General features: G+C 59.7%; 108 protein-coding genes, 2 tRNA genes, 1 pseudogene and 1 riboswitch (2 of these 112 running past the window's edge). Of the genes and pseudogenes, 59 read left to right on the top strand and 52 right to left on the bottom strand.

The features are described from left to right. The 3 genes in view from gcvP to gcvT are tightly spaced (at most 28 nt apart) and all read right to left on the bottom strand, a layout consistent with a single transcriptional unit that may run on beyond the window. Positions 1-2,665, bottom strand: the 5' portion of a protein-coding gene (gene gcvP, locus QA648_RS07310) for an aminomethyl-transferring glycine dehydrogenase (RefSeq protein WP_283050515.1). The gene continues 200 nt to the left of window position 1, outside the view; 2,665 of the gene's 2,865 nt are visible here — the first part of the coding sequence; it begins with the start codon at positions 2,663-2,665; its stop codon lies beyond the left edge, outside the window. Further along, entirely contained in the window at positions 2,665-3,027 is a 363-nt protein-coding gene (gene gcvH, locus QA648_RS07305) for a glycine cleavage system protein GcvH (RefSeq protein ID WP_104823192.1), read from the bottom strand. The genes gcvP and gcvH overlap by 1 nt, the downstream gene beginning before the upstream one ends. 28 nt (positions 3,028-3,055) lie before the next feature. Then, the gene (gene gcvT, locus QA648_RS07300) at positions 3,056-4,192 is read right to left on the bottom strand and encodes a glycine cleavage system aminomethyltransferase GcvT (protein WP_283050512.1); all 1,137 of its coding nucleotides are present in this window, start codon (positions 4,190-4,192) and stop codon (positions 3,056-3,058) included. A 147-nt stretch (positions 4,193-4,339) separates the two neighbouring features. Continuing rightward, positions 4,340-4,427: riboswitch (glycine riboswitch) on the bottom strand. A gap of 183 nt (positions 4,428-4,610) precedes the next feature. On the opposite strand from gcvT, the gene QA648_RS07295 reads away from it, so the two are divergent. From QA648_RS07295 to QA648_RS07260, 8 genes are all read left to right on the top strand, one after another. Beyond that, positions 4,611-5,144, top strand: a complete 534-nt coding sequence (locus QA648_RS07295) for a copper chaperone PCu(A)C (protein ID WP_283050511.1) — start codon at positions 4,611-4,613, stop codon at positions 5,142-5,144. 206 nt (positions 5,145-5,350) lie between these two features. Then, positions 5,351-6,349 carry an RluA family pseudouridine synthase gene (locus tag QA648_RS07290; RefSeq protein ID WP_104823189.1) on the top strand — a complete coding sequence of 333 codons (999 nt, stop codon included), beginning with the start codon at positions 5,351-5,353 and terminating at the stop codon, positions 6,347-6,349. After that, on the top strand, positions 6,346-6,999 hold the full coding sequence (locus QA648_RS07285; protein WP_283050510.1) for an HAD-IA family hydrolase: 654 nt from the start codon (positions 6,346-6,348) through the stop codon (positions 6,997-6,999). The genes QA648_RS07290 and QA648_RS07285 overlap by 4 nt, the downstream gene beginning before the upstream one ends. Before the next feature lie 9 nt (positions 7,000-7,008). Beyond that, positions 7,009-7,794, top strand: coding sequence for an ATP12 family chaperone protein (locus tag QA648_RS07280; protein ID WP_283050508.1), 786 nt, complete (start codon positions 7,009-7,011; stop codon positions 7,792-7,794). 69 nt (positions 7,795-7,863) lie between these two features. Continuing rightward, positions 7,864-8,340, top strand: a complete 477-nt coding sequence (locus QA648_RS07275) for a hypothetical protein (RefSeq protein WP_104823186.1) — start codon at positions 7,864-7,866, stop codon at positions 8,338-8,340. A 62-nt stretch (positions 8,341-8,402) separates the two neighbouring features. Beyond that, positions 8,403-9,935 (top strand): acyl-CoA carboxylase subunit beta, encoded by a 1,533-nt coding sequence (locus QA648_RS07270; protein WP_283050505.1) that lies wholly within the window; start codon positions 8,403-8,405, stop codon positions 9,933-9,935. A 120-nt stretch (positions 9,936-10,055) separates the two neighbouring features. Next, on the top strand, positions 10,056-10,448 hold the full coding sequence (locus QA648_RS07265) for a DoxX family protein (protein ID WP_104823184.1): 393 nt from the start codon (positions 10,056-10,058) through the stop codon (positions 10,446-10,448). A gap of 138 nt (positions 10,449-10,586) precedes the next feature. Continuing rightward, positions 10,587-10,970, top strand: a complete 384-nt coding sequence (locus QA648_RS07260; RefSeq protein WP_283050503.1) for a DoxX family protein — start codon at positions 10,587-10,589, stop codon at positions 10,968-10,970. Positions 10,971-11,086: 116 nt separating this feature from the next. Here the strand turns inward: QA648_RS07260 and sugE are convergent, their stop codons facing one another. From sugE to QA648_RS07220, 8 genes are all read right to left on the bottom strand, one after another. After that, the gene (sugE, locus tag QA648_RS07255; protein ID WP_283050501.1) at positions 11,087-11,401 is read right to left on the bottom strand and encodes a quaternary ammonium compound efflux SMR transporter SugE; all 315 of its coding nucleotides are present in this window, start codon (positions 11,399-11,401) and stop codon (positions 11,087-11,089) included. A 151-nt stretch (positions 11,402-11,552) separates the two neighbouring features. Further along, positions 11,553-12,386 (bottom strand): S-formylglutathione hydrolase, encoded by an 834-nt coding sequence (gene fghA, locus QA648_RS07250; RefSeq protein WP_283050499.1) that lies wholly within the window; start codon positions 12,384-12,386, stop codon positions 11,553-11,555. After that, positions 12,383-12,847, bottom strand: coding sequence for a YaiI/YqxD family protein (locus QA648_RS07245; protein ID WP_283050498.1), 465 nt, complete (start codon positions 12,845-12,847; stop codon positions 12,383-12,385). Before QA648_RS07245 ends, fghA begins: the two co-directional genes overlap by 4 nt. Before the next feature lie 89 nt (positions 12,848-12,936). Continuing rightward, positions 12,937-13,512, bottom strand: coding sequence for an S-(hydroxymethyl)glutathione synthase (gene gfa, locus QA648_RS07240; RefSeq protein ID WP_283050497.1), 576 nt, complete (start codon positions 13,510-13,512; stop codon positions 12,937-12,939). Between the two features lie 114 nt (positions 13,513-13,626). Beyond that, entirely contained in the window at positions 13,627-14,064 is a 438-nt protein-coding gene (locus tag QA648_RS07235; protein WP_283050496.1) for a VOC family protein, read from the bottom strand. Between the two features lie 142 nt (positions 14,065-14,206). Further along, a complete protein-coding gene (locus tag QA648_RS07230; protein WP_283050493.1) occupies positions 14,207-15,334 on the bottom strand; it encodes an S-(hydroxymethyl)glutathione dehydrogenase/class III alcohol dehydrogenase in 1,128 nt (375 codons plus the stop codon). A gap of 101 nt (positions 15,335-15,435) precedes the next feature. Beyond that, entirely contained in the window at positions 15,436-17,445 is a 2,010-nt protein-coding gene (locus QA648_RS07225) for an acetyl/propionyl/methylcrotonyl-CoA carboxylase subunit alpha (RefSeq protein ID WP_283050491.1), read from the bottom strand. Between the two features lie 80 nt (positions 17,446-17,525). Beyond that, on the bottom strand, positions 17,526-18,461 hold the full coding sequence (locus QA648_RS07220; RefSeq protein WP_104823175.1) for a DMT family transporter: 936 nt from the start codon (positions 18,459-18,461) through the stop codon (positions 17,526-17,528). Between the two features lie 219 nt (positions 18,462-18,680). On the opposite strand from QA648_RS07220, the gene QA648_RS07215 reads away from it, so the two are divergent. After that, positions 18,681-19,103 carry a helix-turn-helix transcriptional regulator gene (locus QA648_RS07215; protein WP_283050490.1) on the top strand — a complete coding sequence of 141 codons (423 nt, stop codon included), beginning with the start codon at positions 18,681-18,683 and terminating at the stop codon, positions 19,101-19,103. A gap of 6 nt (positions 19,104-19,109) precedes the next feature. On the opposite strand, the gene lipB is transcribed toward QA648_RS07215, so the two are convergent. Further along, positions 19,110-19,826, bottom strand: coding sequence for a lipoyl(octanoyl) transferase LipB (lipB, locus tag QA648_RS07210; RefSeq protein ID WP_283050488.1), 717 nt, complete (start codon positions 19,824-19,826; stop codon positions 19,110-19,112). A 243-nt stretch (positions 19,827-20,069) separates the two neighbouring features. Here lipB and QA648_RS07205 point away from each other — a divergent pair. Both QA648_RS07205 and QA648_RS07200 read left to right on the top strand, forming a co-directional pair. Next, a tRNA-Leu gene (locus tag QA648_RS07205) sits at positions 20,070-20,154 on the top strand. An 894-nt stretch (positions 20,155-21,048) separates the two neighbouring features. Further along, the gene (locus QA648_RS07200; RefSeq protein WP_104823172.1) at positions 21,049-21,564 is read left to right on the top strand and encodes a hypothetical protein; all 516 of its coding nucleotides are present in this window, start codon (positions 21,049-21,051) and stop codon (positions 21,562-21,564) included. Between the two features lie 84 nt (positions 21,565-21,648). On the opposite strand, the gene QA648_RS07195 is transcribed toward QA648_RS07200, so the two are convergent. Continuing rightward, positions 21,649-22,143, bottom strand: a complete 495-nt coding sequence (locus QA648_RS07195; RefSeq protein WP_104823171.1) for a peptide deformylase — start codon at positions 22,141-22,143, stop codon at positions 21,649-21,651. Positions 22,144-22,339: 196 nt separating this feature from the next. On the opposite strand from QA648_RS07195, the gene mgtE reads away from it, so the two are divergent. The 3 genes from mgtE (at position 22,340) to QA648_RS07180 (ending at position 24,812) form a co-directional block, all read left to right on the top strand. Further along, on the top strand, positions 22,340-23,758 hold the full coding sequence (gene mgtE / locus QA648_RS07190) for a magnesium transporter (RefSeq protein ID WP_104823170.1): 1,419 nt from the start codon (positions 22,340-22,342) through the stop codon (positions 23,756-23,758). 122 nt (positions 23,759-23,880) lie between these two features. Further along, the gene (locus QA648_RS07185; RefSeq protein WP_104823169.1) at positions 23,881-24,267 is read left to right on the top strand and encodes a MerR family DNA-binding transcriptional regulator; all 387 of its coding nucleotides are present in this window, start codon (positions 23,881-23,883) and stop codon (positions 24,265-24,267) included. A gap of 95 nt (positions 24,268-24,362) precedes the next feature. Further along, positions 24,363-24,812 carry a hypothetical protein gene (locus QA648_RS07180; protein ID WP_283050485.1) on the top strand — a complete coding sequence of 150 codons (450 nt, stop codon included), beginning with the start codon at positions 24,363-24,365 and terminating at the stop codon, positions 24,810-24,812. A gap of 26 nt (positions 24,813-24,838) precedes the next feature. Here QA648_RS07180 and QA648_RS07175 read toward each other — a convergent pair whose 3' ends face one another. From QA648_RS07175 to QA648_RS07165, 3 genes are all read right to left on the bottom strand, one after another. Next, positions 24,839-25,312: an isoprenylcysteine carboxylmethyltransferase family protein gene (locus tag QA648_RS07175; protein ID WP_283050483.1), complete on the bottom strand. Its 474-nt coding sequence runs from the start codon at positions 25,310-25,312 to the stop codon at positions 24,839-24,841. Positions 25,313-25,324: 12 nt separating this feature from the next. Then, positions 25,325-26,314, bottom strand: a complete 990-nt coding sequence (locus QA648_RS07170) for a DUF1624 domain-containing protein (protein ID WP_283050481.1) — start codon at positions 26,312-26,314, stop codon at positions 25,325-25,327. Between the two features lie 67 nt (positions 26,315-26,381). Next, on the bottom strand, positions 26,382-27,074 hold the full coding sequence (locus QA648_RS07165) for a DUF599 family protein (RefSeq protein WP_104823165.1): 693 nt from the start codon (positions 27,072-27,074) through the stop codon (positions 26,382-26,384). 199 nt (positions 27,075-27,273) lie between these two features. On the opposite strand from QA648_RS07165, the gene QA648_RS07160 reads away from it, so the two are divergent. Both QA648_RS07160 and QA648_RS07155 read left to right on the top strand, forming a co-directional pair. After that, positions 27,274-28,680: an L-serine ammonia-lyase gene (locus QA648_RS07160; RefSeq protein WP_283050479.1), complete on the top strand. Its 1,407-nt coding sequence runs from the start codon at positions 27,274-27,276 to the stop codon at positions 28,678-28,680. 59 nt (positions 28,681-28,739) lie between these two features. After that, positions 28,740-29,177, top strand: a complete 438-nt coding sequence (locus QA648_RS07155) for a DUF1489 family protein (protein ID WP_104823163.1) — start codon at positions 28,740-28,742, stop codon at positions 29,175-29,177. A 54-nt stretch (positions 29,178-29,231) separates the two neighbouring features. Here QA648_RS07155 and QA648_RS07150 read toward each other — a convergent pair whose 3' ends face one another. The 7 genes from QA648_RS07150 to QA648_RS07120 form a co-directional block, all read right to left on the bottom strand. Continuing rightward, positions 29,232-29,507 carry a hypothetical protein gene (locus QA648_RS07150; protein ID WP_104823162.1) on the bottom strand — a complete coding sequence of 92 codons (276 nt, stop codon included), beginning with the start codon at positions 29,505-29,507 and terminating at the stop codon, positions 29,232-29,234. Positions 29,508-29,639: 132 nt separating this feature from the next. After that, positions 29,640-31,169, bottom strand: coding sequence for a D-alanyl-D-alanine carboxypeptidase (locus QA648_RS07145; protein ID WP_283050476.1), 1,530 nt, complete (start codon positions 31,167-31,169; stop codon positions 29,640-29,642). A 129-nt stretch (positions 31,170-31,298) separates the two neighbouring features. After that, complete coding sequence (locus QA648_RS07140; protein ID WP_283050474.1) at positions 31,299-32,057, bottom strand: hypothetical protein; 759 nt, start codon at positions 32,055-32,057, stop codon at positions 31,299-31,301. Between the two features lie 440 nt (positions 32,058-32,497). Beyond that, positions 32,498-33,067, bottom strand: coding sequence for a transglutaminase-like cysteine peptidase (locus tag QA648_RS07135; protein WP_245463977.1), 570 nt, complete (start codon positions 33,065-33,067; stop codon positions 32,498-32,500). Positions 33,068-33,506: 439 nt separating this feature from the next. Next, positions 33,507-34,469: a prolyl aminopeptidase gene (gene pip, locus QA648_RS07130; RefSeq protein ID WP_283050473.1), complete on the bottom strand. Its 963-nt coding sequence runs from the start codon at positions 34,467-34,469 to the stop codon at positions 33,507-33,509. A 70-nt stretch (positions 34,470-34,539) separates the two neighbouring features. After that, entirely contained in the window at positions 34,540-35,169 is a 630-nt protein-coding gene (locus tag QA648_RS07125; protein ID WP_283050471.1) for a PilZ domain-containing protein, read from the bottom strand. Positions 35,170-35,253: 84 nt separating this feature from the next. Next, positions 35,254-35,883 carry a PAS domain-containing protein gene (locus QA648_RS07120; RefSeq protein WP_283050469.1) on the bottom strand — a complete coding sequence of 210 codons (630 nt, stop codon included), beginning with the start codon at positions 35,881-35,883 and terminating at the stop codon, positions 35,254-35,256. Between the two features lie 307 nt (positions 35,884-36,190). On the opposite strand from QA648_RS07120, the gene QA648_RS07115 reads away from it, so the two are divergent. Continuing rightward, positions 36,191-36,967 (top strand): rhomboid family intramembrane serine protease, encoded by a 777-nt coding sequence (locus tag QA648_RS07115; RefSeq protein ID WP_283051247.1) that lies wholly within the window; start codon positions 36,191-36,193, stop codon positions 36,965-36,967. A gap of 173 nt (positions 36,968-37,140) precedes the next feature. After that, positions 37,141-37,575, top strand: coding sequence for a CBS domain-containing protein (locus tag QA648_RS07110; RefSeq protein ID WP_104823154.1), 435 nt, complete (start codon positions 37,141-37,143; stop codon positions 37,573-37,575). Positions 37,576-37,747: 172 nt separating this feature from the next. Here QA648_RS07110 and QA648_RS07105 read toward each other — a convergent pair whose 3' ends face one another. The 3 genes from QA648_RS07105 to folE all read right to left on the bottom strand — a co-directional run bounded on the left by QA648_RS07105 (position 37,748) and on the right by folE (position 39,915). Further along, positions 37,748-38,713 carry a patatin-like phospholipase family protein gene (locus QA648_RS07105; RefSeq protein WP_104823153.1) on the bottom strand — a complete coding sequence of 322 codons (966 nt, stop codon included), beginning with the start codon at positions 38,711-38,713 and terminating at the stop codon, positions 37,748-37,750. Positions 38,714-38,816: 103 nt separating this feature from the next. Continuing rightward, complete coding sequence (hisI, locus tag QA648_RS07100) at positions 38,817-39,266, bottom strand: phosphoribosyl-AMP cyclohydrolase (protein ID WP_260303873.1); 450 nt, start codon at positions 39,264-39,266, stop codon at positions 38,817-38,819. A gap of 25 nt (positions 39,267-39,291) precedes the next feature. Beyond that, positions 39,292-39,915 carry a GTP cyclohydrolase I FolE gene (gene folE, locus QA648_RS07095; RefSeq protein ID WP_283050466.1) on the bottom strand — a complete coding sequence of 208 codons (624 nt, stop codon included), beginning with the start codon at positions 39,913-39,915 and terminating at the stop codon, positions 39,292-39,294. 293 nt (positions 39,916-40,208) lie between these two features. Here folE and QA648_RS07090 point away from each other — a divergent pair, with 293 nt between their 5' ends. The 5 genes from QA648_RS07090 to QA648_RS07070 all read left to right on the top strand — a co-directional run bounded on the left by QA648_RS07090 (position 40,209) and on the right by QA648_RS07070 (position 44,747). After that, a complete protein-coding gene (locus tag QA648_RS07090) occupies positions 40,209-40,670 on the top strand; it encodes an iron-sulfur cluster assembly scaffold protein (protein ID WP_260303872.1) in 462 nt (153 codons plus the stop codon). A gap of 15 nt (positions 40,671-40,685) precedes the next feature. After that, positions 40,686-41,123, top strand: a complete 438-nt coding sequence (yidD, locus tag QA648_RS07085; RefSeq protein ID WP_260303871.1) for a membrane protein insertion efficiency factor YidD — start codon at positions 40,686-40,688, stop codon at positions 41,121-41,123. Continuing rightward, on the top strand, positions 41,120-41,647 hold the full coding sequence (locus tag QA648_RS07080; RefSeq protein ID WP_260303870.1) for a DUF1697 domain-containing protein: 528 nt from the start codon (positions 41,120-41,122) through the stop codon (positions 41,645-41,647). Before yidD ends, QA648_RS07080 begins: the two co-directional genes overlap by 4 nt. 126 nt (positions 41,648-41,773) lie before the next feature. Then, positions 41,774-43,762 (top strand): threonine--tRNA ligase, encoded by a 1,989-nt coding sequence (thrS, locus tag QA648_RS07075; RefSeq protein ID WP_283050465.1) that lies wholly within the window; start codon positions 41,774-41,776, stop codon positions 43,760-43,762. Positions 43,763-43,907: 145 nt separating this feature from the next. Then, positions 43,908-44,747: a lysophospholipid acyltransferase family protein gene (locus tag QA648_RS07070; RefSeq protein WP_104823146.1), complete on the top strand. Its 840-nt coding sequence runs from the start codon at positions 43,908-43,910 to the stop codon at positions 44,745-44,747. 35 nt (positions 44,748-44,782) lie between these two features. Here the strand turns inward: QA648_RS07070 and QA648_RS07065 are convergent, their stop codons facing one another. Next, on the bottom strand, positions 44,783-45,913 hold the full coding sequence (locus tag QA648_RS07065; protein WP_104823145.1) for a hypothetical protein: 1,131 nt from the start codon (positions 45,911-45,913) through the stop codon (positions 44,783-44,785). 110 nt (positions 45,914-46,023) lie between these two features. Between QA648_RS07065 and QA648_RS07060 the strand changes: the two genes are divergently transcribed. The 4 genes from QA648_RS07060 (at position 46,024) to QA648_RS07045 (ending at position 48,985) form a co-directional block, all read left to right on the top strand. Beyond that, a complete protein-coding gene (locus QA648_RS07060) occupies positions 46,024-46,611 on the top strand; it encodes a nitroreductase (RefSeq protein WP_283050463.1) in 588 nt (195 codons plus the stop codon). Further along, positions 46,611-47,216, top strand: coding sequence for a flavin reductase family protein (locus QA648_RS07055; protein WP_104823143.1), 606 nt, complete (start codon positions 46,611-46,613; stop codon positions 47,214-47,216). The genes QA648_RS07060 and QA648_RS07055 overlap by 1 nt, the downstream gene beginning before the upstream one ends. Positions 47,217-47,331: 115 nt before the next feature. Beyond that, the gene (locus QA648_RS07050) at positions 47,332-48,486 is read left to right on the top strand and encodes a DUF2336 domain-containing protein (protein ID WP_283051245.1); all 1,155 of its coding nucleotides are present in this window, start codon (positions 47,332-47,334) and stop codon (positions 48,484-48,486) included. Positions 48,487-48,520: 34 nt separating this feature from the next. Then, positions 48,521-48,985: a GNAT family N-acetyltransferase gene (locus tag QA648_RS07045; RefSeq protein ID WP_199773551.1), complete on the top strand. Its 465-nt coding sequence runs from the start codon at positions 48,521-48,523 to the stop codon at positions 48,983-48,985. 63 nt (positions 48,986-49,048) lie between these two features. On the opposite strand, the gene QA648_RS07040 is transcribed toward QA648_RS07045, so the two are convergent. The 5 genes from QA648_RS07040 to parE form a co-directional block, all read right to left on the bottom strand. Next, positions 49,049-50,227, bottom strand: a complete 1,179-nt coding sequence (locus QA648_RS07040) for an AI-2E family transporter (RefSeq protein WP_104823141.1) — start codon at positions 50,225-50,227, stop codon at positions 49,049-49,051. Between the two features lie 139 nt (positions 50,228-50,366). Then, positions 50,367-51,500 (bottom strand): esterase-like activity of phytase family protein, encoded by a 1,134-nt coding sequence (locus QA648_RS07035; protein ID WP_283050461.1) that lies wholly within the window; start codon positions 51,498-51,500, stop codon positions 50,367-50,369. 147 nt (positions 51,501-51,647) lie between these two features. Then, positions 51,648-52,049: a HEPN domain-containing protein gene (locus QA648_RS07030; protein ID WP_283050460.1), complete on the bottom strand. Its 402-nt coding sequence runs from the start codon at positions 52,047-52,049 to the stop codon at positions 51,648-51,650. After that, on the bottom strand, positions 52,046-52,384 hold the full coding sequence (locus QA648_RS07025; protein WP_283050458.1) for a nucleotidyltransferase domain-containing protein: 339 nt from the start codon (positions 52,382-52,384) through the stop codon (positions 52,046-52,048). Before QA648_RS07025 ends, QA648_RS07030 begins: the two co-directional genes overlap by 4 nt. A gap of 86 nt (positions 52,385-52,470) precedes the next feature. Beyond that, positions 52,471-54,534 (bottom strand): DNA topoisomerase IV subunit B, encoded by a 2,064-nt coding sequence (parE, locus tag QA648_RS07020; RefSeq protein ID WP_283050456.1) that lies wholly within the window; start codon positions 54,532-54,534, stop codon positions 52,471-52,473. A 200-nt stretch (positions 54,535-54,734) separates the two neighbouring features. Between parE and QA648_RS07015 the strand changes: the two genes are divergently transcribed. The 4 genes from QA648_RS07015 (at position 54,735) to QA648_RS07000 (ending at position 58,988) form a co-directional block, all read left to right on the top strand. Continuing rightward, positions 54,735-55,631 carry an alpha/beta hydrolase gene (locus QA648_RS07015; RefSeq protein WP_283050455.1) on the top strand — a complete coding sequence of 299 codons (897 nt, stop codon included), beginning with the start codon at positions 54,735-54,737 and terminating at the stop codon, positions 55,629-55,631. Positions 55,632-55,774: 143 nt separating this feature from the next. Next, positions 55,775-56,545 (top strand): triose-phosphate isomerase, encoded by a 771-nt coding sequence (tpiA, locus tag QA648_RS07010; RefSeq protein WP_283050454.1) that lies wholly within the window; start codon positions 55,775-55,777, stop codon positions 56,543-56,545. Positions 56,546-56,660: 115 nt separating this feature from the next. After that, positions 56,661-57,215 carry a preprotein translocase subunit SecG gene (secG, locus tag QA648_RS07005; RefSeq protein ID WP_104823136.1) on the top strand — a complete coding sequence of 185 codons (555 nt, stop codon included), beginning with the start codon at positions 56,661-56,663 and terminating at the stop codon, positions 57,213-57,215. Positions 57,216-57,359: 144 nt separating this feature from the next. Next, entirely contained in the window at positions 57,360-58,988 is a 1,629-nt protein-coding gene (locus tag QA648_RS07000) for a CTP synthase (RefSeq protein WP_260303864.1), read from the top strand. Here the strand turns inward: QA648_RS07000 and ftrA are convergent. Beyond that, complete coding sequence (gene ftrA / locus QA648_RS06995; RefSeq protein WP_283051243.1) at positions 58,951-59,988, bottom strand: transcriptional regulator FtrA; 1,038 nt, start codon at positions 59,986-59,988, stop codon at positions 58,951-58,953. The two genes, QA648_RS07000 and ftrA, sit on opposite strands and share 38 nt — an antisense overlap. Positions 59,989-60,053: 65 nt before the next feature. Here ftrA and QA648_RS06990 point away from each other — a divergent pair, with 65 nt between their 5' ends. The 4 genes from QA648_RS06990 to QA648_RS06975 all read left to right on the top strand — a co-directional run bounded on the left by QA648_RS06990 (position 60,054) and on the right by QA648_RS06975 (position 64,126). After that, positions 60,054-60,446, top strand: a complete 393-nt coding sequence (locus QA648_RS06990; protein WP_283050451.1) for a rhodanese-like domain-containing protein — start codon at positions 60,054-60,056, stop codon at positions 60,444-60,446. Positions 60,447-60,588: 142 nt separating this feature from the next. Then, positions 60,589-61,638 (top strand): HoxN/HupN/NixA family nickel/cobalt transporter, encoded by a 1,050-nt coding sequence (locus QA648_RS06985; RefSeq protein WP_283050448.1) that lies wholly within the window; start codon positions 60,589-60,591, stop codon positions 61,636-61,638. Between the two features lie 87 nt (positions 61,639-61,725). Further along, positions 61,726-62,253 (top strand): FecR domain-containing protein, encoded by a 528-nt coding sequence (locus QA648_RS06980; protein ID WP_283050446.1) that lies wholly within the window; start codon positions 61,726-61,728, stop codon positions 62,251-62,253. Between the two features lie 13 nt (positions 62,254-62,266). After that, the gene (locus QA648_RS06975; RefSeq protein ID WP_283050444.1) at positions 62,267-64,126 is read left to right on the top strand and encodes an adenylate/guanylate cyclase domain-containing protein; all 1,860 of its coding nucleotides are present in this window, start codon (positions 62,267-62,269) and stop codon (positions 64,124-64,126) included. 20 nt (positions 64,127-64,146) lie between these two features. On the opposite strand, the gene QA648_RS06970 is transcribed toward QA648_RS06975, so the two are convergent. Then, entirely contained in the window at positions 64,147-66,048 is a 1,902-nt protein-coding gene (locus QA648_RS06970; RefSeq protein WP_199773550.1) for an adenylate/guanylate cyclase domain-containing protein, read from the bottom strand. Between the two features lie 509 nt (positions 66,049-66,557). On the opposite strand from QA648_RS06970, the gene QA648_RS06965 reads away from it, so the two are divergent. Continuing rightward, the gene (locus QA648_RS06965; protein ID WP_283050443.1) at positions 66,558-67,433 is read left to right on the top strand and encodes a LysR family transcriptional regulator; all 876 of its coding nucleotides are present in this window, start codon (positions 66,558-66,560) and stop codon (positions 67,431-67,433) included. 29 nt (positions 67,434-67,462) lie between these two features. Here QA648_RS06965 and QA648_RS06960 read toward each other — a convergent pair whose 3' ends face one another. After that, positions 67,463-68,551, bottom strand: coding sequence for a citrate synthase/methylcitrate synthase (locus tag QA648_RS06960; RefSeq protein ID WP_283050441.1), 1,089 nt, complete (start codon positions 68,549-68,551; stop codon positions 67,463-67,465). An 84-nt stretch (positions 68,552-68,635) separates the two neighbouring features. Between QA648_RS06960 and QA648_RS06955 the strand changes: the two genes are divergently transcribed. Continuing rightward, on the top strand, positions 68,636-69,769 hold the full coding sequence (locus tag QA648_RS06955) for a citrate synthase (RefSeq protein ID WP_283050439.1): 1,134 nt from the start codon (positions 68,636-68,638) through the stop codon (positions 69,767-69,769). 35 nt (positions 69,770-69,804) lie between these two features. On the opposite strand, the gene QA648_RS06950 is transcribed toward QA648_RS06955, so the two are convergent. After that, on the bottom strand, positions 69,805-70,188 hold the full coding sequence (locus QA648_RS06950; protein ID WP_283050437.1) for a VOC family protein: 384 nt from the start codon (positions 70,186-70,188) through the stop codon (positions 69,805-69,807). 36 nt (positions 70,189-70,224) lie between these two features. Then, on the bottom strand, positions 70,225-71,226 hold the full coding sequence (tehA, locus tag QA648_RS06945; protein WP_283050435.1) for a dicarboxylate transporter/tellurite-resistance protein TehA: 1,002 nt from the start codon (positions 71,224-71,226) through the stop codon (positions 70,225-70,227). Between the two features lie 385 nt (positions 71,227-71,611). Between tehA and gnd the strand changes: the two genes are divergently transcribed. Then, positions 71,612-72,637: a phosphogluconate dehydrogenase (NAD(+)-dependent, decarboxylating) gene (gene gnd / locus QA648_RS06940; protein WP_283050434.1), complete on the top strand. Its 1,026-nt coding sequence runs from the start codon at positions 71,612-71,614 to the stop codon at positions 72,635-72,637. Between the two features lie 67 nt (positions 72,638-72,704). On the opposite strand, the gene glp is transcribed toward gnd, so the two are convergent. The 5 genes from glp to QA648_RS06915 are packed head-to-tail and all read right to left on the bottom strand — an operon-like array spanning position 72,705 to position 78,192. Beyond that, positions 72,705-73,931: a gephyrin-like molybdotransferase Glp gene (glp, locus tag QA648_RS06935; protein ID WP_283050433.1), complete on the bottom strand. Its 1,227-nt coding sequence runs from the start codon at positions 73,929-73,931 to the stop codon at positions 72,705-72,707. 2 nt (positions 73,932-73,933) lie between these two features. Next, a complete protein-coding gene (gene moaC / locus QA648_RS06930) occupies positions 73,934-74,428 on the bottom strand; it encodes a cyclic pyranopterin monophosphate synthase MoaC (protein ID WP_283050432.1) in 495 nt (164 codons plus the stop codon). Position 74,429: 1 nt separating this feature from the next. Further along, positions 74,430-75,245 carry an indole-3-glycerol phosphate synthase TrpC gene (trpC, locus tag QA648_RS06925; RefSeq protein WP_283050431.1) on the bottom strand — a complete coding sequence of 272 codons (816 nt, stop codon included), beginning with the start codon at positions 75,243-75,245 and terminating at the stop codon, positions 74,430-74,432. Positions 75,246-75,257: 12 nt separating this feature from the next. Next, positions 75,258-76,274, bottom strand: a complete 1,017-nt coding sequence (trpD, locus tag QA648_RS06920; protein ID WP_104823119.1) for an anthranilate phosphoribosyltransferase — start codon at positions 76,272-76,274, stop codon at positions 75,258-75,260. 25 nt (positions 76,275-76,299) lie between these two features. Further along, entirely contained in the window at positions 76,300-78,192 is a 1,893-nt protein-coding gene (locus QA648_RS06915) for a peptidylprolyl isomerase (RefSeq protein ID WP_283050429.1), read from the bottom strand. 180 nt (positions 78,193-78,372) lie between these two features. On the opposite strand from QA648_RS06915, the gene QA648_RS06910 reads away from it, so the two are divergent. Next, on the top strand, positions 78,373-78,654 hold the full coding sequence (locus QA648_RS06910) for a hypothetical protein (protein WP_104823117.1): 282 nt from the start codon (positions 78,373-78,375) through the stop codon (positions 78,652-78,654). A 31-nt stretch (positions 78,655-78,685) separates the two neighbouring features. Here QA648_RS06910 and QA648_RS06905 read toward each other — a convergent pair whose 3' ends face one another. From QA648_RS06905 to QA648_RS06885, 5 genes are all read right to left on the bottom strand, one after another. Continuing rightward, on the bottom strand, positions 78,686-79,177 hold the full coding sequence (locus QA648_RS06905; RefSeq protein WP_104823116.1) for a hypothetical protein: 492 nt from the start codon (positions 79,175-79,177) through the stop codon (positions 78,686-78,688). Positions 79,178-79,217: 40 nt separating this feature from the next. Next, on the bottom strand, positions 79,218-80,579 hold the full coding sequence (locus QA648_RS06900; protein ID WP_283050428.1) for an HlyD family type I secretion periplasmic adaptor subunit: 1,362 nt from the start codon (positions 80,577-80,579) through the stop codon (positions 79,218-79,220). 5 nt (positions 80,580-80,584) lie between these two features. Further along, a complete protein-coding gene (locus QA648_RS06895) occupies positions 80,585-82,819 on the bottom strand; it encodes a type I secretion system permease/ATPase (RefSeq protein ID WP_283051242.1) in 2,235 nt (744 codons plus the stop codon). 132 nt (positions 82,820-82,951) lie between these two features. Then, positions 82,952-84,979 carry a hypothetical protein gene (locus QA648_RS06890; protein ID WP_158704453.1) on the bottom strand — a complete coding sequence of 676 codons (2,028 nt, stop codon included), beginning with the start codon at positions 84,977-84,979 and terminating at the stop codon, positions 82,952-82,954. A gap of 158 nt (positions 84,980-85,137) precedes the next feature. After that, complete coding sequence (locus QA648_RS06885; protein ID WP_283051241.1) at positions 85,138-86,067, bottom strand: fibrinogen-binding protein; 930 nt, start codon at positions 86,065-86,067, stop codon at positions 85,138-85,140. A 1,046-nt stretch (positions 86,068-87,113) separates the two neighbouring features. Between QA648_RS06885 and QA648_RS06880 the strand changes: the two genes are divergently transcribed. From QA648_RS06880 to QA648_RS06860, 5 genes are all read left to right on the top strand, one after another. Further along, positions 87,114-87,908, top strand: coding sequence for a response regulator transcription factor (locus QA648_RS06880; RefSeq protein WP_104823113.1), 795 nt, complete (start codon positions 87,114-87,116; stop codon positions 87,906-87,908). Between the two features lie 591 nt (positions 87,909-88,499). Then, entirely contained in the window at positions 88,500-90,134 is a 1,635-nt protein-coding gene (locus QA648_RS06875) for a glycosyltransferase family 2 protein (protein WP_283050427.1), read from the top strand. 161 nt (positions 90,135-90,295) lie between these two features. Further along, positions 90,296-90,760, top strand: coding sequence for a MarR family transcriptional regulator (locus tag QA648_RS06870; RefSeq protein WP_104823112.1), 465 nt, complete (start codon positions 90,296-90,298; stop codon positions 90,758-90,760). Beyond that, positions 90,753-91,991 carry an HlyD family secretion protein gene (locus tag QA648_RS06865; RefSeq protein WP_283050424.1) on the top strand — a complete coding sequence of 413 codons (1,239 nt, stop codon included), beginning with the start codon at positions 90,753-90,755 and terminating at the stop codon, positions 91,989-91,991. The genes QA648_RS06870 and QA648_RS06865 overlap by 8 nt, the downstream gene beginning before the upstream one ends. After that, positions 91,984-93,528: a DHA2 family efflux MFS transporter permease subunit gene (locus QA648_RS06860; RefSeq protein ID WP_283050422.1), complete on the top strand. Its 1,545-nt coding sequence runs from the start codon at positions 91,984-91,986 to the stop codon at positions 93,526-93,528. The genes QA648_RS06865 and QA648_RS06860 overlap by 8 nt, the downstream gene beginning before the upstream one ends. A 123-nt stretch (positions 93,529-93,651) precedes the next feature. Here the strand turns inward: QA648_RS06860 and QA648_RS06855 are convergent, their stop codons facing one another. Beyond that, a complete protein-coding gene (locus QA648_RS06855; protein ID WP_283050420.1) occupies positions 93,652-94,248 on the bottom strand; it encodes a DNA-3-methyladenine glycosylase in 597 nt (198 codons plus the stop codon). Positions 94,249-94,438: 190 nt separating this feature from the next. Here QA648_RS06855 and QA648_RS06850 point away from each other — a divergent pair, with 190 nt between their 5' ends. Then, positions 94,439-94,693, top strand: coding sequence for a hypothetical protein (locus tag QA648_RS06850; RefSeq protein WP_104823109.1), 255 nt, complete (start codon positions 94,439-94,441; stop codon positions 94,691-94,693). 123 nt (positions 94,694-94,816) lie between these two features. Next, positions 94,817-94,906 (top strand) — tRNA-Ser (locus QA648_RS06845). 264 nt (positions 94,907-95,170) lie between these two features. On the opposite strand, the gene QA648_RS06840 is transcribed toward QA648_RS06845, so the two are convergent. Beyond that, entirely contained in the window at positions 95,171-96,838 is a 1,668-nt protein-coding gene (locus QA648_RS06840) for an arylsulfatase (RefSeq protein ID WP_283050418.1), read from the bottom strand. A gap of 279 nt (positions 96,839-97,117) precedes the next feature. Here QA648_RS06840 and QA648_RS06835 point away from each other — a divergent pair, with 279 nt between their 5' ends. From QA648_RS06835 to QA648_RS06810, 6 genes are all read left to right on the top strand, one after another. Then, complete coding sequence (locus QA648_RS06835) at positions 97,118-97,741, top strand: flavodoxin family protein (RefSeq protein WP_104823084.1); 624 nt, start codon at positions 97,118-97,120, stop codon at positions 97,739-97,741. After that, complete coding sequence (locus tag QA648_RS06830) at positions 97,734-98,606, top strand: sigma-70 family RNA polymerase sigma factor (protein WP_104823083.1); 873 nt, start codon at positions 97,734-97,736, stop codon at positions 98,604-98,606. The genes QA648_RS06835 and QA648_RS06830 overlap by 8 nt, the downstream gene beginning before the upstream one ends. A gap of 248 nt (positions 98,607-98,854) precedes the next feature. Further along, positions 98,855-100,033 carry a septal ring lytic transglycosylase RlpA family protein gene (locus tag QA648_RS06825; protein WP_283050414.1) on the top strand — a complete coding sequence of 393 codons (1,179 nt, stop codon included), beginning with the start codon at positions 98,855-98,857 and terminating at the stop codon, positions 100,031-100,033. Between the two features lie 71 nt (positions 100,034-100,104). After that, a complete protein-coding gene (locus QA648_RS06820; protein ID WP_104823081.1) occupies positions 100,105-101,319 on the top strand; it encodes a D-alanyl-D-alanine carboxypeptidase family protein in 1,215 nt (404 codons plus the stop codon). A 153-nt stretch (positions 101,320-101,472) separates the two neighbouring features. Continuing rightward, complete coding sequence (tmk, locus tag QA648_RS06815) at positions 101,473-102,156, top strand: dTMP kinase (RefSeq protein ID WP_283050412.1); 684 nt, start codon at positions 101,473-101,475, stop codon at positions 102,154-102,156. Beyond that, entirely contained in the window at positions 102,153-103,190 is a 1,038-nt protein-coding gene (locus QA648_RS06810) for a DNA polymerase III subunit delta' (RefSeq protein WP_283050410.1), read from the top strand. Before tmk ends, QA648_RS06810 begins: the two co-directional genes overlap by 4 nt. Here the strand turns inward: QA648_RS06810 and QA648_RS06805 are convergent. Next, entirely contained in the window at positions 103,187-103,987 is an 801-nt protein-coding gene (locus QA648_RS06805; protein WP_104825094.1) for a sulfite exporter TauE/SafE family protein, read from the bottom strand. The two genes, QA648_RS06810 and QA648_RS06805, sit on opposite strands and share 4 nt — an antisense overlap. A gap of 248 nt (positions 103,988-104,235) precedes the next feature. Between QA648_RS06805 and metG the strand changes: the two genes are divergently transcribed. From metG to QA648_RS06780, 5 genes and pseudogenes are all read left to right on the top strand, one after another. Continuing rightward, the gene (gene metG / locus QA648_RS06800; RefSeq protein ID WP_283050408.1) at positions 104,236-105,789 is read left to right on the top strand and encodes a methionine--tRNA ligase; all 1,554 of its coding nucleotides are present in this window, start codon (positions 104,236-104,238) and stop codon (positions 105,787-105,789) included. Between the two features lie 15 nt (positions 105,790-105,804). Next, positions 105,805-106,587 (top strand): TatD family hydrolase, encoded by a 783-nt coding sequence (locus tag QA648_RS06795; RefSeq protein WP_104823077.1) that lies wholly within the window; start codon positions 105,805-105,807, stop codon positions 106,585-106,587. Positions 106,588-106,591: 4 nt separating this feature from the next. Next, the gene (locus QA648_RS06790) at positions 106,592-107,419 is read left to right on the top strand and encodes an MBL fold metallo-hydrolase (RefSeq protein WP_283050406.1); all 828 of its coding nucleotides are present in this window, start codon (positions 106,592-106,594) and stop codon (positions 107,417-107,419) included. Continuing rightward, positions 107,416-107,907, top strand: a complete 492-nt coding sequence (locus QA648_RS06785) for a YbaK/EbsC family protein (RefSeq protein WP_283050404.1) — start codon at positions 107,416-107,418, stop codon at positions 107,905-107,907. The genes QA648_RS06790 and QA648_RS06785 overlap by 4 nt, the downstream gene beginning before the upstream one ends. A 139-nt stretch (positions 107,908-108,046) precedes the next feature. Further along, a pseudogene (locus QA648_RS06780) lies at positions 108,047-108,826 on the top strand (IS30 family transposase); the annotation flags it as partial. A gap of 99 nt (positions 108,827-108,925) precedes the next feature. Here the strand turns inward: QA648_RS06780 and QA648_RS06775 are convergent. Together QA648_RS06775 and QA648_RS06770 are read right to left on the bottom strand one after the other, a co-directional pair. Then, positions 108,926-110,002, bottom strand: a complete 1,077-nt coding sequence (locus tag QA648_RS06775; protein WP_283050403.1) for a D-alanine--D-alanine ligase family protein — start codon at positions 110,000-110,002, stop codon at positions 108,926-108,928. Positions 110,003-110,177: 175 nt separating this feature from the next. Beyond that, positions 110,178-110,834, bottom strand: a complete 657-nt coding sequence (locus QA648_RS06770; protein WP_283050401.1) for a dihydrofolate reductase family protein — start codon at positions 110,832-110,834, stop codon at positions 110,178-110,180. 294 nt (positions 110,835-111,128) lie between these two features. On the opposite strand from QA648_RS06770, the gene QA648_RS06765 reads away from it, so the two are divergent. Further along, complete coding sequence (locus tag QA648_RS06765) at positions 111,129-113,003, top strand: ABC transporter ATP-binding protein (protein ID WP_283050399.1); 1,875 nt, start codon at positions 111,129-111,131, stop codon at positions 113,001-113,003. Between the two features lie 2 nt (positions 113,004-113,005). Continuing rightward, a protein-coding gene (locus QA648_RS06760; RefSeq protein WP_283050397.1) for an ABC transporter ATP-binding protein crosses the window boundary here: on the top strand, positions 113,006-113,674 show its 5' end (the start). It continues 1,233 nt past the right edge of the window; 669 of the gene's 1,902 nt are visible here — the first part of the coding sequence; the start codon lies at positions 113,006-113,008; its stop codon lies off the right edge, out of view.

Below are 113,674 nucleotides of genomic sequence, written 5' to 3'. Positions count from 1 at the left end.
TCAGCGGGTTGTCAGTCTTGTCCATCCGGCCTTCTTCAATGGCGCGGGCTTCCTCGCGGATCGCAAGCATCGCCTCGCAGAACCGGTCGAGTTCGGCCTTGGTCTCCGATTCGGTCGGTTCGATCATCAGCGTGCCGGCAACCGGCCAGCTCATGGTGGGCGCGTGGAAGCCGCAATCGATCAGGCGCTTGGCGACGTCATCGACGGTGACGCCGGCGCTGTCGACCAGCGGGCGCGTGTCGATGATGCATTCATGCGCCACACGGCCGCTGGTCGACTTGTAGAGCACGTCGTAAGCGCCATTCAGGCGCGCCGCAATATAGTTGGCATTGAGGATTGCGACCTTCGTCGCCTGCGTCAGCCCTTCGCCGCCCATCATCAGGCAATAGCTCCAGGAGATCGGCAGGATCGAAGCAGAGCCGAAGGCTGCGGCAGAGACCGCACCGCTGCGGCCGTCCGTCTCCGGATGGCCGGGCAGGTGCGCCGCCAGATGCGCCTTGACGCCGATCGGCCCCATGCCGGGGCCGCCGCCGCCGTGCGGAATGCAGAAGGTCTTGTGCAGGTTCAGGTGGCTGACGTCGGAGCCGATGTCGCCGGGACGAGAGAGGCCGACCATGGCGTTCATATTGGCGCCATCGAGATAGACTTGGCCACCGTGCATATGCACGACATCACAAATCTCTTTCACCGTCTCTTCGAAGACGCCGTGCGTCGACGGATAGGTGATCATGCAGCAGGAGAGATTGGCCGCATATTGCTCCGCCTTGGCGCGGAAGTCCGCCATGTCGATATCGCCGTCATCGCTGACCTTGACGACGACCACCTTCATGCCTGCCATCTGTGCAGAGGCCGGATTGGTGCCGTGGGCCGAGGTCGGGATCAGGCAGATGTCGCGATGACCCTGGCCATTGGCGATGTGATAGTTGCGGATGGTGAGCAGGCCGGCATATTCGCCCTGCGCGCCGGAATTCGGCTGCATGGAGAAGGCGTCATAGCCCGTCACGGCGCAAAGCTTTTCCGTCAGATCATCGATCATCTCGCGATAACCGAGCGCCTGATCGGCCGGCACAAAAGGATGAATATCTGAGAATTCAGGCCAACTTATCGGCAACATCTCAGCCGTTGCATTAAGCTTCATCGTGCAGGAGCCAAGCGGGATCATCGAGCGATCGAGCGCCAGATCACGATCGGAGAGCCGGCGGATATAGCGGGTCATCTCGCTTTCGGCACGGTTCATGTGGAAGATCGGGTGCGTCAGATATTCGCTGGTGCGCAGCAGGTTCTTCGGCAATCGATAGCCGGATTCGAAGTCGGCGAGACGGAAATTGCCGCCGAAGGCCCGCCAAACGGCTTCCAGCGTTGCCGGCCGGCTTCGCTCGTCAAGGCTCATGCCGATCTTGGTTTCGCCCACCTTGCGCAGATTGACGCCTTCGGCGACAGCCGCGCGCAGGATCAGGCCCTGCATATGACCGACCTCGACGGTGATCGTATCGAAGAAAGTCTCAGGCTCGATCTTGTAGCCAAGCCTTTCCAGGCCCTTTGCCATCAACACGGCTTTCTGATGCACCTGCTGGGCGATCGCCTTGATGCCCTGGGGGCCGTGGAAGACGGCATACATGGAAGCCATGACGGCGAGCAGCACCTGTGCGGTGCAGATGTTCGACGTCGCCTTTTCACGGCGAATGTGCTGCTCACGAGTCTGCAGCGACAGGCGATAGGCGCGGTTGCCGCGGGCGTCGACGGAAACGCCGACCAAGCGGCCGGGCATGGAGCGCTTATAGGCATCCTTGACGGCCATGTAGGCCGCATGGGGTCCGCCATAGCCGACTGGCACGCCAAAGCGCTGCGATGAGCCGACGGCAATGTCCGCGCCCATTTCGCCGGGCGATTTAAGCAGCGTCAAGGCCAGTGGATCGGCGGCGACCACGGCGATGGCGCCGGTCTGATGCAGCCTTGCAATCAAGCCGGTGAAGTCGTTGATGTGACCATGCGTGCCCGGATACTGGAAGATGGCGCCGAAGACATCGACCGGATCGAGATCGGTGAAGGGATTGCCGACGATGACTGTCCAGCCAAGCGGTTCGGCACGGGTCTTGATCAGCGCGATCGTCTGCGGATGGCAATCGGCGTCGACGAAGAAGGCCTTGGCTTTGGATTTCGCCACACGCTCAGCCATCGCCATGCCTTCGGCGGCAGCGGTTGCTTCATCGAGCAGCGAGGCGTTGGCAACATCGAGGCCCGTCAGATCGCAGATCATCGTCTGGTAGTTCAGCAGCGCCTCGAGGCGGCCCTGGCTGATTTCCGGCTGATAGGGCGTATAGGCCGTGTACCAGGCGGGATTTTCCAGGATATTGCGCTGGATGACCGGAGGCGTGATCGTGCCGTAATAGCCCTGGCCAATCAGCGAGACGAGAACCTTGTTCTTGTTAGCGGTTTCACGCAGTTTGTCGAGCGCCTCGCGTTCCGTCATCGGCGCAGCCCAGGTGAGCGGCGCCTTCTGGCGAATAGAGGGCGGCAGCGTCGCATCAATCAGCCCGTCGAGGCTGTCATAGCCGATCACCTTCAGCATATCAGCCATTTCAGACGGAGACGGACCGATATGGCGGCGATTGGCGAAATCGTAGGGCTGGTAGTCGGTGAATGTGAATTCCGTAGGCGTATTCATTACGCGATGAACTCCTTATATCCGGATTCATCAAGCAAACCATCGGCATCAGCAATATTCTTCAGCTTCAGCTTGAAGAACCAGCCAGCGCCCATCGGATCAGAATTGACGAGCGCCGGATCGGCGGTGATGGCTTCGTTGATCTCGGTGATTTCGCCGTCTAGCGGACAATAGACTTCGGACGCCGCCTTGACGGATTCGACCGTCGCCGCATCGTCTCCCTTGGAGAAGCTGGCGCCGACCTCGGGCAATTCCACGAAAACCAGATCGCCGAGCTGTTCGGCGGCATGCGCCGTGATCCCAACGGTCGCGACATCGCCTTCGATGTTGAGCCACTCATGTTCTTCGGTGAATTTCAGCATGGAAGATCCTCTCTGGAATATGACGTTTTCAGCGTTTGTAGGTGGGAGTGATGAAGGGCAGGGAAGAGACAGCGACGCGCAGGTACTTGCCACGAACCTCGGCAAAGACCTGTGTTCCCGGTGCGGCGAAACCAACTGGCACATAGCCCATGGCAACGGGGCCTTCGACGCTCGGCCCGAAGCCGCCGGAAGTGACTTCACCGATCTCGGTCTTACCCTCGGCGTCGGCATAAAGCTTGGCGTGGCCACGCACCGGCGCCTTGCCTTCCGGCTTCAGACCGACACGGCGGCGCGAGGCACCATTGTCGAATTCGGCAAGGATGCGGCCGGCACCGGGAAAGCCGCCGGCGCGGGCACCGCCGGTCTTGCGGGCTTTCTGGACGGCCCATTCGAGCGCGGCTTCCACCGGCGTCGTCGTCTGATCGATATCGTTGCCATAGAGGCAGAGCCCGGCTTCGAGACGCAGGGAATCGCGGGCGCCGAGGCCGATCGGCTGGACATCGGGATGTTCGAGCAGCCGCTGGGCAATATCCTCAGCCTTGTCGGCCGGTACGGAAATCTCAAAGCCGTCTTCGCCGCTGTAACCGGAGCGGGAGACGAGACAGGAAACGTCATGCAGGCGGCAATGGCGGACATCCATGAATTTCATATGGGCGAGATCCGCCCAGAGTTCGGCAAGCACTGAAACGGCACGCGGTCCCTGCAGCGCGATCAGGGCACGATCAAGTAAAGTGACTTCGCAGCTATCGCCGATATGATCTTGAAGATGCTTAAGATCTACATCCTTGCAGGCGGCGTTGACGACAACGAAGAGGTAATCGTCCATGTGGGTGATCATCAGATCGTCAAGGATGCCACCGTTGTCATCGGTGAAGAAACCGTAGCGTTGACGGCCTTCGGCGAGCCCGAGAATATCGACCGGCACTAGGCTTTCCAGTGCAAGCGCCGCATCCTCATATCTTCCGGAACGGGCTCGGATCGTGACCTGACCCATGTGGGAGACGTCGAACACACCGGCCGATGCACGGGTCCAGAGATGTTCCTTGAGCACGCCCGCGGGATATTGCACGGGCATGTCATAGCCGGCGAAGGGAACCATACGGGCACCGAGCGACAGATGCAGGGCATGAAGGGGTGTCTTCTTGAGGGCAGCGGTCTCGTCCAAATGACGCCTCCGGGTTTTGCGCTTGGCTAAAAGCGCAGAGCTCAAAATTCAGGCGCGGCTGCGCCTTCGATGAGCCCCCTCTGTCTGTGTGCCTGAGATTGTTATCCCTTCGGCGAGCGCTTGCGCGCTACTCTCCAGAGTTCCGTCTGCCCCATGTTGGTCCTTTGGCCTGAGAGTTTCCGGGGCGGTTGCTCCTTCGGCACCGGCTTGCGCCGGATTCTCCCAACAGGGTTGGGTGCCATTATCTGGTAGTCGCCAGAGATGGCAAGGGGCAAATGTCGCTCTGAAACAAATTTTTGTCGTGGCGACTTGATGAGCGGAGGCCGGTACGCGCGACCGATGGATGCAGGGGACTTTGCAATCGCGCTTCGAGAAGCTATCCCATGGTGCCAATAGAGGAGCCGGGCAGGAGACAATGATGAACCGCAAATTCGCCGCCGCATTGCTGATTTCGGCGACCACACTTTCATTCTCGGCTGTCGCCGTCACGGCGCAGCAGAGCGACGACATGAGCAAAATGCCCGGGATGCATATGGATGCCGGCAAAGCGCCGGCGGGTTCGGCTGCAGCCAAGCTCGGCGATCTCGACATCAGCGGCGGCTATGTTCGCGCCATGCTACCAGGGCAGCCGGTCGGCGGCGGCTATCTCACGATCCACAATGGCGGCAGCAGCGACGACAGGTTGACGTCCGTGACCTCAGCGGCCGCCGGCAAGGTGGAGCTGCACGAGATGAAGATGCAGGGCGAGGTCATGCAGATGCGGGAGCTCAAAGAGGGCGTCGCCATCCCCGCTGGCGCGACCGTAACGCTTTCGCCCAACAGCCTACACATGATGTTCAAGCAGGTGAAGACGCCGTTCAAGCAGGGCGGCACGGTGCCGGTGATGCTGATGTTCGATAAGGCGGGAATGGTCGATATCAACCTTCCTGTCGTGGCGCCGAACGCAAAATGAGGTTTACCGGGCACCATTGTCACAAAATTCCCGTCAGGCAGACAATTCAGGTTTCCACTTTTCGTCGAAATGCTCTAAAGCCACCTCAAAAGGCCGGATGACCCGGCCCTGGGGCAAGGCCGCCCCAGTCCTTTGATTTGGCATGATCTTGTCCGAAACCATTTCGCGCTTTTCGGGGTCATGTCGCGGTTCTTGAAAGAAGACGAATGGCCGGGATTGAGCATATAAAGGTCGAGCCCGACGAGGCCGGAATGCGCCTCGACCGCTGGTTCAAGGTGCATTTTCCAGGGCTGGGCTTTGGGCAATTGCAGAAGCTGATGCGCTCCGGCCAGGTCCGTGTCGACGGCGGGCGCGTGAAGACAGATGCGCGTGTGCAGCCGGGACAGATGGTGCGTGTGCCACCGCTGGATGTCGACGCCAAGGGGCCGAAAAGCGGACCGATCGCAGGCAAGGAGCTGAAGCATTCCGGCGACGCCGAGCTGCTGGCGCGCATGCTGCTGCATGAGGACGACAAGGTCTACGTGCTGAACAAGCCGGCCGGCCTCGCCGTGCAGGGCGGCTCCGGCGTCAGCCGCCATATCGACAAGATGCTGGAGGCATGGACCAGCCAGAAGGGTGAGAAGCCGCGCCTGGTGCATCGCCTCGACCGCGATACCTCCGGCGTCCTCGTCGTCGCCCGCACCCGCGGTGCCGCACAGAAGCTGACGGCCGCCTTCCGCGAGCGCGACACCAAGAAGACGTATTGGTCGCTGGTGAAGGGCGTGCCCCGCAAGCACGAGGACAAGATCTCGACCTGGCTGGTGAAGGAAGCCACCGCCGATGGCGACCGGATGCGCATCGCCAAACACGGCGAGGAGGGTGCCGATCACGCTGTCTCCTATTACCGTGTTGTCGAAACCGCCGCCCAGCGTCTCGCCTGGCTGGAAATGGAGCCTTATACCGGCCGCACGCACCAGCTCCGCGTCCATGCGCTGCATATCGGCCATCCGATCATCGGCGATCCCAAATATTTCGAGGACGACCCGAATTGGGACTTTCCCGGCGGTGTTCAGAAGCGGCTGCATCTGCATGCCCGCCATATCGATATCCCGCATCCGAGCGGCGGGCGCCTGCGCATCACCGCGCCGCTGCCGCCGCATATGGTGCAAACCTGGAACCTCCTCGGCTTTGACGAGGCATCGGCTGGGGAGCCGGACGACGAATGAAGCTGGTGCTTTTCGATTGTGACGGAACGCTGGTCGACAGCGTCCGGCTGATCCACGAGGTCATGGCGCGCACCTTCGTCGATTTCGGCCACAAGCGTCCCGATGTCGCCTCCACCAAGTCGATTATCGGTCTCTCACTCGACATCGCGATTGCCCGTATGCAGGGCAAGCCGCATGTCGATGACGAGGCAATTGCCATGACGGCGCACTACAAATCGATCTTCCCCGACGTGCGCGACGAGGGCGATATGCAGACGCCGCTTTTCGACGGGATCAAACCGTTGATTGAGACGCTCGCCGCCCGCGATGAATTGCTGATCGGCGCGGTGACCGGCAAGTCCCGCCGCGGCTTGGAGCATATTCTTGAAGCGAACGGCTTTACGCCCTATTTCGCCGTTTCGCGCACCGCTGACGATTGCCCTTCCAAGCCGCATCCCGCGATGGTGACGGAATGCTGCAGCGAGACCGGCATGGATCCGCATGATACAATCGTTATCGGCGATGCCGTCTACGACATGCAGATGGCGAAAGCGGCCGGTGCGACCGCGATCGGTGTTGCCTGGGGCTATGCTTCGGTGGAAGAACTGCTGGCGGCAGGTGCCGACACGATTGCCCATCACCCGAACGACTTGTTGAGCCATATTCTCTGAGGTGACGCCATGCGCGACCTGTTGAACGATCTTTCCGAAGACCTGAGCCATCCCGATCCCATTCGCCGGGCTCAGATTCAGATGAAGAAGCCGCTGCCGAAGCGCTTCTACAAGGATGTAAGCGTCCGCGCGAGCGAAGACGGCCATGTGATCGAGCTCGACGGCAAGGTGGTGAAGACGCCTGCGCGCCAATCGCTCGCCGTCCCGACCGAGGCGCTCGCAAAGCTGGTTGCAGCCGAATGGACGCGGCAGGTCGAGGTCATCGATCCTGCGACCATGCCGGTGACGCGGCTGGTCAACACGGCGCTCGACGGTGTGGCGATCGATAGCCAGGCGGTATTCGAGGACATCCTGCGCTTTTCCTCCACAGATATGCTTTGCTATCGCGCCGATGGACCGGAGCGCCTGGTGGAGCGGCAATCGGAGCAGTGGAACCCGCTGATCGACTGGGCCGCAAACGAACTCGGTGCCCGTTTCATCCTGGCCGAAGGCGTCATGCATCAGGAGCAGCCGCGCGAGGCGATCGCCGCCTTTGCCGTGACGTTGCGCAAATACGACACGCCGCTGGAACTCGCCAGCCTGCATACGATCACGACGCTGACGGGTTCGGCGATCTTGGCGCTTGCTTTCGCCGAAGGCCGACTGCCGCTCGATGAAGTCTGGGCGCTCGCCCATCTCGACGAGGATTGGACGATCGAACATTGGGGCCGTGACGAAGAGGCCGAGCAGCGCCGCGCTCAGCGCTTCGAAGAGTTTCAGGCAGCCACCGATGTTTTTTCCGCGCTTCGCAGTTGAATATTGTTGATTTGCAGTCCGTTATATCGAAATCTGCATCTCAAGGGTTGGGAATTCGGGACGCGAATCATGTTGTTGTGGAGGTCGGGTGCGGTATCGGCACTCGTGGGATGTTTGGCGCTGGCTGCTTGCACGAGCTGGCCGGGCACGGCGCCGCCTGCACCTCCAGCCTATGACGTGCGCAGCGCCACCGTCGTTGCCGATCAAGCCGTACCTCCCGTTTCGCCTGTGCTGCTTTCGGCCATCAACGAACGCGTCAATGCCGCCATCGCCGTGACCACCCGCGATACAGTGCTGCCCAAGGTGGCACTCACCATCCGCCTGACGGATGTTCGCAAGGCCGGGAGCTTCAACCACGATCGCAATACGGCAAAGATCAATATCGACGTCGATTCGGTCGATACCGGTGCGGTGCTTGCCATCGCCTCGTTCGATACGGCGAATTTCACACCGGACCCGAACGCAGCCGACAATCTGATGGCTGAAGATATCGCCGCCCGCATCCGTTCCATCTTCGTGCTGAAGGCGCCGCCGCTGGTGAACTGAGCCTTCGGCTTCAAACTGCTGCTGCGCCATGCTAAGCCGGGTAAGCGGAAAAGAGGGCCATCATGAAAGAGATCCTGCAGGAACTGGAACGTCGCCGGGAGATCGCGAGGCTCGGAGGCGGGCAGGCGCGTATCGATGCGCAGCATGCGCGCGGCAAGCTGACCGCGCGCGAGCGCATCGAAATCTTCCTCGATGAAGGCTCCTTCGAGGAATTCGACATGTTCGTCGAACACCGCTCGATCGATTTCGGCATGGACAAGACCAAGATCGCCGGCGACGGCGTGGTCACTGGCTGGGGCACGGTCAACGGCCGCGCGGTCTTTCTTTTTGCCAAGGATTTCACGGTCTTCGGCGGCTCGCTTTCAGAAGCGCATGCAGAGAAGATCATGAAGGTTCAGGATATGGCGCTGAAAAACCGCGCCCCCATCATCGGCATCTATGATGCCGGCGGCGCGCGCATCCAGGAAGGCGTGGCGGCGCTTGGCGGCTATGCCGAGGTATTCCAGCGCAACGTGCTCTCTTCCGGCGTTATTCCACAGATCTCGATCATCATGGGTCCCTGCGCCGGCGGCGACGTCTATTCGCCGGCTATGACCGATTTCATCTTCATGGTGCGCGACACGTCCTACATGTTCGTCACCGGCCCGGATGTGGTGAAGACTGTCACCAACGAAACGGTGACGGCGGAGCAGCTTGGCGGCGCCTCGGTGCATACGACGAAATCCTCGATCGCCGATGCCGCCTACGACAACGACATCGATACGCTGCTGCAGGTGCGCCGGCTCATCGATTTCCTGCCGCAGTCGAATACCGCGGCTCTTCCGGAAATCGAGTGCTATCAATCGGTCACCGATCCCGATTCCTCGCTCGACACGCTGATCCCGGCCAATGCCAACAAGCCCTACGACATCAAGGAACTGATCCTGAAGGTGGCGGATGAGGGCGATTTCTTCGAGATCCAGGCAAGTTTCGCCAAGAACATCGTCTGTGGCTTCGGCCGCATCGAGGGCGCGACGGTCGGCTTCGTCGCCAATCAGCCGATGGTGCTCGCGGGTGTGCTCGACAGCGACGCCTCACGCAAGGCGGCACGTTTCGTGCGCTTCTGCGATTGCTTCAATATTCCGATCGTCACCTTTGTCGACGTACCGGGCTTTCTGCCGGGAACCGCGCAGGAATATGGTGGCCTGATCAAGCATGGCGCCAAGCTGCTCTTTGCCTATGCGGAAGCCACCGTGCCGAAACTCACTGTCATCACTCGCAAAGCCTTCGGCGGCGCCTACGACGTCATGGCGTCGAAACATCTGCGAGGTGACCTGAACTATGCTTGGCCGACCGCGCAGATCGCCGTTATGGGTGCCAAGGGCGCGGTCGAGATCATTTTCCGTAAGGATATCGCCCATCCTGAGAAGATCGCGGCGCATACGAAGATGTATGAGGATCGCTTCCTGTCTCCTTTCGTCGCGGCCGAGCGCGGTTATATTGACGAAGTGATCATGCCGCACTCTACCCGGCGGCGGCTGGCACAGGGGCTCAGGATGCTGCGCAATAAGGATCTGACCAATCCCTGGAAAAAGCACGACAATATTCCGCTTTGAGCATGTGACAACAAGTCACGGATTCTACACGGAAAATTGATTGGGTGTCAGAAGCCGTGTCTTCACCTTCGCGTGCACACAAACTAATGGTGGCTTCAGAAACCAAAACTGGAGTACAAAATGGCACTTTCCGATCGACTGAATCAATATCAGCCTTACGCCCTGGCGGCGCTGCGCATCATGACCGGTCTACTGTTTATGGAGCACGGCACGCAGAAGCTTTTGGCTTTTCCGGCCGGCGGTCATTTCGATGGTCCGCTGCCGACCCTGATCTTGATCCAGGGCATTCTGGAAGCTGTCGGCGGCCTGGCGATTGTTCTCGGCCTGTTTACGCGGATTGTTGCTTTCATCCTTAGCGGCAACATGGCGGTCGCCTATTTCATGGCGCACATGCCGAGGAATTTTTTCCCGGTCAACAATGAAGGCGATGCGGCCATCCTGTACTGCTTTGTCTTCCTGCTGTTGGTTTTCGCAGGCCCAGGCCTCCTGGCCATCGACGGTCGCAGGAAATAATATGCAATCGCCGGGCTTGGATCGATATCCAAGCCCGGCGAATAATTTCGCCGTTCGCGTGTTGACTCCGATATCAGCGGAAAGCGACCATATCCCCTAGAGATACTGGCCGCCTTCTCAGTTAAAACGGAGATTTTCATGCCGGCTTTCGAGCGCCTGTCGCAGTATCAGCCCGCCGCCCTTGCGGTTCTCAGAATTGTGACCGCGCTATTGTTCCTAGAGCACGGCACGCAAAAGCTCTTCAATTTTCCCGCCGCGCCCTTTGAAATCTCGACACTGTTTTTCGTCGCTGGGGTGATTGAGCTTATCGGCAGCATTCTGATCCTGCTCGGGCTCTTTACCCGGCCTGTCGCCTTCATCCTCAGCGGTGAAATGGCCTTCGCCTATTTCCTAGTGCATGCGCAGATGGGCTTCTTTCCAGCCAACAACGAGGGCGACGGCCCGATCTTGTTCTGCTTCATTTTCCTGTTTCTAGTGTTTGCAGGACCGGGCCTCTGGGCGCTCGACAATCGCCAGCGCTAGAGCGGTTCAGCGTTTCACGGAATCGCTTTCCCGCTCTATCTCTTTGTTTTTACGCATTCCGGGCGGAAAACCGCCTCGCACTTTTCCTGGAAGTGCTCTAGTGACGCAAATGAGGTTCAGGCGACGAGCTTGAGCCCGGCAATGCCCGCGACGATCAGGCCGATGCAGAACAGGCGAACGACGGTCGCGGGATCACCCAGCAGCCAGATGCCAAGCAGGACGGTACCGACCGTGCCGATGCCGGTCCACACAGCGTAGGCCGTGCCCATCGGCAAGGTCTTCACCGCAAGGCCGAGCAGGACGAGGCTGACCACCATCGAAATGACGGTGAGACCGGTCGGGATCGGCCGTGTGAAGCCTTCGGTATATTTCAGGCCGACAGCCCAACCGATTTCGAACAAACCTGCGAGGAAAAGCAGGAACCAAGCCATGTTACGCTCCTTTTTAAGAGCGAGGCCGTCCCCGCGGTGCTTGCGGTCGGCAATCTATGCCGGCCGCCACAGTCGTCTGCGCGGGGAAATATATGCCTCAGCTAAATTGGCTTTTCAAGCTGGGGACTGCATGGCTGCTATGCCACCCGTTTCATGCTAGCCGTTCGGCATGCCACTTCAGGTGATCGTCCATGAAGGTCGAGATGAAATAGTAGGAGTGATCGTAGCGCTCGTGCATGCGCAGCGTCAGGCCGATATCGGTGCCCTTGATCGACTCTTCGAACAACCAGGGCCGCAGACCGGTTTCGAGGAAACCATCGGCTTTGCCTTGGTCGATCAGAAATTCCGGGAAGCGGGCGCCATCCTCGATGAGTGCGCAGGCGTCGTATTGCCGCCAGGCCGCCTTGTCGGCGCCAAGATATTTCTCGAAAGCCGGCGCTGACCAATCGGCGGTCGAGGGCTGCACGATCGGCGCAAAGGCAGAGCAGCTCTTGAAGCGGTCCGGATTCTTCAGCGCAATCGTCATTGCGCCATGGCCGCCCATGGAATGGCCGAAAATGCCTTGCCGGCTCATATCCATGCGGAACTGCCAGCTGACGAGGGCGGGCAGCTCCTCCGTGATGTAGGTGTACATCCGGTAGTTCTCGGCCCAGGGCTCTTCTGTGGCGTCGAGATAGAAGCCGGCGCCTTTGCCCATCTGCCAGTTGGTCAATTCATCGGGGACGTCATTGCCGCGCGGGCTGGTGTCCGGGCAGACCACGATCAGGCCAAGTTCGGCCGCCATGCGACGGTATTCGCCTTTTTCCATCACGTTGGCATGGGTGCAGGTAAGGCCGGAGAGATACCAGAGGACCGGGCAGGGCTCCTTGATCGCCTGCGGCGGCACGAAGACCGCGAAGGTCATCTCGCATTGGCAGGCCTCGGACTCATGTGAAAAAACACCCTGCATGCCGCCGAAAGCGGTGTTCTGGGAAATGATGTTCAAGGCTGACCTCCAGACGAATTGTGAGCTTTGGCACGCCGGCAAAGGCGATCGAAGGTTTCAAGAAAGGCGGAGCGGTCGCGTGGCGAAAAAGCGGCGTTGTAGCCTTTGCTCTCGCCGGTCTCACGCAGGTGCGCGCCGAGATCGCGCATCGCGGTGACCATGCCGATATTGGTGTTGTCGAAAACACGGCCGGTCGGTCCGGTCACCAGCGCGCCGGAGACGACGCAGCGCCCGGCCAGGGGCACATCGGCCGTCACGACGATGTCGCCAGGCCCCGCATGTTCGGCGATCCAGTTGTCGGCGGCGTCGAAAGCATTGGAGACGATGACGTTCTTCACCATCGGATCGCGCGAGGGGCGGAGGCCGGAATTGGCGACCACCGTCACCTCGATGCCGTGGCGCTCGGCCACTTTCAAAATTTCCGGCTTGACCGGACAGGCATCGGCATCGACATAGATCATAGGAACAGAACGTGCTTCATTGGAGAGCGCTGCGCGTCCGGCCGAACGCGCAGTCGCGGTTTAGCGAAGTCCGCCGTCATGGGCCAGACCTATTCCCTCAATGTGCCTGCCTTTTTCGCGACCCAGGTTGCGAGAACATCCATCAGCGTCGGGTTCAGGCAATCGTAGGGCTCAAGGCGCAGCTCCTTCAACCGGCTGCGAATGGACGCCATGGCTGATGGCGGCGTTCCCGATTCGATGATCGACGAAACGAAAGCTGCGAAGGTGGGTTCGGACCAGCCGCTTTCCTGAAATCGCTCGGGATGAATGAAATCCAGGCCCTTGAAGGCATGGTCGCGCTCCACCGGCCCATACATGTGCACGCCGCAAGCCTTGCAGGCGTGCCGCTGGATCAGGGCGTCGGGATCCACGACCGCGAGCTTGTCGCCGTTTTCCAGAACCTTGACATTCTCATGCGCGGTGACGGCTACGATCGAAAAGGCAGCACCATTCGGCTTCCAGCATTTCGTGCAGCCACAGGCGTGGTTATGAGCAATCGCGCCGGTGATGGCGACTTTGACGGGGCGATCGGTGCAGGCGCAGACGAGCGTCCCACCACTGAAATTCGCCTGTCCCGCCTTCACTCCGCCGTCGAGCGCCGGGTGTATCGATACTTGACTTGGCATGTTCAGCTTCCTCCTCCTTGTTTGCCCGCGGCCGCCAAACCAGGATCGGTTTGCGAAAAGGCCGTGTGCCATTCAAAGTCGTGCAGCAATCTCCCGTGCTGTCTCGATTTGCGCTCAGCGGAGTTCTTGGGCAAGTCCGATGAGAATCCCTTCAGGCCCACGGATGTAGCAGAGCCGATACGCATCTTTATACTGGACGACTTCGCCTACGAGCTGCGCGCCGCGCGTGCGAAGCCTTTCAAGCGTCTCGTCGATGTCGTCCACGGTGAACATGACGCGGAGGTAGCCCAGAGCGTTGACCGGGGCGTTCCGGTGATCTCCGACGACCGGCGGCCTGAGTAAGCGGGTGAGCTCAAGCCGGCTGTGGCCATCCGGCGTGCGCATCATGGCAATCTCGACATGCTGATCGCCCAGTCCGGTGACACGTCCGGCCCATTCTCCTTCGATCGTGGCCCGCCCTTCGAGTTCGAGGCCGAGTTCGCGAAAGAAATCAATCGCCTCTTCGAGGTCTTCGACGACGATTCCTACATTGTCCATCCGCTTGAGCGCCATGTTCCAATCTCCAGGGTGTCGCCTAGTCTAACAACGGACGCTTGAGGTGCCTCGGCCGCCACTCGGGGCCGGCTCGCGGCTGTTCACATCAGAATCCTGAATCATGGACCGCCGCAAACCGCCCCCGTTTTCAAACGGTCTCTTAATAGACCACGACGCCGCGGATGCTTTCGCCCTTGTGCATCATGTCGAAGCCCTTGTTGATGTCCTCGAGCGGCATGGTGTGGGTGATCATCGGGTCGATCTGGATCTTGCCCTGCATGTACCAGTCGACGATCTTCGGAACGTCGGTGCGGCCACGCGCGCCGCCGAAGGCCGTGCCCATCCAGTTGCGGCCGGTCACCAGCTGGAACGGACGGGTCGAGATTTCCTGGCCGGCACCGGCAACGCCGATGATGACCGACTTGCCCCAGCCGCGATGCGACGATTCCAGCGCCTGGCGCATCACCTTGGTGTTGCCGGTGCAGTCGAAAGTATAGTCGGCCCCGCCGATGAGGTCGCCATTGCGCTTCGTCAGGTTGACGAGATAAGGCACGATGTCGTCGCCGACCTCCTTCGGATTGACGAAATGCGTCATGCCGAATTTCTCGCCCCAGGCCTTGCGGTCGTTGTTGATGTCGACACCGATGATCATGTCGGCGCCGGCAAGCTTCAGGCCCTGCAGGACGTTGAGGCCGATGCCGCCGAGACCGAAGACGATCGCCGTCGAACCGATCTCCACCTTGGCGGTGTTGATGACCGCACCTATGCCGGTGGTGACCCCGCAGCCGATATAGCAGATCTTGTCGAAGGGAGCGTCGGGATTGACCTTGGCAACGGCAATCTCCGGCAGCACGGTGAAATTGGCGAAGGTCGAGCAGCCCATATAGTGATGGATCTTGTCCTTGCCGATCGAAAAGCGCGAGGTGCCGTCCGGCATCACGCCTTGCCCTTGCGTGGCGCGGATCGCGGTGCAGAGATTGGTCTTGCGGCTGAGGCAGGAATAACATTCGCGGCATTCGGGCGTATAAAGCGGAATGACATGATCGCCCTTCCTGACCGAGGTCACCCCCGGGCCGACATCGACGACGATGCCGGCACCCTCATGACCGAGGATCGCCGGAAACAGGCCCTCCGGATCGGCGCCCGACAGGGTGAAATCGTCGGTGTGGCAGGTGCCGGTCGCCTTGACCTCGATCAGCACCTCGCCGGCCTTCGGGCCATCGAGCTGAACGGTCATGACTTCCAGCGGTTTACCGGCGGCAACGGCTACGGCGGCGCGTACGTCCATCGTTTCATCCCTTCTAAATTAATGATTTGGTTAGCGCGACATTGGCATGGCCGCGCCGGATGGCTCAAGCGAAAAATCGGGTGTTTCGTAGCGAATACGGATTAGGCGAATTCCATGATCACCGCGTCGACGGCAAGACTTTCGCCCGGCTTCGCATTGATCTTGCCGACGATCAAGTCGCGCTCAGCGCGCAGGACATTCTCCATCTTCATCGCCTCGACGATCGCCAGCGTTTCCCCCGCCTTGACCTCCTGGCCTTGCGCAACAGCAATAGCGACGACGAGCCCGGGCATGGGGCAAAGCAACAACTTTGACGTATCCGGCGGCAGTTTGACCGGCATCAGCTTGTCAAGTTCCGCCTGGCGCGGCGTAAAGATCTTGGCGCGGACCGAAAGACCTTGCCAGTCGATGCGCAGCCCGTTGAGGAAAGGACGGATTTGGGCCGTCACCTTCCGCCCACTGACCGTTCCGGCCCAGACGGCGTCGCCCGGGCGCCAATCGGTCGCGACCGCCAAAATCCCGCCGTTGATCTGCATGTCAATCTCGAATGGGATGGTGACGAGCCCGTCCTGCAGCGTCACCGGAACATAGTCCGCGCCGAGCTTGACCACCCAATCCTCACGCAACGGCCCCGTCGCCGGCCGCAATCGGTCGGCATAGCGTTCGCGGCGGTTGGCATCGACAAGGCCGCAGGAGAGTGCGACGGCGGCAAGCACCGCAGATTCGCTTTTGTCCGGCGTCATCGGCGCAAAACCGTCCGGATATTCCTCCGCGATGAAGCCCGTGGAAAGCCGGCCTTCGCGCCAGCGCGGATGCTTCATCAGTGCCGACAGGAACGGCACGTTATGTTCGATGCCGTCGACGACAAAACCGTCCAGCGCTTCACCCATGGCCTCGACCGCTTCAAGCCGCGTCGGCGCCCAGGTGCAGAGCTTGGCGATCATCGGGTCATAATACATGGAGATCTCAGCGCCTTCGAAGACGCCGGTGTCGTTGCGGATCACGACATTGCCGCTCTTACCTTCATGCGGCGGACGATAGCGCGTCAGCCGGCCGATCGACGGCAGGAAGTTTCGATAGGGATCTTCGGCATAGAGGCGGCTTTCGATCGCCCAGCCGTTCAGCTTGATATCATCCTGGGCAAAGGGCAGCTCTTCGCCGGCGGCGACGCGGATCATCTGTTCGACAAGATCGATGCCGGTAACAAGTTCCGTAACGGGATGTTCGACCTGCAGGCGGGTATTCATCTCTAGGAAATAGAAATTGCGGTCGCGGTCGACGATGAATTCGACCGTCCCGGCGCTCTGATAGTCGACCGCCTTGGCAAGCGCGACGGACTGTTCGCCCATGGCTTTGCGTGTCACCTCGTCAAGGAAAGGCGAGGGCGCTTCTTCGGCGACCTTCTGATTCCGGCGCTGGATCGAGCATTCACGCTCGCCGAGATAGACGACATTGCCGTGGGCATCCGCCAGCACCTGGATTTCGATATGCCGCGGATCGACGACGAATTTCTCGATGAAGACGCGATCGTCGCCGAAGGAGCTTTTCGCCTCGGAGCGCGCACGCTCGAAACCGTCGCGCACTTCCTCACTACTCCAGGCGATGCGCATGCCCTTGCCGCCGCCGCCCGCCGAAGCCTTGATCATGACGGGATAGCCGATCTCGGCGGCAATCGTTTCGGCATGGTCGGCATCGTCGATGACGCCGAGATAGCCGGGCACGGTGGAAACCTTGGCGTCATTGGCGAATTTCTTCGATTCAATCTTGTCGCCCATCGCCCTGATCGCTTTCGGCTTCGGACCGATGAAGATGATGCCTTCCTTCTCCAGCGCCTCACAAAAAGAGGCTCGCTCGGAGAGAAAGCCATAACCCGGGTGCACCGCTTCGACGCCGGTCTCCTTGCAGGTGGCGATGATCTTTTCGGCTACGAGATAACTCTCGGCGGCAGGGGCTGCACCGATATGCACGGCCTCATCGGCCATTTCGACGTGCAAGGCGTCGCGATCGGCGTCGGAATAGACCGCGACGGTCGAGATCCCCATCCGCCGCGCAGTCTTGATCACACGACAAGCGATCTCGCCCCGGTTGGCGATCAGGATTTTCTTGAACATCAAAACTCCGCCCAATGCATAGCCCTATCAGCGTTTTAGTCATAAATTGCGCCAGCGGTCCATGCGGAAGATGAGCGTACTCAAGCCGATTTCGTCGAACGCGACTGAACGCGCTCGCGCCAGATGATGAAAAGACCCGATCCGACGATGATCAGGATGCCGATCCATTTGGAAACATTTGGAAAGTCCCCGAACAGCGCATAGCCGAGAATGGTAGCCGAAATGATCTCGAAATATTGAAAAGGCGCCAGCAGCGACAGTGGCGCCAGCCGGAAGGCGCGCACGACGAGCATATGCGCATAGCCGGAGATCGAGCCGAGAATCAGCAGCAACACGAGACCGAGCCAGGAAGCGGGCAGGGACGGTACGAAATCGGCAACGCCAGCCGATGCCCCTATCGAAAGCGCACCGGCCATGAAGATCGTGCCGCCGATGCCGGCCATCGTCTGCATGGTCAATGGCGAATCCGCCTCGCCGACGGCACGGTTCATGAAGAGATAAAGCGCAAAGAGAAATGCGCAGGCGACCGGCAGCAGCGCTTTCCAGCCGAAAATTTCGAAACTTGGCTGAATGACGATCATTGCACCACCGAAGCCGACGACGATGGCAAGCCAGCGCCGCCAGCCGACCTTGTCGCCAAGAAACAGAGCCGAAAGAGCGGCCAGCATGAAAGGTTCGACGAAATAGATGGCGAAGACATCGGCAAGCGGCATGTATTTGACCGCCACGAAGAACAGCAGGCTTGCCGCGCCGTGCAGCGCGCCGCGCAAAAGGTTCACCCAGGGGCGCTTGGCCGAAAGCGCTGCCCATCCAAAGGCGGCAAAGAGCAGCGGCATAGTACAGACGAGTTGAAAGAAGAAGCGGTAGAACGTCACCTGTCCCGGCGACATCGCCTCGAAGGTCGCCATATATTTGGCGATCGCATCCATCACCGGCAGGACGATCATGGCGCTGGCCATGATGGCCATGCCTTGCAGCGGATTCTGATGGGCGGGGACGACTGAGATTTGGGACATGCGGGAGATCAAACACAGGAATCCCTTCCGATCAAGACAGGGCATCAACGCCGTTGCCAATTCATCACACCATTTGGCGCAAAAATCGCGGACTTTGCCAATTCAGACAGATCGCGGTGGTGACATGACGCCCCTAGACCTATGTCTGCTTGGAAAATCCGCTAAAAAATATGCGCGCCGCTCAGAAATTCACCGGCGCAACCAACAAGGATCGCACCGATGTTGAAGACGGAACAAGAGACGACCGTTTTTTCGGATGAAGGCGACGATACACTGGGCGGACGCCTTTCCATGGCCCGCGACGCCGCCGGCATCAGCCTCGAATCGCTGGCAAGCCAGTTGGGCTTAAGGCAGGAGACGATAATCGCCTGGGAATCGGACCGTTCAGAACCGGAACCATCCGTTCTAGTCAAATTGGCCGCCATGTTCGCCGTGTCGCCGACTTGGCTGATGACCGGCTCCGGCGATGGACCGGGTGAGGACAGCGACGAACGGGCACTGGAGGCCGTCAAGATCGAGCTTTCGCGCTTGCGCTCCGCCCATCTGGAAATCGGCCGGCTGATCGAGACGACAACGCGCCAGATCGAAAGGCTCGACCATCAAATCCGGCTGCGCAATGTCAGTAAGGACGTCGCGCACTAAGCCTCATCAAGGCTCATTGGCGGTTTCGCCGAATATCTCTTCGAAAGCTTCCCGCAGACGGATATCCACATCCGCCATCATCACCGGCAGGCCGAGGTCGACGAGGCTGGTGACCCCATAGGCGGAAATTCCACAGGGCACGATACCGGTGAAATGGCCGAGATCAGGATCGACGTTCAGCGACAGGCCGTGAAACGTCACCCATCTGCGCACGCGAATGCCGAGGGCGGCGATCTTGTCTTCAGCCATGGTCCCATCCGGCAGCAGCGGTTTCTCCGGACGGCGCACCCAGACGCCGACGCGATCTTCACGCCGCTCGCCGCGAACATTCATCGAATCGAGGGTGCGGATGATGACTTCTTCCAATGCGGCAACGAAGGCGCGGATATCCTGACGCCGGCGCTTCAGATCCAGCATGACATAGGCAACGCGCTGGCCGGGGCCATGATAGGTATATTCGCCGCCTCGCCCGGTGGCGAAGACGGGAAAACGATCGGGCTCGATGAGATCGGCCGCATTGGCGCTGGTGCCTGCTGTATATAAAGGTGGATGCTCGACCAGCCAGACAAGCTCCTGCGCTTGACCTTCGGCAATCGCCGCCACCTCCGCCTCCATGACCGCCACTGCTTCATCATAGGGCACGAGACCATCGGCGATACGCCAACGCACGGGCGGAGAGCCGGCAGGGGGAAACATTTGATGTTGGAGATCGGTGCGTAGCATCAGCCAGTCCTTTGCGCCTGTTCGGCAGACAGCTCCCTTGGAAATTTGGCGCGCCGATAGGTTATCAACATATGGAGGCATTTGGCCAGGAATTCAAACATCTACGAGACGGATGCCGTGAATCCAAAGGCATGTTTAAGGGAGCTGTGGGCGAATGTTAAAAAAACTGACATATCGCTCTTGTGCCCCCCGAATGCTTTTGCTACATGCAGCCGCGCCGGAGCAATCCGGCCCTACCACGATGCGGTCGTGGCGGAATTGGTAGACGCGCAGCGTTGAGGTCGCTGTGGGGCAACCCGTGGAAGTTCGAGTCTTCTCGACCGCACCATTTGATTTAGAAGAGCCCGCGTTTGCGGGCTTTTTCTTTGCCAAGTGTCTGACGTCGGAACCGAGCCTGGGAGACCCTTTCCATCGCTCCAAGGGCAGCCTTCCAGCGTTCCGCTCCACGACTATAAACCTCGCTCGTCTTCGCTTCGGAAATGGCCCAGGATTGCCGTGATATCGTGCTGGCAACCAAGCATGGGGTGCCTTCGATTCGGCAGTAGGTCCGGCCGTTAAGATGAGGTCTGTGGCCTTCCAAGGAATCGCACCGCGTCGGTCTTGCGGAGCACGTTCCGCTCCGCAATCAGCAAAATATTTGCATCTCACTCGACTGCCACGGACACGATAACGGATCAGAGCATGTAGGAGAGCATCTCGTAAGCGTCGTCGAGTGCAGCTTCCTGCGTTCGAAATTTTCTGCTGGGCCGGCTTCTGTCCTCGTTCAAATGAATCACATAGACCCATCGACCGAGTCGCACTTCTTTTGTTTCAATTTTGTATTCGAAAGGAATTTCAATAGGGGGCATTCGTATTCCATCTCTAAGCTTGCAATCGAAAAGATGGTTATTGATCTATTAATGCGTCGGCAATCTGAACCTGCGATAATGGTTGACGGACGAGGTTAACGGGCAGCTCGGTACCAATACCCGTTTTCTTCTCGACCACACCAGAAACCCGCTTCGGCGGTTTTTTCCTTCTGGCGATCGCCGTCACCACATTCCTTTAAAAGTTGCGTCTCAGGCGAAGGTACTCTCTCTGATAGCTGTTTCCGTACAGTTACCGTTCATGTTCTCCCCCATATGGTGTCGTTGCTTGCCCGCGACTCGTGCGTCAATTGACAACCGAAGGGGCGGGGATGATTAATAGTTTCGACATTCGTCATAGAGCGGAGGATTTGCCAATGACCAGTCGTGCCATCCTGTTGATGTCTTTTGCGTCTCTTGCAGTTGTGGGCTCGATGGCCCTCTCATCGCCGGCTTCTGCGCTAACCATGAAAGAGTGCAGCACCAAGTATCAGGCGGCCAAGGCTGCCGGTACCCTGAACGGCCAGACGTGGAATGATTTCCGTGCTTCGCAGTGCGCTGCCGACGCAAGCGCTACCACCACTGCACCGGCAACCACCGCGCCGGCAAAGACCACTGCCACCGCCAAGACGACGGCGGCTGCCGATGAGCCTGATGCCACCAAGCCGCCGGCCAAGGAGCCGCCGAAGGCTACGACCGCAGCGCCGGCCGGCGTGACCTTCCCGAAGGCCGTCGATCCCAAATATTCGAGCGAAACGCCCGGCAAGGGCCGCTTCCACACCTGCGTCGACGCCTATAACGACAACAAGACCAAGAATACCCTTAACGGCCTGAAGTGGATCCAGAAGGGCGGCGGCTACTACAGCCTCTGCAACACCAAGCTGAAGGGCTGATCCGCCGCTTCATGCAGACAAACAGGCGGGCGTCTTCGAGGCGCCCGCATTTTTATGTGCGGACATTTAGACACGCAGGACCGATCACGCCTTCGCTTTTTCCCATTTCTTCACCAGCCGGTCGCGCTTCAATTTCGAGAGGCGCTGCAGCCAGAACAGACCGTCGAGCTGGTCGACTTCGTGCTGGATGCAGATAGCAAGAAAGCCTTCGGCTTCAGTTTCGTGCGCCCGACCGTCCAGATCCTGGTAGCGAAAGCGGATTGCTTTCGGCCTGGCGATCTCGTCCGTGAAACCGGGCATGGAGACACTGCCCTCCATATGCCGCATCGTCTCATCGGAAAACCAGGTGATCTCCGGATTGACATAGGTGTGCACACCATCCTCGCGGCTGAGTTCGATTACGGTTATGCGCTGAAGCACGCCGATATGAGCGGCGGTGATTCCGACGCCGGGAGCAGCGCGCATGGTGTCCAGGAGATCGTTGGCGAGCCTACGCAAGTCGTCGTCAAAGGCGGCGACGGGAGCGCAGGCTGTTTTCAATAATGGGTCGGGGAAGCGGATGATGGGACGGACTGGCACGGCTCTCTCTGTTAACGGAACGACATGTTCGCAGCCTAAGGATAGGGGTAAGACGTCGCCAGCGCCACCGTCTTACAGACACGACACAAAATGTCAGCTTTCCCTCCTATCCAATTGTTGACAATCAGCTTTTTGCCGTCATTCTCCATGACGGAATCCTAGATTTTCATAGGCAGAACGGAATGGGAGGCGGCAAATGACGACGACCGACGAAGACGAACGCGTTCGCAAGGCCTCCGAGAAGACCAATCCCGACATCTACGACGAGGACGGCGTCGTCCGCTCCGATTTCCTCGTTGAGGTCAACGACGCGATCGAGCGGCGTGATATTCCATTCCTGCAACAGAACGTCGCCCGGCTGCACGAATCCGAGCTCGGCGACCTGCTGGAATCGCTGCATCCCGACCAACGTCTGACGCTGGTGCAATTGCTCGGCGACGACTTCGACATGACGGCGCTGACGCAGGTGGACGAAGCGATCCGCATGGAGATCGTCGACCAACTGCCGAACGACCAGATCGCCGCCGCGATCGGCGAACTCGATTCGGACGATGCCGTCTACATTCTCGAAGACCTCGACCAGGAAGACCGCGACGAGATCCTGTCGCAACTGCCGTTCACCGAGCGGGTACGACTGCGGCGCGCCCTTGAATATCCGGAGCAGTCAGCCGGCCGCCGCATGCAGACGGAATTCATTGCCGTGCCGCCGTTCTGGACGGTCGGCCAGACGATCGACTACATGCGCGAAGAGGAGGAATTGCCGGAAGCCTTCACCCAGATCTTCGTCATCGACCCAACCTTCAAGCTGCTCGGCAGCGTCGATCTCGACCGCATTCTGCGCACCAAGCGACAGACGAAGGTCGAGAGCATCATGCGCGAGACCTCGCATCCGATTCCGGCCGTCATGGACCAGGAAGAGGCGGCGCAGGTCTTCGAACAATACGACCTTCTGTCCGCCGCCGTCGTCGATGAAAACGACCGCCTCGTCGGCGTATTGACCATCGACGACGTGGTCGACGTCATCCATGAAGAGGCGGACGAGGACATCAAGCGCCTCGGCGGCGTCGGCGACGAAGAGCTGTCCGACAATATCACCTCCACGGTGCGCTCACGCTTTGTCTGGCTGGCAGTCAATCTGATCACGGCGATACTGGCGTCCAGCATTATCAATATCTTTGACGGTGCGATTGAGAAAATGGTTGCGCTTGCCGTGCTGATGCCGATCGTCGCTTCGATGGGCGGCAATGCCGGTACGCAGACGATGACGGTCACCGTGCGCGCACTCGCAACCGGCGACCTCGATATCTACAATGCCTTCCGCGTCATCCGCAGAGAGGCGGGTGTCGGCTTTCTCAATGGCATTCTCTTTGCCATCATCATGGGCGCGATCGCCACCCTCTGGTTCCATGATTTCCAGCTCGGCATCGTCATCGCCGCTGCGATGATCATCAATCTCGTCGCGGCGGCCCTTGGTGGTATCCTGCTGCCGCTGGTGCTGCATCGATTCGGCGCCGACCCGGCCATCGCCTCGTCGGCATTTGTCACTACGGTCACGGATTGCACGGGATATTTTGCGTTCCTGGGTCTGGCGACCTGGTGGTTTTCCATTCACTAAGGCCGCTAGGCCTTTGAATTCAACACATCTTTGACGATCGAAAGTCCATCGGGGCCTTGCTGAAATTGACTATTACGTAAAAGTCAATATTATAGGCTCTGCACCAGAGAGGCGGACTATTGTTGGACAGGTTTTATAGCATAACGGAGCTCACGCGGGAATTCGGCGTTTCCACTCGGACATTGCGTTTCTACGAGGATGAAGGTCTTATCCATCCCGAGCGCAGAGGCCGCACGCGCCTTTTCCGGCCAGCCGACCGCCGCCTGATCCAGGAAATCCTGCGCGGCCGCCGCATCGGCTTCACCATCGCCGAAATCCGCGAGATCATTCAGGTCTATAAGGAGCCGCCAGGCGAGATCGGCCAGTTGAAGCTCCTGATGAAGCGCGTCGACGAAAAGCGCGAGGAACTGCGCCAGAAGCGCAAGGATATTGAGGACACTCTGACCGAACTCGACAATGTCGAAGAAGCCTGTCTCGGCCGCCTGGCCGAAATCGGCGTGGGGACGTGACTACCACCGTCAAAGTATAAGACGCATCGTAGTCGCCGCAATTCTAACGAGAATGCTTTGTAGAAAAGCCAAGCATTCACAGAGGGTTGTGGCAAATGGCGGCAAGGTTTAGCTTCGTCTTAGCGATAGGGATCGCGCTCGTTCCGTTCAATGTCGGAAAGACTCAAGCGGCCGATAACAACAATACCGATATTCCGGTTGCCTACGCCCTTTTGCTTGACGGCAAGGATGCGATCTACGGCCAACTCAATTGCCAAATTCATGTTCGCTGCCAGCTTATCGACAATCAGGACACTCACGTTCAGCTAAGCGTTACCATCGATTCGAATCGATATTTGGCGGGCGACATCAGCGTCCGGTGTGGCGACCTCGGCTGCTCTTTTCGGACTTGGAAAACATCGACCCGGCTGGAAGAGGTTTCTGATGGGAAAAAAGGTCATGAATTCGATCTTTATGCCGGTGAAAATGATTCAGTCACGATGGATCTCGTGCAACGTACGAGAACAAAGATCGGTCGGATTTTACTCCTCGCTGAATACCGATAAGCAGCGACTGCGGGCACCTCCCGCTTTCAAATCCAGCGCCGCGTACGCTTGCAATAAAACTCGAATTCACAGCCGAAACGAGAGAGCAGGTGCATTTCCTCACAACGGATGACCAGTGGCGTGGTCAGCGCCGCCGCTACGGCCGCCATGGCGACGAACCAGAGATTGCCGATCATCAGGCCGAGGCCTGCCGTCAGTAGCGTATATCCGAGATAGGTCGGGTTGCGGCTAAAGCGGAACGGTCCCTTGGTCACCAGATGCGCCGTGCAACGTTGCGTCAGCACGGTCGTGCGGCTTTCGAACAGCGTCTTCACCGCCCAGACATTCAATGTCACCGCGACAACTGTCAAAAGCGAGCCAATGCCCCAGGCGATCAAGGCCCCGAGGTGCGACATGCGCACGGGATAGTCCTGATTCAAATAAAGCGCCGTTATAACTGCAAGACTATAAATTAAAGGCGGCCATGGAAAACTCAGCGACTTGGAACGATAGGCATTCATAGAATAACCCTGTCATTGCGCTTGCTCCGAACACTGTAACGCGATTCGGTTTATTCGCTCATCGCTATCTGCTTTGATTGCACCGGATTCCAGGGGTGAAAACAGGTTTTGCGCTTGCAATTTATCGAGTGTGCACTGGCAGAAGCTGCGGCACATGGTTTCGCTGCCGGAGCGTACGCAGGAGGCTTGGCATTGCCTGATATAGGTGACCGTAGGATCGGGCGCCGGTGCGGGCGCGATCAGCGAAAGAAGATAGACGAGACCGATAAGCACCGGCTGGTGGACGAGGTAGAAAATCAGGCTGTGGCGCCCGACGCGGGCAATCAGATTGCGGCCGGGACCGAGCTTTGCCAATAATCTGAGCCATCCGAGCGTTGTCGCCAGTTGCGCGATGCCGAGGCCGAAAAGGAATGGCGTCAGCCATGGGAAGACCGGCACGTAATCATTCGAACGCGGAAGGTGCTCCGACAAGCCGAGCCAATAGAGCCATGGCACGTCGAAGACGGCGGAATGCAGCGAAAACGGCGCGATGACATTATCGACGACAATGCCGATGAGGAGCAGGGCAGCGATTAGCAGCGTTGCGAAAGACGGCAGGCGCAGGAAGAGCAGACCGATGATGCTGGCGGCGGCGATGCTGTGAAGAATGCCGAAGAAGATCCACCCGTCGCGCATGCCGATGAAGGTGACGATGGAAATCGCCGCAGCAGCGGCCACGATCATGCCAAGGCGCTTGAAATAGGGGCGCCAGCGGATTTCGGGCGTGTTGGCCAGCACGAGGCTGAAGCCCGCGAGAAACAGGAAGGTGCTGGCAATGACGCGGGCGTAGATTTTCAGCCAGCCAGTCTCCGCCGTGCCCGGTGCGAGATAGCCGAAGAACTCGAAATCCCAGGTGCAATGATAGCTCGCCATCGCCAGAAGGGCGACACCGCGGGCCGTGTCCAGAATGCCGATGCGGGGCGTTTTCTGCGGCGCATCGATGCTCTCGGCGATAACGGCCATTGGCAGGTCCTTCCAGGCATGAATTCAAATCATCGGCGCCGGTTTGATGACTGCCGACGTGGCGATGTCATGGCACATCGATATCCATGATGGCCAGACGCGCATCGGAAAAAAACTGCCGGCGGATCAGGACGATAATGATGAAGACCGTCGTCGTGATGAAAACATAGGGGCTGAGGAACCAGCCGAGATAGCCGATCGACAGGAAGATCGCTCTCAGACCCGCATTGAAGTTGCGCGCGGCGATGACATTCATGCGGATCACCCGCTCCGCGGCGCGCTCCGCCCGCACAGGGTCGAGCTCGGCATCCGCCAGCATCGGCAAGGAGCCGAAGAGGATGGTGCAATAGTTAAACAGGCGATAGGCCCAGCCGAATTTGAAGAAGGCATAGCCGAACAGACAGGCAAGTCCCGCCACCTTGATCTCGAAGGCGGTGCGGCCGCTATTGAAGACGAAGGGCATGTCGGAGAAGAAGGCGTTGACCTTGTCAGTGGCACCGAGCAAGGCGAAGCAGCTACCGATGGCGAAGATCGAGGTAGAGGCGAAGAAACCGGTGCCGTTCTGCAGGCCAGATAGAATCTGCGTATCGATCATTTTCAAATCGCGGCGCAGCGAATTGTAAATCCATTCGCGCCGGCGCTCGTTCATGGCCAATGTCAGGCTGGTGCGATTGAAGAAGCGGGCGCTGCTGGTGATCCAGTTCAGCACGACCCAGAGAAAAACGAAGAGGGCGAGGGCGACATAGTCGGCGGTCGTCATAAAGGCAGATTCTCCAAGTCCATATGCCGCCGACTGTAACCTACGGCCATTCGGGCGCAATGGCCTTATGTTTGCGCCGCATCGTGCCTACATATAATGTCGCAGGCATGAAATCCGATGTCGGTTGATCGCCGTGCAGGGCTGTTCCGTTGGCGTAGCCTTGCCATTACGCGATTTGCCGAGGAGGCACCAAAGGTCCATGTTTCTTTCAGTTTTCGATGTTTTCAAAATCGGCGTCGGGCCTTCCAGTTCGCACACGATGGGTCCGATGTCGGCCGCCAATCGTTTCCTGGATCTCCTGCTGTCAAACGAGTGGCCACGCCCGTCCTCGAATGTGCATGTTGCTTCGATCAAGGTCAGCCTGCACGGCTCGCTCGCCCATACCGGCATCGGGCATGGCACGGGCAGGGCGGTTATCCTCGGTTTGATGGGTGAACGCCCGGATTCGGTCGATCCCGACCGGATGGATGCCATCATCGAAGAGGTGGAGCGCACCGGGCACATCACGCCGCCCGGCCATCCGGCCTATCAATTCCAACCGAAGACCGACCTGATCTTCGATAAGAAGGTGCCGCTGCCCGGCCACGCCAACGGCATGAGCTTTTCCGCCTTCGACAAGGACGATCGCCTGCTCGTCAAGCGCATCTACTATTCCGTCGGCGGCGGCTTCGTCGTCACCGACACCGAGCTCGAGCAGATGCGTGCCGACAAGAAGAAGGCCTCTTCCGGCGAGCGAATTCCGTTCCCCTTCGCCACCGCCAAGCAGATGCTCGATATGGCCGAGCGCTCCGGTCTCTCGATTGCGCAGATGAAACGCGCCAATGAAGAGACGCGCATGAGCAGCGAAGAGCTCGACGCCGGGCTCGATCGCATCTGGGCGGCGATGAATAGCTGCATCGATCGCGGCTTGAAGGTCGAGGGCATCATGCCGGGCGGCCTGAAGGTGCGCCGCCGGGCGCGCGCCATCCATGACAAGCTGCAGGAAGAATGGCGCAGCAACCGCATCAATCCGCTGCTCGCCAACGATTGGCTGAGCGTCTACGCCATGGCCGTCAACGAGGAAAATGCCGCGGGTGGCCGCGTCGTCACCGCGCCGACCAACGGCGCGGCCGGGGTCATTCCAGCAACGATCCGCTACTACCAGCATTTCCATGAGGATTGGGACCAGGATGGCATCCGCAACTATCTGCTGACCGCGGCTGCCGTCGGCGGCATCATCAAGCACAATGCCTCGATCTCCGGCGCTGAAGTGGGCTGTCAGGGCGAAGTGGGCTCGGCGGCTGCGATGGCGGCCGCGGGGCTTGCCGCCGTCATGGGCGCGACGCCCGAGCAGATCGAAAATGCCGCGGAGATTGCGCTGGAACACCATCTCGGCATGACCTGCGATCCCGTTGCCGGCCTCGTGCAGGTGCCTTGTATCGAGCGCAACGCACTCGGCGCCGTCAAGGCAGTGACGGCTGCATCGCTCGCGATCAAAGGCGACGGCCAGCATTTCGTGCCCCTCGATGCCTGCATCGAGACGATGCGCCAGACCGGCTACGACATGAGCGAGAAATACAAGGAAACCTCAACAGGCGGCCTCGCGGTGAATGTCGTCGAATGCTGAGTGTGGACGCTTGATTCTAAAAGCTTGACGCTGCCGGTCAAAAGGATTTCAACGGCGTCATGGCTTTGCATATCATCAAATTGTGCGTGGGCGCGGATTCGCTTGAGGATCTGCGCGAATGGGTCTCCGAGCGGGCGATGAGCGCCATCGCCGCCGGTCTGGAACCGCACACCACCCATACGACCCGCATGGTGCCGAAGCGCGTGGATGAGCTGCTGGACGGCGGCTCGCTTTACTGGGTGATCAAGGGGCAGGTACAGGCGCGGCAAAAGCTGCTCGGTATCGAGACGTTCACGGATGTCGATGGAATCCACCGCTGCCGGCTTATTCTCGATCCGAGCGTAGTCGAAACCGCCAGCCAGCCGCGTCGCGCCTTCCAGGGCTGGCGCTACTTGCCGCAGGAAGATGTGCCGCGCGATCTCGACAGCCTTGGCGGCGGCGTCAATGAGTTGCCTGCCGATCTGCGTCGCGAGCTTTCCGAATTGGGATTGCTGTAGAGCGGCCGCCGCCTCGGGAGCCGCAGCACCGCTCCATCCTTGCACTTTTCCTGATTAGCGCAGCCGCATCAATACCGGAGCTTGGCCATTCGGCGCGGTAATGTGCAGGTGGATGTGGGCTTCCGGCTGGGAATAGCGCCAGGCGCGGGCTCCGTGGCAAAGCAGGACGGAGATCAGGTCCTTCGTCTTGCTGCGCGAACGCGAACGGCTGAGGCCGAGATCGGCCAACCGCATGGCTGCCTCATGCAGCGGATGAAGAGCAAAGCCCTTCGATTTCATCTTTCCCCCGCCATCGAGCGAGAAACCCGGAAAGTTCTCGTTCATCGCCATTTTCACATCCCCGTAACACATTACAAACTCAGGGCCGGCCTCATGATCATCCAAGACCGGAAGAACCGGATATCGCTATGCAAAATCCGGTAGATTTCTGAACGATGCGGCACGGAAAGCCGTGTCACATCCCTATTCCAAGCTCGCCCAGCACTTCACGCCGGCCTTCTTGAGAGCCTTGCAGGCGTTGACAGCCGCATTCTGGTCCTCGAAGCCGCCGAAACGGGCGCGATAGCCGCCATCAAAGGCAAGCGCGTAGGGCTTGGCCGAGCGCAATGCCTTGCCGCCCTTGCTCTTGGCGGTATCGAGCAGATCGTTGGCGCCATCCTTGCTGGAGGAAATACCAATCTGGACGACCCAGCCGGTCGGGCCCGCCTCATCCTTGCTCGCCTTGGTAACCTTCTCAGGCTTTTCAGCCTTTTCCGTTTTCTCGACCTTCTGGGTCTTAATGATCTTGGTATCCGATCTGGACGTCGAGGCAGTCGTGACGGCGTCGACTTCATCCGTATCACTTTCATCCGTAGTCGCCGATGTCGGTTCGATGGAAGCCACTTCATCGGATGCGGCGCGTTGCTTCTGCTTGGTCGTGAGCAACGGATTGCTCGACTTCGGCGTGATCGCCGCAAAAGCCGTGGCGCTCGACGGCTGCTGGTCGTCGTCAGCCTCGGCGGTCTCGTCCTTGCTCATCTTCGCGCTGCCGGCAGCCGCCATGCGGGCGCTTGCAGCCCGGACGTTGGGCGTTTCCACCTTCGTCTGGGCGACGACATTGGAGTCGATATGCTTCGTGGATGCCAGCGGCAGGTAAGCGGCGATCAGCTTGCGCATCTGGTTGTCGCGGGCGGGCGTCGAGGCGCCGCCAAGCACGACGCCGACGATCGAGCGGCCGTCGACCTTCACCGAAGTGGCAAGATTGTATCCGGCAGCACGCGTGTAACCCGTCTTGATGCCGTCAACACCGCGGACCGAGCCGAGCAGATGGTTGTGACCCGGGATCACTCTGTTGCCGAGGCGAAAGCTCGTCTCAGAAAAGAAGCCGTAATATTGCGGGAAGTGCTCGCGCAGGGCGACGCCGAGGCGGGCCTGATCGCGCGCCGTGGTCATCTGCGCGGTATTCGGCAGGCCGTTAGGATTGCGATAAGTCGTCCGCGTCATTCCGAGCGCACGGGCCTTGTTGTTCATCATGCGGGCGAAATTGTCTTCCGAGCCGCCAAGCATTTCGCCGAGCGCCATCGCCGCATCGTTGGCGGACTTGGTGACGATGCCGAGAATCGCCTCGCGAACGGTCACCGAGCGGCCGGTACCGATGCCAAGCTTGGTCGGGGCCTGCGAGGCTGCATTTTTCGAAAAGACGACAGGAGTATCGAGTGTAATCCGACCGGCCTCAAGCGCCTCAAAGGTCAGATAGACGGTCATCATCTTGGTAAGCGAAGCGGGATAGTGAAGCGTATCCGCATTTTCGCTGTAGAGAACATTACCCGTGTTCGCGTCAATAACGATGCCCGCGTATTTCGAGCCTCCGGCTGCATTCGATACATCGACGGTAACGGTCACCGTCGCAGTCGTGATTGCAAAACCGAACAGCACCTTCGCCAAAAACTTGCCGGAGTTTGATGAGGATGCGGAAAAAATTGATCTGGACACTACTTCACTCTCTGCTTGCATTTACGTTCTCAATTATCCGGCCGCCGCCTCCATGAGCGCCCGTTGGCTCTCAAGAGTAGAGGTTTAGCGTTACCAATCGGTTTATGATGAACAGTTGGTTTCAGGATTCCGCATAATTTTAGTCACCACTTACGGAGATTCCACCGCGCCAGCGGTATCGACAAGGCGTGTCTTGACGAAGCTCTGGACAGCAGCATCCATCGTCCGCCAGTCGCCAAGCTGATGACTGGAAAACCGATAAAGCACGCTGAGATCCTTGCCGACCCTGATGTCCCGCTGGCAATCGCCGCTGGTCGCCTCAGCGGGCGAGGAGGGCAAGATGCAGCGCACGACATAATCCGGCTCGCCAGCGCGCGGCGCGGTCAGAAGCACTTCGCCACTATAGCCGGCGTCGGCGCGCAGACGATGGGCCGTCAGCCCATGTGGACCGGCGAAGGCGTCGCCTTCCATCAGATGCGAATAGATCGGCTCCAGCCGGCCGGACATGTCGCGCGACATCGTGCTCTGGCTGAGCTGTAGGAAAATCAGCGAGGAGGATTGGGAAATATCGTCAAAGCGCAAGCGGTCGGCATCGCTATAGCCCTGCATCTGCGGCCAGGTGAGGTAGAGATCGACGCGTTCCGCGACGCCGCTTACGCGTTCGCTTGGGAAACGGATGGTGTTGGCGCCAAGACGCAACGTATCCTCGCCGATCGTCACTGTGATCGGCTTGATATCGGCAGTGTGGCCGGCCAGTGAGATTTTTTCGCCGAGCCAACGGCCACCAATGGTGATGGCAACGGTAAGTGCGGCGAGTACGGCAACGCCGGCCGTGAGACGATAAACGAGGCCGCTCGATATCAGCGGCTGTTCGTCGATCGAGGAGGCGGATGACAGAGGAGGGGTCATGCTCTTGCCTTCGGTTCCATCCCGCCTTGGAAACCGTCGTCAATGACGCGTCCGCCGCGGCTCAAGACCCCTGATGAGTCTCGCTGTGGAATGATTGCCGCCATATTGGTTAATGAGCCGTTAAGAATGCGTCGGCTTGCATATTTATCGGCACAAATACCTTTGCGAAAATCGGGGCGGATTTCGGGCTGAAGGGGTTGATCGTTTCACGAAATCATGGGAGCCGATCTATCTTTTTGCCCCTTCGCAATGCCGGATGAACCGCCGGGCGTTTTTTCGGGCAATTGCCCTGGGCACACCCCGGAAACGAAAAGAGCCGTTCCCGGGACAGCGGGAACGGCTCAGAGGCGCCGGTCGGGACAGAAATGCGGGGACAGACCGGGGCCTTGACTGAGACCACCGGTGCTAGGTCACCGGTGATCACGTGGCGGAAACACGACCTACTTCAAGCTGCCGACTGCAACGGCGCGGCCATCCTGTATCTTGACCCAGCGAGCCGGATCGTCAGCGGACTGACGTTTCAGGAAGGTGTATTCGGTATCCGACCAAAGCTTCACCTTATTGCGCATATTGTCGAGAACGAAGTCGCCGCGATCGGTGCGCACCGTCAGCACGGCATGGCCTTCACCGTTCGGCTGCAGCACGACCGTCATCAGCAGGTCGGAGGCCGAAAAGCCGGCGTCGATCAGCTCCTTGCGCTTCAGCAGAGCGAAATCCTCGCAATCGCCGGCAGTGGTCGGGATCGCCCATTTTTCCTCGACGCCATAGAGATCCATATCGGTCATAGGCTTGATCGTCGTATTGACCGTGTAGTTGATCTTCAGGATGGTCTTCCAACGATCTTCGGTAAGAATAGCGGGACCGGCATCGCCGCCGGCATAGGCGCATTCCCTCGGATTTTCCTTGCAGAACTCATAGTGACCGATCGGCGGCGCGGCATCGCCGGTGATCGTCATATTGGCCGGCGTCGCATGGGCGAAGCCGAGACAGCCAAAGGTAAAAAGAGCCATTGCGGCATAACCGCGAAGAAGGAATTGAAAGCCCATGTCCGTGTCCCTGTTTTATTGGGACCAGAATGACATGCAGGCTTTTATCCGACGCAAAATTACGTAGTCAAATTAAGGACTTAGTTGATTCAAATGCGCGTAGAATTGTCATAAAATGAGCGCAAAACTTGAATCAAACTTTCGGGGAATTCGATTAAAATTCGAATGTTTTTCCGCTTGGGATTCCGTATGGGGATTCCGCGTATCCGCTTGTTTTTAAATAATTTTGTTTTCGCCCACAAATGTCGGCGAGGAACACCGTTTGCCGGCAGCAGCGCCGAAATAGGACGGTAGCTTCGTCTCGGCACATCGCCCGAACCTCACGAATGTCAGAAATTCCCTCAGGCTGTGCCATTTTGGGAAAAGGCGTGCTCAAAAATTTTTTTGAGTTTTTTCGTTGCCATCAGCCGATGACGCGAAATTCGTCCGTCGCTTCGACAATGGCTGCCGCTATCTCCGACGTCGCCGGCGAATGGGCGGAATTGGGAACCACGACCAATCTTGCCGCAGGCCATGCCCGCGACAGCTCCCACGCGGTAATGACGGGTGCCTCCAGATCGAGCCGGCCCTGGATCATCGTGCAGGGGATACCCTCGAGCCGGTTGATGTCCCGCAATATCTGGCTCTCTTCCAGCCAGCCGCGATAATGGAAGTAATGCGTGATGATGCGCGCTCTTGCAGTGAGATATCGGGGATCGGACCAGCGGCTGGGCAAAGTCGTTTGGGTATCGACGAGGATCGAAGCCGATTCCCAGTCGTGCCAGTCCTTGGCGGCTTTGGCATGGACGGCCGGATCCGGATTAAGGAGCAAGTGATAATATGCAGCCACCAGATCGCCATTGCGCTCGCTCTCTGGCACGCCAGCACGGAAGCGAGCCCATTCTTCAGGAAAGAAGCGGGCAAGCCCGTTATAGAGCCAATCGATCTCAGATTGCCGCGTCATGGTGACCCCAACGACAATGAGGGCTGCGACGCGTTGCGGATGCGTCTCGGCGTAGATCAGCGCCAGAGTACAGCCCCAGGAATTGCCGTAGACCAGCCAGCGCTCGATGCCGAGGAAGAGCCGAAGCTGCTCGATGTCGCCAACCAGGTGCCATGTGGTGTTGGCGGAAAGGTCTGCCCGCGGCTCTGCCGCATGCGGCAAGCTTCCGCCGCAGCCGCGTTGGTCGAATTGAATGATGCGATAATGTTCCGGATCGAAAAAGCGGCGAGTACTGGCGGAACTGCCGGAACCCGGACCACCATGCAGGACGACGACTGGAACACCGTTCAGATTGCCCGATTGCGTCCAGCAAATGCGATGCGCATCGCCGACGTCAAGCATGCCCTGATCATAGGGCTCGATTTCAGGATAAAGCGTCTTCATCGGCCGTCACACAGGCAGAGGGGTGAAACGCCGCTATTTCACCAGCCGGCGTGACAGCACGATGACAAAATTAGAGGAATTCGCGCAAGGTCTCGCGAGATTGCAGCGAGAGAAATTCGATCGCGACGCCTTCCATGAAGTGGCGTACGACACGGCCGCGCATGTTGCCGAGGCGTACCGGCGTGCCGATCGGCGGGCGTGCCTCGACATCGACGGCCGCACCCGAAAGCGACAGGTCCATGATGCGGCAGACATAGCGCGTGCCGTCTTCCAGCGTCAGTTCGCTGAGGGTATTGCGCGGTGTCAGACGGTCGTGACGACGATCTTCCGGCAGACCGAGCTCATGCTTGTTGGCCAGCCAAGTGAGCTGAGCGGCGAGCTTCTCGCGCTTGCGGTCGGTGGCGTTGATCGACATGCTGAAGCCGCGGGCGTCGACGGCGACAACATGGCCCTCGACCCGGCCGAGATGGTCGATATAGGCGACGACACGCTCATTGGTGCGCGGGCGGCCAGGGCAGGTGACGTACATGTCGCCGGGCGACATATCCGTGACCAGGCATTCGAATTCTTCGTAGTTGGCCAGCATCAGGCGGCCCTGCATATTGATCGGAACCCGCTGAAAGGTCCGCTGATCCATGCGCGGCGCATTCCCCGCCAATTGATTTGGCCGCGTCGTTTGGGCTGACTGGAATGAATGCATGAAAAGGCTTCTTCAACCGATTATGTCTCATGCAATCACTAGCCGAAACTTCTTAAGGTAAGGTTGTCTTCTCTGAGGGATAGCTCAGAGAAGACGGTTGAATCTGTATCGCGATGGATCAACCGGTCCTTCATCGCGTCCACCCGCCTTAGGATTTAGGGCGTGATGAGAGGTCAAATCGACGGGATCGAGATGCGGCGACAATTCGACGCGCCGGGCGGGACGCTCGTACAGCAGGCGGCTGCGATCGAGCGCCAGGAACTCCAGACGTTCGCCACCAAGCCATGACGCATGGGCAACCGGCGTCAGGCAGCCAAGCAGCCGATCGCAGATATCGCCGGCCGAACGCACCGGCATCAGCACCATTTCGAAGGCCATGTTGCGGCCGCTGATGCTGTAACCTGTTGCGTTGATCAAGGCAGGAACGACATGCGCCATCACGCCGGCGGCGATGCGTACGGGATCGTCAGGCTGGCTTCCGGCCCACAGTGCGGCAAAGCTCTCGCCCCGAAGCTCGCGGCCCATGAAGCCGCAGATCGCCGTTCCGGCCAGCCGAAAACGCGGCGCCTCGTCGGGCATCGACTCCAGAATGAAGAGCTGGGGCAGAATATGGCGGACTGCCGAGGGCTGTATCAAATTGCGCAGGGGAGCATCCGCGTTGCCGCGAAGCTGCTCCCAATAGGTAAATATCTCTGTGCTGGTTTTCTGCCGCATGACGCGCCTGTGTCCCATTTCAATTCAGATGCCGGGGCATTCATTGCCCTTACGTCATGCCTTGCTTATTTCGTGCCACGGCCGAGCCATTAAGGTTAACAGAGGCTTTCATTTGCCTTGCGGGGCCATGAGTGGGAAGAATAGACCATCACTTCACGAGGGTGACCTTCAGCACAAACTATTCTCGGGCGTGGGACATAACCATTGCGGCACATCCCAGCGAGGAGCGCCCGAACAAGCCGTCCGACGGGGTTGGGCGGCTTTTTTTTTGATATTCGCTGCTGTATGTCTCGAGTCCCTTCTCAAGATATCAGAGCAAATCATGGATGATGCAGAGCCGCCGCGCCACGAGCCCGAGGAAAATCGGCCGCCGAAGCGGGTTCCTGCCTTCAACCTGCCGCCCGTTATCCTCGCAAGCCTCGGCCTGCTCATCGTTGTCTTCGCTATTCAAAACCTGCCCTGGTGGTCGGACGATACGCTGAATTGGCTGTATTTCACCTTCAGCTTCATTCCCGCGCGTTACGCCTTTCCGCTGTCGCAACAGGGGCTGGAATGGCTGTGGACGCCGGTTACCTATTCGCTCCTGCATGGCAGCATCGAGCATATCGTCTTCAACGGGCTGTGGCTTATGGTCTTTGCCGCTCCCGTCGCGCGCCGGATCGGTGTTGTGCGTTACGTGATCTTCTGGGTTCTTTCGGCGGCTGCATCCGCATTCCTGCATGCCGCCATTTATTGGGGCGACCAAAGCTTGCTGATCGGCGCATCGGGCGTCGTTTCAGGGCTGATGGGAGCGGCCTGCCGTTTTGCCTTTCCCGCCATGGGTGGCCGTCGTGTCGGCATTCGGCAGGCGCATCTCAATCCACGCCTATCGATCCTGGCCTCGCTGCGCAGCCGCACGGTCGTCGCCTATATCGTGATGTGGATCGCCGGCAATGCGCTCGTCGCTTTCGGCATCACGATCGTAGGCGACAGCACGCAGCCGGTGGCCTGGGATGCGCATATCGGCGGCTTCCTTTTCGGCTTCCTACTGTTTTCCCTGTTCGACCGGGAACCCCGTATCGAACTCGAAAACTCGGCTCCATAGGCGGATGAAGCTGTTGCTTTCTTGGCCCCACTAGCGCACCATTGACACTTATCGGCCGCGAAGGGAGGAGACCGACGCGGATCGATGAAGGCAGCATCGGTCCAGGTCCGGAGGCGATTCGGAACAAATCCGAGGCTCATTTGTTCACTTTGCTTTCGAGATGGGAGGATCGAATGTCTGTTTCCGTTAAAGCCATACTTGATGCCAAAGGTCGCAATGTCACCACCGCCGGGGGAAATACGACCCTTGCAGAAGCCGCCAAGATTCTGAGTGAACACCGCATCGGCGCCATCGTCGTCGTCGGGATGGCGGGCAAGATTTCCGGCATTTTCACCGAACGCGATGTCGTCAACGCGGTCGCCAAGCACGGCCCAGACTGCCTCAACCAGCCGATTGCTTCACTGATGACGGCGAAGGTGCACCGCTGCAAGGAAGACACTACCACCGACGAGCTGATGGAACTGATGACACACCGCCGCTTCCGCCATGTTCCGGTCGAAGACAAAGGCAAGCTCACGGGCATCATCTCAATCGGCGACGTCGTAAAATGGCGCATCCGCGAAATCGAGCTCGAGGCCGAACAGATCAAGGCTTACATCGCCGGGTGAGGAGCGGTTCGGCATCACCGAAGCAATCGACCCAGTGGGTCGATTGCCGCGACGAACGCGCTGAGCCCAAAGCAAGGCCGGATAGCGCGGCATTAGCGGAGCTATCCCGCTCGCCGGAGCCGAAATCGGCTCCGCCTCCGCAGCATCCTTCCATTTCCGAATAAGTCATGCCCTATCTGGCAAAGGCTTCCTGCATGCGCCTGATTTCGGCGAGCCGGATGGAGGTCTCTTCATAGCCGCGCTCGATCGCTTCGCCGGCGCGATGAAACTCTGAGAGACCGATGTCGCTGAGGCGCGGATGCAGCGCCAGGTCCGGCGGATCGCCGGCGAGGCGTGCGCGAGAAATCCGATCCTGGATGATGTTGAAAGCCTGCACCATCACCCCGGTCATGCCGAGCTTGGTATAGGGCGCCTCATCCCGGCGTTGCGGCTCGCCATTCAATGGACCGGAATTATGTTTGACGACGGCCGAACGGCCGAAAAGATCGTAGTGCAGGTTGACGGCGACCACGAGCGGCTGCTCGTAGGCACGGCAGACAGAAACGGGCACCGGATTGACCAGCGCTCCGTCGACCAGCGTGCGGCTATTGGTGCGCACCGGCTCGAAAATGCCGGGCAGGGCATAGGATGCCCGGAGTGCCGTGATCAGAGAACCGTTTGTGATCCAGACCTCGTGGCCGGTATTTAGTTCCGAAGCGACCGCAACGAATGGACGGTCCAGATCCTCGATCGCGAAGCCTTCCAAGTGTTCCTGCATGCGCTTTGTGAGCCGCATGCCGCCAAAAAGACCGCTGCCGCCGATCGTAAGATCGAGGAGGCTGGCGATGCGGCGCATGGTCAGCGAGCGGGCAAAACCCTCCAGCTCATCAAGCTTGCCGGCGAGGTAGCAGCCGCCGACCAGGGCGCCGATTGAGGTGCCAGCGATCATGCCGACCTCGATACCTGCCTCATTGAGGGCACGCAATACGCCGATATGCGCCCAGCCCCGGGCGGCGCCACCGCCGAGTGCCAGCGCGATCTTTACTTTCTTAGGGGGAGCGGGAACAGCGGGTGGAGGGGGTGTGTCCTGTGAGATGGTCGGACCTGAACCGGCAGGAACCTGCCCGGCGCTCTGACGAATCAACCCCCAGTTCAACATGGCTTTCCTCCGAGGCGTATACTTGCCTCTTGCTGAAATACTGTCCCTTTTTTGTTTCCAAATCGTATATTTGGCTGTTGCTGACCAAGCCGGTGGGCGGTGCTTAGTGCCCATAAACCTCGCCGGGATCGAAATGCAGATGATCGTCGACGACGTTCAGCACAGGCTTTCCATCCTCCAGCTCGACCGTGCGATAGAAGCAGGAACGTCGTCCAGTATGGCATGTTGCATCGTGACCGGCGACCTCAACTTTCAGCCAGATAGCATCCTGATCACAATCGGTACGCATCTCCTTCACCGTCTGCAGATTTCCGGAGGTTTCACCCTTTTTCCAGATTTTCCCACGCGAACGGCTGAAGTAATGCGCCGTTTTTGTCTTAATGGTCAGTGCCAGAGCCTCGGCATTCATATGCGCGACCATCAGCAGTTCACCGTCATGGGCGTCGGTGACGATCGCGGTGATCAGGCCGCGATCATCGAAACGGGGCGTGAAATCGCCCGCATCCTCAAGCTCAGATTTATCTTCAGAAGGCTCGTTGAATACCAGGTTCATCTCGGCTCTTTCGTGGAAAGCCCTATCAGCGGCTCCGGACCATGGTCATGAAGCGGACCTGCTCGGCCGGATCGGCCTTGAAGGCGCCGGTGAAGGTCGTCGTCAACGTCGACGAGCCCTGCTTCTGCACACCACGCATCGCCATGCACATATGCTCGGCTTCGAGCATGACGGCGACGCCGCGCGGGCGCAGCGAGTCATCGATGGCGTTGGCGATCTGGGCGGTCATGGCCTCCTGCGTCTGCAGGCGGCGGCCGAAGATTTCAACGACACGGGCGATCTTCGACAGGCCAAGAACGCGGCCATTCGGGAGATAGGCGACATGCGCCTTACCGATGATCGGTACCATGTGATGTTCGCAATGCGAGAAAAATGGAATGTCGCGCACGAGGACCATGTCATCGTAGCCGGAAACCTCCTCGAAGGTGCGGCCGAGCACGTCCTCGGGGTTCATCTCGTAGCCGGAGAAGAGTTCGCGGTAAGCCTTGGCGACGCGCGTCGGCGTATCGAGCAGGCCTTCGCGCTCCGGATCGTCACCTGCCCAGCGAAGCAGAACGCGGACAGCGTCTTCGGCTTCCTTTTGCGACGGGCGGTCCGATACCGGATTGGATTCAAGCGGTTGCGGAAAGTTCTTTACAATGGCGTCCATTACCTGTGGTCTCCTGATCCGCACCGCGGATCTTATTTTGTCGGACTCGCCACTGGTATCCTCCGGAACGTGGAGAACTATGCACCTTTGGCGGGCTCCGGGGCGTTCTGGCTGGCGGACAAGCCTGCCGTCCTGCACGGTTTCCCATCAAACTTACAGAAGACCATTGCAATTTGATGGCCTTCGAACGACATACATATAGTATGGCATTGTCCCTGTGAAAGTATCCTAACGAGACACGCTGTGTTTTTTGTTATGAAACACAAAACGGGGCGCGTCGGAGCAAAGCGATCATGGACGACATCTACAACAGCAAGATCTTGGAATTTGCCGGCAATATCGAACGCATCGGCAGCCTTTCCGACGCCGATGCAAGCGCTCAGGCCCATTCCAGACTTTGCGGCTCCCGCGTCAAAATCTGGCTCAAAATGGACGGCGATGTCGTGACCGATTTTGCCCACGACGTCAAGGCCTGCGCCCTCGGACAGGCATCTTCCTCCATCATGGCGCGCCATGTCGTCGGCGCTACCGCCTCCGAAGTACGCCAGGCACGCGAAGACATGCTCGCCATGCTGAAGGCGGACGGCGAGGGGCCAACAGGACGCTTCGAGGATATGCGCTATTTGAAGCCGGTTAAGGATTACAAGGCGCGGCATGCCTCGACGATGCTGACCTTCGATGCCGTCGTGGATGCGGTCGGCCAGATCGAGGCGGCGCGCGGCTCCAACGAGGCCATAACGGCCGAAGCCGTTTAATCGGGGCCGCACGGGATGTGCCATCTCTGCTCCATGCAAGATGACGAGGATGACGGAGGGGCGGCTGCGAGCTCCAAAAGGCTACGGCGCGACAAAATACCTCCTCACCACAATGGAAAGCCAAGCCATTCCCGCAATTATTCCGGCCCCTTCCGCAAGACGCCCGACCGGCTCCTCGGCATGGGTCTCATCCGCTTCTATCAACTGACCCTTTCCGGTTTCATCGGCAATTCTTGCCGTCATATCCCGACCTGCTCGGAATACGGCTACGAATCCGTCGCCCGTCACGGTCTATGGGCCGGCGGTTGGATGACGCTCTTCCGAGTGGCGCGCTGCGGGCCAGGAGGCACCAGCGGTCTCGATCCCGTGCCGGAGACGATGGGGACCCGCTATCATTGGTGGATGCCCTGGCGTTACTTTTTCATCGGCCGGAAACCGGCCGGAGCGGCATGAAGACTTACGTCGCATTGCTCCACAGCATCGTGCTCGGTGCCGGACGCAGGGTGGTCATGAGCGATCTCAAGGCAATGGCCGAGGGGCTTGGCTTTTCCAACGCCAGAACGCTTGTTGCGACCGGCAACCTCGTTTTCGAAGCGGAAGAACAGCCGATGGCGGAAATCGAGGCGCGTCTTGAGGCGGGATTTACCAAGGCTTTCGGCAAATCCGTCGACATTATCGGCCGCGATGCCGAGGGATGGCAGAAACTTGCCGCTGGCAATCCGTTCAAGGATGGCGAGGGCAGCGAAGTCATCGTCCGCGTCATGCGCAAGCCGCTCGATGCTTCTGTTATTGCTGGGTTCGATAAGAATCGTGGCACCGAGCGCATCACAATCGTCGATGGCGACCTCTGGATCGACTTTGGCGGCAAGGCAAGCGAGACGCGTCTGCTGCCAGCGCTGACCACCAAACGCCTCGGCGTCGGCACGTTGCGCAACTGGAACACCGTGCGCGGATTGGCCAAGATGATCGGCAAGTAAAGGCTGCTTTTCCTTTACTAAATCGCTAAATATCGCTATCAGGCGACCGCATTCAATCAAGATTGATTGACCGCATCTTTCAAAACCACCCGCATTCGTTGGCGGGACTGGACAAGGAGAATTTCGATGTCCCAATCCGTTTCCCTGACATTTCCCGATGGTTCCGTGCGCAGCTACGATGCTGGCGCAACCGGCCGGGATGTTGCCGAATCCATTTCCAAGTCGCTTGCCAAGAAGGCCGTCGCCGTTGCGATCGACGGCACCGTGCGTGACCTTTCCGATCCGATCACCGAAGGCAAGATCGAGATCATCACCCGCAACGACGACCGAGCGCTGGAACTGATCCGGCATGATGCGGCGCACGTCATGGCGGAAGCGGTGCAGGAACTGTGGCCCGGCACGCAGGTCACCATCGGCCCGGTCATCGAAAACGGCTTCTACTACGACTTTGCCAAGAACGAACCCTTCACGCCCGATGACCTGCCGGTCATCGAGAAGAAGATGCGCGAGATTATCCAGCGCAATGCGCCGTTCACCAAGCAGATCTGGTCGCGCGAAAAGGCAAAGGAAGTCTTCGCCTCCAAGGGCGAGCGCTACAAAGTTGAACTTGTCGATGCCATTCCGGAAGGGCAGGATCTCAAGATCTATTACCAGGGCGATTGGTTCGACCTTTGCCGTGGTCCTCATATGGCTTCCACCGGGCAGATCGGCTCGGCCTTCAAGCTGATGAAGGTGGCGGGCGCCTATTGGCGCGGCGACAGCAACAATCCGATGCTGACCCGCATCTACGGCACGGCCTTCGCCGAGCAGGCCGATCTCGATAACTACCTGCACATTCTTGCGGAAGCCGAGAAGCGCGATCATCGTCGTCTCGGCCGCGAAATGGACCTGTTCCATTTCCAGGAAGAGGGCCCCGGCGTCGTCTTCTGGCACGGCAAGGGCTGGCGGATGTTCCAGACGCTGGTGTCCTATATGCGCCGGCGGTTGCAGGGCGACTATCAGGAAGTCAACGCGCCACAGGTGCTCGACAAGTCGCTTTGGGAAACCTCGGGTCACTGGGGCTGGTATCGCGACAACATGTTCAAGGTTACCGTCGCCGGCGACGAGACCGACGACGACCGCGTCTTCGCGCTGAAGCCGATGAACTGCCCGGGCCACATCCAGATCTTCAAGCATGGCCTGAAGTCCTATCGCGAACTGCCGATCCGGCTTGCAGAATTCGGTGCGGTGCATCGCTACGAGCCATCGGGTGCTCTGCATGGCCTGATGCGCGTGCGCGGCTTCACGCAGGACGATGCGCATATCTTCTGCACCGACGAGCAGATGGCTGCCGAGTGCCTGAAGATCAACGATCTCATCCTGTCGGTCTATGAGGACTTCGGCTTCAAGGAGATCGTCGTCAAGCTCTCGACACGCCCGGATAAGCGTGTCGGTTCCGACGACCTCTGGGACCGCGCCGAAAGCGTGATGATGGACGTGCTGAAGACCATCGAGGCGCAGTCCGAAGGACGCATCAAGACCGGCATTCTGCCGGGCGAGGGCGCTTTCTACGGGCCGAAGTTCGAATATACGCTGAAGGACGCAATCGGCCGTGAATGGCAGTGCGGCACGACGCAGGTCGACTTCAACCTGCCGGAACGCTTTGGCGCCTTCTATATCGACCAGCATTCCGAAAAGACGCAGCCGGTGATGATCCATCGCGCCATCTGCGGCTCGATGGAACGCTTCCTCGGTATCCTAATCGAGAACTTCGCCGGCCATATGCCGCTTTGGGTATCGCCGCTGCAGGTGGTGGTCGCGACCATCACTTCGGAAGCCGACGAATATGGCAACGAGGTTGCTGAGGCGCTGCGCGAAGCCGGACTCGATGTCGAGACCGATTTCCGCAACGAGAAGATCAACTACAAGATCCGCGAGCATTCGGTGACGAAGGTTCCGGTGATCATCGTCTGCGGTAAGAAGGAAGCCGAGGAGCGCTCGGTCAACATCCGCCGCCTCGGCAGCCAGGCACAGACGGCAATGTCGCTCGACGAAGCCATTGCCTCGCTGGCGCTCGAAGCGACGCCGCCGGATGTCTTGCGCAAACGTGAAGCCAAGCGGGCCAAGGCCGCTTGATATCAGATGTTGTCTGACGGCACCTTCAAGGAGCCGTCAGACAACTGACGTGAAACTTTAATATATATGATGAATCAAACTGTTGCGCGCCTTTCCTGACTTTCGGCGCAATTGAATTCAAGGAGCGGGGCAGCCCGTCGCGGATTTGGATTTCAAAGAATTATCCTACGCCAATGAACGGGATACGCGCATCAAGCGCTGGTTCATCCGCTCCATCGAGGGCCTTTCGGGGCGCGATCGCTATGCCCGGCTTTACGACATCTGGCGCAGCGATATCGTCGGCAAAAGCGAACGTGTCTTTGGCAAGATGCTCGATCTCATCGATGTGCGCTTGATTGCCAAGGGCGAATGGCCGCCGCAGGACATTCCCGATGCGCCGATCGTCATCGTCGCCAACCATCCCTTCGGTATCGGCGACGGGATCGCCGTCCTGGCACTCGCCGAACAGCTCGGCCGTCCGTTCAAAGTGCTAATCAACAACGAACTGTTGAAAGTGCCTGAGATGAACGACTATTCGCTGCCGGTTTCGTTCGAGGAAACCAAGGAGGCGATGGCGATCAATATGAAGACGCGCCACGAGGCCGTTCGCCTGCTCAAGGAAGGAACGACAATCATCGTTTTTCCCGCCGGCGGCGTCGCAACGGCCAAGAAGGGCTTTGGCCGCGCCGAGGACTTGCCGTGGAAAATCTTTCCGGCAAAGCTCATTCAGGCGGCGCGCGCCAGCGTCATTCCCATCTATTTCGAAGGGCAAAACGGCCGGCTCTTCCATCTTGCCAGCCGCGTCTCGATGACCCTGCGCATCTCGCTGCTGATCCGCGAGTTCCGCCGTCTTTCCGGCAGCACCATCACTGCTCATGTCGGCAGGCTGATGAGCTGGGAGGCACTCAGCGAAGGCAACGACCGCAAGGATTTGTTGTCGAAGCTCTACAGTGCGGTATTTTCCATGGCGCCTCCAAGGCGGGCGCTACGGAAGAAGGCCGTATAAAGACCGGCGCACGCAAATTCGAAGCCCGTCTCGCCTCAGTCCATGCTTTCGCCATCGTCGCCGCCAGCCGACGGTGCCAATTGCTCGTAGGTCGGCAACGGGTGCTGCTGGCCAGAGGCGGCCGGCTTCGTTTGCGGGGCTTGGTTTTGCTGCACCTGTGCCGACGGGATGGGAATCTGCTGCGCGGGCTGCTGCTGATCGTTGGCGTCCTGCGGCTGCTGTTCCTTCATCAGCACTTCAATATCGGTATTCTTGCCGGCCGCGACGGCAAAGTCGCGCTGATAGATCTTGTCCTTGTTGCGGGCAATGGCCGTATATTGGCCCTCCGCAAGGACCATGGTGGGGAAGGCGCTGAGGCTTTCGCCGACGATATCGCCGGAAGAAGTCAGGATCGACCAGGCCGTATCGGCGATCGCCTCACCGCCGGCGTCCGATACCAGCTTGAAGGTGATTTTCGCCGCCTTGTGCTGAATCGTCGCTTCGGTCACCTTGCCGGTTTCCACCTGGATGTCGGCACGGATGACGGCGTTGACGGCACCATATTCGGAGACGACGTGATAGGTGCCGGCGCTGAGGCCGACCAGCGTGTTTGGCTTGACGCCGGACATGACGAGGCCGCGCTCGCCGTCTTCCTTCGCATCGTTGGAATAGATCGAAAAACTCAGCTCATCCGGCGGGATGCGCACGTCCGAGCCGGAGACGGCGTTCAGCACCATGCCGCCGGCGTCGAGCACCATGATCTGCTTCTGCAGCACGCCGCTTTCGGGCACGGTCAACTTCTTGGTGACGCCGGCGCGGCCGAAGGAGACGTTGACGAAATAATCACCGGGCATGAGATGAAAGGACGCCGAGCCGCCTTTCGAGCTCGCAACCAGCGGCAGCTTGCCGTCGGCACCAGCAAAGGGGCTGAAGACATACCAGGAGAGGCCCTGCAATTGCGGGCCGCTGTCAGGCCCCAGCTTCGCCTCGAGCGAGACGTCGCGCAGCGTTTGAGCGGATGAATTTTCCCCGCCCGGCGCGATGAAGGCGTTGAGCTTCGGCATCTTCACGCTACCGTCGAGCTGCTTGAACTCCTTGAAGGCATCCTGCGCCGACGCAACAGTGCTCAGGCTCGCGAGTATCGCGAAAGCCGTGCCTAATCGGCGAGCGGATGAAATGCCTGACATGAGTTCCTAACCGATTGACTTCCGGTAAAACACACGCCACTTCAAGACCAATGCAGTGGCAAATTCAAGACCCACTTCCTCCCGCGCATGAAAATGAAAGCAATCATTCCATGAAAACCGATATCAAGCTGGTCGATTATCTGGCGGTGCGCCGATCCATTCCCGCTTTTCAGATGATGGAACCCGGCCCGGATAAAGCCGAAATCGAAGATATTCTGCGGCTCGCCTCGCGCGTGCCGGATCACGGCAAACTCGCCCCGTGGCGCTTCATCGTCTATCGCGGCGAAGAGCGCGTACGGATCGGCGAAGAGCTATTGAAGCTCGCGCTCGAAGCTAAGCCGGACTTGTCCGAAGAGATGATCCAGGTCGAGCGTACGCGGTTCACCCGCGCGCCTGTCGTTATCGCCGTCGTCAGCAAGGCCGGGCCGCATTTCAAGATCCCGGAATGGGAACAGTTGATGTCGGCCGGCGCGCTTTGCCTCAACCTGCTGATCGCGGCGAATGCCCATGGCTGGGTTTCGAACTGGCTGACCGAATGGTTCGCCTATGACGAACGTGCCTATCCGCTGCTCGGCGTCCAGCCGGGCGAAAAGGTAGCCGGCTTTATCCATATCGGTTCTTCTACCTTCCCATCCACCGAGCGCCCGCGCCCGGAATTGACCGAGACCGTGACCTGGGTCGGTGGCGAAGACGCGTGATGTTCTACACGACGGACACCAATCGCCATGGTTTGGCCCATGATCCCTTCAAGGCCATCGTCGCGCCACGGCCCATCGGCTGGATCGGCAGCAAGGGCAGGGACGGTTCGCTCAATCTATCGCCCTACTCCTTCTTCAACGCAGTCAGCGACCGGCCAAAGCTGGTGATGTTCTCGTCGGCGGGCCGGAAGGACAGCGTTCGCAATGTCGAGGAAACCGGCGTCTTCACCGCCAACCTCGTCAGCCGCAACCTCATCGAAAAGATGAACCATTCCTCGATCGCCGTGCCCTACGGCATCAACGAGTTCTCCCTGGCCGGGCTGACTGCCGAACCCGGCAGGCTGGTCGACGCTCCCTATGTCGCCGAAGCCTTTGCCGTGCTCGAATGCCGGGTGACCGAGGTCATGCAGCCTAAGGGGCTGAACGGCGAGCCATCGGAAAATATCATGGTCCTCGGCCAGGTCGTCGGCATCCATATCGATGAGGCGATCATTCGGGACGGTCGGCTGGACATGGCGCTGGCGCGGCCCGTCGCACGCATGGGCTACATGGACTATAGCGAGGGCAGCGATGTCTTCGAACTGCTGCGGCCAAAAGCGCCGTGACATCAGTGCTCTGCCGGGTCTCGCATTAGTGGTTAATAAATAAGGTAAACGGCCCGTAAACCTTTCATCGTTAACGTGTCCGATGTGAGTTTGCGGGCCGAGAATCGTCCCGCCGATATCGAGGCGTTACGTGATCATAGAAGCATTTCTTCGCTGGGCCGAGACCGCCAAGGCAGAGGGTAGGGCGAGGGCTGCCAATGCACTCGGGCGGGCCTATCTGCAGTCGGTGATGCCGCAAGAAGAGCGGGCCGCCGCCGAGATGGCGATGACCTATATGCTCGACGATCCGTCACCGCGCGTGCGCCTCTCGCTGGCCGAGGCCGTAGCCCGTTCCCCGGATGCGCCGCGTAACGTCATCCTGTCGCTGGCGGAAGATCAACCCGAGATCGCGGGGCAGGTCATTCTGTTTTCCCCTGTGTTCACCGATGCAGATCTTGTCGACCTCGCGCTGCGCGGTAGCAATGTGACGCGCGTGCTGATCGCCTCGCGCGGACGGGTATCGCGGTCGGTTTCCGCAGCGCTCGCCGAAATCGGCGGTGAGACCGAAATCCTTTGCCTATTGGAAAACGACGGCGCCTCCTTGTCGCGCGCTTCGTTGAAGCGGATCGCCGAGCGCCTTGGCGATCACGCCGACATACGCGGTCTGCTTCTGGATCGAGACGTGCTGCCGTCTGACGTCCGTCACCTTCTGATGCGGCATGTCAGCGAGGCGCTGGCGGGCTCAAGTCTCATTCAGGCCACGATCGGCGCGGGCAGGCTTCAGCATCTTACGCGGGAGGCCAGTGAGGCAGCGACGGTTTCCATCGCCGGCACAGTGCAGCATGAGGACATTCCCGATCTGGTCGAGCACCTCAGGCAGTCCGGCTGGTTGACACCGGCTTTCCTGATGCATGCGCTTTGCTCCGGCAAGGTGGACTTCTTCGCCGGCGCGATCACCAATCTTTCGGCCTGCGACGAGCGGCGCGTGCGCTCCATCCTTTCCACCGGCCGCGTTTATGCCGTCCGCGCGCTTTATGAATCCGCCGGCCTGTCGCGCGATATCAGCCTGGTCTTTGTCGAGGCGACATTGATCTGGCGTGAGGCATCGCGCACCAATGGCGGCACCATGTTGGAAAATGTTTCGGCGCGGTTGATGCGTAAGTTCCGACTTGCAGAACAATCGCCCATCGCGGCATTGCAATTGCTGGACATGGTGGAGAAGCTTGCCAATGCGGAGCGCCGGCAGACTGCGCGGACATTCGCGGCTCTGGCAGCTCTTGCCGCAGCGTGATAGTCATCGGCTATTGCAGCTTTAGGAATCTATCTTGCCGCTAACAATTGCCGTTGAATCACCGCGCCAAGACGGCGTTATCCGTCTTCTCGACATGTCCAGTGCCTATGCGCAATCCCTCTATCCGCCGGAGAGCAACCATTTGCTCGATCTGGAGTCGCTGGAGAGGCCTGAAGTGACCTTCTGGGTCGCGCGGCTCGATGGCAATGCGGTCGGCTGCTGCGCGCTGGTCGAGGCGGGGGATGGCACCGCGGAGATCAAGCGCATGTTTGTCGATCCGCTTGCCAGGGGACGCAAGGTCGCACAGATGCTGATGGAAGCACTGGAAGAAAAAGCGACGGAAAGGACGCTGACGGCGCTACGGCTCGAAACCGGCATATATCAGCCGGAGGCAATCAGCCTCTACAGCAAGTTCGGCTATACGGAGATCGGACCGTTCGGCGGCTACGGGCTTGATCCGCTCAGCCTGTTCATGGAGAAGACTTTCCCGCAGGGATAAGACGCCCAGATTCAAGGGATTGGAGCGACCTTTGCGCGCTCGAATGAACGCACGGCGCCCTAATCAGCCGTCCGAACCGTCCCGGATACGCAATTGCAGTTCCGGCTCCTGAGCGTGCTGTTCCTCGGTCAATTCCGCCTCGCGGATCCATTCGCGCCAGATGGCGACGATGATGGCCATGAGCACCGGCCCGATGAACAGACCGAGGAAGCCCATGGTCTTGACCCCGCCGACAAGACCGAAAAAGGTGGGCAGGAAAGGCAGCTTGATCGGACCGCCGACCAGCTTCGGCCGCAGCGTCTTGTCGACGATGAAGAGTTCGACCGTCCCCCACACGAATAGCCCAGCGCCCGCCCAGGGTGAGCCGCTGGCGAGCAGATAGATGGAGACGAGCGACATGGAGAGCGGCGCGCCGCCAGGCACGAGCGCCATGACCCCCGTCAGAACGCCGAGCGTGACTGCCGATGGCGCGCCCGCAATCCAATAGGCAACGCCCAGCACGACGCCTTCGCCGATGGCGATCAACGTCATGCCCATGACCGTGGAGCTGATCGTTGCCGGCACAACGCGAGAAATGCGCTCCCAACGGTTCGGCAGGATACGTTCGCCCAAAAGATCGACCTGACGGACGAAGCTGGCTCCATCGCGATAGATGAAAAACAGGGCGATCAGCATGAACAGCAAAGTCAACACGACATGGAAGGCGCCGCCGCCGGCGGCAAGCACTGCCCGATAGATATTGCCGATATGGGCGCCGCTGACGAGCTGCGCCAATTCGCCGATGGAACCGGGGCTGCCGACATATTGCGTCCACTGATCGCCAAGCCAGGAGCCGATTATCGGCAGCGCCAGGATCCATTGCGGCGGTGGCGCACCATCGCGGTTGACATGTACTGCCCAGGTAAACCATTCGCGCACCTCGCCGACCATATAGATGGCCGAGAGCACGATCGGCAGCACCAGAAAGGTCACGATGAAGGCGATGGCGATGGTTGCCGCAAGCGTCGTGTTGCCGTTGGTGCGGCGCACGAGGTCACTATAAAGCGGCCAGGTGGCGAAACCGATCACCGCCGCGGCCAGCACTGGAACGAGAAAACCGTAGAAGAAATAGATGCCGGCAGCGGCAATCAGGATCAGCAGCCAACGCGCCGCCGAAATCGACGGAATAAGGGCCATGCGCGCGGGCGCGCTCGGCCCCAGCCAACGCGGCTCCCTTGGCTTATGACGTTCGAATACACCCACCGGACTTGCTTCACTCTTTTTATTAGATCAACCGGTTATGGGGTATGATCTAGGCTGTTTCAAGGGCCTCTACTTGAAAGCCTATATATTCCGTTGCCGTGACAGCCGGACGACTACCGACGCGAGAGTAGACCGCCTATTATTGCGGCCGGCGGATGACCTTGAAGGCAAAGAACTGTGTCTTCTGCGTCGGATTGAAATTGTTGTCGGCAACGAAAATCAACACATCCGTGCCGTCTTTCGCCTTGCCGAAGGTGATGCCCTCGATGTTGTCAGGCGCAAGGCCGAGCGCGCGCAGATCCATGACCTGGGCCTTGCGCACGGGCACGATACGCTGATCGGTCTTCGCCAAGGACGGGATGTTCGAAACATCGGTTGCACCTTCGAGATCGAACATATTGATGACGGCCGAATTGCCGACATCCTGCGCATAGCCACGTTCGATCGACAGCACGTGCCGGTCGTCCAGCGCCACGAAATCCGACATGCCGAAATCATTCCAGCCGCCGGGTTTGCCAGCCGCCTGCGGGATCGGCGAGATCGGATAAACATATTGCGCCTTCTGTTCGCCGGTGGCCGCGTCATAGCGGATCAGGCGGGCAAGCGCGCCGTTGGTCAGCGTCGCTATCGGCCCGTCCTGGTAAAGCGCCGATTCCATGCCGACGAGAAGATCTCCGCCGGAGAGAAAGGTCAGGTCCTCGAAAGCCAGATTGTCGCGGATGCCGGTGCTCCTGTCGGCGGTCGGTGCAAAGCCTGCGGGCAGCGGCAGTTCGCGGACGAAGCTGCCGTCGCGATTGGCAACCCGCACGAAAGGCGGCAGCAGCGCCTTGCCGTCGCCTTCGCTGCTCCAATAGATGCCGTCCTTGCCGATGCGGATCGACTCCGAATCCACCGTGCGGGTAGCGAATGGCTGGCCGTTCTTATCTTTCAGCGTCACGTGATCGAGCACCGTCAAGCCCTTGAGACCGGCGGCGCTGACATCGATATCGAGATCGTAGAAGCGCGCTGGTGCCTTTTCGGAGCGGTCGTCGCTGATGGAGACATAATGGCCGGTCGAAGGGTCGAAATCGATGCCGGAGAGACCGCCGACTTCAACGCCGTTCTCCATGAAGCCCGTCGGAATGTCGTATTCGCCGAGATAGGAGAGGCTGATACCCGCCTTGCAGTCACCGAAGGGGCAGGGGACATCGATCGTACCGATGTCGGTGGCGCGGGCAGCGGTGGAACCGAAAAGAAGGGCCGCGGCGGCAGTCATCAAAAAGGGCTTCAACATGGCGATATCGTCACATCCGGATCATGAGTTGGCGGGTTCGCAAAGATGCCGCATCTATGCATCCGCCCGTGACGCTTTCGTTACGGATATCGGTCAATTCGATAAAAATATCGCGAAGTCGCTTTTGCCGCAGGGAGAACTGCGAAACTACTCCTCGTCAGGCAGAAATGCATTACGCATGGCCAATACAAACGTCTCTGCCTGACCTACGATTTCACGGGCATCGCTCAGTTCAATGAGATCACCTGTATAATCTGCGACCACACGAATTTCCTCAGCCCGTTTCAAGGACCGCCCCATCTCCTTGGATATGGGGCCGTCCTTCACGAGATGTTCACTAAAGGCATTGATGAGGCCGCGATGCGTCTTGCCGATGTCCCCTTTCACGGCGCCGGATGCAAGGAGCGCGGCGCGTGCGGCATCGAACATTGCATAGTAAGCGCGATTGCAAGCACCGTCAGCATCTCCCAAATCAAGAAGGACGCGAGCTGATTTACACGCCTGATCTGCTTTGGCTATCAAAGCTCCTGCCATCAAATTGCCGCTCACAGCCTAATGCCTTCCTTAGCGATACGATGAAGCAAGGCCGGATTCGAGTAGTGGTCCGGATGTTCCCATTCATCGAGCCAGATAGGAAGTGGCGAAATGTTGATTCCAGTCTCTAGCAGAACGTCAAAAGCCACGTCAGCCATCGCAAGCTTCGTGGACAGAAAGCGTTGATGCTCGCCGCTGAGAAGAACTGCAACATCGGCATCACTGTCTGGACGATGCGTCCCGCGCGCTCGGCTGCCATAGACGATAGCGCCGGCCGTATCGTAACGGTCAGCTATCAAACCCACGAAGCGTTTAACTGCTTGTTCGGTAGCAAGGTCAATCTGGTGCATGCGCCTCAGCTTTCCAAAATGCCTTCCAAACATACACTAATAACTGCAAATCGGAGAAGTATCGAATAGAAGAGCGCCGTATTCCGCTAAATATCCAGATTCTCCGCAAATGCCGCACGCTCCTGGATAAAGCGGAAACGGGCATCCGCCTTGGTGCCCATGAGATTGTCGACGGCTTCGCGCGTGCCCTCGAAATCCACCTCGTCGATCTCGACACGCAAGAGCGTACGTCTCGCCGGGTCCATGGTCGTTTCCTTAAGCTGGGCGGGGAGCATCTCGCCGAGGCCTTTGAAGCGGCTGATTTCGACCTTGCCTTTGCCCTTGAACTCGGTCTCCATCAGCTCCAGCCGATGGGCGTCGTCGCGGGCGTAGATGGATTTCGACCCCTGCGTGATCTTGTAGAGCGGCGGCACGGCCAGGAATAGGTGGCCTCCACGGATCAGCTCGGGCATTTCCTGATAGAAGAACGTGATCAGCAGCGAGGCGATATGGGCGCCGTCGACGTCGGCATCGGTCATAACGACGATGCGCTGATAGCGAAGGTCCTCTTCGCGATATTTCGAGCGCGTGCCGCAGCCGAGCGCCTGGACGAGATCGGCGATCTGCTGGTTAGCGGACAGCTTTTCGCGGCCGGCGCTGGCGACGTTGAGGATCTTGCCGCGTAGTGGCAGGATCGCCTGGTTCGTGCGGTTGCGCGCCTGCTTGGCGGAGCCGCCAGCCGAATCACCTTCGACGAGGAAGAGTTCGGCGCCTTCGGCGGTATTCTGCGAACAATCGGCGAGCTTGCCCGGCAGGCGCAGCTTGCGCACCGCCGTCTTGCGGTTGACTTCCTTCTCCTTGCGGCGGCGCAGGCGCTCCTCGGAACGCTCGATCACCCATTCCAGTAGCTTTTCGGCTTCGGCCGGATTGTCGGTGAGATAATGATCGAAGGGATCGCGCAATGCATTTTCGACAATGCGCTGCGCCTCGACGGTCGCGAGCCTGTCCTTGGTCTGACCGACGAATTCCGGTTCGCGGATGAAGATGGAAAGCATGCCGACGCCGGATATCATCACGTCGTCGGTGGTGATACCCGCCGCGCGCTTGTTCTGAGTCATCTCGGCATAGTTCTTCAGGCCCTTGGTGAGCGCGATGCGCAGGCCCGCTTCATGCGTACCGCCTTCGGGGGTCGGAATGGTATTGCAATAGGAATGGATCTGCGGGTCGCCGCCGTACCAAGTGATCGCCCACTCCAGCGAACCATGGCCGCTTGCCTTCTCCGACTTGCCGGCGAAAATCTCGCGCGTGACGGTGAACTCGTTGCCCATCGTCGCCTTGAGGTAATCCTTCAGACCGCCGGGGAAGTGGAAGACGGCCTTTTCCGGAACATCGGAGCCTCCATGCACCAATTCCGGATCGCAGCTCCAGCGGATCTCTACGCCGCCGAAAAGATAGGCTTTGGACCGCGCCATACGGAAGACGCGGGCAGGATCGAACTTGGCATGCTCGCCGAAGATCTGCGGATCGGGATGGAAGCGCACGCGGGTGCCGCGACGGTTATGGACATCGCCGAGTTCTTCCAGCCCGCCCTGGGGCAGGCCACGCGAAAAGCGCTGGCGATAGAGCTTGCGATTGCGCGCCACCTCGACTTCGAGATCATCGGACAGCGCATTGACGACAGACACGCCGACGCCGTGCAGACCGCCCGAGGTCTCATAGGCTTTGCCGTCGAATTTACCGCCGGCATGCAGCTTGGTCATGATGACTTCGAGCGTCGACTTGCCCGGCACCTGCGGATGGTTTTCGACCGGAATGCCGCGGCCATTGTCGGTGACGGTCAGATAGCCGTGCTGGTCGAGATACACGTCGATGAAATCGGCATGGCCGGCGACGGCCTCGTCCATGCAATTGTCGATGACTTCGGCGAAGAGATGATGCAACGCCTTCTCGTCCGTGCCGCCGATATACATGCCAGGGCGCATGCGCACCGGCTCCAGCCCTTCGAGAACGCGGATCGAATTCGCCCCATATTCCTCGGCAGTCGAGGTTGCCGGCGCAGGGCGCGGGGCAGGGGCGGCCACAGGCTTTTCAGCCTTGACGACCGGCTTGTCCGCCGCTTCCGGTTTCGGCGAAAGGGGCAGTCCGGAGAAGAGATCGTTGCTGTTATCCATGGAACTGTTCAGATTTGTCCTTGAAGGGGTCATACCCCAAAATCACCGCATTTGCCGTCAGTTTCGCGAATCACCGTGATTCTGCCAGAAACGACGCGCGAGCGCGATGGCACCCCGGTAACGGGGCAAATTCGGAAAAAAGATTTGCGTTGCCGGGCGGCGAATGGCAAGCCCGTGGGCCTATCGAGGGAAGTGTCCGCATGCGAATGTCCACAGCTCATTTGTCGATTTTAGCAGCAATTGCGGCGTTTTTGCCGCTAGCAACCGCGTCGGGTGCCGCCGCAGAGGCCTTGAAGCCTTTCAAGGATGACCTGTTTTCCAATCAGACGGTCCTCGAAAGCCACGACAATGGTGCTTTCCAGACGATCGACTATCAGGAAATGCGGGACATAAACGGCCGCGACGAGGTGCCGGAACGGCGCGTCAAGCCGGCCTATGTCGCCACCGGCGTGCGATGGAAAGCGCAAGAGGACGAAACTTTGCCGCTCGGCGACCGCAAGCTCGACGTGACCCGCATCGGCCCGGCATCCAAGCAGGCCTTCACAGTGATCTTCATCCACGGCCGCGGCGGCGACCGCAGGCTGGGGTCGAACGACTACACGTTCGGCGGCAATTTCAACCGGCTGAAGAACCTCGCCTATATCAGCGGCGGTACATACTACGCGCCGAGCGTAAAGAGCTTCGACAGCGACGGCGTCGCCGACATCGCGGCACTGATCCGATATTCCTACGAGCAATCCGGCGGCAGGCCTGTCATCCTCACATGCGCTTCCATGGGCAGCTTCATTTGCTGGGGTATCACGCGCGACGCTGAAAGCGTCAAGCGTCTGAAAGGGATGGCGATTTTGAGCGGAGTCACCGATCCGGATTTCGTCAAAAGCGCTTTCTACAAGGCGAAATTGCCGGTCTGGTTCACCCATGGCAGCAAGGACCCGGTCTACGCCGCTGCCGACCAGGAAGCTCTGTTCGAAAAACTCTACAAGACGCATTACCCGACGCGATTCACCCTGTTTGCCACCGGCAACCATGGCACACCGGTACGCATGACCGATTGGCGGAAGGTGCTGAATTGGCTCCTTGATCCACAGCCGTCATAATTTTCTTCGAAAAAATTTCGATTTAATTTCGGAAAAGCGATTTTTTAAACGGTTTGAACTTGTTCCGGCCGCTTTCGACAACTTTTCTTTCTGCCTTAGTTTTGTTAGTGCGACAGAGAGAGTTGACGGGAGGGAAACGCCGAATGACGCAAAAAATACGACCGCTTCTGGCGGGAAATTGGAAGATGAACGGCACGCGGGCCAGCCTGGACCAGGTCAAGGCTATCGCGGAGGGCGTGAAAGCGCCGCTATCCGAGAAGATCGATACGCTGCTCTGCCCGCCGGCAACCCTTCTCTATGTTGCGACCGCGCTCTGCGACGACAGTCCGCTGGCAATCGGAGCGCAGGATTGCCATCAATTGGTCAGCGGCGCGCATACCGGCAACGTCTCCGCCGCGATGATCGCGGATTGCTTCGGCACACATGTGATCGTCGGCCATTCCGAGCGCCGCAGGAATCACGCTGAAAGCGACGCGCTGGTGCGCGCCAAGGCGGAAGCGGCGCTTGCGGCCGAGCTCGTCACTATCATCTGCATCGGCGAAACGGCGGACGAGCGCGACAATGGCCAGACGCTGGATGTGCTCAAGCGTCAGCTTGCCGGTTCCACGCCCGATGGCGCCGTCTCGGAAACGACCGTCATCGCCTATGAGCCCGTCTGGGCGATCGGCACGGGCAAGGTTCCCACCACAGCGGATGTCGAGGAAGCACATGCCTTCATCCGCAAGGAATTGGTGGCGCGCTTCGGCGCCGATGGCGAAAAGTTTCGTCTTCTCTACGGCGGCTCGGTCAACGGCGCGAATGCGGCCGACCTGCTTGCTGTCGCCAATGTCAACGGTTTGCTCGTCGGTGGCCAAAGCTTGAAAGCCGTCGACTTCCTCGCCATTTATGGCGCATTCGAACGGCAGTTCGCTTGAAGGTTTCACTTGCCTGTATTCCGGTCTTAAAAGGACTTGGAATAGGCGAGAGCCTCATGTAAAGAGCCGCGAGCTTTTCTTTTTGATGCCCGCGCCCGCGGGCAGGACTGGACCTATGCAAACCGTACTGCTTGTCATCTATCTCATGGTTGTCATCGCTCTCATCGGCGTGGTGCTGATTCAGCGCTCGGAGGGCGGTGGCCTGGGCATTGGCGGCGGATCGGGCTTCATGTCGGCACGCGGCACGGCCAACGCGTTGACACGGACCACGGCGATCCTGGCGGCGTTGTTCTTCGTTTTGGCGCTCGGCATGAACGTGCTGTCTCGCTTCGAGGGACGTCCGACCGACATTCTCAACCGTATTCCGAGCACGGCGGGCCAGGGCAACGGCATTCTCGATTCGCTCGGCGGCCAGAAGGGCGCAGCACCGGCAGGCGGCCAGTCCCAGCCAGCCAACAATAACGGCGTTCCGAACAGCGGCGCGGTTGCTCCGCAGTCTCAGACGTCGACCCAGCCTGCTCCGACGGCAACCCAACAGGCACCGGCCGCTACGGCGACCCAGCCCACAACTACCACGACGCAGCCTGCTCCGGCCACCGGTCAGCAGACGGCTCCTGCGACGACAACAACGCCGGCCCAGGGTGGCAACGGCGTTCCGACCGGCCAGTAAGCCCGGTCAGCTACGATCATCCTCCGGCAGGTCCTTGGATCTGCCGGTTTTGTTTTGTCAACATTCCGCGTTCTGTGTCCAAAATTCCGGAAACGAATTTTAGGGCTGGCGGAATCATTTGTTAAAAGGTATCCGGTGACTCCCATGGCGCGATATGTATTCATCACTGGCGGCGTGGTTTCTTCCCTCGGAAAAGGAATTGCGGCCGCGGCTCTCGGAGCGTTGTTGCAGGCCCGCGGTTATCGGGTCCGCCTGCGCAAACTCGACCCCTATCTGAACGTGGACCCGGGCACGATGAGCCCGACCCAGCACGGCGAAGTCTTCGTCACCGACGACGGCGCGGAAACCGACCTCGATCTCGGCCACTACGAACGCTTCACCGGTCGTTCGGCCACCAAGACCGACAACATCACGACGGGTCGCATCTACAAGAACATCATCGACAAGGAACGCCGCGGCGACTATCTGGGCGCCACCGTTCAGGTCATTCCGCATGTCACCAACGAGATCAAGGATTTCGTTATCGAGGGCAATGACGATTATGATTTCGTCATCTGCGAGATCGGCGGCACGGTTGGCGACATCGAAGCGATGCCCTTCATGGAAGCCATCCGCCAGCTCGGTAACGACCTGCCGCGCGGCACGGCGATCTATGTCCACCTGACGCTGATGCCCTACATCCCGGCTGCCGGCGAGCTGAAGACCAAGCCGACGCAGCACTCCGTCAAGGAGCTGCAGGCTCTCGGCATTCATCCGGACATCCTGCTCGTGCGTGCGGATCGCGAGATCCCGGAGGCCGAGCGCCGCAAGCTTTCGCTGTTCTGCAACGTTCGTCCGTCCGCCGTCATCCAGGCGCTCGACGTCGCCAATATCTACGATGTGCCGATGGCCTACCATAAGGAAGGCCTCGACAATGAGGTGCTCGCCGCTTTCGGCATCGAGCCGGCGCCGAAGCCCCGGCTCGAACAATGGGAAGAGGTTTGCAACCGCATCCGCACGCCGGAAGGCGAGGTAACGATCGCCATCGTCGGCAAATATACCGGTCTCAAAGATGCCTATAAGTCGCTGATCGAAGCACTGCACCACGGCGGTATCGCCAATCGCGTCAAGGTCAAGCTTGAATGGATCGAGTCGGAGGTCTTCGAAAAGGAAGATCCGGCGCCGTATCTCGAAAAGGTCCACGGCATTCTCGTGCCTGGCGGCTTTGGCGAGCGGGGCTCCGAGGGCAAGATTCATGCGGCCCGCTTCGCGCGCGAGCGGAAGGTGCCGTATTTCGGCATCTGCTTCGGCATGCAGATGGCTGTCATCGAAGCGGCCCGCAATCTCGCCGGTGTCGAACACGCATCCTCCACCGAATTCGGTCCGACCAACGAACCTGTCGTCGGCCTGATGACGGAATGGCTGAAGGGCAACGAACTGCAGAAGCGCACGGCATCCGGCGATCTCGGCGGCACGATGCGGCTTGGCGCCTACAAAGCGGCGCTCAAGAAGGGCACCAAGATCTCCGAAATCTACGGTTCGACCGACATTTCCGAGCGTCATCGCCATCGCTACGAAGTCAACATCGACTACAAGGACAAGCTGGAAGATTGCGGCTTGACCTTCTCGGGCATGTCACCGGATGGCGTCCTGCCGGAAACGATCGAATATGCGGATCATCCGTGGTTCATCGGCGTCCAGTATCACCCGGAACTGAAGTCCCGGCCGCTGGAACCGCACCCGCTGTTCTCGAGCTTCATCGAAGCGGCGACGGAACAGAGCCGGCTGGTTTAAGGGCGGCAAATCGCTTGCGGTAGTCGCTCGGACTGACCGCAAGCCTCTCCCGAAAATGATGGCGCATGGTGGCAAGCGATCCAAATCCGCTCGCCACTGCCACATCGTCAAGCGAAATGGCAGCCTGCTTTTCGAGCAGATCCCGGGCGCGCCGCAGCCGCTCGCTCAATAGCCATTCGCCCGGCGCCATGCCGGTAGTCGCCTCGAAACGACGCTGGAAGGTCCGCACACTCATTCCCGCCCGCGCTGCAAGCACGGCAATGGGCTGATCTTCCTGCAGACGCTCGCGCATCCATTCGAGCAAGGGACCCAAGCGCGCGCCCTCGCGCTGTTTCAGAACCGGGGTCTCGATATATTGCGCCTGACCGCCTTCGCGATGCGGCGGCACCACGAGACGACGGGCGACACTATTGGCTATGTCAGATCCGTAATCCCGGCGCACGACATGTAGGCAGAGATCGATAGCGGCCGCACTGCCGGCGGCGGTCAGCACGCTATCTTCATCGACATAAAGAACATCGGCATCCACTGATATGTCCGGGTAGCGCGCGGCGATGGAATCTACGTAGCGCCAATGCGTCGTCGCCTTTCGGCCCGCGAGCAATCCGGCGGCGGCAAGGACTGCGACGCCCGAGCATAGTGACATGATCCGCACGCCGCGGCGGCTGGCTGCCTGCAGCTCGGCGAGCAGTGGGGCAGGAACGAGCGTCCCTATGCCGCGCCAACCAGGCACGACGATCAGATCGGCGTCGGCAATGATCTCAAGCCCGTGGTCGACCTGCACCGTCAGCCCGCCGGCGGCACGAAGCGGGCCATCCTCGATTGCACAGGCGGAAAACCGGTACCAGTCGTTGCCCATTTCCGGGCGTGGCAGGCCGAAGATTTCATAAGCGACGCCGAATTCGAACGTGCAAAGCCCGTCATAGACGAGGGTGACGACATGCGGGCCGAAAAGATTGGTGGTGTCTGCATTTGGCATGATGTTGACGCTATATGGCATTTCGGCCAATTTCAACTCTGGGACCGCTCAGGCATGAATGCACCGAACGGAAGAAGGAGCGTTACATGTCCCTAGTCAGTGAAATCCCTGCCGCAGCGCCGAGTGTCGTCGCAGAGCACTATGCCCGCAAGCTTGCTTTCGAAACCGATTGCTCCGACGTCTATCAGGCGATGACATCGGGCAATGCGGACTTTGTCCTGATCGACGTTCGCGGGCCGGCCCTGTTTCAGGAGCAGCATATTCCCGGCGCAATCAACCTCCCGCATGGCAAGATGACCGCTCGGAAGATGGCGGAGTGGCCCGACGATACGCTGTTTGTCGTCTATTGCGCCGGACCGCATTGCAACGGCACTGACAAGGCGGCGTTACGTCTCGGCACGCTCGGCAAGCGCGTAAAGGTGATGATCGGCGGCATCACAGGCTGGGCGGATGAGGGCAATCCGTTCGAAGTGGGCTGACAAATCGACGAGATAAGCCCGGCCTTCGCCGGGTTTGCTCATTTTTGTGACAGTGCGGAAAAACTTGGCATATACGCTATTTGACTGTCGCGCCGTTTCCCGCTCCATGGCACTGTGCACATAAGCATAACGGGAAAAAAGTATGATTCTCAATCCATTTGACGATCGCGCGGAAAGATCGAGAGCCAAGATAGCTTTCACTTTCGTGCTGCTGATCGCATTCAATATTGCCGCATGGATCTGGGCCTGGGCCGCTTTCGCCGACAGGCCATCGCTTCTGGGTATTGCGTTTCTTGCATATATGTTCGGGCTTCGCCACGCCTTCGATGCCGATCATATCGCCGCGATCGATAACGTCGTGCGCAAGCTGATCCAAGAAAGGAAGCAGCCCTATGCGGTCGGCTTTTTCTTCTCGCTCGGCCATTCCTCGATCGTTGTGATCGCCTCGATCCTGATTGCAGCGACGGCGGCCGCCATGCAGAGCCAGCTCGATTCCTTCCACGATATTGGCGGCGTCATCGGCACGGCGATCTCGGCCGCGTTCCTGCTGCTGATCGGCATTGCAAATCTCTTCGTCCTCAAGGGCGTGTGGTCCGCCTTCAGACGAGCGCAAAGGGGCGGGAGGATCGCGGAGGAGGATCTTGATACGCTGCTTGCCGGCGGTGGTTTCCTGGCACGCATCTTCCGCCCGATGTTCAAGGTCGTCACCCGTTCCTGGCATATGTACCCGATCGGCTTTCTCTTCGGTCTCGGTTTCGATACGGCGACCGAGATCGGCCTGCTTGGCATTTCCGCGGCGCAGGCGGCACAGGGCGTGTCCTTCTGGACGATTCTCGTCTTCCCGGCGCTTTTCACCGCTGGCATGTCGCTGATGGATACCAGCGACAGCATATTGATGACCGGCGCCTATGGCTGGGCTTTCGTCAAGCCGGTGCGCAAGCTCTGGTACAATCTGACCATCACCGCGGCTTCGGTTGTCGTTGCGATCTTCATTGGCGGTATCGAGGCCCTGGGGCTGATCTCCGACAAGCTCGGTCTTGAGGGCGGCGTCTGGAGCTTTATCGGCGATCTCAACGACAATCTCGCCAACTTCGGCTTCGCGGTCGTAGGTATCTTCCTGCTGAGCTGGCTGGTTTCGACCATCCTCTACAAAGCCAAGGGCTACGACAACTTGCAGATTAACCACTCCTGACGCATCATCACTTCTCACAGATTTATATTGCCGCGGCTGGAATTTAGCGTCCGCGACCACAATTGTATTTCGTGAGGGGGCACAACCATGATCCAGACAAACCGTTTTCTCGGCGCTGCCGGAATAGCCGTTCTGTGCGTGGTCGGGACGGGCTCGGCCTCTGCACAAACGACCGGCTGTTCGCTGCGAGCGGCGGTCAGTGCCGAGCGCCAGACGCTCAATTGCGAGCCGGGCCTCAGCATCACCATCGAACGCGGAGCAAGCTACCGGCTTGCCGACCGCAATCGCGACGGCCAGGTGGACGCTGTCGTGCTCAACAGCAAAGCCGCGCTGGTCGATGTCGACAACAGCCGCATCAAGGGTGGGTTCGAAGTGGTGACGCCGCAGGCGATCGCTGCGGTGCGCGGTACACGATGGGCAGTCGACGCAGGGCGCGGCAAGACATCCGTGCTGGTGCTGCGCGGCCGCGTCGCCGTTAACAAGGTTTCGACCGGGCAAGGCGTTACGCTTGGACGAGGGCAGGGGGTTGATGTCGATCGCAGCCGCGGTCCCCTGCGCGTTACGAATTGGAAGCAACCACGCATAAGCGCGCTGATGGGCCGCCTCGGCCAGTGAGATCCTGATTCCCATGCGCAGACCACCGCTGCAGACGCTGATTGCGCTCGTCTTGACTGCCGTCTGGGGTGCGGGCCTTGGCATCGCTCATCTGCGCGGCGATATTCCCTTTATCGACGGTGCCGAGGCGACGCTGACCAATCTCAGGAACGTGCTCGGCGGTACCCGGCAACCGCCCGATATCGTTACCATCGTCGCCATCGATGACGAGGCGTCCCGTCAAGCGGGCCACTATCCGCTGCCCCGTGCCACCCTCGCGAAAGTCGTCGATGCCATCACCGCGCTGAAGCCGAAAGCAATCGGGCTCGACATGCTTTTGGTGGATCCTGGCGCGGAGGCCGACGATGCAGCGCTGGCACAGTCGCTGAGAAAGACCAACGCCGTGCTGGCCGTCGCCGGCATCTTTCCCGAAAGTCGCCAGCGTGTTGCCGACGACAGCAAGGAGCCGCTTGCGCGCGTCCCCAGCGCCCTGCAATTCCTGGAGCCGCTGCCTCGGTTTGCGCAGGCAGCGAGCTATGGTGTCGTCAACGTCCAGACCGACAAGACGGGAACGCCGCGTTTCGTGCCCATGCTGTTTCGCAGCGGCGGGCGGATCGAACCATCCTTCTCGCTGCGCGTCGTTTCCGCCGCCACCGGCGAGCCTACGACCGTCATTTCCGACCACATCAAGCTTGGCGATCGTTTGGTGCATACCGATACCGGCTATCTCTTGCCGCTCTCTTTCTACGGTCCGCGTGGCACGATCCGCACCATCGGCGCCAGTGCAGCGCTAACAGGGCAATTGCCGGAGGAGGCGATCAGGGACCACATCGTCGTTATCGGCGCGACCGTTACCGGCGGCGGCGATGTCTTTCCGACGCCTTTCGATCCGGTCCTGCCGGGCGTCGAGGTCATTTCCACTTCAATCACGCATCTGATCGCCGGGGACGGATTGGTCCGCGACCGCGACGTGCGCCTCATTGACCTCGGCTTTGCCATTGGCCTGCCGGTCGTTCTCGTCGGGTTGCTTGCCTGGCGGCGCAACACTATCGGCCTGATCATAGCGCTCTGTGTCATCCTTGCCTGGCTGTCGATCAACATCAGCGCCTTCAAGCATGGCATTTGGCTGAGTGCCGCTATTCCGATCGCGGCCGCGATGCCGCCGGCGCTTCTGTTCGGCGCCGCGCAGCTTTGGCTTGGCCGCAAACAGGCCAGGCATTTCGCGCAACAGAGCGAACTCCTGCAGCGCATTCAGGCGCCGGGCCTTGCCGAACATCTTGCCCGCGATCCCAGCTTTCTGACGGAACCGGTGCGTCAGGAAGCGGCCATTGTTTTCATCGATCTCAACGGGTTCACAGGCCTCAGCGAAGCAATCGGCCCAACGGCGGTGCGCGAACTGTTGAACGGCTTCTATGATCTCGTCGACGAGGAAGTGTCTGCCTGCGGCGGTGCCATCACCAGCTTCATGGGCGATGGCGCCATGATCCTGTTCGGCCTGCCGCAGCCGAAGAGGGATGATCCCGCCAATGCGGCGTGCTGCTGCATTCGCCTGGCCGATCGAATGAGAGGCTGGTTTGGAACCCTGCCGGAGTCCATCGCCTCCCGCATCGGTTTCAAGATCGGAGCGCATTTCGGCACCGTCGTCGCCTCCAGGCTCGGCGGTCACGGCCGCCAGCAGATCACAGCGACCGGCGACACTGTCAATGTCGCCAGCCGCCTGATGGAGGTGGCTGCCCGCAGCAATGCCGAGATCGCGTTCAGCAACGACCTGCTGCAATCTGCCGGACGCGACAGCGAACCCTATACGGAAGGCCAGCTCGATGGTCCGATCGAAGCGAGCCTGCGCGGTCGTGCCGGTTCTCTTGCCGTTTGGCTATGGCGCAGCCGGGCCTGATCCCGAAAGAATGCAGCGCTCTAGCAAAGAGCTTCGTCTTCGCTGGAGACCCTGTGCTCCTCCGCCGGGGCATGCCCCACATTGAACCTCTCGAACATTTTGTGGAACCGCGGCGAGTCACGCAGCGAATCCAGATCAGAATCATTGCTGAACCAGAGCACCTGATAGGCAGAGCTCATCGGCAGCAATCTTTCGAGCAGGTCCAGCGCTGCTTCGCGATCCCCAAGTACGGCATAGGCGCAGGCAACATTATATTGGGTGCAAACGTCGTCCGGATCGATCGTGAGTGCACGCGCCGCCCATTCCCGGGCTCGCCCGGCCTCGCCGAGATGGGCGAGGGCGATGGCGCCGCGGTGGGCGGGGCCTGAGTTTTCCGGATTGAGATCGAGCGCTCGTTCCGCACGCTCGACGCCAATCCTTGCCCAATGCTCTAGGTCCTCCGTCTTTCCGAGCGAGCGGAAGGCACTGATGAGATGCACGGGCGACAGATAGTCATCGGTGCGGATCGTTGCCGCGCGCTCAAAATAATGCACGGCCTCCTCGAACCGGCCCTGCATGAACAGGAAGCGGCCGTAGTGGAAATTCGCTTCGTAAAGGTTCGGCTGCAGCGCCATGGCCCGAGCGAAGGCGGCCGTCGCTTCCTCGTTCTGGCCGCTTTGATGCAAAGCCAGGCCATGCGAAGCATAGGCCTCGGCCAGATTGGGATCGAGTTCCAGCGCCTTGGCGCTCATCGCCATGATGTTTTCCAGCGGAAACTCGCGCGGGCTCCAGTCCCTCAGCGCCGAGTCGCAATCGGCTATGCCGGCATAGGCGCGGGCGTAATCCGGATCGAGCTCGACGGCCTTCAGGAACATACGCCGCGCCAGCAGCAGGTATGACCGCGTCCAGGCATGCGAGAACTGCCGCCCCCGAAGATAGTAGGTATAGGCTTCGATGTTGGCGGTCGGTTCGCTTTCGATCGCCTTCTTCTCCTCCGGCTGGAGCTTGATCTTCAGTTGGTCGACGATCGCATGAGTAATCTCGTCCTGAATGGTGAAAATATCGGTCAGGTCGCGATCGAAACGGCCGGCCCAGAGATGCGCGCCGTTGCGGGCGTCGATAAGCTGGCCGGTGATGCGTACGCGCTGGGCGGCCTTGCGGACGCTGCCCTGCAGCACGAAATCGGCGCCGAGTTCCTGCGCTATCTGCTTCACCTTCACCGACTTGCCCTTGTAGGTGAAGACGGTGTTGCGAGCCACGACATTGAGGTCCGAAATCTGCGAGAGATCGGTGATCAGATCCTCGGTAATCCCGTCGGAGAAATATTCCTGCTCCTGGTCGTCGCTCATGTTAACGAAAGGCAGCACGGCCACCAGCCGCTTGCGGCCATCCCGCCTCGGCAGAGCGATGACCGATGAGGTCGTCGGCGCACTGAGAGAAACGGTGTAGACGCGAACGCTATGGGCGATGTTCTTCAGGGAATGCTCGCCACGATCTTCGAAGGAAACGCCGAGGCGAGAGCCGACATGATCGCGCACCGAAGCGGAGACGGCGATGCCACCCGGCTCGGCAATGGCTTCCAGGCGGGCCGCCAGATTGACGCCTTCGCCAAAGATGTCGCCATCCTCGACAATGACGTCGCCGAGATTGATGCCGATACGCAGCTCGATGCGGCGCTCCTGCTGTGCGTTTTCGTTTCGCGTCAGCATATCGCGCTGAATTTCGGCGGCGCAGGCGACTGCATTCACTACGCTCGAAAATTCGACCAGCATGCCATCGCCGGTGTGCTTGACGATGCGCCCCTTGTGTTCGGTGATCCTGGGGTCCAGAACTTCGGCACGATGCTGCCTGACCGCTGCCAGCGTGCCGGCCTCGTCCATCCCCATCAAGCGGCTGTAGCCCACGATGTCCACAGCAAGAATGGCAGTCAGTCGGCGCTCCAAGTGCCCCCCGAATTCATCCCGTGGTCTAAGGCTGCAGTTTACGCCGATATTGTCACAATGTCGTGCGTAGCGTTCCATATTGCACCGTGGCAGTTGGAAAACATTTAGGGCGCGCAGATAGCACCATTCCACACCAAGAAGCGAGCGGTCTTTGTGGTTAGTCCCTTTGTGGTAAGGGCTATAGTTTCACCATTTTCGCTAGCCCGAACTACGCAAAATCCCACATATTTGGCGGTATATTCGCCATTTTTGGTTTTATCCGTGCCCCATGGGAATGATGAAAATCACAGGGAGGCACGCGAGGAAAAATTGAGCGCGCGCCCGGAACTTTGGGAAGCGTCGCGGCGGTGCCTGGCGTGACAGTCGAGACGAGCGCAAAGAGAATCAGAATAACAAGGCTTCAATGGTCACGCGGGCCGGTCTCCATTTTCAGTAGATACATAGGTGCATGACAGCCATCAGAAAAACGAATGTTGAATGCCAGATGCATTAGCGTTTATGATGCGGACATGGTCAGAAACTTCGATATCGCCCTTATCAGGACTTTCGCCGCCGTTGCCGATCACAGCAGCATGACAGTCGCCGCCAAAATGCTGCACATGACGCAAGGCGCTGTCAGCCAGCAGATCAAGCGACTGGAGGAGATGCTGGGCTGTGCTCTCTTCGAGCGGGAAAATCGCGGACTGCGATTGACGGATGCGGGAGAGCGGATGCTCGGCAATGCCCGCCGGCTCCTGATCCTCAATGACGACATCTGGGCCGATATGGCGGAAACCACCGTAGAAGGCAGCGTGCGGCTCGGCGTGCCCCATGATCTCGTCGGAACGGTTCTGGCGCCGGTTCTAAGGTCCTATGCGGAACGTCATCCGCAGGTAGAGATTTCTCTGGTCTGTGGCTCATCGCCCGAGTTGATGCAGGCGCTCGACAATGGCGTGATCGATCTCGGCGTCATCGAAGAGCCGCTCGGCACGTCCAAGGGCGAATGCCTGGCGATCGACCGGCTGGTTTGGGTGGGTGCAAAAGCGGGCGGCGCCCATCGGAAGAATCCGCTACCGATTTCGATGGTGGCCGATACCTGCGCCTTCCGACCGTCGGTATTCGCGGCGCTCCGAGACGACGGGCGACGCTGGCGCACCGTGTTCGAGAACGGCAATATCGAAGCGACGACGGCCACTGTGCGCACCGATCTTGCGATCACCGCCTGGCTTGCCTCTACCGTTCCCGCCGACCTCGATATTCTCGGCGCAGGCGATGGTCTGCCGGACCTGCCGGTCTTTTCCATCAACCTCCATTTGTCTAAAAGCGGAGCGACACCGCCGGCAACCGAACTTGCCCGCCATATCCGCGAAGGGTTGATGCGGCCGCGACAGATGGCGGCCGCTTGAGGATCATTCGGCTCGCCAGCCGCCAAATACTATGCAGCCTTCGGCAAAGGCCCGACATAGCGCGATTGCGGACGGATCAGGCGGCCATCGAGCATCTGCTCGCGCGCATGGGCGATCCAACCCACCGTCCTGCCGATCGCAAAGACGCCGGTGAAAGCGTTACGCGGGAAACCGAGAGCATCGAGCAGCAGGGCGGTATAATATTCGACATTGGTTTCCAGCGGACGGTCGGGCTTGCGCTCCTTCAACAGAGCCAGAGCCGCGGCTTCGATCGCCTCGGCGAGCGCGATGCGGCCAGCATTGGCCTGACCGCTCGCAAAGATCGGCCGCAGCGCCGTCTTCAGTGCATCGGCGCGGGGATCGCGGACGCGGTATATGCGGTGACCGAAGCCCATCAGCCGTTCTCCGTGGTCAAGCGCCTGCGACAGCCATGCGCGGGCATTAGCGGGCTCACCGACCGCATCCAGCATATCGAGCACCGGGCCGGGAGCACCGCCATGCAGCGGTCCCTTGAGAGCGCTGATCGCAGCCAATACCGAGGAGGTCAGGCCGGCATGGGTCGAGGCGATGACGCGAGAGGCGAAGGTGGAAGCATTCAATCCATGATCGGAGATCGTGACCAGATAGGCATCGAGGCCGGCGGTCTGCTGTGGCGTCGGGCGCTTGCCCGTCAGCATGCGCAGGATGTCGGCGGATTGAGATAGGGAGGCATCCGGCCTGACCGGCCGATTGCCGTTTTGAAGGCGCAGCACGGCAGGCAGGAAGACCGCTGGCGCCGCCATCAGGCGGATGGCCGTGGCAAAATCATCGCCGTCTCCGATGCGAGCCAGCAGCGCCCGCATGACTTCCACCGGCGGCAGGGCCAGCAATACTGCATCTGCCGCTTTCACATGTGCGAACAGTTCCACGCGCGCGGCGCCCAATTGCGCCCTGATGCTTGCGGCATCGGCATGTTCCTCGAACAAGCCCTCCAGCAGCAGCGCGGCGACATCCTCGAAGCGGCTGGTCGCGACCAAGTCGTCCAGCGACACACCGCGGATGATCAGGCGGCCGGCAGCACCGTCCACATCGGACAACTTGGTTTCGGCAGCAATGATATCTTCGAGACCACTTTTCATCATTTTTCTCCTTTGACTACGCACTTAGATCAGTCCTATTTTCATTGACGTCAATCTTGATGCAATTGATCAATATGAGGAACCATGAGCTGGCTGACGGCAGAGCAGGCGCTGAACCTCCTGGGCACCAAATCACAGACGCTTTACGCGAATGTCAGCCGTGGCCGCATCCGTGCGAAACCCGATCCAACCGACACGCGGCGAAGCCTTTATTTCGCCGATGACGTCAAGCGGCTGGCGGCGCGCCACGCGGGACGGCGAAAGACCGAGGCCGTTGCAGCCGATGCCATCCAGTGGGGTGATCCTGTGCTGCCTTCGGCCTTGTCGACAATTTCGCATGGCCGGCTGTTCTATCGCGGGCAGGATGCGGCGAAGCTCGCCGAATACGCGACCTTGGAGGAGGTGGCCTGTCTCCTGTGGGACATGAAACGGCCCTTGCGGCTGGAGGGGCAAGGTGGCAATTACGAGCCATCCGCCTTAGCGGCGGTCTTTTCGGCGTTGGCCGAGCGCGCCTCAACCGACCTGCCGTCGCTCGGGCGCTCGCTCCCGGCGCTGCGAAATGAAGCGGAAAGCGTATTCGGTACGGTTGCCGATGCGCTGGCACCGGGCCTATCTCATGTGCCACTGCATCTGCGCCTTGCTGAGGCGTGGAACCAGCCGGATGCCGCCGAACTCATCCGCCGCTCTCTCGTGCTCTTAGCCGACCACGAACTCAATGCCTCGACCTTCACAGCGCGGATCACCGCCTCTGCTGGTGCGACACTATCGGCCGCGGCACTTTCCGGCCTGTCAACACTGACCGGGCCGCTGCATGGCGGCGCGTGGCAAAGCGTGCGCTCGCTGATGGACCTTGCTGCTTCAATCGGCGCTGAGGAGGCGGTCCGCAGCTATCTCGCCGAGGGGAGGTCGCTGGCGGCAGTCGGCCACCCGCTCTATCCCGACGGCGATGCGCGCGCCCGGGCGCTGCTTGCCTGCTTTACGCTGCCGCCTTTGTTCGCGGAGGTGCGCAGGGCGGCGGAAGAATTGGTCGGGGAACCCGTCAATGTTGATTTTGCCCTGACGGCGATGACATCCGCCTACCATCTGCCGCGGGACGCGCCGCTGATCATCTTCGCACTTGCCCGAACTGTCGGATGGCTGGCGCACGCCATGGAGCAATCCGCAAGCGGTCATCTCATCCGGCCACGCGCGCGGTATGTCGGTCCGCCGGTGGAGTGACCGGCAGGTGCCTCTGCCAGATCCCCGAGATCAATCTATGGATAGATTTGGCCCACCGCCGAGCGGCAGACGGCCTCGATGTTGTGTCCGTCTGGGTCGAGAACAAACGCACCGTAGTAGTCGGGGTGGTAGTGGGGTCGGATGCCTGGCGGTCCATTGTCCAGCCCACCGGCAGCCAGCGCAACCTCATAAAACTGATCAACAATGGCTCTGTTTTGAGCAGCAAAGGCGACGTGAACGCGTGTTTGCGGCACATCTCGATTTCCTATCCAGAAGAAGGCCTTCGGCCTGATCCCGTATCCGGCAAAAATCGCACCCTCGCCATATAGACGTTCGATCCCGAGCGGGAGCAAAGCCGCATCGTAGAACGCCTTCGACCGTTCCACATCGATAACTCCAATTGTAACGTGATCCAGCATATTCACTCCTGAAACTCTCCGGCAGGCCTCGGCCGGTCAACGCTGTCCGAGAGCGCCGGTGTCCTGACGCGACAGCTCGACCCAGCCGATGATCAGTTTGCGGTTGGCAATCAGCCAGATCGTCGCGAACGCAATCAATCCCACGGCGATATTGGCGGCGATGAAGAGGATCGGCGCAAGTTGTGCGACAGGGCCGGTGTCGCCGCGCTCAATCAGGCGCAAGGGTGCAGTCGCCAGCGCCGTCGCACCGAAGGTGAAGGCCCAGTAAGCGGGGCTGAAGGCCTCTTTCGTGATCCACGGTAGGAGGCGCAGCATGATCAAGGCCTGCAGGATGCCATAGCCGATCATAGCATGCACGATGAGGTCAGGCGGTCCCTGCGTGACGCTGATATAGGCGAGCGCGCCGACGGCCGGCGGCGCAAGTTGAACGCCGAGCGTCGGGCGCAGCGGCGGCACCAATGCCGGCGCTGTCAGAAGACGGTGCAGCAGCGCGGATTCGATCGCCAGCCAGGCGAAAAATCCGGCGCCGAAGAAGAGCTGACCCCAATCGGGAAAGCCGAGGGCGGCTGCGACGCTGGCAGTCACGAAACCTCCGGCCACGCTTGGCAGATAGAGCACGGCGGTCGTGGTGGTGACGTCGCGCCCGCCCTGCCAGAGACCGCCGGTGCGCCAGACCGAGAAGGCAAGTGTGTAGATGGCGCCGAGGATAAACAGAGTTTCGGCGCCAACGCGGGAATAGGGCAGCAGGCCACCGGCCACCAGCATGGTGGCGACCCCGACGAGGCCGATGAAGCAGCATTGCACAGGATGGACCACTTCTTTCAACGCCTCTTCACGGGCCACCGCCCATTTCAGCACGTAAAGCACGATCAGCACTGCCCAGACGGCTATCGAGACGAAGGTGATCGTCTCACCAATTGCCGCCGGCAATTGCCACACGCGCGCCGCCACACGCCAAGCGTTGGCAAGACCGGAAAGGCCGAGCACCGTGCCAAAGAATGCAGCCGGAACGAGCGGCAGTTTTAAGGGTATGACCATGGTGCCTCCGTTGACGGACGTAACGTTGAACGCCTTCGTAGACGAGCTCTGAAGAAAAACGGATCGATCACGAAACTTACCCCATTTCGCATCGAATTTCGCCTACGCAGCTTACGACAACGAATTGTGATAGTTTTGTTGAATTAGACGTTTCTGTTCAAGCCAGCGAAGCGAAATCGGGCTATCAAAATGGTGCAGATATTCTGGCTTATTGCACCGCGAAAGCAAGGGACAGCGACGGGCAATATCACAGATGCGTGAACGCGGCGCTTTCCGCCCAATCCTAGACGCCTGCATGGCTTGCCCGTCATTTGTTCATTGGCAAAGATTGCGAAATGTCTTTATGGAGTTTTCAAACCGATTAAACCTCCCAGGAGACCGACACATGCAAATCGGAATGATTGGCCTTGGCCGTATGGGCAGCAACATGGTGCAGCGCCTGATGAAGGGCGGCCACAGCGCCGTCGTTTTCGACGCACGTCCGGAAAGCATCACAGAGCTTGAGCAGCTCGGCGCCACCGGCAGCACGTCGCTCGAAGATTTCGTATCGAAGCTCTCCCGTCCTCGCGCCGTCTGGCTGATGCTGCCGGCTGCGATCGTCGACAAGGAGCTGGCCAAGATCGTTCCGCTGCTCGAAGACGGCGATATCGTCATCGACGGCGGCAACTCCTATTACCACGACGACATCCGCCGCGCCGAAGAGCTGAAGCCGAAAGGCATTCACTATGTCGACGTCGGCACCAGCGGCGGCGTTTTCGGCCTGCAGCGCGGCTATTGCCTGATGATCGGCGGCGAAAAGGCGACGGTGCAGCACCTGTCGCCAATCTTCGCGACGCTTGCGCCGGGCGTCGGCGATGTCGCTCCGTCGAAGATGCGTTCCGAAGCGGCCTCAAGCGTCAGCACCGCCGAGCAGGGCTATCTGCATTGCGGCCCGTCGGGTGCCGGCCACTTCGTCAAGATGGTTCACAACGGCATCGAATACGGCCTGATGGCTGCTTACGCCGAAGGCTTCAACGTGCTGCGTCATGCCAATGTCGGCCTGCAGACCACCGAAGCCGACGCCGAAACCGCGCCGTTGTCGCATCCGCAATATTATCAGTACAACCTCGACATCGCCGAAATCAGCGAAGTCTGGCGCCGCGGCAGCGTAATCACCTCCTGGCTGCTCGACCTCACCGCCGACGCACTACATGGCGACGCGGCCTTGTCGCAATATGCCGGCCGCGTTTCGGATTCGGGCGAGGGCCGCTGGACCATTTCGGCTGCGATCGACGAAGGCGTACCGACGCCGGTGCTGAGCGCCGCTCTCTACGGCCGTTTCGCCTCGCGCGGTAATGACGATTACGCCAACAAGGTACTGTCTGCCATGCGCGCAGGCTTCGGCGGCCACCACGAGAAGCCGGCGAAGTAATTCGCGCTTTCGATTGGAAGGAATTCGTGCCGGGCGGGCCAAACTGCCCGGCATTTTCATATCCGGCTTAGCTCATCAGCTCCGGACGCAGCAACAGAACCTGGCAGGGAGAGCCTGCCACAAGCTCGGGCGTGCGCGGCGGGCGGATAATGAGGCAGTCCGAGCGGGAAAAGACCTTCATCATCGAGGAATCCTGCTTGGAAAAAGGCTCGACCAGCCAGCCGCCATCCGCGGATTTCGTCAGCGTTGCCCGGATATAGTCCTGGCGCTGATCGTTGGCGGCGAGCGTTACGGCAGTCCGAGCCATGGCTTCACGCTTCACGGGCGGCAGCAAGGCGAGCTTGCGGATCAGCGGCTCCAGGAACAAGAGGCCGCAGACGAGGCTGGAAACCGGATTGCCTGGCAGCCCAAGGACATGGGTTTCGCCGAGGCTGCCGACCATCAGCGGCTTGCCGGGACGCATGGCGATGCGCCAGAAATCAAGCTGCATGCCGGCCTCGACCATGGTGGCCTGCACCAGATCATGATCACCGACCGAGGCGCCGCCGAGCGTGACGATGACATCGGCCTTCGCCACCTGCGCCCGGCCGATCGCGGCGGTGATTTCCGCCTTGTCGTCCGGGACAATGCCAAGATCGAACACATGAGCGCCGGCGTTGCGGGCGAGAGCGGCAATGCCGAATGTATTTGATGCGATGATCTGTGAGGGACCGGGCTCGCTGCCCGGCGTCACCAGCTCGTCGCCTGTCGCAAGGATCGCCACCAATGGACGCCGATACACATCGAGTGCCGGATGGTTCATGGCGGCGGCAACCGTCAGTCGCGAAAAATCCATCACCGTGTCTTTCGCGAGCACGACTTCACCTTCGGCAAAGTCCTGGCCGCGCGGGCGGATATGCTGCCCCTTACGCAGGGGGTAGGTGGGGCGGATGCGGCCGTCTTCCAGCCGTAGCGCGTCCTCCTGCAACAGCACAGTATCGGCTCCGGCCGGAACTGGCGCACCGGTGAAGATACGCACCGCTTCGCCCTTGCCGACCACACCCTCAAAGGCGTGACCGGCGGCGGAAGCACCGATCACGGTCAATTCCGCTCCCGGTTCGGCGGCATCCTCGAAACGCAGGGCATAACCATCCATCGCCGAGGCATCGAAAGGGGGCTGTGTGAGGCGTGCAGCCAAGTCCTTGGCGAGAACCCGGCCTTCCGCCATGTCGAGTTCAACGCTTTCGACGCGATGGAGCGGCGTTGCGCTATTCAGCAGACGTTCTTGGGCGTCGACAACGGGTAAAAGACTCATCTTCAGGCCTCCGGATGACGGAAGTCGCCGGATTTGCCGCCGGACTTCTCCAATAGCCTGATACCGCCGATTTCCATCGTCCGGTCCACGGCCTTGGCCATATCGTAGATTGTCAGGCAAGCAACCGAAACGGCTGTCAGCGCCTCCATCTCGACGCCCGTGCGTCCGGTGAGTTTTGCGGTGGCGGTTACCCGCAAGCCGGGCAGGGCAGCATCTTCGGCGATATCGACCGTGACCTTGGTCAGCATCAGCGGATGGCAGAGCGGGATGAGATTGGCGGTCTGCTTGGCGGCCATGATGCCGGCAAGCCTGGCCGTGCCTATGACATCGCCTTTCTTGGCATTGCCTTCGCGGATCAGCGCCAGCGTCTCCGGCTTCATTTTCACATGGCCTTCAGCGGTGGCGATGCGAACCGTTTCGGCCTTGTCGCCGACATCGACCATATGCGCCTCGCCGGAGGCGCCGATATGGGTCAGGCCGGCTTTCTCCGTGCTCATTTCACTCTGCCGCCAGAACGCCGGTTTCGCCGGTAAGCAGCAGGCGCGTCGCGGACGCCACGTCGTCCTTGCGCATCAGGCTTTCGCCGACGAGGAAGGTGGTGATGCCCACGGCTTCGAGACGCTTGCAGTCGGCATGGGTGAAAATACCGCTTTCGCCGACCAGCAGCCGGCCTTCGGGAACCATGGTGGACAGGGTTTCGCTGACCGTCAGGCTGACCTCGAAGGTGCGCAGATTGCGATTGTTGATGCCGACGAGCGGCGAAGACAGCTTCAATGCCCGCTCCATTTCTTCGGCGTCGTGCACCTCGACCAGTACATCCATGCCGAGGTCGAAGGCTTCGTCCTGGAGGCGCTCGGCATCGCTGTCGGAAAGCGAGGCCATGATCAAGAGAATGCAATCGGCACCCCAGGCGCGAGCCTCATGCACCTGATAGGTTTCGAACATGAAATCCTTGCGCAATGCCGGCAAAGAGCAGGCGGCACGGGCGGCGGTCAGGAATTCCGGTGCGCCTTGGAAGCTTGGGCTGTCCGTCAGCACAGAGAGGCAGGCAGCGCCGCCCAACTCATAGGCCTTGGCAAGGGCGGGCGGATCGAAATCGGGGCGAATGAGCCCCTTGGACGGGCTTGCCTTCTTGATTTCGGCGATCAGGCCGAAGGCGCTGACATCCTTCTTGGCGACCAATGCCTTATGGAAGCCGCGCGGCGCGGACTGGCCGGCCTGCATCGCCTTGAGATCGGCAAGCGAGACCTTGGCCTTCGCGGCGGCGATCTCCTCGCGCTTGTAGGCTTCGATCTTCTGGAGGATATCGGTCATGACGTCCTAATCCTATTCTTCGGCGTTGGAGACGGCGATCAGCTTTTCCAGCGCGGCGGCGGTCGCGCCGCTGTCGAGCGACTGAGCCGCGAGCCTCATGCCATCATGAAGCGTTTCCGCCTTGCCCGCAATCACGAGGGATGCCGCGGCATTGGCGAGCGAAATATCGCGATAAGCGTTCTTCGCACCGCTGAGCACGTCGCGCAGCGCTGCCGCATTGAAGACGCCGTCGCCGCCCTTGAGGTCTGCCAGCGAGGCATGCGGCAGGCCGAAATCGGCAGGCGTCAGCTCGAAGGTGCGGATCTTGCCGTCTTCAAGCGCGGCGACATTCGTCGGGCCGGTGGTGGTGATCTCGTCGATACCGTTGCCGTACACGACCCAGACGCTTTCCGCATTCAGATCCTTCAGCACCTCGGCAAGGGGCACGACCCATTGCGGCGCGAAGACGCCGAGCAGTTGGCGGCGTGCGCCGGCCGGGTTGGACAGCGGCCCCAACAGATTGAAGATCGTGCGCGTGCCGAGCTCAACGCGCGAAGGGCCGACATGGCGCATCGAGGAATGATGCAGTTGCGCGAACATGAAGCCGATTCCGGCTTCGCGAATGCAGCGGGCGATCGTCTCGGGGCCGACATCGAGCTTGATGCCGAGCACGGACTGCGTGTCGGCCGTGCCAGCCTTCGAGCTTTGGGCGCGATTGCCATGCTTGGCGACCGGCACACCAGCACCGGCCACGATCAGGGCGGCGAGCGTGGAGATATTATAGGTGCCAACACCGTCACCGCCGGTACCCACGATATCCATCGCATCCGCAGGTGCTTCCACCGGCAGCATCTTGGCGCGCATCGTCGTGACCGCGCCGACGATTTCATCGACCGTCTCGCCGCGCACGCGCAGCGCCATCAGGAAAGCGCCGATCTGCGAGGGCGTGGCTTCGCCCGACATCAGGATCTCGAATGCCTGACGAGCCTCATCCCGTGTCAGCACCTCGCGGTTGGCGACCTTGGCGAGGAAAGGTTTCAATTCAGCCATCGGCTATCGATCCTCCCGACCGGGCCTAGCGAGACATCGCCTGTTCGGCGAGGCTCTGGTTGACCGTGACGCTGTATTTGGATTGCAGGTCGCTGACCATCTGGTCAAGAATGTCGTCGCCGGCGGCATTGGCAATCTGAGCTGCCTGCTGATCGGCATTGTTCAGCGCATCCGTCGTCGGATTGTCGTTGACCTCGGTGACCTTCAAGAGGATCTGCGTCGTGTCGTCTGCGCCGACCGCGTTGGCGACCGTGTCGGCCGGACCAGAGAACGAGGCTGCAACGCCACCACGACCGAGAACGGGATCATCCGTCGTGCGGGTCACACCAGACTTGTTTTCGACGGCGATGCCAAGCGGCGCGGCGATGTCGGCAAGCGATTTGCCCTTCTGCGCTTCCTGCTTCAGCTCGGTTGCCTTGGCGGCGAGCGCAACCTTCTGCTGCTCGGCAGTCCAGTCGGCAACGGCCTTGTCATGCACCTCGGAAAGCGGGCGATCGTGATCAGCCGTGATGTTCAGCACATCGTACCAGACGTAGCCATTGTTGCCGATCGTCAGAGGCGCAGCATTGCCGCCCTGGTCCGCCTTGAAGACTTCGGCCAGCAATTGCTGCTTGGCAGGCAGGTCCTTGATCTCGTTGCCGCTTGAGTCGAGGCCGGTGGCATCGACCGAATCAACGGTCACCAGCTTCAGTTTCATTTGCTGTGCGGCTTCCTGCAGCGACGCACCCGAGCCGCGCAAGTCTTCGAACTTGTCGTGAGCGCTGGTGATTTCATCGGCGGCATTGTTGAGCGCAATCTGCTTGCGGATGTCTTCCTTGACCTCGTCGAAGCTCTTCGCCGTCTCCGCCTTGACATTGGTTACGCGCAGGATCACCGGGCCGAATGAACCGTCGATGACAGGCGTGGTGCCGCCTTCCTTGATAACGGCAAAGGCAGCCTGGGCGATTGTCTGATCCGGAACCTGATCCTTGGTGAAGGTGCCGAGCAGCACGTCGGCGGGCTTCTTGCCTTGATCGGTGACCAACTGGTCAAATGTCGAGCCCGTCTTCAGCGCGTCGGCGGCAGCGTTGGCGAGGTCCTTGTTGGCGAAAGTGAGCTGCTCGATCGTGCGCGTTGCCGGCGTCGTGAAGCTATCCTTGCGCTTCTCGAACTCGGCGCGAACCGCATCGTCGGTCACGCTCGCGGGATTGGCGACATCTTCGGCCTGCAGCGTCACATAGGCGAACTTGCGGTATTCGGGCGCGCGGTACTTCGACTTGACGCCATCGAACCATTTCTGCAGCACGTCTTCGGCGGGCGCCTTGATCGGGTCGATATTGGCGTTGGTCAACAGCAGATAATCGATGCTGCGGTTTTCGTCATGATATTGCTTGACGGCATCGACGAGAACCTTCGGCGCAGTAAAGCCGTTGGAGACTGCTTCGACGATCTGACTACGGATCGCAACCTTGCTGCGCTCCTTGATGTAGTCGTCGGGATTGATGCTGCTGTTGCGCAGCAAGCTCTCGAATTTCTGGCGGTCGAAGCTGCCGTTCAGCGCCTTGAAGGCCGGATCGTCGCCGATAAGCTGGGCGAGGCGATCCTGCGACAGGCCAAGGTTCATATCGGCGGCAAGCTGGTCAAGCGAAGCGCCGGCAACGAGCTGGGCGACCGTTTGCTGTCCGATGCCGAAGGCGCGCGCCTGCTCCGGCGTGATCTGCATGCGCAGTTGCTGGCTGATGGCCTGGATCTGGCGACGATAGGCGAGGCGGAATTCATTGGTACCAATCTGCTGATCGCCGACCGTCACGACGGTATTGCTTCCGCCGCCGCTGATGAGCGAACGCTCAACCCCCCATATGCCGAAGGCCGCCGCCAAAATAAGCATCAAGCCCTTGGCAACCCAGGTCTGGGCGATTTTTCTCAACACGTCGAACATCGGAAGGCAAACCTCGTCATCAATACAGTCTTCGCCCGCAGGCGAAGCAATCGGAGTTCCTTAGAACAATCCGAACCGGAATTGAAGAGCCAGCAAGGAAATCACCCGGCCCGGTGCTGCCGATCCGGAACCTTTGCCTGGGATTGACGTTGAAAGCTGAGGTAAACAGAGGAGCCGACGATGGCCGAGACGAAATCCGCTTCCGCCCAAACTGCCTCAGCTCAGGTACAAGCTGAAACAGCCGTCGAAGACCTTAACCTGCAGATCGCCGCGCTTCGGGAGGATCTGACGAAACTTTCGCGCAGCATGGCCGCGGTCGGGCAAGGCGCGAAGTCCGTCGTCACCGAGGAGGCTCAGGAAATAACCGATCAACTGCGCGAAAGGGTTCGCCAGGAGCCGATCTTCATGGTCGCGGCAGCCGCCGGTATCGGTTATCTGATCGGCCTGCTCAGCCGTCGCTAGGTCAATGCTCGCTTACGGATAGCGGTTCTTTTCAAAGCTCGTCGTGAAAACGCGGGCTGGCGCGGATGAATGTCCAGAGCGCCTTGCTGATCTCGACAATCTCCTTGATCGAGCTCTCCAGCCGTTCGATTTCGCGCAGATCCAGTTGTTCCACCTTGCCGTATTTGACGTGCCGGTCGTCCTCCACCAGACGCATGAGCTGCGTGCTGGAGATTTCGCCGTTTTCGTCGAAGGAATAGATGCAGTGATTGTATTTGTTGCGCATCTTCGATTCCCGCTTCAAGCGGCTCATCAGCGCCAGGACCGCATGGCTGTCTTCCGCCGGCGTCGAGGATAGTTTTGCCAGACGTTCGACCAAATCGATGCGCGCGCGTGTGGTGTTCAGCGTCAGGAAGACGATGATGGCCGCATCCTTCTCCACCCTCAGCAGATGCGCAATGATGTAGATCAGAAGGCTTTCCGTATTGGTCCAGACATAGTTCAGGCGGCCGACGCGAAGCAGGATATCGGACATTGCAGGCATGGCACGGTCCTACGCTCAACTTAGCCAAAGTACAAATTCATCACCGCTCCCTGAAGGCACGCGACATGCTGTCGACCACCGGCTTGGAGAGATATTCGAAAAAGGTGCGTTCGGACGTCTGGATCAAAACATCCGCGGGCATGCCAGGTACGGGCTTGAAGCCCGGAATGCGTTTGATCTCGTCACTCGGGATCTGGACGCGAACAACATAGACGTCGCGCTGGGTCGAACCGGAATTGTCCTCGATCGAGTCGGCTGAGACGTAGAATACCTTACCGTTCAGCACCGGTGTCGTGCGCCGGTTGAGGGACGACAGGCGGATGGAGGCGGATTCGCCTTCGCGCAACTGGTCGATGGAGGTGCGCAGCACCTGTGCCTCGATGATCAAAGGCACGTTGTTCGGCAATATCTCCATGATCGGCTTGCCCGTCGTGATAACACCGCCGGCGGTATGATAGTAGGAACGGATGACCGTGCCGCTGACCGGTGAGCGGATGACGGTGCGGTCGAGCACGCCCGCAGCCTCACGCACCTGCTCGCGCACGCTGTCCAAATCGGATTCGGCCGTTTCCAACGCGTCGAGCGCTGCCTGCTTGTTGGTGTTGATGGCAATGATCGCCTCCTGGCGGTACTTGGCCACCTGGGCTTCGTTCTCGTTCAGCTCGGCATCAATGCGGGCAAGGTCGCCCATGGCATCGGCGACCGCGCGCTGCACGGCTAGAAGGTCGGAACGCCTGACAACGCCGATATTCGCAAGCTTCTCTTTCGATGCCTGTTCATCGGTCAAAAGGCCGAGCTGCGTCACGAAGGCCTGCCGCTGGCCCTGATATCCCTGGGTGCGGTATTCGAGCGAACGGATGTTCTTTTCGATAAGGTTGAGCTGTTCCTGCAGCTTGGATTGTTTGCTGTGGAAGACCACAACCTGGCTCTGGATCAGAGAGGTCACATCGGGATCGTCGGCCTCCGCCGTGACAATATCGGGGACCTTGAACTCTTCATTGCCCTGGGCCTCGGCTTTCAAACGGGCGACTACAGTTTCCAACCGCAGCCGTCTCAGTTTCAGCGCCCGATCATTGGCGAGAGCCGCCGTCGGATCGAGGGTCAGCAGGATATCCCCCTCCTGCACGACCTGTCCTTCGCTCACCATCAGCTCCTTGATAATGCCGCCCTCGAGATGCTGAACGATCTTATTGTTGCCGGTCGCGACGAAACTGCCTTGAGCGATAACGGCCGAAGCGATCGGCGCGGTGGCGGCCCAATAGCCGAAGCCGCCGAAAGAAGCGAACAGGATCGCCAGACCCGAGACGCTGTAGAGCCTGATCGACCGTGGGACCTCGCTATACCATTCGAGTTGCCCCTGTTCGTTGTCTTCTTTTTTCTTATTCTTGTTTCTCCCGAACATGGCGCTCACCCTTCGATCCTTGCCGGTGGCCGATTGCCGATTTCATTGCTGGGCTTGTTGCTGAGCGTTTTCAGTACCTCGGTACGCTCTCCGAACAGCGCCACCGAGCCGTCCTTCAGAACCAGGATCTTATCGACGCATTGCAGCAGGGCAGGGCGCTGGGTGATCGTCACCGTGGTGATGCCCTGTTTTTTGGCGTGGATGAGCGCCCGGGCCAGCGCCGCCTCGCCGGCGGTGTCAAGATTGGAATTCGGCTCGTCGAGAACGACGAATTTCGGATTGCCGAAGAAGGCGCGGGCAAGCGCGATACGCTGCTTCTGGCCGCCGGAAAGCGGCGCGCCATCGGCGGCAACCACCGTCTCATAGCCCTGCGGAAAAGTCGCGATCAGCTCATGCACGTCAGCAAGGACGGCCGCCTCGTAGATCAGCCGGTCTTCGACGTCGTCGCGCATGCGGCAGATATTGGCCTTGATCGTACCCGGAAAGAGCTGCACGTCCTGAGGCAGGTAGCCGATGCTCTCGCCGAATTGCCGCTGATCCCAGTTGCGCAGATCCATCAGATCGAGCCGCACATTACCGGAGGTCGGCAGGATCGAGCCCACCAGCATCTTGCCGAGCGTCGTCTTGCCGGACCCGGAATTGCCGATGACGGCAAGCGATTCCCCCTTCTTCAAGGAAAAGGAGATGCCGTTCAAAACGACCCGTTTCTGCGGCGGCGGGACGAAGAGAATGCGCTCGACATCAAGTCGTCCTTCCGGATTGGGCAGACGCAGCCGCGGGAAGTTCAGCGGCGAATTCAGCAATAGCTGCTTGATGCGGCCGTATGCGGCGCGGGAATGATTGAACTGATTCCAGCCCTCGATCGCCCCTTCGACCGGCGCCAGTGCTCGGCCGGAGATGATCGAGGCCGCAATCACCATGCCGCCCGTCAACTGGCCGGAGAGCGAGAGATGCGCGCCCCAGCCGAGAAGGGTGACCTGGGTGATCAGGCGGCAAGCCTTGGTGAGACCGGAAAAGACGATATTGCGGTCCTGGGCGGCCACCTGCGATTTCAACGATCCAGCAGTTTCACGGCCCCACATCTTCACGGCTTCGGGGATCATCGCCAGGGCATTGATGATCTGCGAATTGCGCGCCATGGAATCCAAATGGAAATTGGCGCGGGTAACGAAGGCGTTGGCTTCGGCAAACTGTTTCGCCGTCATCTTTTGATTGAGATAGGCGATTACGAACAGGACGGCGCAGCACGTCATGACGATCACGCCGAGATGCGGATGCACGAGATAGACGACGACGACGAAGAGCGGCATCAATGGCGCGTCGAGGAAGGCAAGCAGCGTGCCCGAGGTCAAAAAGGACCGGAGTAGCTGCAGATCGGCAAGCGTCTGGTAGTCGCGGCCGTTGCCGTTCAAGGACGCACGGGCGGCCGCGCTCAGGATCGGCGCGCCGAGCTGCACTTCCAATTCGACGGCCGTGCGCATCAGGATGAAACGGCGCACGGAATCCATGATGACCTGCAGGAGGATGGCGCCGACGACAGCGATGGTGAGCATGACCAGCGTATCGATCGAGCGGCTGGTCAGAACGCGGTCGGAAATCTGGAACAGATAGATCGGGATTGCTAGCACCAGAACGTTGATGGCCAGGGTGAAGATCATGACGATCAGCATGTTGCGCTGAACGACTGAAATACCCTTGCGCAGGCTGGCGGCGAAATTGATCGGCTGGGCGCTGCGTTTGTGGAAGATGCCGCCGTCATTGCCTCCGCCACCTCCGCCTTTGCCGCTCTCGTTATTGCCACCGTGACCGCCACCGCCGGCAAGCGACCGGCGCTCGTTCTCACGCAACGGGCCGGAGTCGTTGTCGATCGTCCGAGGCAAGGGCTGCGATTGATTCACCTTCATCTCAGGCTTTGGCATCTCAGGCCTGGGCATTTCGGGCTTTGGCATTTCCGCTTCCGGCAGCCGGGGCGCCGGTTCGATCACAGGCTCCGGAGCGACCTCTGGAGCGGGCGATATCAGCCGCATCTCGATCTCGGTCGTCGAGGTGGCGGCCCCTTCATCAACCTTCGTCACAACGGAAAACTCCGCGGGGGCGGGAACGGTCTCAGTCTCCACGGCAGCCACAGTCGTCACGTCCAGTATCGGAGGCTGGGGAGGAAGGGGGGAGGGAACCACGGCGGCCTTAGGCTCGCGCCGCAACCGTTTCAGGCTTTCCACAGCGTCTTCTATGGCCGCCATATAGGAGGCGGTGTCGCGCTCGGCCGTCCGCTCCTCCTCGCCCGACGCCAGCGACGTCAGGTGCAATGTCCGGCTTTCCGCCATGCTCAGCTTTGAAATCTGGTTCATCAGGAGCATCCCCTATGTCTCTGGCTAAGTGACGGTCTGCATGACGTCGCCGACAGGGCCGTTGTGCCAGGACATGTCGTGGCCGAGATCGATGGTTTCATTCTGCGCGGGCTGTTGATCGTGATCACCGAGGAAAGCGATCGCTTCATTGGCCAGCGGTTGGCTTTGCTGGTTTGCATTGGTCGTATTGGTCTGATCGTGATCGACCAGGCCGCCTTGGATGAGGACGGTATCGGAATAGAGATTGCCGGCGAGATAGGTCGTATGACCGACGCTGTCGTAGTCGGTAATGTTTGCAATATTGACCAGGGCATTGCTGCCGGTGTCGATCGATACCGTGGCGTTCTGGTTGTTCGCCACCACATCGCTTGCGACTTGATGCACAATGTCGGAATCGCCGACGATATTGATCTGCTTGATGACGTTGACGTCGAAGAAGTTGCCGGTGATGTAAAGAACATTCAGCGCCTCGTGACCGGCGAAGTTGGAGTCGTGGGCAAGCCCGTCCGGTATCTCGTCGGTGTGGTCCTGGATATTCTTGACCGTGTCGTTGATGAAATCGGGCATCGTCGTGAAACGATCGGACAGCCCGACATTGTTGATCGAGGCGAGGTTCCAGAGCAGGTTGCCGCCGGTCTGAACATGTTCGCCGCCTTGAAGGGTCGACACCACGTCATTGTCGTAGAGCACCGAGATCTGGCTGATCGAATTGATGTCGAACGCGTGGCCGCCGACGATCATCAGATCGTACTGCATGCCAAGACTGAAAAAGGAGGCAAGGTCGACCAATGTATTGCCGCCGGTCAGCAGCGTCGTCTCGGCGCCGGTGGTCGTCACCCGCATCGTGTCGTTGTCGGAGAGGAAATTATATTGCTCCGTCCAGTGCAGGAACGAGACGTCGCCCTCGATGACGCTGACGCGCCAGAAGCTCGGGAAAACCGGATTGCCGTCGTCGGTATGGTCTGATGTCGAGCTCACCTGAAACTGGGTGTGCTCGAAAACCGCGATATTCCTGCCGATCGTCAAGGCGCTTTGCGAAGACTGGTCGTTATCGCCTGAGGTGCAATCGACTTTATCGTTGTCGCTGTAAACATAGCTCTGTGAGATCGCGTCGATGGAATGATAGTCGCCCATCACTGCCATCACATGCGCGATCACATTTGTGTCGATGATGTTGACGAGGTTTGCGACGACATTGCCGCCGGCCTCGATGTTGAGGGAGTTCGGCCCTAGTCCCGTCTGATGAACGGTTTCATCCGTTCCTTCGATCACCGCTTTTTGCGCGGCAAGGCCGCGATCGGGCATGGAATCTTCGAGATCCGGGACGCTGCTGACCTGCTCACCGTTGACAAAGATGCCGTCGAGCTGATTGCCGGCAATCGCAAAGTAATGGCTGCCGTCGGGGCCTTGTATGTCGGCGCCGCCGTTCGCCTCGATGGTTTTGATAAATGCGTGCAGATCGTCGCTGAGCTTCATCATCCCCTCGGTGCTCTCCGTCCGCTGGAGGGAGTCAAGGGGCGATAGTTCCTCGGCTTTCACCGTCGCTTGGCCCAGCCAATCGTAGACATCGGAGACATCGCGAACGAGATGATGGGAAGAATTCGTCATGTCCAGCACGTCGTCATCGCGCAAGACATTGGCCTGCACCACATGAGCGGTCTCCGAACCCGGCCCTACGTGGACGTCGAGTTTATACGGCAGAGCAGCAGGCTGGAATTGGATGTCGGAGGGGCGGTGGACGACAGGGATCTCCACCGGCGCAACGCCATCGGGACCGTTTATGCGCACATGGTAGGGATCATCATGCAGGCGTACATAGCCATAACGGAAGTCGTAAGGCGAGGAGATGTATTTCACGTCGGGAGCGTAGTCGACCATCGTCAGCCCCGAAGCAAAATCGTCCTTTGCCAGGGTCGGGTCTGTCTGTTCCGACGGACTGTCCTCCGTCGATGTCCCATCCGTATAGCCCAGCCGCAGACGCAGATCCTCGATCTGCGTGTCGAAGAGCCCGATAAAGTGGGCTATGATCTCCGAGATTTTTTCCGCGTGCATGACGAACGAACCCCCAATTTTCGGAAACGCCTGGTCTATCCGAACCGATGCCGTCGCTACCGACGGCTGTCATTTCAGCGAAATCCAGGTTCAAGCCACGTATGTGCGCCGACCGGTCCTCCGGACGGCGCACAAAAGGCGTGGCTCTCGCTTCGAAATCAGGTGTCGCCAGTTGTCACGTGATGATCGCCGCCGACAACGGCAATATCCGCAGAGTTGGTGAGCAGGTTCGCCCCCTGTACCACTTCCTGATGGAAGCCGGAGTTGGCGATGATAGCGGAAGAATCCGCCGACGCCGTACCGGTCATGTCGTGGCCCACGCTCGGCACCCCGTTCCAATTCAGGGTCGGGTCGAGATCGAGGCCATCCGCATGGGAATGACCACCGTCTGCTGTCAGGTTAATGCTGGCATCCTGGTTCTGCATCCGCAGATCATAGGCCTGATCCTGGTCGGCGAGATTGTTGGCCTGAACCAGGCTAAAGCCTGTATCATTGCCACCGCCGCCCAGCGCATTGTTGAGCACGCCATCGATATTGAGGTTGAAGGAGTAATCGTCTCCGAGATTGAAGGTCAGATCACCACCGGCTACGCCGAGATTTCCGACATCATGGACATCCTTGATCGTTCCAAAATCGTAATCGGAATGAGTGCTGGAGTCGCTGTAGTTGTCGCGATTGTCACCGTTGTTGTTGGCTTCGGTGTGGACGTCGGTATCCGTCTTGGTAATGGCCTTGTAGTCATAATCGTAACTGTTGTCGCGATTATCGCCATTATCCTTGATGTTGATGTCCGTATCCGTGTCGGTCTTGGTGATTACCTTATTGTCGTAATCCCAGTTATAGCTGTTATCACGATTGTCGCCGTTGTTGGTGTTGTCGCGATTGTCGCCGTTGTTTTTGACGTCGACATCCGTATCGGTGGTGTTGGTATTGTTGCTGTTATTGGTGTTGGCGACGCCGACAAGACCGGTCGAACCGTCATCCACTTCCGTCGAATTGACGGCGCTGGTCGCGAGACCATCCGCCAACGCGCCAACTTTCAGGTCGTCATCGGCGCTGATGTTGGCGATATCAAAATCAGGAGACATCATACATTTCCTCCAAATGAGGAGGCCGTCTCGGGGAATCCCTCTCATCTAAACGGGATTGACTCGTGGCGGCCCCAACTCTGTTAACGTTGCGGCAGGTGTACGCACTACAGGACTACCGTCAAAACCGGCCTGTTGGTTCAGACCTGGCCTCTTGGGATTTGCAGCTACGCAAAACAAAGTACGCAAATCCGCCCTGGCGCTCAGTTAGAGCGTCCAACGCCTTCTGCTTTCTGTTGTCTCTAAGAAGTTAGGGGAGGAGGAGGTTGTCCGGGACGCGAGACAAAGGACCGGAATGCCATTTTCCCCAAGCTCCGCGGTTGGTGCGGAACAGTGGGACTTTGACCGAAAACAACACAAGCTCATAGATACCAATTCGGGCTACCGCCCTGTTTCGGTTTCGTAAATCGGATTTCATCCGATGAGTGCGCAGGATTTAAAGCGCTGTTGTCACTCGTCTTTTCCAGATTTTGTGAGCTATCGACCGCCTGATTGGCATCAATGAGCGTTACCGTTCGCTTACGCAGTCTTAATCCGTCCGACTTAAGGGATCAGAAATTGTGGCGGTGCATCCAAGTAATATATTTCAAAAATCTAACTAAGTCTGCGGTCGTTGCAAAAACGGACCACGTCAATGAAATTTCAAATTGTAATAAAAAGTATATCGACGCTTACTATGCTTTAAGCCAGTCTTCGGCTCACCCGAGTCGGCCTACCGATTTCGGTCGATTTGGGCTATTGTCAGTCGCCAGGTGACCTCCACCTTAGGTTAGCTGATTAAACAGAAATGCCCGGAAATGTGCAAAACTGAGCACAAATACGGCACCCAATTTGGCCAAATTCCCACATTTGTGATAATTTTTAAAGTTTTTGCGGCAAAACTAACCCCTTTGGGCAATTTCCAAGTACGATCGCATGGATTAATATAGTTTTATATTAATTAAGAAGACTGCATAAACAGTCCTATCAGGGCACCGTGCTCATAAAAAACATTCCGGCAAAAAGCGGGTTAACACACATGGCTGCGAGCTTTGGGGGATGCACAAATGTACATCGCAAGCGTAAGAACAGGGGATGCTGAGGACAATCATAACATCATAAACTTGAGAGAGACTATCGTCGTACTGGCGGATGCCGATCTCTTTTCTGAATGCCTGGTGCAGACTTTAGGCACCAGATTTGCAGCATATGACATCATTAGCATTACCGACCCGAAGGCACTTCAGGGCAAAGTTCTGGAGGGCGTTAAACTGATCCTGCTGTACCATCTTCAATCTGAGGAAATGCAGGACACTTTACATGCAATAAGGGCGAATTCGCCCGGAATATCGATCGGGCTGGTCGTTGAAACGATCGATCTGCACGATCCATACGTGGCCAGACTTGTCGAAGGACGGAATATACACGGCGTTCTGCCGCTCAATCTGCGCCTCGACGTGTTCATGGCAGCGATCGACCTGCTGATGAAAGGTGGCGAACACTTCCCCTCGGCGCTTCTACGCCGGCTCTCTGGGGACACGCCGCATCTCAGTCAGCCGCTCTATCAGGCACAGACGCGTTTTGCCACGAGCCATAGACCCTATGAGGATGCTATCGCCATGCGCAACGGCAGTCTGCAGGCACTGACCACGCGCGAGGTCCAAATATTGGATCTCATCTGCAAGGGGACACAGAACAAGATCATAGCGGACCAGCTCAGCCTGTCCGAAAATACGGTCAAGGTTCACGTCCGCAACATCTACAAGAAAATGAATGTCCGCAATCGAACGGAAGCGGCCTCACGCTTCTTCAATTCGGACAACGGGCTGGATCGGGATCCATCGCGTCGCTGGAGAAACTGATCCACGGATAGGAATTGAGAGGGGACGGCCGTTCGCGACATCGTGGGCGGCCGTTTTCTGTCTTCACCGGTTCCGGGCCGAAACATCTTATCGCTCGAAACGAAGGCCCGACCCAGGCCGCCCCATATTTCCACTGCCGTTGCGTTAATCCCGCCGCTTAGGTCACTCCTGAAAGCGGACTATATTCCATGCACGACGCAGCCAATATCTCACCTGTGAAATAGCTATTTAGTATAGTTTGCCTAATCATTCATCAGATTTCCGTTGACGTAGCGTAAAGTAGTTTTATCATCGTCTCATTCACCAAGTTAACGTCCGATTCGATACTGGTGAAAATTCCAAGTATGCACGAATTGTTACTGTAAATAAATTTACGTTACTCTTCTCAATCAATATCTTTTAAGTACAGCATGCGGCCTATAGGAGCCGTTAGTTGATACGGGGAGGGAGGTGTAGTGCGTAGATTTGTTCCCATGGATGGCGGTCCTTTCTCCTCAAAAGGGTTGCCATCCACCCTTACACGTCAAGCTGAAACGGCTCTTGTCAGCGGCGCAACACCGCGACCCTCTCTTTCGTTCTGAAGGTGACACGATGAGCAAGATCCCTGCCGTCAAAGCCGCTGTAATCCACGCCATGCTTCAGCCTTCCATCGAACCCGCCGATATTGGTCCGGCGACGGAGCGGGTGTTCGAAGGCAGGATGCGCTTTGCCAATCTGATCGGCATCACCGTCTGGACGGCAACCATGACCTTCTTCTGGCTGTGGTGGCTGCGCAGCGATCACATCATCGGCTGGCCATCCTATCTGCTGGTGACGCTCGTTCTTGCCTGGATCACCGGCTTGCCGGCCTATTTCATCGTCATCGTCCATGATGCGCGGCGGATGCCGCAAGCCGGCGGACCGTTGCCAGCAGGGCGCATCGCCATGGTCGTTACCAGAGCATCATCCGACCTTCTTCCCCTCGTGCAAACGACGTTGCGGGCAATGCTCGATCAAACGGGCTGCGATTTCGATGTCTGGTTGGCGGAGGAAAAACCCAGCCTGGAAATGATGAAATGGTGCATGGAACACGGCGTCTTCACCTCCACGACGCGCGGGAGCGCCGGGGCTGACGCTCGCGATCCTTCGCCGCATTGCAAGCAAGGCAATCTCAGATCTTTCTACGATCACTTCGGCTATGAAAGATATGATTTCGTCGTGCAAATCGATGCCGGCCATGTGCCCGACAGGACCTATCTCCGCGAAATGATTCGGCCATTCCGCGATCCCTCCATTGGCTATGTGTCGGCGCCGAGTATCTCAGACGCCGATGCGGCATCGAGCTGGGCGGCGAGGGGCAGGCTCTCTGCCGACGCCGGCATTCAGGGGGTGCTGCAGTCCGGCTACAACAATGGCTGGGCACCGCTCTGTATGGGCACGCACTATGCTGTGCGCACCGCGGCTTTGAAGGAAATCGGTGGCCCCGGGCCGGAACCGGCGGAAGATCTTTCGACGACACTGGCGATGAATGCCAGCGGCTGGCGCGGTACCCATGCGCTGGATGCGATCGCCCATGGCGATGGTCCGGCGACCTTCGCAGATCTCATGATGCAGGAATTTTACCGGTCGCGCAGCCGAATGACCACCCTGTTGCGGTATTCGCCGGCCTATATGCCGAAACTGCCTGGATGGTTGAAATTCCAGTTGTTGTTCTCCGAGCTTTGGTATCCGCTGTTTTCCTTGGGCTTGGCTATCATCTTCATGCTGCCGATCGTCGCGCTTCTGACCGGCCACAGCTTTGCCGATGTCACCTATCCCGCTTTCCTGCTGCATTTCCTGCCGATCGCTGGCGCGCTGATCGCGCTCGCTTTCATCTGGCGCGCCACCGGTGCATTCCGACCCGCCGATGCCAGGATCATAAGCTGGGAGAGCATGGCATTTCTGCTCCTGCGCTGGCCCTGGTCGCTGATGGGCTGCGCAGCCGCAATTCGCGATCGTCTCACGCGTTCTCCGAGCGATTCCCGCGTCGCGCCCGAGAGGATCGCAGAAGCGCGTGCGCTGCCGCTTCGCGTCTTGGCGCCCTATATCGCGATCAGCCTTGCTTCCGCGCTGGCGATGGTCTTTGCTGCGGATCGGGAGGCTGCCCAAGGCCTCTTTATCTTTGCCGCGATCAATACGTTGATCTATGCGGCGCTGATCGGTCTGATCATCGCCCGGCATAGAACGGAAAGCATGCCTTCCCGTTAAGCGCTCGCCTAACCCCGCGAGCCTGCGACATCTTTGCGACACCTCCTGCGACATTTTTGACGATCTGCACAAGATCGTGCGTTGGCCCCTTGTATCGCATGCTCACTTACTATACGTGACAGCATTATAAGGTTGCTTATGAATAGCAGGCTTCTTATCCCATGAATTCGACACCAACTCTCGGCTTTCTCCTGCATGACGTTGCCCGGCTTCTTCGGAAGCGGTTCGAGCAGCGTGCGAAAGATATGGGACTGACGCGTTCGCAGTGGCAAACGCTCGCCTATCTCTCGAACAATGAAGGGATCCACCAGGCGGGTCTTGCCGAGATGTTGGAAATCGAGCCGATCACGCTGGTGCGCATCCTCGACAAGCTGGCCGAACGCGGCCTGGTCGAACGCCGCCAGCACCCGAACGATCGGCGAAGCTGGATGCTTTACATGCGCGAGGAAGCGCGGCCGTTGCTCGACACCATGCGCAGCATAGGCGACCAAACCCGCAAGGAGGCCCTGGATGGGGTCTCTTCCGAAGATCATGAGCGCCTTTATCAGTTGCTCACCCTTATGAAATCGAACCTGGTCCAGGCCTGCCGCGCAACGGTGGGCGACAAAGAGACAAATCATGGCTGACGCATCTTCTTCGCTTCGCGTTCCCGCAAACGTGAACTCCGCCAACGAACAGACCGCAATCGAGCAGAACCAAGCCGCAGTCGCCGAGGCGCCGTCTTCCAATCCCGCTCCGGCGCCCGCCGCTGCCGGCACCGCCGCTCCGGTTGCTCCTCCCGAAAAGCCGCGCAAGCGCCGCAGCCCGACGCGGCCGATCCTCTTCGCGCTGCTGCCGGTCGCCCTTGTCATCGGCGGCTATTACTACGTCACCGGCGGGCAGATAATGTCCACCGACAATGCCTATATTCAGGCCGATATGGTCGGTGTTTCCACCGACGTTTCCGGCACGGTGATTTCGGTCGACGTGCATGAAAACGAGGTGGTGAAGAAGGGGCAGGTGCTCTTCCGCCTGAAGCCCGACTCCTTCCGTATTGCGCTGGAAGGCGCTGAGGCGCAGCTTGGCAATGCCCGCAACCAGATCCTGAACCTGCAGGCTAGCTACAAGCAATCGCTGGCGGAAATCGCCCAGGCGCAGGCCGATATTCCCTATTTCCAGACCGAATACGACCGCCAGCAGAACCTGATCAATAGCTCGGTCGCCTCCAAGGCCGCCTATGATCAGGCCAAGCACAATCTCGATGCGGCACAGCAAAAGGTCTCCGTCGCCCAGGCGCAGGCTGCAACCACGCTCGCGCAGCTCGGCGGCAATGCCGACCAGCCGGTGGAGCAGAATCCGGTTTACCTGCAGGCCAAGGCCGCCGTCGACAATGCGCAGCGTGAGCTTGACGACACGGTCGTGCGTGCACCCTTCGACGGTATTACCGCCAATGTTCCGTCGCTCCAGGTCGGCACCTATCTGACGGCCGCACAGCAGGGCTTCTCGCTGGTCTCCACCACCCATATGTGGATCAATGCCAGCCCGAAGGAAACCGAGCTCACGCATGTCCGGCCCGGTCAGAAGGTCTCGATCTCGGTCGATGCCTATCCGGGCGTGACCTGGAAGGGCACCGTCGCCAGCATCTCGCCGGCCTCGGGCGCGAGCTTCTCGCTGCTGCCGGCGCAGAACACCACCGGCAACTGGGTCAAGGTCGTACAGCGGATTCCGATGATCATCAGCATCGACGACATGCAGGGCAAGCCGCCGCTGCGCGTCGGCATGAGTGTCGTCGCCGATGTCGATACCGGCCATGCCCGTGGCCTGCCGGACTTCGTTGCAAACCTGTTGGGCCAATCCCACGGTCAGGACCATGAGTAACGCTGCTGCTGCTTCACCCTCCGGCCCAATCGCCAATCGCGGTGCCATTACCGCCTGCGTCATCCTGGCGGTCATCATGCAGGCGCTGGACACCACCATCGCCAACGTCGCTCTGCCCCATATCCAGGGTGACGTTTCAGCGAGCGCCGATCAAATCAACTGGGTTCTGACATCTTATATCGTCGCCGCCGCCATCATGACGCCGCCGTCGGGTTTTCTCTCGGCAAAATTCGGCCGCAAGCGCGTGTTGCTGGTGGCGATCGCCGGCTTCGTCGTCGCTTCCGTTCTCTGCGGCCTGGCGCAATCATTGAACCAGATCGTCGGCTTCCGCCTGCTGCAGGGCCTGTTCGGCGCGGCGCTCGTACCGCTGTCGCAGGGCATTCTTCTCGACATCTACAATGTCGAAGAGCGCGGCAAGGCCATGGCATTGTTCGGTGTCTCGGTCATGGTCGGTCCGGTGCTGGGACCGGTCATCGGCGGCTGGCTGACGGACAATATGAGCTGGCGCTGGGTGTTCTATATCAATGTGCCGATCGGCGCGCTCGCCTTTGCCGGCATCGTCATCTACGTGACGGAAACCAAGCTCGACGCGCTCGCCAAGCTCGATCTCTTCGGCTTCAGCATGCTGTCGATCTCCATTGCCGCCCTGCAGCTTTTCCTCGATCGCGGCGAGCAGCTCGATTGGTTCTATTCAGGCGAAATCATCATCGAGGCTCTGGTTTGCGTCTGCGCTTTCTATCTCTTCCTGGTGCATACGTTCACGGCGGAACGGTCCTTCGTGAACCCGCGATTGTTCCTGGACCAGAATTTCGCCGTCAGCATGCTGTTCATCTTTGTCGTCGGTGTCACCTATCTGGCCTCGCTTGCGCTAATGACGCCCTATCTGCAGACGCTGATGGGCTACCCGGTCGTCACCGCCGGCATCGTCATGGGTCCGCGCGGGCTCGGCACGATGCTGTGCATGTTCGTCGTCGGGCGGCTGATCGGCAAGGTGGATACGCGCTGGCTGCTGTTCTTTGGCCTCGCCCTGACCGCCTGGGCGATGTACGACATGACCGGCTGGACGCCAGATGTTTCGCAATGGACGCTGATTTCAGTCGGTTTCGTCCAGGGGGCGGGGCTCGGCTTCCTGTTCGTGCCGTTAACGACGATCGCCTTTGCGACGCTGCCGGCGCAGATGCGCGGCGAGGGTACCGGTCTCTACAACCTCTCGCGTAACATCGGCTCGAGCGTCGGCATCTCTGTCGTCTCGGCGCTGATCACTGAGAATACCCAGGTCAACCACTCAACGATCGCCGCCTATGTGACGCCATTCAACCGCTATTTCGACGCGACGGCGGCGCAAGCCGTCAGCCCCGTGACCGCCGTCGGCCGCGCAGCACTCGACGGCGTGATTACCACGCAGGCGACGATCATCGCCTATATGGACGATTTCAAACTGCTGATGCTGATGTCGATCTTCGCCATGCCGCTGCTTGTGCTGCTGCGCAAGCCCAAGGCGCCGCCGGCCGTCGACCACAGCATCGCGATGGAGTAGCTGCGTAGTCTTTCCAGTTTCACTACGCGGCAGCATGACCGCCGGGCTCCACCCCGGCGGTCTTTTTCAGAGCAATTTCAGGAAAAGTGCGCAGCGGTTTTTCGTCCGAAATTGCGTGGCGCTCTAAGGAAACCGGCGGCTGACGAAGCGTGAGCCGGCGGCGCCGAAGCGCCATAGCGGATCGACATTTTTCGTAATCCCGATCCGCTTGCCTGCGACCACCGGCACCGGCTCGGCCAAGATGAACTCGAAAGGCGAGGCGTCCAGCGCCAGGCCGTTCAGGCTGATATCCACGCCCAAGGCCTGCGTCAGCTTTCCCGGGCCATTGCAGAGATCGACAAAGTCGGCAACACCGCGCCGCCGGACCATGTCCGCGATGCCGCTTTCCGGCTCCAATGCCCGGATGAGCACGGCGCTGGCGCCTTGGCAGACGAAATTCAGGCACCAGTGAATGCCGTAGGAGCGGTAGATATAGACCCGGCCCGCCGGCCCAAACATCGCCGCCGTGCGCGCCGTCGGTCCGCGAAAGCTATGGGATGCCTCATCATCCGGCCGATAGGCCTCCGTCTCGACGATTCGCCCGCCGGCACCGGCGACCATGAGGCGCGCGCCGATGAGATCGGACGCTACGGTGACCGCATCGCGGGAGAAAAAGGCGGTGAGGGCGGGGCCAGCCAAAGGCTTGGGGCCGATTGATAAGGGCTGGTCGTCAGGCGTCATGGGCGAGGGCGGTGTCCACTGGTTATTCGAAGCCGAATCTTGCGAAGCTCTCGTCTCGATAATCCCTTTCGCTGAAATCATAGCCGGATGGGATTTCAGCGCATCGATCTGTATCATTTCTTTACGCGGGTTCAGAAACGAAATGTTCTCTGATAGGGAAGGGAGGTTGTGAGACTCGGACTGGAAGAAAATGGCTGCGCGGGATCGATATTCAAGAAAGCTCGAATGCTCTCAGTGTGGCAATAGCGGCTTTGCCGAGGTCTCGGAAGATGACAATCCGCGCCGTGAAAACCCCGGCTTTCTCGTGGACGAAATGCCGGCGGGCTTTTTCGACGAGCGCAAATCGAACGATCCGGCGAAATACATGATCCGCTGCCGCTGCGGCAGCGTCTTCCCATTCAAGCGCAAATCTCACTACGCGCCCGGCGGCGAGCCCAGGGCATAGGTGCCATTATCCGGCAGCGCCAATTCCTTCGGTGCGGAGTTCGATCAGGCAGGTTGACGCTCCGGCCCGAATAGCTGTAAAGCCAGCCAACCACATTTACTGAGGCCCTGCGCTTCAGCGACAGGAAGAGTGTCCGAGTGGTTTAAGGAACCGGTCTTGAAAACCGGCGTGCGGGAAACCGTACCGTGGGTTCGAATCCCACCTCTTCCGCCATCTCTCTCATCTAAATATTTGGAAATTATAGAATTTTTTCGATAAGCGTTGTGACGCTTATATGTTTCTTGCACCTGCACAGCTTTCCCTTCCGTCGCCGAGCAAGCCCTTGCCAAGTCAAGTTAAAATGGCGCAGCACGCACCCGTGCCCGATAAAGATACAATCTCCCATCTTCGATAACCCCGAGCAGCGCCGGCCAGTTAGCGCTCTGTTGGATCTCCTCCAGATCGCCCAGTCTGAGCTGTCTCCGCCCTCAACCGCTTTCAGTTCTTGCCCTCACCGGCCCGTTGCAGCTTCTCCAAAACTTGGTCGAGCGAGAAACTGCCCGGCTTCTGCCGTGGCGGGAAGTCCACGTAGGTTTGCAAGTGCTGGGCCACGAAGGCCTGCGCCGGCACGAGGAGATATGTCCGGTCGAGGCGCCAGAAGTCGTATTCGCTCGCTTCATGTTCTGCGCGTTCGAAGGGATCAGCGCGCAGATCGAAAATCTTCGGCAGCCGCAAGGTGTCAAACGGCTCTTGCCACACGTCGAACCCTTCGGCCCGCTGTTCCATGAACAGAACCTTCCAGCGGTCATAGCGAATGGCGGCGAGATTTCCGTCGTCAGTCCAGAAGAAGTACTCCTTGCGCTTGCTCGGGCCGGTTCCGGCCAAGAGCTCGCGCTGATCGTAGCCGTCGAGATGGACCTTGAAGGTTTTGCCAGCCGCATCATAGCCGGTCAAAAGCTTTTGACTTACCTCGGGCTCGCCGGCAGCGGCCACGAGCGTTGGCACCCAATCTTCATGGGACACGATGTCGTTGATCTCGGTGCCTGGCTTAATGACGCCCGGCCACCGCATCGCGCCTGGAACGCGGTAGCCGCCCTCCCAGCTTGTATTCTTCTCACCGTGGAACGGTGTGGTGCCGCCGTCCGGCCATGAGAATTCTTCTGCGCCATTGTCGGTGGTCCACAGCACAATCGTATTGTCGGCGATGCCGAGGTCGTCGAGCTGCTTGAGAAGCTGGCCAACCATTCCGTCGAGCTCCGTCATTCCATCTGCCTCAAGGCCAAGGCCTGTCTTGCCGCTAGTCTCAGGTTTGAGGTGCGTGTGGATGTGCATGCGCGTCGAGTTGAACCAGCACAAGAACGGTTTGCCAGCCTTGTGCTGCCGGTCAACGAAGTCCATCGCAGCCGTCAGGAATTCCTCGTCGACGGTCTCCATGCGCTTCTTATTCAGCGGGCCGGTGTCCTCGATCCTCTGCTTTCCCACCCGGCCGAAGCGCGGATCCTCAGTCGGATCGTCCGTTTCGGTGGCAACGCATTTCAGCACGCCACGCGGTCCGAACTTCGCCTTGAAATCCGGGCTCTTCGGATAGTCGATATTCTCCGGCTCCTCCTCGGCATTGAGGTGATAAAGGTTGCCGAAAAACTCGTCGAAGCCGTGGACGGTAGGCAGAAACTCGTTGCGATCACCGAGGTGGTTCTTGCCGAACTGGCCGGTGGCATAGCCCTGCGGCTTGAGCAATTCGGCGAGTGTCGGGTCCTTATCCGACAACCCTTCCTTTGCCGCCGGCAACCCGACCTTGAGCAAGCCCGTGCGGAAACAACTCTGGCCGGTGATGAAGGCGGCGCGTCCGGCTGTGCAGGATTGTTGGGCGTAGAGGTCGGTGAAGATCGCGCCCTCCTTGGCGATGCGATCGATATTGGGCGTGCGATAGCCCATCATGCCGCGATTGTAGGCGCTTACGTTCCAGTAGCCGATGTCGTCGCCGAAGATGACAAGGATGTTCGGCTTGCCACCGGCCGGCTGCGCCGACGCAGTCCGGACGCCTTGCGCCGATGAGAGCGCCGCCGTGGCTGCTACGAGCGCGGTGCCGCCGAGTAAGACGGTACGCCGGCTAATGCCTTCGGGGACTTTTGTGTCTGGGCTGTTGGGATGTTCTGCCGTGTTCATGGTTTCCTCCCTCTCGCATGGTCCCAATCTCGCAGTGCACGTCCATGCGAGTAGATGAGATGCGAGAAAGACGTAAAATGGAAGTACGTTACAGTAACAACAGCTCAGACTTGGGAATACGCCGCCATGTCTGCATTGGCCGATGCAAGCAAGCTGCAGATCCTGCGTCTTTTGAGAGGATGGCAAGCCAATTACCGTCAAAAAAGTGCCAAGGCATGTCACAATCAGACCCCATCCCTTGTCATCTCCTTCGCAACACCATGTTCGAAGGAGATGACAATGACCCGGCAGCGTATCGCAATCGTCTATCATAGCGGCTATGGGCACACGGGCCGGCAGGCGGAAGCCGTGAAGGCGGGGGTTGATGAGGTCGAGGGCGTCGAGGCCCTGCTGCTCACGGTGGACAAGGTGGATCGCCACTGGGATGATCTCAATGCCGCGCAGGCAATCATCTTCGGGTCGCCAACCTATATGGGCGCGGTTTCCGCGTCGTTTAAAGCGTTCCAGGAGGCAACGTCGAATGCCGTTCTCGCCAAGGGTTATCTGTGGAAGGACAAGATCGCGGCCGGCTTCACCACCTCAGGGTCACGGTCCGGTGACAAGCTCTCGACGTTGATGCAGATGGTGGTCTTTGCGGCACAGCACGGAATGCATTGGGTTGGTCTCGATCTTCCGCCGGCGAACTGCTCTTCAACCGGCTCCGAAGAGGATATGAACCGTCTCGGCTTCTGGGTAGGTGCGGCGGCACAGGCGAACACGGATGAGGGCCCGGAGACCGCGCCGCCAGCATCCGATCTCGCTACAGCGCGCTATCTCGGGCGGCGTGTGGCGCTGACGACGCTGCAGTTCGTTCGCGGACGCCAAGCCGCGCCCCTCCAATACGCTCTGGCCGCCCATGAGTGAAACGCCCTCCGACCCGATCTTTTCCGAGCTGCGTCCGCGCCTCGTCCGGCTTGCCTATCGAATGCTCGGATCCGTGGCGGATGCGGAGGATATCGTGCAGGATGCTTCGCTGCGCTGGCTGGCGACTGATCGTGCATCGGTGCGTGAGCCGGCTGCGTTTCTTCGCACCATCGTCACCAGACTTTGCCTCAACGAGCTGAAATCGGCGCGTCGCCGCCGGGAGTCCTATGTGGGATCCTGGCTGCCAGAGCCCATCTTCGATCCGGAGGACGGCGATGCCGCTGATGATATCACCTTGCCCCTGATGCTGGCGCTGGAGCGTCTGTCGCCTCTGGAGCGTGCCGCCTTTCTCCTGCATGACGTGTTCGGCATGGATTTCGATGACGTTGCCTCGGCGATCGGCCGCGAAGCTCCCGCTTGCCGCAAGCTCGCAAGCCGGGCGAGGGCGCATGTTGCCGAGACCCGACCACGCTTTGCCGTCGGCAGAGAGCAGGGGCTGAAGCTTGCCACAGCCTTCTTTACGGCGTCGAGAACGGGAGACATGGCGGCTCTTCAAGCCTTGCTTGCCGAGGATGTCGTTGTCTATGCCGATGGCGGCGGCAAGGTACCGACATCGCGGCGGCCACACATCGGTCTCGCGGCCGTCATGCTGCTCCATGAGCAGTTGGCGCGAATTTTCCGCACGCAACCGTCGCAACTGATCCACTATGCCGTCATCGATGGCTTGCCAGGTTTCGTAACGGTAGAAGGCGGCAACGTCGCGCAGACGACCGCTCTACACATCGAGCAGGAAAAGATCGTTGCCATTTATTGCACGCGCAACCCGGACAAGCTGCAGCACATCATCGGCGCCATGGCTCATTAATAGTTGCACTTATCGGTCGATCGGCAACGAAACTGGCATCAAATGCGACCGCAGAAGCTGCCGCATTTTAACCATTCATTAACCATAATTTTCGGAAATACCCACATTCGCTCAAATCCGATCGCAAATTCGACAACATGCAATCATGATTAAAGTACCGTTAGGTGATTGAGGCGTAGCAGGATACCGGTTGAGGGATATGCCGGTGCATGCCTTGCCATAGTAATTTGATTAACGGCGTGGGACAGATGAAATTCGATAATCGTGCGGTGACATACGCAACGGGTATGCGTTGGTTTGCTCTCTCTCTGATGTGCGCCACCGTTACCGCCTGCGGAACCTCTCAGCAGGTTGCGACGAAGCGTCAGCATGGCAAGGAATATTTCTCCGAAAAAGAATACGGCGTTAAGGCGAGCCCGCGCGTTGCCTTCAATGGACCGATCCCGAAGGGCGGCGGTCGTTTCATGGTCGGCAATCCCTACGAGGTCAAGGGCCAATGGTATTATCCCAAGGAAGATTATGCCTATAACAAGGTCGGCATCGCCTCCTGGTACGGCTCGGCCTTTCACGGACGCCTGACCGCAAACGGCGAAGTCTATGACCAGCAGGCGCTCACCGCCGCCCATCCGACCTTTCCGCTGCCGAGCTATGCGCGCGTCACCAATGTCGAAACCGGTTCCTCCATCATCGTGCGCGTGAACGATCGCGGCCCTTATCATCCCGGCCGCATCATCGACCTTTCCAACAAGACGGCGCAGCTCCTCGATCTGCAGCATAGCGGCACCGGCGACGTGCGCGTGCAATATGTCGGCCGCGCCCGCATGGACGGCCACGACGATCCCTATCTGATGGCCTCCTACATTCCGAAGGGCTCGCGCCTGCCGAGCATCAATCCCGGCGGCCAGATCGCAACGGGCGTAATGGTCGCTTCGAATGGCCGCATTACCGCCGACCAACTGCCGGATTCGGACAATATCCGCCAGCCCAGCCGCCAGCAGCGCAGCTTCAACACCGCGAGTGCTGCGCCGGCGCTTGCGCCGATCCCGCAGCAATCGCCTTATTCGGCAACCGCCTTTGCCGGCTCCACGCCGACAGCGTCCTATAATGGCAACAAGCGCAACAATCCGCCGCCGATGACCTGGAACGGCGGCGCCATGCCGTCGGTCGATCCTGCCGAGCCAACGCTGGTCGTATTGCCTACTATTGGCCCCATTCCCTACGAGCGTCCGGATTTCGCACCGGGCATGGCGAGCCTTGATGCGCCGTCGCTCGCCTCCACGGTCGCTGCCTACCAGGAAGCACCGGTCAAGACAGTCTACGTCAATCTCGCTTTCGACGCTGTCATGGTGCGCAATGACGGGCTGACGCAGGAGTCGATCCTCTCCGCCTATCACCGTCAGCATCAAGCTCAAACGCAAGTCGAATAATCGGCGTCATTGCCTGAATCTTCACCCCTGGGCTAATATGATTTCGGGGTCGAACGGATTGGGGAGCCGGCATGTTGAGACGCCTGTTTTTCGCGTTTTCCTTCTTCCTTATCGGAATTGAGTGCCTGCCGGCCGTCGCCCAACAGGCGCCGGCGCCGGCTTTCGACACCAAGGCCGCGCAGGCCTTCATGATCGAAGCCTCCACCGGCACGATCCTGCTTGCCAAGGATGAGAATCAACCGATTTCCCCGGCCTCGCTTGCGAAGCTAATGACCATGGATGTCGTCTTCGATGCAGTCGGGCGAGGGGAGATTTCGCTTGATACGGAATATCCCGTTTCCGAAAACGCCTGGCGCAAGGGCGGTGCACCGTCGCGTGCATCGACCATGTTCGCCGCCCTGAAATCGCGCGTGCGCGTCGGCGATCTGATCCAGGGCGTCGCCGTGCAGCAGGCCAATGACGGCTGCATGATCCTTGCCGAAGGCATGTCCGTGAATGAAAAGGAATTCGCCCGGCGCATGACGGCGCATGCGCGAGAGATCGGCATGCCGAGAGCGGTCTTTACCAATTCGACCGGCCTTCCGGACCCTGACGACCCCAATGACGGCAGCAAGATTTCGGTGCACGAGCTGGTGACGCTGGCACAGGACCTGCAGGAGAAACACGCCGATCTCTACAAATATTTCGGCCAGGCGGATTTTACCTGGAACAAGATCTACCAGCGCAACCGCAATCCGCTGCTCCCCCTGAACATCGGCGTCGACGGCCTCGGCACCGGCTTTACCGAGGGCGAGGGCTATTCGATCGTCGCCTCCATCCAGCGCGGCGGCCGACGGCTGTTCCTGGCGCTCGGCGGCTTGAAAACGGACAAGGAACGCACCGAGGAAACCCGCCGCGTGCTGGAATGGGGCCTCAGCAACTTCAAGAGCCAGCGCATCTTTGCCGATGGCGAGGTGATCGGCGACGCCAGCGTCTATGGCGGCGCGGAGTCGACGGTCGGCCTCATCGCCAAGGTACCGGTCGATGTCTATGTGCCGCTCAACAATCCCGACCGCCTGTCGGCCCGCATCGTCTATCGGTGGCCGCTGACGGCACCGGTCGCCGTCGGCTACGAAGCGGGAACGCTCCGCGTCTTTTCCGGCGCACGGCTGTTGCGCGAATTGCCCCTCTATACAAAGGATGCCGTCGCCCAGGGAACGCTCAGCAGTCGCGCTTTCGATGCTTTCATGGAGCTGACGGAATCGCTGCTGTTCTCCTGGCTTTGGGACACCCCGACGTCGACTTGATTGTTTCCCGCCTCGTGAATTCCCTTGTTTACAGCCTATATAGAATGTCAGGCTCAGATGCTTTGCGTGGTTTCACGAGCGCGCATCTTGAGTTAAACAGGGCACACGTCACGCTACGGCAAAAAAGCGGAAAACAAGTGCAGGACATGATCATTGGCTGATGCAACCGGATTGTTCGTGAGCTTTGAAGGCGGGGAAGGGGCCGGAAAATCGACCCAGATTCGCCGCCTGGCGGAACGGTTGCGCGGGCTCGGTCATGACGTCCTGGTGACGCGCGAACCGGGCGGCTCGCCGGGAGCGGAGGCCGTGCGCCACGTATTGCTCTCGGGTGCGGCGGAAATGTTCGGCACACGCATGGAGGCGATCCTGTTTGCTGCGGCACGCAATGATCACGTCGAAGAGGTCATTCGCCCGGCGCTTGCGCGCGGCACGATCGTGCTTTGCGACCGCTTCATGGATTCCTCGCGCGTTTATCAGGGCATAACAGGAAATCTCGAACCTGATTTCATCGAGGCGCTGCAGCGTGTCGCGGTCAACGGCGTGGTGCCGGACTGTACGCTGATCCTTGATATTCCCGCCAAAATCGGCCTGGAGCGGGCCCGCAAGCGTGCCTCGGCCGGCGCCGCGCCGGATCGCTTCGAAAAAGAAGAAATGCAGACGCATGAAAAGCGTCGGGAAGCCTTTCTCGATATTGCCGCGCGCGATCCGGGCCGTTGTCGCGTCATCGATGCGCAGCGCTCCGAAGATGCCATTGCCAATGAAATTGCCAGCATAGTCGAAGAACGGCTGACATCGGCAGACGACTTGCCGACTATCCGACCGGAAGTGGCGCAATGAGCGAAGATCGGCCAGGGGTTCTCGATGGTGCGATTCCGCCCCAGGATAACACCCGTCTCTTCGGCCACGAGGAGGCGGAAGCCTTCCTGGCGCAATCCTATCGCTCGGGAAAAGGTCACCATGCCGTCCTGATCGAGGGGCCAGAAGGCATCGGCAAGGCAACGCTCGCCTTTCGTTTTGCCAACCATGTTCTGTCTCATCCCGACCCAGCCACCGCGCCGGAGATGATCGGCGACCCCGATCCGGCTTCCGCCATCAGTCGGCAGATTTCCGGCGGTGCCTCGCACAATCTCTTGCATCTTGCCCGTCCCGTCGACGACAAGACCGGAAAGGTAAAGTCTGCGATCACTGTCGATGAGGTGCGCCGCGCCGGCAAGTTCTTCTCACAGACCTCCGGCACGGGCAATTGGCGTATCGTCATCATCGATCCGGCCGACGATCTCAATCGAAGCGCTGCCAATGCCATATTGAAGATCCTCGAGGAGCCACCGAAGCGGGCACTGTTCCTCGTGCTGTCGCACGCGCCGGGCAAGCTGCTGCCGACCATCCGCTCGCGCTGCCTGCCACTGAGGCTGACGCCGCTGAGCGACGATGCTCTAGGGAACGCGCTTGCGCATCTTGGTATCAGCCTGTCGCCGGGGCAGGGTGCGGACCTGCTTGCCGCGGCCAAGGGGAGCGTCGGCGAGGCTCTGAAACTGCTGAACTATGGCGGTGGCGAAATCGTTGCGGCCTACGAGCAGGTCATCTCAACGGATGGGCCTGCGGCGCGCCGGGCAATGCATCGCCTCGCCGATGCCTTGTCGGCGAAGGAAAGCGACACGATCTTCGGATTCTTCGTGTCCCATATCGGCGACGACATCATGGCGCGGGCGAGGGCGGCGGCGCTGGAGGGACGCCTCACCGTGGCCGAAAGACTCGCTCGCCTCTATTCTGACGTCACCGAGCGGCTCACCGTATCGCAGGCCTACAATCTCGATCGCAAGCAGACGATCATCACGATTCTCGGCGAGCTCAAGCAGCAGCTTTCCATTTAGGGAAAGAGTAATTTCCAGGCGACGATCATCAAGGTGACGGCAAGCACCGTCCTGATTATCCGTTCGTGCAAACGCGGCGCCAGCAGGCTGCCGGCAACGATGCCGGGAACCGAGCCGAGCAGCAGTGCAAACAGCATCGTCCAGTTGATCTCGCCGATGAACCAGTAGCCCATGCCGCCGATCAATGTCAGCGGTACGGCATGGACGATATCCGAGCCGACGATCTCGCGCACATCGAGATGCGGATAGAGCACCAGCAACACGGTGACGCCGAGCGCGCCGGCGCCGACGGAGGTCATGGTGACGAGGGTGCCGAGCACAAAGCCAAGGACGAGCGTCAGCAGCGCGATGCTACGCGGCGAAAGCGTCCCGCGCTCGCCTCGCCATTTCCGGATGGCGCTCAGCACCTGGCCGCGAAAGATCAGCATCAACGACGTCAGAAACAGGAGACAGCCCAGGGACACCGTGATCGTATGGGCAACCGCCGGACTCTCGCGATTGACGCCCGCCATGATCCACAGCATCGCAAGCGCGGCGGGCACACTTCCGGAGGCGAGCAAGCCCACCACTTTCCAGTTCACCCGCCCGTGCATGCCATGAACCGCGGTGCCCGCGGTCTTGGTGATCGCGGCATAAAGGAGGTCCGTGCCAACGGCGGTGGCCGGATGCACACCGAACAACAGAACCAGCAATGGCGTCATCAACGACCCGCCACCGACGCCGGTGATACCCACCAGCATGCCGACGAAGAAACCGGAAAAGGAATAAAGGGGTTGAAACGCGGCCGGAAAAATCAAAGCCACGGCCCCTTCAAGCCGTTGGACAGGCTATTAAAAATGGAAATAGTATTCACGGCGGTCCCTGTCCTGCGCTTTTGTTTTCTGAAGGGGTAAAGCCGGGGCTGGATCGAGTCAAGCGAGGACGTCCACGGAACGTGGAATGCTGCGAGCGCGAAACTTGGTGTTTCACTCCCAGCAAACATGCGCTAAAGCGAGCGAGTGCAAGAATAACAATGACGAAACCGTAAACCGGACCATTGCCTGATATGACCGACAAGACCCCGTTCTACATCACCACTGCGATCGCTTACCCCAACGGCAAGCCACATATCGGCCATGCCTATGAGCTGATTGCCACCGACGCCATGGCGCGCTTCCAGCGGCTGGACGGGCTCGATGTCTTTTTCCTGACCGGCACGGACGAACACGGCCAGAAGATGCAGCAGACGGCGCGCGCCGAAGGCCTGACGGCACAGCAGCTAGCCGACCGCAATTCGGACGAGTTCCAGGCCATGGGCAAGCTGCTCAACGCCTCGAATGACGACTTCATCCGCACGACGCAGGCCCGCCATCACGAGACCTCGCAGAACATCTGGAACCTGATGGCCGATGCCGGCGACACCTACAAGGATTCCTATGCCGGCTGGTATTCGGTGCGCGACGAGGCCTATTACCAGGAAAATGAGACCGAGCTTCGCGCCGATGGCGTCCGTTACGGGCCTCAGGGCACGCCGGTAGAATGGGTGCAGGAGGAGAGCTACTTCTTCAAGCTCTCGGAATACCAAGACCGACTGCTGAAGCACTACGAGGAGAACCCCGATTTCATCGGTCCGGCCGAGCGCCGCAACGAGGTGATCTCTTTCGTCAAATCAGGCCTCAAGGACCTGTCGATTTCACGCACGACGTTCGACTGGGGCATCAAGGTGCCGAACGATCCCGCCCATGTCATGTATGTCTGGGTCGATGCACTGACGAACTACATCACGGCGACCGGCTATATCGAGGACCGGAACAATCCGCGGGCGAAATACTGGCCGGCCGATGTGCACATCATCGGCAAGGACATCATCCGCTTTCACGCCGTCTACTGGCCGGCTTTCCTGATGTCGGCGAAGCTGCCGCTGCCGAAGCGCGTCTATGCCCATGGCTTCCTGCTCAACAAGGGCGAGAAGATGTCGAAGTCGCTCGGCAACGTCGTCGATCCGGTCAATCTGGTGAACCATTTCGGCCTCGACCAGGTGCGCTATTTCTTCCTGCGCGAAGTCTCCTTCGGCCAGGACGGCAGCTACAGCGAAGAGGCGATCGGCACCCGCATCAACTCCGATCTTGCCAACGGCATCGGCAATCTCGCCAGCCGGTCGCTCTCGATGATCGTCAAGAATTGCGACGGCAAGATCCCAGAATGCGGAGAGCTGACCGACGTGGACAAGGCGCTGCTGGCGCAGGCCGATGCGCTGCTGGCCTCCACGCGCGAGGACATGGGCAAGCAGCTCATCCACCGCGCGCTGGCTTCGATCATCGCCGTCGTCTCCGAAAGCGACCGCTATTTCGCCGGCCAAGAGCCTTGGGCACTGAAGAAGACCGATCCGGCTCGCATGGCGACCGTGCTCTACGTTACCGCCGATGTCGTCCGCCAGATCGGCATTCTCTTGCAGCCCTTCATGCCGGAGTCTTCTGCCAAGCTGCTGGATCTGATTGCTATTCCCGCCGACAAGCGCGATTTCGCGGCGCTCGGCGAGGCCGGCCGCCTTATCCCCGGAACGCCCTTGGAAGCGCCCAAGCCCGTCTTCCCGCGCTATGTGGCGCCGGAAGTCGAATAAGGTTTTTCTACTGCCATGTTGATCGATACGCATTGCCATCTGGATTTTGCCGACTTCGCGGAGGAACGCGACGCGATCGTCGCGCGCGCCCATGAGGTTGGCGTCAAGCAGATGGTCACCATCTCGACCAAGGTCAGAAAGCTCGATGGATTGCTTGCGATAACAGAGCGCTATCCCTCGGTTTTCTGCTCGGTCGGCACGCATCCGAACAGCGCCGACCAGGAACTGGATATCCAGACGGAAGACCTTGTGCGGCTGGCAAACCAGCACGAGAAGATCGTCGCGATCGGCGAGGCGGGTCTCGATTATTTCTACGATACCGTCAAGCCGGAAGATCAGAAGACCGGCTTCCTGCGCCACATCGCGGCCGCACGCGAAACGAAGCTGCCGCTGGTCATTCACAGCCGCAGCGCCGATGAGGACATGGCCGCGATCCTGACCGAGGAAACAGGGAAGGGGGCCTTCCCCTTCATCCTGCATTGCTTCTCCTCCGGCCCGGCCCTCGCCCGCACCGGCGTCGAGCTTGGCGGCTATATTTCCTTCTCCGGTATTCTGACCTTCCCGAAATCGGAAGAGCTGCGCGAGATCGCCAAAACGATCCCGCATGACCGGCTGCTGGTCGAGACGGATGCGCCATACCTTGCGCCGAAGCGCTGGCGCGGCAAACGCAATGAGCCATCCTACGTCGTCAACACAGCCGAGGTGCTGGCGGATACGATCGGCGTCAGCATGGACGAGATCGCAGAGATCACCACCCAGAATGCGTTCCGCTGCTTCTCCCGCATGACGAGGGTCTGACGGCGTGACACACCGGCGGCGCTTCACCATATTGGGCTGCTCGTCGTCGCCGGGGGTGCCGCGCATTACCGGCGATTGGGGCGCCTGCGACCCGAAGAATCCGAAAAACCGGCGCACGCGTGCTGCCTTCATGATCGAGCAGATCGCGCCGGATGGCGGCATCACCACAGTCGTCGTCGATACCGGCCCGGATTTTCGCGAGCAGATGATCCGCGCTGGCGTCGGCTCCGTCGATGCGGTGCTCTATACGCACGCCCATGCCGACCATATTCACGGCATCGACGACCTGCGTGGTTTCTTCCACAATTCGCATGAGCGCATTCCGATCTATGCCGATCAGCCGACTATGGACCGCATCCGCGAGGGCTTCGGCTATTGTCTGGAGACGCCGCCAGGCAGCAACTATCCACCGATCGTCCGGCCGATCATCATCGAAAGCCTGGACAAGAGTTTCACGGTCGAAGGGCCGGGCGGTCCGATCAGCTTCTGGCCGCACAGGCAGCAGCATGGAGACATCCATTCGCTTGGCTTTCGCATCGGCAGCCTTGCTTATTGCAGCGATATCAGCGACTTTCCGGCAGAATCTGTCGAGAGAGTTCAAGATCTCGACGTCCTGATCATCGATGCGCTGCAATACCGGCCGCATCCAAGCCATCTCTCGCTGGAGCAATCGCTCGCCTGGATCGAACGGCTGCAGCCGCGGCGCGCGATCCTAACGCATATGCACACACCGCTCGACTACGCGACCGTGCTTGCGGAAACACCTGACAATGTCGAGCCGGCTTACGATCAGATGCGGATCGAACTCGATGTGGAGGATGATGATCTATGAGCGAGGACAGCAAGAAGCTTTCAAGCCTGGAACGCGTCGAACAGGCGGCCCGAGATCTCGGCCTGGACATCGTCATCAAGCGCATGGAGCAATCGACCCGCACAGCCGAAGAAGCGGCCAAGGCGGCCGGCTGCGCCGTTGGCCAGATCGTCAAATCGCTGGTCTTCGTCAATGCGGAGACCCACGGCTTGACGCTGCTTCTTGTTTCCGGCGCCCATAATGCCGATACGGCATATATCGCGACTACCTACGGGCTGCGCCTGAAGCGCGCCGACATTGACCGGGTCCGCGACGAAACCGGCTTCGCCATCGGCGGCGTCGGACCGATCGGCCATCGTGTGAAGCTGCCGGTTTTCATCGACGAAAGCCTGTTGGGCTACGACCAGGTTTGGTGCGCAGCAGGACGGCCAGACAGCATCTTTGCTTGCGATCCCAAAACCTTGGCCGAGAAGACCGGAGCCCAGATTATCCGCGTAAAGGCGGCTTGAGGCGAGTTCAGCTCACGTCTCTAACATCGATTTTTATTCCATAATCTATCTTATCTGACTTTCGTTTGTAGGCCGGTACATTCTATTTCCAAGTGCGACATGCCAATGATTTCAATGACTTCACTTTGGAGATTTTGGCATGTCCCGATGCTATCAGCAATTGACCCTCGCCGATCGTCGTCGCCTTCATCATCTTGTCGAGCGCAAGGTGCCGATCAACGAGATGGCCCGCCAGCTCGGTCGTCACCGCTCGACCATCTATCGTGAGATCAGGCGCAACACGTTCCATGACCGCGAGCTTCCCGAATACAGCGGCTACTTCTCGACGGTTGCCGATGACATTGCCAAGGAGCGACGACGGCGCTTGCGAAAGCTTAGACGCCATCCGCATCTGCGTCGTATGGTGATTGAGAAGCTGGAGGCCTACTGGTCACCGGAGCAAATCGCCGGCCGTCTGCTGTTGGACGGCCTGAGCCTTGTTCGCATTTGCAAGGAGACGATCTACCGCTTCATCTACGGCAAGGAGGATTACGGGCTGGGGCTTTATCGCTATCTGCCGGAGGCGCGCCGCAAGCGCCGCCCCCGTGGCTCCAGAAAGCCACGAAATAGCGTGTTTCCCGCCAGTCATCGGATATCGCAACGACCTGATTTTATTGGCAATCGGACGAGGTTCGGTCACTGGGAAGGCGACCTTTTGATCTTCGAACGCGAGCTCGGTCATGCCAACCTCACCTCATTGGTCGAGCGCAAAAGCCGCTACACCGTGATGATCAAGAACCAAAGCCGACACTCCCGTCCGATCATGGACAAGATCATCGCAACATTCTCTCCTTTGCCAGCCTTCGCACGCCAGAGCTTCACCTTCGACCGCGGCACCGAGTTTGCCGGATTCAGGGCTTTGGAAGATGGGATTGGCGCGCGCAGCGGTGGGTTCCAGTTCGAACTGCAACGTTCTTCCCTCCTTAGCTTGCCGCCACCGCAGAAATTCAGAAATTTCGCGGCGGCACCGCACTATGACTTATCGCGCGGCGCGTGCCAGCCCGTGCGCAACAAGCCGGTCGATGGTCTCCGCATAGCTGACGCCGCTCGCCGCCATGGCTTTGGAATACATGCTGATATCGGTGAAACCGGGAATCGTGTTGATCTCGTTGACGAGAAACTGCATGTCCGCAGTCACGAAGAAATCGACGCGCGCCATGCCATCGCAGCCAACCGCCCGGAAGGCATTGCCTGCCGTCTCGCGGAGCCGGCGCTCGATCTCCTCCGGCAGCTCAGCCGGCACTTTCAAAGCCGCGCCGTTCTCGTCGATATATTTTGCGTCGTAGCTATAAAAACCATGACTTTCTGCCGGCACGATTTCGCCGGGACGCGAAACGAAGAGATTGCCTGCCGTATCCTCCAGCACGCTGCATTCGATCTCGCGGCCTCGGATGAACTCCTCCGCAAGCAGCTTGCGGTCATGCTTGAAGCCTTCCGCGAGCGCTGCTTCATATTCACTGGCCGTCATAACCTTGCTGACGCCGACCGACGATCCCTGACGCGCCGGCTTGATGAACACGGGCAGTCCGAGCGTGCGTTCGAGATCGGCGAAGGAAGGCGCGCCGGTCTCGTGAATGGTGACTCCTCGCGCCGTAGCCAGACCTGCTTGGTTCAGCAGCCGCTTGGCGATGTCTTTGTCCAGCGCAACCGCCGAACCGAGGATACCGCATCCGACAAGCGGCACCCGGGCGACTTCGGCAAGCCCCTGGGGCGAGCCATCCTCGCCATGCGGCCCATGCAGGACGGGAAACAGGATATCGATCTTCGGCAGGTCGCGGGGGCTATCGCCAGCCGGAATCGCGATCATTCGTCCACGCCCACCGGGCACAAGGCAGATTTCTGTCCCGCTCTCCGGCGTCGACAGTTTGCCGTCCTCGAAAGTGCTTAAGAGCCACTTTCCCTCGCGGGTGACGAAGATGGGCACGGCATCGTATTTGGCCGGCTGCAGGGCGCGCATGACATTCGTCGCAGACAGCACCGAGACGTCGTGCTCGGCGGAACGCCCACCAAAAAGCACGGCGATGCGCAGTTTCGAGGATGCCGCGGCGTCTGTCATAAATGTTCTCCGGAATGGTTCGGGTTGCGAGGTCGGGAGCCAATCGCAACGCTACGATTGGCGAAAATGCGGTGGCGAGATGCATTCTCATCTCCGATGTTTCCGGCTGAAGTACGGCAAAGTCCGCCATGCCCGACGGACGCGGGTATGGCGGGATGGTGCTATCATCTGCAGGCTATTCCAAGCTCTGACGGCGCCGGATCTCGGCCTCGGACGGGGCCTGCTGGGCAAAGGAACCGGTCTTGACGTCACCGGCTGGCTCGTAAGTCGCCATGATGACGCCGCTCGGGAATGATTGCGAGCGGATGAGTTTCAGCGCGGCCGGAACCGTTCCCTCGGCGAACAGCTTTTTGCCCTTGCCAAGCAGCACAGGGAAGGTCAGCACCGTATATTCGTCGATCAATCCGTGACGAAGCAGGGTCTGAATAAGGTTGCCGCTCCCCTGGATCAAGAGATCCGGCCCCTCGCCTTTCTTAAGCTCGGTCAGCGCTGCCGTAACGTCAGTTCCGAGCGATTGGCTGTTGTTCCAATCAAGCCTGATATCGCCGCGGGTCGCAACATATTTGGTGACCTTGTTGAACAACACGCCGATAGAGTCATCTTCGCCGGCATAGGGCCAATAAGCAGCAAAGATATCGTAGGTCTTGCGGCCAAGCAGCAGGTCGAAGGGCTTGCCGAATATCTGGCCCAGGGCTGAACCCGTCGCTTCGTCGAAATAGGGAAACGTCCAGCCGCCGAACCGGAATCCGCCGGTCGGATCCTCCTCCGGAGCGCCCGGCGCCTGCATGACCCCGTCGAGGCTGATGAATGTGGCTGTGATGATCCTGCGCATGATGTCCTCCATGAGTTTGGGTTTGTCGATCCGAGGACGTTTCTCTCCAGGTGAAACCGACAGGCGCTTGGAATTTTTGTCCGAAACTTTTCAGGTCCGAGCTCGAATTGCGCCGCGCGACACAGTCGAATACCGCCCATCGCCGAACACGCAATCTAACGCCCAGGTGGCACTTGTGACCATTTGACTCTTGAATGACGGTCCGGAATCGGCGACATTCGTCCTACCAATATTCCCTTTGCGATCCGAACCCGATTTCGGGCCCGCCTCGTTCAAAAATGCCTGGATAAGAGCGTGAGCAGCGATTCCTCAAGAAGCGCGGCGAAGCCATTGGTTTCGTTGGCGCATGTCAATGCGGCTGGTTGGGGTCGGGGTCTCTCCACCATCGTGCGGATCACGCATATGACGCTGCGCCATCCCTGGCAGACCGGCTTGGCGATCGGCGCAACATTCGTTGCGGCGACGCTGCAGCTCTCGATCCCGCGCCTGCTCGGCCGCGCGGTCGATCAAACACAAACGGTGGTTGCCGGCGGCACGGCCGGCCAGCTCGCGGAAAATGCATTGTTGACGACCGCCCTACTCCTGCTGATCGTCAGCATCCTGCGCGGCCTTTTCACGATGGTGCAGAACTATTTCAGCGAAGCCGTCGGACACCACATGGGCTACGAGCTGCGGCTCGCCTGCTATGAAAAGATCCAGCAGCTCTCCTTCAGCTTCCACGACAATGTGCATTCCGGCGATCTGATTACCGTCGGTCTGCTCGATCTGGAAGGCGTGCGCATGTATTTTTCGACGGCGCTGGTGCGCATGGTGCTTCTCACCATGCTGATCGGTGTCGGCGCCTATATGCTTCTGTCGACTGATGTCCTGCTCGGGCTCCTGGCGCTGAGCTTCGTGCCCTTCGTTGCCTGGCGTTCCTCCGTGACACAGCTCAGATTGCGTTCGACTTGGCTCGAACTGCAGGAACGGCTATCGGTGCTAACCCGCGTGATGGAGGAAAATCTCGGCGGCATTCGTGTCGTGCGTGCCTTCGCGGCGCAGGCCCACGAACTGATGAAGTTCGACAGGGCTTCGCACAATGCGCTCACCCTTGCTCACAAACGCGTCGGTATCCGCGTCGTCAATACCAGCGCCATGAACTTCTCCTTTTTCGCCGCCATGGGCCTCGTGCTCTGGGTTGGCGGCACCAAGGTGATTGCGGGCGAGATCAGTGTCGGCACCCTCGCCTCGTTCCTGACCTTCATGACCATTCTGCAGATGCCGGTGCGCCAGCTCGGCCTGATGGTCAACGCGTTTGCCCGCGCATCGACCTGCGGCTCGCGGCTGTTCGCCCTGCTCGACCTCGACATCGCCATCAAGGATGCGCCGGACGCCAAGTCGCTTGCCGTTACGGAAGGCGTTCTGCGCTTCGAAAATGTCGGCTTCACCTATCCCGGCTCGGAAAACCGCCCCATCCTCAGGAATGTCAGCTTCGAGGCGAAGCGCGGCGAAACGATCGGCATTGTCGGGCCGCCCGGCAGCGGCAAATCGACCATCGCGCATCTGATCCCGCGCTTCTATGACGTCACATCCGGCCGGATCACGATCGACGGCCAGGATATCCGCAAGGCGACGCTGCAGTCGCTGCGCCAGTCGGTAGCCGTCGTGCAGCAGGATTCCTTCCTGTTCACGACCAGCATCGAAAACAATATCGCCTATGGCGATCCCTGGGCGAAAGAACAGCGCATCGAGCGCGCCGCCGAATCCGCCCAACTGCACAACTATATTCTCGGCCTACCGGCCGGCTACACCACCGTCGTCGGCGAACGCGGCGTGTCGCTTTCCGGCGGCCAGCGCCAGCGTTTGACGATCGCCCGCACGTTGATGCTGAAGCCAGCGGTGATGGTGTTCGATGATTCGACCGCTGCCATTGACGCCGCAACCGAGCAACGCATCCGCAGCGCCATGAAGCGGTTTGCCCGCGATCGGGTGACCCTCGTTGTCGCCCACCGCCTCAGCTCTCTGATGCATGCCGACCAGATCCTGTTTGTCGAAGACGGTGAGATTGTCGAGCGTGGAACCCACGAGCAGCTCCTTGCTGCCGGTGGGCGGTACAAGGCGCTGTACGATCTGCAGGTCCGCCCGGACAGCGATGTCTCCAGGGTCGCAGGGGCGAGAAGGGAGGCCTGACAATGTCGGAAACTGTTGAAACCGAGCGCAACGACGTGCGCGAAGACGGGCGGCGCCCTCCCCGCGCTGTGGTCGGCTCCCATCGCGTCGAGGAAGAGATTTTCGGCAAGGTCTTCGACGGCAAGATCATCCGCCGCATCTGGGCGTTCGTCAGCCCCTACCGCCGCCAGATCTACATTTCCGTCGGAGCCGTGCTTCTCTTCACCGGGTCGCAGATCGTCATCCCGCTCGTCATCCGCTATGCGATCGATCACGCGATGGCACCTGGCGCGACCAACTATTCGGCGCTCTGGCTGGCCCTGGCGATCTTCACAGCAGCGATTCTGGTCAATTATGCTGCCAGCTATGTGCAGGAGACCTTTGTCGGCCAGGTCGCGGAGGAAGTGCTCTTCGATATCCGCAGGGCGATGTTTGCACATCTGCAGCGGGTATCACTCTCCTTCATGGACAAGACCGAAGTCGGCCGGTTGATGTCGCGCCTGCAGGGCGACGTCAACTCCATGCAGGAATTCCTTGAAACATCGGTGCTTTCCGTCGGCGATATCGCCCTGCTCTTCGGCATCGTCATCGTCATTCTCTCGCTCGATTTCCGGCTTGGCCTGCTGACGCTATCGGTCATGCCGATCCTTTTCGTTGTCCGCCTATTCTGGCTTCCGAAGGCACGCGTCGCC

The organism is Rhizobium sp. CB3171 (assembly GCF_029714265.1).
In the GTDB taxonomy this organism is placed as follows: Bacteria; Pseudomonadota; Alphaproteobacteria; order Rhizobiales; family Rhizobiaceae; genus Rhizobium.
This window is presented reverse-complemented; position numbering and strand designations above follow the sequence as displayed.

What these genes read in the sequence shown, in the direction of transcription:
- gcvH (WP_104823192.1), bottom strand. Translation starts at nt 3,027, where the DNA reads ATGCTGAAATTCACCGAAGAACATGAGTGGCTCAACATCGAAGGCGAT.
- QA648_RS07295 (WP_283050511.1), top strand. Translation starts at nt 4,611, where the DNA reads ATGAACCGCAAATTCGCCGCCGCATTGCTGATTTCGGCGACCACACTT.
- QA648_RS07290 (WP_104823189.1), top strand. Translation starts at nt 5,351, where the DNA reads ATGGCCGGGATTGAGCATATAAAGGTCGAGCCCGACGAGGCCGGAATG.
- QA648_RS07285 (WP_283050510.1), top strand. Translation starts at nt 6,346, where the DNA reads ATGAAGCTGGTGCTTTTCGATTGTGACGGAACGCTGGTCGACAGCGTC.
- QA648_RS07280 (WP_283050508.1), top strand. Translation starts at nt 7,009, where the DNA reads ATGCGCGACCTGTTGAACGATCTTTCCGAAGACCTGAGCCATCCCGAT.
- QA648_RS07275 (WP_104823186.1), top strand. Translation starts at nt 7,864, where the DNA reads ATGTTGTTGTGGAGGTCGGGTGCGGTATCGGCACTCGTGGGATGTTTG.
- QA648_RS07270 (WP_283050505.1), top strand. Translation starts at nt 8,403, where the DNA reads ATGAAAGAGATCCTGCAGGAACTGGAACGTCGCCGGGAGATCGCGAGG.
- QA648_RS07265 (WP_104823184.1), top strand. Translation starts at nt 10,056, where the DNA reads ATGGCACTTTCCGATCGACTGAATCAATATCAGCCTTACGCCCTGGCG.
- QA648_RS07260 (WP_283050503.1), top strand. Translation starts at nt 10,587, where the DNA reads ATGCCGGCTTTCGAGCGCCTGTCGCAGTATCAGCCCGCCGCCCTTGCG.
- sugE (WP_283050501.1), bottom strand. Translation starts at nt 11,401, where the DNA reads ATGGCTTGGTTCCTGCTTTTCCTCGCAGGTTTGTTCGAAATCGGTTGG.
- QA648_RS07245 (WP_283050498.1), bottom strand. Translation starts at nt 12,847, where the DNA reads ATGATCTATGTCGATGCCGATGCCTGTCCGGTCAAGCCGGAAATTTTG.
- gfa (WP_283050497.1), bottom strand. Translation starts at nt 13,512, where the DNA reads ATGCCAAGTCAAGTATCGATACACCCGGCGCTCGACGGCGGAGTGAAG.
- QA648_RS07235 (WP_283050496.1), bottom strand. Translation starts at nt 14,064, where the DNA reads ATGGCGCTCAAGCGGATGGACAATGTAGGAATCGTCGTCGAAGACCTC.
- QA648_RS07230 (WP_283050493.1), bottom strand. Translation starts at nt 15,334, where the DNA reads ATGGACGTACGCGCCGCCGTAGCCGTTGCCGCCGGTAAACCGCTGGAA.
- QA648_RS07225 (WP_283050491.1), bottom strand. Translation starts at nt 17,445, where the DNA reads ATGTTCAAGAAAATCCTGATCGCCAACCGGGGCGAGATCGCTTGTCGT.
- QA648_RS07220 (WP_104823175.1), bottom strand. Translation starts at nt 18,461, where the DNA reads ATGTCCCAAATCTCAGTCGTCCCCGCCCATCAGAATCCGCTGCAAGGC.
- QA648_RS07215 (WP_283050490.1), top strand. Translation starts at nt 18,681, where the DNA reads ATGTTGAAGACGGAACAAGAGACGACCGTTTTTTCGGATGAAGGCGAC.
- lipB (WP_283050488.1), bottom strand. Translation starts at nt 19,826, where the DNA reads ATGCTACGCACCGATCTCCAACATCAAATGTTTCCCCCTGCCGGCTCT.
- QA648_RS07200 (WP_104823172.1), top strand. Translation starts at nt 21,049, where the DNA reads ATGACCAGTCGTGCCATCCTGTTGATGTCTTTTGCGTCTCTTGCAGTT.
- mgtE (WP_104823170.1), top strand. Translation starts at nt 22,340, where the DNA reads ATGACGACGACCGACGAAGACGAACGCGTTCGCAAGGCCTCCGAGAAG.
- QA648_RS07180 (WP_283050485.1), top strand. Translation starts at nt 24,363, where the DNA reads ATGGCGGCAAGGTTTAGCTTCGTCTTAGCGATAGGGATCGCGCTCGTT.
- QA648_RS07175 (WP_283050483.1), bottom strand. Translation starts at nt 25,312, where the DNA reads ATGAATGCCTATCGTTCCAAGTCGCTGAGTTTTCCATGGCCGCCTTTA.
- QA648_RS07170 (WP_283050481.1), bottom strand. Translation starts at nt 26,314, where the DNA reads ATGGCCGTTATCGCCGAGAGCATCGATGCGCCGCAGAAAACGCCCCGC.
- QA648_RS07165 (WP_104823165.1), bottom strand. Translation starts at nt 27,074, where the DNA reads ATGACGACCGCCGACTATGTCGCCCTCGCCCTCTTCGTTTTTCTCTGG.
- QA648_RS07160 (WP_283050479.1), top strand. Translation starts at nt 27,274, where the DNA reads ATGTTTCTTTCAGTTTTCGATGTTTTCAAAATCGGCGTCGGGCCTTCC.
- QA648_RS07155 (WP_104823163.1), top strand. Translation starts at nt 28,740, where the DNA reads ATGGCTTTGCATATCATCAAATTGTGCGTGGGCGCGGATTCGCTTGAG.
- QA648_RS07150 (WP_104823162.1), bottom strand. Translation starts at nt 29,507, where the DNA reads ATGGCGATGAACGAGAACTTTCCGGGTTTCTCGCTCGATGGCGGGGGA.
- QA648_RS07145 (WP_283050476.1), bottom strand. Translation starts at nt 31,169, where the DNA reads ATGCAAGCAGAGAGTGAAGTAGTGTCCAGATCAATTTTTTCCGCATCC.
- QA648_RS07140 (WP_283050474.1), bottom strand. Translation starts at nt 32,057, where the DNA reads ATGACCCCTCCTCTGTCATCCGCCTCCTCGATCGACGAACAGCCGCTG.
- QA648_RS07135 (WP_245463977.1), bottom strand. Translation starts at nt 33,067, where the DNA reads ATGGCTCTTTTTACCTTTGGCTGTCTCGGCTTCGCCCATGCGACGCCG.
- pip (WP_283050473.1), bottom strand. Translation starts at nt 34,469, where the DNA reads ATGAAGACGCTTTATCCTGAAATCGAGCCCTATGATCAGGGCATGCTT.
- QA648_RS07125 (WP_283050471.1), bottom strand. Translation starts at nt 35,169, where the DNA reads ATGCATTCATTCCAGTCAGCCCAAACGACGCGGCCAAATCAATTGGCG.
- QA648_RS07120 (WP_283050469.1), bottom strand. Translation starts at nt 35,883, where the DNA reads ATGCGGCAGAAAACCAGCACAGAGATATTTACCTATTGGGAGCAGCTT.
- QA648_RS07110 (WP_104823154.1), top strand. Translation starts at nt 37,141, where the DNA reads ATGTCTGTTTCCGTTAAAGCCATACTTGATGCCAAAGGTCGCAATGTC.
- QA648_RS07105 (WP_104823153.1), bottom strand. Translation starts at nt 38,713, where the DNA reads ATGTTGAACTGGGGGTTGATTCGTCAGAGCGCCGGGCAGGTTCCTGCC.
- hisI (WP_260303873.1), bottom strand. Translation starts at nt 39,266, where the DNA reads ATGAACCTGGTATTCAACGAGCCTTCTGAAGATAAATCTGAGCTTGAG.
- folE (WP_283050466.1), bottom strand. Translation starts at nt 39,915, where the DNA reads ATGGACGCCATTGTAAAGAACTTTCCGCAACCGCTTGAATCCAATCCG.
- QA648_RS07090 (WP_260303872.1), top strand. Translation starts at nt 40,209, where the DNA reads ATGGACGACATCTACAACAGCAAGATCTTGGAATTTGCCGGCAATATC.
- yidD (WP_260303871.1), top strand. Translation starts at nt 40,686, where the DNA reads ATGTGCCATCTCTGCTCCATGCAAGATGACGAGGATGACGGAGGGGCG.
- QA648_RS07080 (WP_260303870.1), top strand. Translation starts at nt 41,120, where the DNA reads ATGAAGACTTACGTCGCATTGCTCCACAGCATCGTGCTCGGTGCCGGA.
- thrS (WP_283050465.1), top strand. Translation starts at nt 41,774, where the DNA reads ATGTCCCAATCCGTTTCCCTGACATTTCCCGATGGTTCCGTGCGCAGC.
- QA648_RS07065 (WP_104823145.1), bottom strand. Translation starts at nt 45,913, where the DNA reads ATGTCAGGCATTTCATCCGCTCGCCGATTAGGCACGGCTTTCGCGATA.
- QA648_RS07060 (WP_283050463.1), top strand. Translation starts at nt 46,024, where the DNA reads ATGAAAACCGATATCAAGCTGGTCGATTATCTGGCGGTGCGCCGATCC.
- QA648_RS07055 (WP_104823143.1), top strand. Translation starts at nt 46,611, where the DNA reads ATGTTCTACACGACGGACACCAATCGCCATGGTTTGGCCCATGATCCC.
- QA648_RS07035 (WP_283050461.1), bottom strand. Translation starts at nt 51,500, where the DNA reads ATGTTGAAGCCCTTTTTGATGACTGCCGCCGCGGCCCTTCTTTTCGGT.
- QA648_RS07025 (WP_283050458.1), bottom strand. Translation starts at nt 52,384, where the DNA reads ATGCACCAGATTGACCTTGCTACCGAACAAGCAGTTAAACGCTTCGTG.
- parE (WP_283050456.1), bottom strand. Translation starts at nt 54,534, where the DNA reads ATGGATAACAGCAACGATCTCTTCTCCGGACTGCCCCTTTCGCCGAAA.
- QA648_RS07015 (WP_283050455.1), top strand. Translation starts at nt 54,735, where the DNA reads ATGCGAATGTCCACAGCTCATTTGTCGATTTTAGCAGCAATTGCGGCG.
- tpiA (WP_283050454.1), top strand. Translation starts at nt 55,775, where the DNA reads ATGACGCAAAAAATACGACCGCTTCTGGCGGGAAATTGGAAGATGAAC.
- secG (WP_104823136.1), top strand. Translation starts at nt 56,661, where the DNA reads ATGCAAACCGTACTGCTTGTCATCTATCTCATGGTTGTCATCGCTCTC.
- QA648_RS07000 (WP_260303864.1), top strand. Translation starts at nt 57,360, where the DNA reads ATGGCGCGATATGTATTCATCACTGGCGGCGTGGTTTCTTCCCTCGGA.
- ftrA (WP_283051243.1), bottom strand. Translation starts at nt 59,988, where the DNA reads ATGCCATATAGCGTCAACATCATGCCAAATGCAGACACCACCAATCTT.
- QA648_RS06990 (WP_283050451.1), top strand. Translation starts at nt 60,054, where the DNA reads ATGTCCCTAGTCAGTGAAATCCCTGCCGCAGCGCCGAGTGTCGTCGCA.
- QA648_RS06985 (WP_283050448.1), top strand. Translation starts at nt 60,589, where the DNA reads ATGATTCTCAATCCATTTGACGATCGCGCGGAAAGATCGAGAGCCAAG.
- QA648_RS06980 (WP_283050446.1), top strand. Translation starts at nt 61,726, where the DNA reads ATGATCCAGACAAACCGTTTTCTCGGCGCTGCCGGAATAGCCGTTCTG.
- QA648_RS06975 (WP_283050444.1), top strand. Translation starts at nt 62,267, where the DNA reads ATGCGCAGACCACCGCTGCAGACGCTGATTGCGCTCGTCTTGACTGCC.
- QA648_RS06965 (WP_283050443.1), top strand. Translation starts at nt 66,558, where the DNA reads ATGGTCAGAAACTTCGATATCGCCCTTATCAGGACTTTCGCCGCCGTT.
- QA648_RS06960 (WP_283050441.1), bottom strand. Translation starts at nt 68,551, where the DNA reads ATGAAAAGTGGTCTCGAAGATATCATTGCTGCCGAAACCAAGTTGTCC.
- QA648_RS06955 (WP_283050439.1), top strand. Translation starts at nt 68,636, where the DNA reads ATGAGCTGGCTGACGGCAGAGCAGGCGCTGAACCTCCTGGGCACCAAA.
- QA648_RS06950 (WP_283050437.1), bottom strand. Translation starts at nt 70,188, where the DNA reads ATGCTGGATCACGTTACAATTGGAGTTATCGATGTGGAACGGTCGAAG.
- tehA (WP_283050435.1), bottom strand. Translation starts at nt 71,226, where the DNA reads ATGGTCATACCCTTAAAACTGCCGCTCGTTCCGGCTGCATTCTTTGGC.
- gnd (WP_283050434.1), top strand. Translation starts at nt 71,612, where the DNA reads ATGCAAATCGGAATGATTGGCCTTGGCCGTATGGGCAGCAACATGGTG.
- glp (WP_283050433.1), bottom strand. Translation starts at nt 73,931, where the DNA reads ATGAGTCTTTTACCCGTTGTCGACGCCCAAGAACGTCTGCTGAATAGC.
- moaC (WP_283050432.1), bottom strand. Translation starts at nt 74,428, where the DNA reads ATGAGCACGGAGAAAGCCGGCCTGACCCATATCGGCGCCTCCGGCGAG.
- trpC (WP_283050431.1), bottom strand. Translation starts at nt 75,245, where the DNA reads ATGACCGATATCCTCCAGAAGATCGAAGCCTACAAGCGCGAGGAGATC.
- trpD (WP_104823119.1), bottom strand. Translation starts at nt 76,274, where the DNA reads ATGGCTGAATTGAAACCTTTCCTCGCCAAGGTCGCCAACCGCGAGGTG.
- QA648_RS06915 (WP_283050429.1), bottom strand. Translation starts at nt 78,192, where the DNA reads ATGTTCGACGTGTTGAGAAAAATCGCCCAGACCTGGGTTGCCAAGGGC.
- QA648_RS06910 (WP_104823117.1), top strand. Translation starts at nt 78,373, where the DNA reads ATGGCCGAGACGAAATCCGCTTCCGCCCAAACTGCCTCAGCTCAGGTA.
- QA648_RS06905 (WP_104823116.1), bottom strand. Translation starts at nt 79,177, where the DNA reads ATGCCTGCAATGTCCGATATCCTGCTTCGCGTCGGCCGCCTGAACTAT.
- QA648_RS06900 (WP_283050428.1), bottom strand. Translation starts at nt 80,579, where the DNA reads ATGTTCGGGAGAAACAAGAATAAGAAAAAAGAAGACAACGAACAGGGG.
- QA648_RS06895 (WP_283051242.1), bottom strand. Translation starts at nt 82,819, where the DNA reads ATGGCGGCCATAGAAGACGCTGTGGAAAGCCTGAAACGGTTGCGGCGC.
- QA648_RS06890 (WP_158704453.1), bottom strand. Translation starts at nt 84,979, where the DNA reads ATGCACGCGGAAAAAATCTCGGAGATCATAGCCCACTTTATCGGGCTC.
- QA648_RS06885 (WP_283051241.1), bottom strand. Translation starts at nt 86,067, where the DNA reads ATGTCTCCTGATTTTGATATCGCCAACATCAGCGCCGATGACGACCTG.
- QA648_RS06880 (WP_104823113.1), top strand. Translation starts at nt 87,114, where the DNA reads ATGTACATCGCAAGCGTAAGAACAGGGGATGCTGAGGACAATCATAAC.
- QA648_RS06875 (WP_283050427.1), top strand. Translation starts at nt 88,500, where the DNA reads ATGAGCAAGATCCCTGCCGTCAAAGCCGCTGTAATCCACGCCATGCTT.
- QA648_RS06870 (WP_104823112.1), top strand. Translation starts at nt 90,296, where the DNA reads ATGAATTCGACACCAACTCTCGGCTTTCTCCTGCATGACGTTGCCCGG.
- QA648_RS06865 (WP_283050424.1), top strand. Translation starts at nt 90,753, where the DNA reads ATGGCTGACGCATCTTCTTCGCTTCGCGTTCCCGCAAACGTGAACTCC.
- QA648_RS06860 (WP_283050422.1), top strand. Translation starts at nt 91,984, where the DNA reads ATGAGTAACGCTGCTGCTGCTTCACCCTCCGGCCCAATCGCCAATCGC.
- QA648_RS06855 (WP_283050420.1), bottom strand. Translation starts at nt 94,248, where the DNA reads ATGACGCCTGACGACCAGCCCTTATCAATCGGCCCCAAGCCTTTGGCT.
- QA648_RS06850 (WP_104823109.1), top strand. Translation starts at nt 94,439, where the DNA reads ATGGCTGCGCGGGATCGATATTCAAGAAAGCTCGAATGCTCTCAGTGT.
- QA648_RS06840 (WP_283050418.1), bottom strand. Translation starts at nt 96,838, where the DNA reads ATGAACACGGCAGAACATCCCAACAGCCCAGACACAAAAGTCCCCGAA.
- QA648_RS06835 (WP_104823084.1), top strand. Translation starts at nt 97,118, where the DNA reads ATGACCCGGCAGCGTATCGCAATCGTCTATCATAGCGGCTATGGGCAC.
- QA648_RS06830 (WP_104823083.1), top strand. Translation starts at nt 97,734, where the DNA reads ATGAGTGAAACGCCCTCCGACCCGATCTTTTCCGAGCTGCGTCCGCGC.
- QA648_RS06825 (WP_283050414.1), top strand. Translation starts at nt 98,855, where the DNA reads ATGAAATTCGATAATCGTGCGGTGACATACGCAACGGGTATGCGTTGG.
- QA648_RS06820 (WP_104823081.1), top strand. Translation starts at nt 100,105, where the DNA reads ATGTTGAGACGCCTGTTTTTCGCGTTTTCCTTCTTCCTTATCGGAATT.
- QA648_RS06810 (WP_283050410.1), top strand. Translation starts at nt 102,153, where the DNA reads ATGAGCGAAGATCGGCCAGGGGTTCTCGATGGTGCGATTCCGCCCCAG.
- metG (WP_283050408.1), top strand. Translation starts at nt 104,236, where the DNA reads ATGACCGACAAGACCCCGTTCTACATCACCACTGCGATCGCTTACCCC.
- QA648_RS06795 (WP_104823077.1), top strand. Translation starts at nt 105,805, where the DNA reads ATGTTGATCGATACGCATTGCCATCTGGATTTTGCCGACTTCGCGGAG.
- QA648_RS06785 (WP_283050404.1), top strand. Translation starts at nt 107,416, where the DNA reads ATGAGCGAGGACAGCAAGAAGCTTTCAAGCCTGGAACGCGTCGAACAG.
- QA648_RS06775 (WP_283050403.1), bottom strand. Translation starts at nt 110,002, where the DNA reads ATGACAGACGCCGCGGCATCCTCGAAACTGCGCATCGCCGTGCTTTTT.
- QA648_RS06770 (WP_283050401.1), bottom strand. Translation starts at nt 110,834, where the DNA reads ATGCGCAGGATCATCACAGCCACATTCATCAGCCTCGACGGGGTCATG.